The sequence below is a fragment of the Flagellimonas abyssi genome (assembly GCF_019457905.1).
GTDB classification, from domain to species: Bacteria; Bacteroidota; Bacteroidia; order Flavobacteriales; family Flavobacteriaceae; genus Flagellimonas; species Flagellimonas abyssi.
This window is the reverse complement of record NZ_JAHZSV010000003.1, coordinates 57,672-173,014: the sequence shown is the minus strand read 5'-3', so window position 1 is coordinate 173,014 and position 115,343 is coordinate 57,672. Positions and strand designations below refer to the sequence as shown.

General features: G+C 42.3%; 102 protein-coding genes, 1 tRNA gene and 1 pseudogene (2 of these 104 cut by a window edge). 50 read left to right on the top strand and 54 right to left on the bottom strand.

Annotated features, from left to right (window positions below; genetic code table 11):
* Together K1F36_RS03445 and K1F36_RS03440 are read right to left on the bottom strand one after the other, a co-directional pair.
* Positions 1-297, bottom strand: partial view of a helix-turn-helix domain-containing protein gene (locus tag K1F36_RS03445; RefSeq protein ID WP_207031041.1) — the 5' end (the start) only. Its footprint begins 666 nt before the window's first position; 297 of the gene's 963 nt are visible here — the first part of the coding sequence; it begins with the start codon at positions 295-297; the stop codon falls past the left edge of the window.
* 39 nt (positions 298-336) lie between these two features.
* Positions 337-708, bottom strand: coding sequence for a DUF7793 family protein (locus K1F36_RS03440; protein ID WP_220112558.1), 372 nt, complete (start codon positions 706-708; stop codon positions 337-339).
* A gap of 395 nt (positions 709-1,103) precedes the next feature.
* Here K1F36_RS03440 and K1F36_RS20085 point away from each other — a divergent pair, with 395 nt between their 5' ends.
* Together K1F36_RS20085 and K1F36_RS20370 are read left to right on the top strand one after the other, a co-directional pair.
* Positions 1,104-1,244, top strand: coding sequence for a hypothetical protein (locus K1F36_RS20085; protein ID WP_225605898.1), 141 nt, complete (start codon positions 1,104-1,106; stop codon positions 1,242-1,244).
* Entirely contained in the window at positions 1,210-1,356 is a 147-nt protein-coding gene (locus K1F36_RS20370) for an RteC domain-containing protein (protein ID WP_417943625.1), read from the top strand. Before K1F36_RS20085 ends, K1F36_RS20370 begins: the two co-directional genes overlap by 35 nt.
* On the opposite strand, the gene K1F36_RS20365 is transcribed toward K1F36_RS20370, so the two are convergent.
* Positions 1,296-1,493, bottom strand: coding sequence for a hypothetical protein (locus K1F36_RS20365; protein WP_220112817.1), 198 nt, complete (start codon positions 1,491-1,493; stop codon positions 1,296-1,298). The two genes, K1F36_RS20370 and K1F36_RS20365, sit on opposite strands and share 61 nt — an antisense overlap.
* A 207-nt stretch (positions 1,494-1,700) precedes the next feature.
* On the opposite strand from K1F36_RS20365, the gene K1F36_RS03425 reads away from it, so the two are divergent.
* Complete coding sequence (locus K1F36_RS03425; RefSeq protein ID WP_220112557.1) at positions 1,701-2,909, top strand: esterase; 1,209 nt, start codon at positions 1,701-1,703, stop codon at positions 2,907-2,909.
* A gap of 123 nt (positions 2,910-3,032) precedes the next feature.
* Here the strand turns inward: K1F36_RS03425 and K1F36_RS03420 are convergent, their stop codons facing one another.
* Positions 3,033-4,214 (bottom strand): TlpA family protein disulfide reductase, encoded by a 1,182-nt coding sequence (locus K1F36_RS03420; protein WP_220112556.1) that lies wholly within the window; start codon positions 4,212-4,214, stop codon positions 3,033-3,035.
* Positions 4,215-4,432: 218 nt separating this feature from the next.
* On the opposite strand from K1F36_RS03420, the gene K1F36_RS03415 reads away from it, so the two are divergent.
* The 5 genes from K1F36_RS03415 (at position 4,433) to K1F36_RS03395 (ending at position 8,637) form a co-directional block, all read left to right on the top strand.
* Complete coding sequence (locus tag K1F36_RS03415) at positions 4,433-5,524, top strand: sensor histidine kinase (RefSeq protein ID WP_220112555.1); 1,092 nt, start codon at positions 4,433-4,435, stop codon at positions 5,522-5,524.
* Positions 5,525-5,529: 5 nt separating this feature from the next.
* Complete coding sequence (locus K1F36_RS03410; RefSeq protein ID WP_220112554.1) at positions 5,530-6,855, top strand: sigma-54-dependent transcriptional regulator; 1,326 nt, start codon at positions 5,530-5,532, stop codon at positions 6,853-6,855.
* 207 nt (positions 6,856-7,062) lie between these two features.
* On the top strand, positions 7,063-7,479 hold the full coding sequence (locus K1F36_RS03405; protein WP_220112553.1) for a GreA/GreB family elongation factor: 417 nt from the start codon (positions 7,063-7,065) through the stop codon (positions 7,477-7,479).
* Between the two features lie 34 nt (positions 7,480-7,513).
* Positions 7,514-7,873 carry a hypothetical protein gene (locus K1F36_RS03400; RefSeq protein WP_220112552.1) on the top strand — a complete coding sequence of 120 codons (360 nt, stop codon included), beginning with the start codon at positions 7,514-7,516 and terminating at the stop codon, positions 7,871-7,873.
* A gap of 146 nt (positions 7,874-8,019) precedes the next feature.
* Positions 8,020-8,637: a hypothetical protein gene (locus tag K1F36_RS03395; RefSeq protein WP_220112551.1), complete on the top strand. Its 618-nt coding sequence runs from the start codon at positions 8,020-8,022 to the stop codon at positions 8,635-8,637.
* Here the strand turns inward: K1F36_RS03395 and K1F36_RS03390 are convergent.
* From K1F36_RS03390 to K1F36_RS03380, 3 genes are read right to left on the bottom strand one after another with little or no spacing between them, the layout of a single operon-like run.
* A complete protein-coding gene (locus K1F36_RS03390) occupies positions 8,634-9,077 on the bottom strand; it encodes a GreA/GreB family elongation factor (RefSeq protein ID WP_220112550.1) in 444 nt (147 codons plus the stop codon). The two genes, K1F36_RS03395 and K1F36_RS03390, sit on opposite strands and share 4 nt — an antisense overlap.
* Positions 9,078-9,084: 7 nt before the next feature.
* Entirely contained in the window at positions 9,085-10,437 is a 1,353-nt protein-coding gene (locus K1F36_RS03385) for a sensor histidine kinase (protein ID WP_220112549.1), read from the bottom strand.
* Between the two features lie 3 nt (positions 10,438-10,440).
* A complete protein-coding gene (locus tag K1F36_RS03380; protein WP_207031024.1) occupies positions 10,441-11,799 on the bottom strand; it encodes a sigma-54-dependent transcriptional regulator in 1,359 nt (452 codons plus the stop codon).
* 204 nt (positions 11,800-12,003) lie between these two features.
* Between K1F36_RS03380 and K1F36_RS03375 the strand changes: the two genes are divergently transcribed.
* From K1F36_RS03375 to K1F36_RS03320, 12 genes are all read left to right on the top strand, one after another.
* Positions 12,004-13,338: a TolC family protein gene (locus K1F36_RS03375; RefSeq protein ID WP_220112548.1), complete on the top strand. Its 1,335-nt coding sequence runs from the start codon at positions 12,004-12,006 to the stop codon at positions 13,336-13,338.
* Positions 13,339-13,346: 8 nt separating this feature from the next.
* Positions 13,347-14,597: an efflux RND transporter periplasmic adaptor subunit gene (locus K1F36_RS03370; protein ID WP_207031020.1), complete on the top strand. Its 1,251-nt coding sequence runs from the start codon at positions 13,347-13,349 to the stop codon at positions 14,595-14,597.
* 65 nt (positions 14,598-14,662) lie between these two features.
* On the top strand, positions 14,663-15,358 hold the full coding sequence (locus K1F36_RS03365; protein ID WP_207031018.1) for an ABC transporter ATP-binding protein: 696 nt from the start codon (positions 14,663-14,665) through the stop codon (positions 15,356-15,358).
* 41 nt (positions 15,359-15,399) lie between these two features.
* Positions 15,400-17,781, top strand: a complete 2,382-nt coding sequence (locus K1F36_RS03360; protein ID WP_220112547.1) for an ABC transporter permease — start codon at positions 15,400-15,402, stop codon at positions 17,779-17,781.
* A 33-nt stretch (positions 17,782-17,814) separates the two neighbouring features.
* Positions 17,815-20,232 carry an ABC transporter permease gene (locus K1F36_RS03355; RefSeq protein WP_220112546.1) on the top strand — a complete coding sequence of 806 codons (2,418 nt, stop codon included), beginning with the start codon at positions 17,815-17,817 and terminating at the stop codon, positions 20,230-20,232.
* Positions 20,233-20,256: 24 nt separating this feature from the next.
* Complete coding sequence (locus tag K1F36_RS03350) at positions 20,257-22,656, top strand: ABC transporter permease (RefSeq protein WP_220112545.1); 2,400 nt, start codon at positions 20,257-20,259, stop codon at positions 22,654-22,656.
* Between the two features lie 10 nt (positions 22,657-22,666).
* Positions 22,667-25,033, top strand: a complete 2,367-nt coding sequence (locus tag K1F36_RS03345; RefSeq protein WP_220112544.1) for an ABC transporter permease — start codon at positions 22,667-22,669, stop codon at positions 25,031-25,033.
* A 21-nt stretch (positions 25,034-25,054) separates the two neighbouring features.
* Positions 25,055-27,487, top strand: a complete 2,433-nt coding sequence (locus K1F36_RS03340) for an ABC transporter permease (RefSeq protein WP_220112543.1) — start codon at positions 25,055-25,057, stop codon at positions 27,485-27,487.
* Between the two features lie 22 nt (positions 27,488-27,509).
* The gene (locus tag K1F36_RS03335; protein ID WP_220112542.1) at positions 27,510-29,960 is read left to right on the top strand and encodes an FtsX-like permease family protein; all 2,451 of its coding nucleotides are present in this window, start codon (positions 27,510-27,512) and stop codon (positions 29,958-29,960) included.
* A 23-nt stretch (positions 29,961-29,983) separates the two neighbouring features.
* Positions 29,984-32,395 (top strand): ABC transporter permease, encoded by a 2,412-nt coding sequence (locus tag K1F36_RS03330; protein WP_220112541.1) that lies wholly within the window; start codon positions 29,984-29,986, stop codon positions 32,393-32,395.
* A 44-nt stretch (positions 32,396-32,439) separates the two neighbouring features.
* Positions 32,440-34,866: an ABC transporter permease gene (locus K1F36_RS03325; RefSeq protein WP_220112540.1), complete on the top strand. Its 2,427-nt coding sequence runs from the start codon at positions 32,440-32,442 to the stop codon at positions 34,864-34,866.
* An 11-nt stretch (positions 34,867-34,877) separates the two neighbouring features.
* Positions 34,878-35,540, top strand: a complete 663-nt coding sequence (locus K1F36_RS03320) for an ABC transporter ATP-binding protein (protein ID WP_220112539.1) — start codon at positions 34,878-34,880, stop codon at positions 35,538-35,540.
* An 85-nt stretch (positions 35,541-35,625) separates the two neighbouring features.
* Here the strand turns inward: K1F36_RS03320 and K1F36_RS03315 are convergent, their stop codons facing one another.
* The 7 genes from K1F36_RS03315 to pdxA all read right to left on the bottom strand — a co-directional run bounded on the left by K1F36_RS03315 (position 35,626) and on the right by pdxA (position 41,820).
* Positions 35,626-36,747: an NAD(P)/FAD-dependent oxidoreductase gene (locus K1F36_RS03315; RefSeq protein WP_220112538.1), complete on the bottom strand. Its 1,122-nt coding sequence runs from the start codon at positions 36,745-36,747 to the stop codon at positions 35,626-35,628.
* A 33-nt stretch (positions 36,748-36,780) separates the two neighbouring features.
* Complete coding sequence (accC, locus tag K1F36_RS03310; RefSeq protein WP_207031005.1) at positions 36,781-38,139, bottom strand: acetyl-CoA carboxylase biotin carboxylase subunit; 1,359 nt, start codon at positions 38,137-38,139, stop codon at positions 36,781-36,783.
* Positions 38,140-38,225: 86 nt separating this feature from the next.
* Positions 38,226-38,720: an acetyl-CoA carboxylase biotin carboxyl carrier protein gene (gene accB / locus K1F36_RS03305; protein ID WP_220112537.1), complete on the bottom strand. Its 495-nt coding sequence runs from the start codon at positions 38,718-38,720 to the stop codon at positions 38,226-38,228.
* Between the two features lie 25 nt (positions 38,721-38,745).
* Entirely contained in the window at positions 38,746-39,741 is a 996-nt protein-coding gene (locus tag K1F36_RS03300; RefSeq protein ID WP_220112536.1) for a beta-ketoacyl-ACP synthase III, read from the bottom strand.
* 174 nt (positions 39,742-39,915) lie between these two features.
* Positions 39,916-40,116: a 50S ribosomal protein L32 gene (gene rpmF / locus K1F36_RS03295; protein WP_100816683.1), complete on the bottom strand. Its 201-nt coding sequence runs from the start codon at positions 40,114-40,116 to the stop codon at positions 39,916-39,918.
* Positions 40,117-40,123: 7 nt separating this feature from the next.
* On the bottom strand, positions 40,124-40,657 hold the full coding sequence (locus K1F36_RS03290) for a YceD family protein (protein WP_220112535.1): 534 nt from the start codon (positions 40,655-40,657) through the stop codon (positions 40,124-40,126).
* A 110-nt stretch (positions 40,658-40,767) separates the two neighbouring features.
* Complete coding sequence (pdxA, locus tag K1F36_RS03285) at positions 40,768-41,820, bottom strand: 4-hydroxythreonine-4-phosphate dehydrogenase PdxA (RefSeq protein WP_220112534.1); 1,053 nt, start codon at positions 41,818-41,820, stop codon at positions 40,768-40,770.
* A gap of 58 nt (positions 41,821-41,878) precedes the next feature.
* Between pdxA and K1F36_RS03280 the strand changes: the two genes are divergently transcribed.
* Complete coding sequence (locus K1F36_RS03280) at positions 41,879-42,469, top strand: riboflavin synthase (RefSeq protein WP_220112533.1); 591 nt, start codon at positions 41,879-41,881, stop codon at positions 42,467-42,469.
* An 8-nt stretch (positions 42,470-42,477) separates the two neighbouring features.
* Here the strand turns inward: K1F36_RS03280 and K1F36_RS03275 are convergent, their stop codons facing one another.
* Positions 42,478-44,286, bottom strand: coding sequence for a sodium:solute symporter family protein (locus K1F36_RS03275; RefSeq protein WP_220112532.1), 1,809 nt, complete (start codon positions 44,284-44,286; stop codon positions 42,478-42,480).
* Between the two features lie 69 nt (positions 44,287-44,355).
* Here K1F36_RS03275 and K1F36_RS03270 point away from each other — a divergent pair, with 69 nt between their 5' ends.
* Together K1F36_RS03270 and K1F36_RS03265 are read left to right on the top strand one after the other, a co-directional pair.
* On the top strand, positions 44,356-45,111 hold the full coding sequence (locus K1F36_RS03270) for a sulfite exporter TauE/SafE family protein (protein ID WP_220112531.1): 756 nt from the start codon (positions 44,356-44,358) through the stop codon (positions 45,109-45,111).
* Positions 45,112-45,400: 289 nt separating this feature from the next.
* Positions 45,401-47,065, top strand: a complete 1,665-nt coding sequence (locus tag K1F36_RS03265) for a SulP family inorganic anion transporter (RefSeq protein ID WP_220112530.1) — start codon at positions 45,401-45,403, stop codon at positions 47,063-47,065.
* A 180-nt stretch (positions 47,066-47,245) separates the two neighbouring features.
* Here the strand turns inward: K1F36_RS03265 and K1F36_RS03260 are convergent, their stop codons facing one another.
* The 8 genes from K1F36_RS03260 to K1F36_RS03225 all read right to left on the bottom strand — a co-directional run bounded on the left by K1F36_RS03260 (position 47,246) and on the right by K1F36_RS03225 (position 57,247).
* Positions 47,246-49,861 carry a M14 family metallopeptidase gene (locus K1F36_RS03260; protein WP_220112529.1) on the bottom strand — a complete coding sequence of 872 codons (2,616 nt, stop codon included), beginning with the start codon at positions 49,859-49,861 and terminating at the stop codon, positions 47,246-47,248.
* A gap of 136 nt (positions 49,862-49,997) precedes the next feature.
* Positions 49,998-50,405: an alternative ribosome rescue aminoacyl-tRNA hydrolase ArfB gene (gene arfB / locus K1F36_RS03255; protein WP_220112528.1), complete on the bottom strand. Its 408-nt coding sequence runs from the start codon at positions 50,403-50,405 to the stop codon at positions 49,998-50,000.
* Positions 50,383-51,378, bottom strand: coding sequence for an ABC transporter ATP-binding protein (locus tag K1F36_RS03250; RefSeq protein WP_220112527.1), 996 nt, complete (start codon positions 51,376-51,378; stop codon positions 50,383-50,385). The genes arfB and K1F36_RS03250 overlap by 23 nt, the downstream gene beginning before the upstream one ends.
* Positions 51,379-51,502: 124 nt before the next feature.
* Positions 51,503-53,659 (bottom strand): prolyl oligopeptidase family serine peptidase, encoded by a 2,157-nt coding sequence (locus K1F36_RS03245; RefSeq protein ID WP_220112526.1) that lies wholly within the window; start codon positions 53,657-53,659, stop codon positions 51,503-51,505.
* A 76-nt stretch (positions 53,660-53,735) separates the two neighbouring features.
* A complete protein-coding gene (locus K1F36_RS03240) occupies positions 53,736-54,749 on the bottom strand; it encodes an aspartate-semialdehyde dehydrogenase (RefSeq protein WP_220112525.1) in 1,014 nt (337 codons plus the stop codon).
* A 286-nt stretch (positions 54,750-55,035) separates the two neighbouring features.
* On the bottom strand, positions 55,036-55,446 hold the full coding sequence (gene mscL / locus K1F36_RS03235) for a large-conductance mechanosensitive channel protein MscL (protein ID WP_220112524.1): 411 nt from the start codon (positions 55,444-55,446) through the stop codon (positions 55,036-55,038).
* 54 nt (positions 55,447-55,500) lie between these two features.
* Complete coding sequence (gene alr, locus K1F36_RS03230; protein ID WP_220112523.1) at positions 55,501-56,610, bottom strand: alanine racemase; 1,110 nt, start codon at positions 56,608-56,610, stop codon at positions 55,501-55,503.
* A complete protein-coding gene (locus tag K1F36_RS03225; protein ID WP_220112522.1) occupies positions 56,603-57,247 on the bottom strand; it encodes a thymidine kinase in 645 nt (214 codons plus the stop codon). Before K1F36_RS03225 ends, alr begins: the two co-directional genes overlap by 8 nt.
* A gap of 155 nt (positions 57,248-57,402) precedes the next feature.
* On the opposite strand from K1F36_RS03225, the gene K1F36_RS03220 reads away from it, so the two are divergent.
* The 3 genes from K1F36_RS03220 to K1F36_RS03210 are packed head-to-tail and all read left to right on the top strand — an operon-like array spanning position 57,403 to position 59,430.
* Positions 57,403-58,095: a hypothetical protein gene (locus K1F36_RS03220; RefSeq protein WP_220112521.1), complete on the top strand. Its 693-nt coding sequence runs from the start codon at positions 57,403-57,405 to the stop codon at positions 58,093-58,095.
* A 48-nt stretch (positions 58,096-58,143) separates the two neighbouring features.
* On the top strand, positions 58,144-58,815 hold the full coding sequence (gene rsmI, locus K1F36_RS03215; RefSeq protein ID WP_220112520.1) for a 16S rRNA (cytidine(1402)-2'-O)-methyltransferase: 672 nt from the start codon (positions 58,144-58,146) through the stop codon (positions 58,813-58,815).
* Between the two features lie 39 nt (positions 58,816-58,854).
* Positions 58,855-59,430: a uracil-DNA glycosylase family protein gene (locus K1F36_RS03210; RefSeq protein ID WP_220112519.1), complete on the top strand. Its 576-nt coding sequence runs from the start codon at positions 58,855-58,857 to the stop codon at positions 59,428-59,430.
* Between the two features lie 6 nt (positions 59,431-59,436).
* Here the strand turns inward: K1F36_RS03210 and K1F36_RS03205 are convergent, their stop codons facing one another.
* Complete coding sequence (locus K1F36_RS03205; RefSeq protein WP_220112518.1) at positions 59,437-60,039, bottom strand: carboxymuconolactone decarboxylase family protein; 603 nt, start codon at positions 60,037-60,039, stop codon at positions 59,437-59,439.
* A gap of 55 nt (positions 60,040-60,094) precedes the next feature.
* On the opposite strand from K1F36_RS03205, the gene K1F36_RS03200 reads away from it, so the two are divergent.
* The 5 genes and pseudogenes from K1F36_RS03200 to K1F36_RS03185 all read left to right on the top strand — a co-directional run bounded on the left by K1F36_RS03200 (position 60,095) and on the right by K1F36_RS03185 (position 63,975).
* Entirely contained in the window at positions 60,095-60,517 is a 423-nt protein-coding gene (locus K1F36_RS03200; RefSeq protein ID WP_220112517.1) for an OsmC family protein, read from the top strand.
* Between the two features lie 103 nt (positions 60,518-60,620).
* Positions 60,621-60,776 (top strand): hypothetical protein, encoded by a 156-nt coding sequence (locus K1F36_RS20075; RefSeq protein WP_258538922.1) that lies wholly within the window; start codon positions 60,621-60,623, stop codon positions 60,774-60,776.
* A gap of 15 nt (positions 60,777-60,791) precedes the next feature.
* Positions 60,792-60,971 (top strand): annotated as a pseudogene (locus K1F36_RS20070) (four helix bundle protein); the annotation flags it as partial.
* Between the two features lie 49 nt (positions 60,972-61,020).
* Positions 61,021-62,709 carry a single-stranded-DNA-specific exonuclease RecJ gene (gene recJ, locus K1F36_RS03190; RefSeq protein WP_220112516.1) on the top strand — a complete coding sequence of 563 codons (1,689 nt, stop codon included), beginning with the start codon at positions 61,021-61,023 and terminating at the stop codon, positions 62,707-62,709.
* 6 nt (positions 62,710-62,715) lie between these two features.
* A complete protein-coding gene (locus tag K1F36_RS03185) occupies positions 62,716-63,975 on the top strand; it encodes an MFS transporter (RefSeq protein WP_220112515.1) in 1,260 nt (419 codons plus the stop codon).
* Here K1F36_RS03185 and K1F36_RS03180 read toward each other — a convergent pair.
* The 6 genes from K1F36_RS03180 to K1F36_RS03155 form a co-directional block, all read right to left on the bottom strand.
* A complete protein-coding gene (locus tag K1F36_RS03180) occupies positions 63,972-64,730 on the bottom strand; it encodes a UDP-2,3-diacylglucosamine diphosphatase (RefSeq protein WP_220112804.1) in 759 nt (252 codons plus the stop codon). The genes K1F36_RS03185 and K1F36_RS03180 overlap by 4 nt on opposite strands.
* A 14-nt stretch (positions 64,731-64,744) precedes the next feature.
* A complete protein-coding gene (locus K1F36_RS03175; protein WP_220112514.1) occupies positions 64,745-65,011 on the bottom strand; it encodes a type II toxin-antitoxin system RelE family toxin in 267 nt (88 codons plus the stop codon).
* Positions 65,008-65,268 carry a hypothetical protein gene (locus tag K1F36_RS03170; RefSeq protein ID WP_220112513.1) on the bottom strand — a complete coding sequence of 87 codons (261 nt, stop codon included), beginning with the start codon at positions 65,266-65,268 and terminating at the stop codon, positions 65,008-65,010. Before K1F36_RS03170 ends, K1F36_RS03175 begins: the two co-directional genes overlap by 4 nt.
* 158 nt (positions 65,269-65,426) lie before the next feature.
* Positions 65,427-66,194, bottom strand: a complete 768-nt coding sequence (locus tag K1F36_RS03165; RefSeq protein ID WP_220112512.1) for an enoyl-CoA hydratase/isomerase family protein — start codon at positions 66,192-66,194, stop codon at positions 65,427-65,429.
* Positions 66,195-66,243: 49 nt separating this feature from the next.
* Positions 66,244-67,578, bottom strand: coding sequence for an MATE family efflux transporter (locus tag K1F36_RS03160; protein ID WP_220112511.1), 1,335 nt, complete (start codon positions 67,576-67,578; stop codon positions 66,244-66,246).
* A gap of 12 nt (positions 67,579-67,590) precedes the next feature.
* The gene (locus tag K1F36_RS03155; protein ID WP_220112510.1) at positions 67,591-68,091 is read right to left on the bottom strand and encodes a GNAT family N-acetyltransferase; all 501 of its coding nucleotides are present in this window, start codon (positions 68,089-68,091) and stop codon (positions 67,591-67,593) included.
* Positions 68,092-68,144: 53 nt separating this feature from the next.
* Here K1F36_RS03155 and K1F36_RS03150 point away from each other — a divergent pair, with 53 nt between their 5' ends.
* Complete coding sequence (locus K1F36_RS03150; protein WP_220112509.1) at positions 68,145-68,942, top strand: universal stress protein; 798 nt, start codon at positions 68,145-68,147, stop codon at positions 68,940-68,942.
* Between the two features lie 57 nt (positions 68,943-68,999).
* Positions 69,000-69,073, top strand: a tRNA-Ala gene (locus tag K1F36_RS03145).
* A 382-nt stretch (positions 69,074-69,455) separates the two neighbouring features.
* On the opposite strand, the gene K1F36_RS20065 is transcribed toward K1F36_RS03145, so the two are convergent.
* The 11 genes from K1F36_RS20065 to K1F36_RS20325 all read right to left on the bottom strand — a co-directional run bounded on the left by K1F36_RS20065 (position 69,456) and on the right by K1F36_RS20325 (position 81,897).
* Positions 69,456-69,662, bottom strand: coding sequence for a GDCCVxC domain-containing (seleno)protein (locus K1F36_RS20065; RefSeq protein ID WP_099546397.1), 207 nt, complete (start codon positions 69,660-69,662; stop codon positions 69,456-69,458).
* Positions 69,662-70,264: a mercuric transport protein MerTP gene (gene merTP / locus K1F36_RS03140; RefSeq protein WP_099546398.1), complete on the bottom strand. Its 603-nt coding sequence runs from the start codon at positions 70,262-70,264 to the stop codon at positions 69,662-69,664. The genes K1F36_RS20065 and merTP overlap by 1 nt, the downstream gene beginning before the upstream one ends.
* Positions 70,265-70,276: 12 nt before the next feature.
* Positions 70,277-70,648, bottom strand: a complete 372-nt coding sequence (locus K1F36_RS03135; protein WP_116216553.1) for an ArsR/SmtB family transcription factor — start codon at positions 70,646-70,648, stop codon at positions 70,277-70,279.
* A gap of 174 nt (positions 70,649-70,822) precedes the next feature.
* Positions 70,823-71,947 (bottom strand): DUF4238 domain-containing protein, encoded by a 1,125-nt coding sequence (locus tag K1F36_RS03130; RefSeq protein ID WP_116216552.1) that lies wholly within the window; start codon positions 71,945-71,947, stop codon positions 70,823-70,825.
* Positions 71,948-71,976: 29 nt separating this feature from the next.
* On the bottom strand, positions 71,977-73,941 hold the full coding sequence (locus K1F36_RS03125) for a heavy metal translocating P-type ATPase (protein ID WP_116216551.1): 1,965 nt from the start codon (positions 73,939-73,941) through the stop codon (positions 71,977-71,979).
* 33 nt (positions 73,942-73,974) lie between these two features.
* Positions 73,975-74,766 carry a cation efflux transmembrane domain-containing protein gene (locus K1F36_RS03120; RefSeq protein WP_181898143.1) on the bottom strand — a complete coding sequence of 264 codons (792 nt, stop codon included), beginning with the start codon at positions 74,764-74,766 and terminating at the stop codon, positions 73,975-73,977.
* A gap of 27 nt (positions 74,767-74,793) precedes the next feature.
* Entirely contained in the window at positions 74,794-75,216 is a 423-nt protein-coding gene (locus tag K1F36_RS03115) for a Fur family transcriptional regulator (protein WP_116216550.1), read from the bottom strand.
* Complete coding sequence (locus tag K1F36_RS03110; protein WP_116216549.1) at positions 75,209-75,850, bottom strand: cation diffusion facilitator family transporter; 642 nt, start codon at positions 75,848-75,850, stop codon at positions 75,209-75,211. Before K1F36_RS03110 ends, K1F36_RS03115 begins: the two co-directional genes overlap by 8 nt.
* Positions 75,851-75,856: 6 nt before the next feature.
* Positions 75,857-77,086: an efflux RND transporter periplasmic adaptor subunit gene (locus K1F36_RS03105; protein WP_116216548.1), complete on the bottom strand. Its 1,230-nt coding sequence runs from the start codon at positions 77,084-77,086 to the stop codon at positions 75,857-75,859.
* 6 nt (positions 77,087-77,092) lie between these two features.
* Entirely contained in the window at positions 77,093-81,514 is a 4,422-nt protein-coding gene (locus tag K1F36_RS03100; RefSeq protein WP_116216547.1) for a CusA/CzcA family heavy metal efflux RND transporter, read from the bottom strand.
* Positions 81,515-81,639: 125 nt separating this feature from the next.
* Entirely contained in the window at positions 81,640-81,897 is a 258-nt protein-coding gene (locus K1F36_RS20325; protein ID WP_313777864.1) for a DUF6660 family protein, read from the bottom strand.
* A gap of 539 nt (positions 81,898-82,436) precedes the next feature.
* On the opposite strand from K1F36_RS20325, the gene K1F36_RS03090 reads away from it, so the two are divergent.
* The 6 genes from K1F36_RS03090 to K1F36_RS03065 all read left to right on the top strand — a co-directional run bounded on the left by K1F36_RS03090 (position 82,437) and on the right by K1F36_RS03065 (position 86,769).
* A complete protein-coding gene (locus K1F36_RS03090) occupies positions 82,437-82,706 on the top strand; it encodes a helix-turn-helix domain-containing protein (protein WP_090292211.1) in 270 nt (89 codons plus the stop codon).
* 75 nt (positions 82,707-82,781) lie between these two features.
* Positions 82,782-83,987: a primase-helicase family protein gene (locus K1F36_RS03085; RefSeq protein WP_116216546.1), complete on the top strand. Its 1,206-nt coding sequence runs from the start codon at positions 82,782-82,784 to the stop codon at positions 83,985-83,987.
* Between the two features lie 205 nt (positions 83,988-84,192).
* Entirely contained in the window at positions 84,193-85,095 is a 903-nt protein-coding gene (locus K1F36_RS03080) for a toprim domain-containing protein (RefSeq protein ID WP_116216545.1), read from the top strand.
* A gap of 45 nt (positions 85,096-85,140) precedes the next feature.
* Entirely contained in the window at positions 85,141-85,437 is a 297-nt protein-coding gene (gene mbpA, locus K1F36_RS03075) for a mobilization protein MbpA (RefSeq protein WP_116216544.1), read from the top strand.
* 5 nt (positions 85,438-85,442) lie between these two features.
* Positions 85,443-86,303, top strand: coding sequence for a relaxase/mobilization nuclease domain-containing protein (locus K1F36_RS03070; RefSeq protein ID WP_235856357.1), 861 nt, complete (start codon positions 85,443-85,445; stop codon positions 86,301-86,303).
* Between the two features lie 10 nt (positions 86,304-86,313).
* The gene (locus tag K1F36_RS03065) at positions 86,314-86,769 is read left to right on the top strand and encodes a DUF6730 family protein (protein ID WP_116216542.1); all 456 of its coding nucleotides are present in this window, start codon (positions 86,314-86,316) and stop codon (positions 86,767-86,769) included.
* Between the two features lie 115 nt (positions 86,770-86,884).
* Here K1F36_RS03065 and K1F36_RS03060 read toward each other — a convergent pair whose 3' ends face one another.
* From K1F36_RS03060 to K1F36_RS03050, 3 genes are all read right to left on the bottom strand, one after another.
* Positions 86,885-88,102, bottom strand: coding sequence for a site-specific integrase (locus tag K1F36_RS03060; RefSeq protein ID WP_090292201.1), 1,218 nt, complete (start codon positions 88,100-88,102; stop codon positions 86,885-86,887).
* Positions 88,103-88,329: 227 nt separating this feature from the next.
* Positions 88,330-89,118, bottom strand: a complete 789-nt coding sequence (locus K1F36_RS03055) for an RluA family pseudouridine synthase (protein ID WP_220112508.1) — start codon at positions 89,116-89,118, stop codon at positions 88,330-88,332.
* A 95-nt stretch (positions 89,119-89,213) separates the two neighbouring features.
* Positions 89,214-90,134 (bottom strand): TolB family protein, encoded by a 921-nt coding sequence (locus K1F36_RS03050; protein ID WP_258538919.1) that lies wholly within the window; start codon positions 90,132-90,134, stop codon positions 89,214-89,216.
* A 178-nt stretch (positions 90,135-90,312) separates the two neighbouring features.
* On the opposite strand from K1F36_RS03050, the gene K1F36_RS03045 reads away from it, so the two are divergent.
* A complete protein-coding gene (locus tag K1F36_RS03045) occupies positions 90,313-91,023 on the top strand; it encodes an SDR family oxidoreductase (RefSeq protein WP_220112506.1) in 711 nt (236 codons plus the stop codon).
* Here K1F36_RS03045 and K1F36_RS03040 read toward each other — a convergent pair whose 3' ends face one another.
* From K1F36_RS03040 to K1F36_RS03025, 4 genes are all read right to left on the bottom strand, one after another.
* Entirely contained in the window at positions 91,024-93,756 is a 2,733-nt protein-coding gene (locus tag K1F36_RS03040; RefSeq protein ID WP_220112505.1) for a PD-(D/E)XK nuclease family protein, read from the bottom strand.
* Positions 93,757-93,818: 62 nt separating this feature from the next.
* A complete protein-coding gene (locus K1F36_RS03035) occupies positions 93,819-95,177 on the bottom strand; it encodes an OmpA family protein (RefSeq protein ID WP_220112504.1) in 1,359 nt (452 codons plus the stop codon).
* Between the two features lie 123 nt (positions 95,178-95,300).
* Positions 95,301-96,494 carry a glycine C-acetyltransferase gene (gene kbl / locus K1F36_RS03030; protein WP_207030944.1) on the bottom strand — a complete coding sequence of 398 codons (1,194 nt, stop codon included), beginning with the start codon at positions 96,492-96,494 and terminating at the stop codon, positions 95,301-95,303.
* 14 nt (positions 96,495-96,508) lie between these two features.
* Positions 96,509-99,631, bottom strand: a complete 3,123-nt coding sequence (locus tag K1F36_RS03025; RefSeq protein ID WP_220112503.1) for a UvrD-helicase domain-containing protein — start codon at positions 99,629-99,631, stop codon at positions 96,509-96,511.
* A 122-nt stretch (positions 99,632-99,753) separates the two neighbouring features.
* Between K1F36_RS03025 and K1F36_RS03020 the strand changes: the two genes are divergently transcribed.
* On the top strand, positions 99,754-100,362 hold the full coding sequence (locus K1F36_RS03020) for a superoxide dismutase (RefSeq protein WP_220112502.1): 609 nt from the start codon (positions 99,754-99,756) through the stop codon (positions 100,360-100,362).
* 665 nt (positions 100,363-101,027) lie between these two features.
* Here K1F36_RS03020 and K1F36_RS03015 read toward each other — a convergent pair.
* The 4 genes from K1F36_RS03015 to purN all read right to left on the bottom strand — a co-directional run bounded on the left by K1F36_RS03015 (position 101,028) and on the right by purN (position 105,170).
* Positions 101,028-102,926, bottom strand: a complete 1,899-nt coding sequence (locus K1F36_RS03015) for an amidophosphoribosyltransferase (RefSeq protein ID WP_220112501.1) — start codon at positions 102,924-102,926, stop codon at positions 101,028-101,030.
* Positions 102,927-102,968: 42 nt separating this feature from the next.
* Positions 102,969-103,895, bottom strand: coding sequence for a PfkB family carbohydrate kinase (locus K1F36_RS03010; RefSeq protein ID WP_220112500.1), 927 nt, complete (start codon positions 103,893-103,895; stop codon positions 102,969-102,971).
* 76 nt (positions 103,896-103,971) lie between these two features.
* Positions 103,972-104,607 (bottom strand): ribonuclease H1 domain-containing protein, encoded by a 636-nt coding sequence (locus K1F36_RS03005; RefSeq protein WP_220112499.1) that lies wholly within the window; start codon positions 104,605-104,607, stop codon positions 103,972-103,974.
* Positions 104,607-105,170, bottom strand: a complete 564-nt coding sequence (gene purN, locus K1F36_RS03000) for a phosphoribosylglycinamide formyltransferase (protein ID WP_220112498.1) — start codon at positions 105,168-105,170, stop codon at positions 104,607-104,609. The genes K1F36_RS03005 and purN overlap by 1 nt, the downstream gene beginning before the upstream one ends.
* A 162-nt stretch (positions 105,171-105,332) precedes the next feature.
* On the opposite strand from purN, the gene K1F36_RS02995 reads away from it, so the two are divergent.
* The 8 genes from K1F36_RS02995 to K1F36_RS02960 all read left to right on the top strand — a co-directional run bounded on the left by K1F36_RS02995 (position 105,333) and on the right by K1F36_RS02960 (position 111,495).
* Complete coding sequence (locus tag K1F36_RS02995) at positions 105,333-105,566, top strand: acyl carrier protein (protein WP_009778413.1); 234 nt, start codon at positions 105,333-105,335, stop codon at positions 105,564-105,566.
* 102 nt (positions 105,567-105,668) lie between these two features.
* Positions 105,669-106,919 carry a beta-ketoacyl-ACP synthase II gene (gene fabF, locus K1F36_RS02990; RefSeq protein ID WP_220112497.1) on the top strand — a complete coding sequence of 417 codons (1,251 nt, stop codon included), beginning with the start codon at positions 105,669-105,671 and terminating at the stop codon, positions 106,917-106,919.
* A 9-nt stretch (positions 106,920-106,928) separates the two neighbouring features.
* Positions 106,929-107,666, top strand: a complete 738-nt coding sequence (gene rnc / locus K1F36_RS02985; protein ID WP_220112496.1) for a ribonuclease III — start codon at positions 106,929-106,931, stop codon at positions 107,664-107,666.
* Positions 107,667-107,771: 105 nt separating this feature from the next.
* Positions 107,772-108,242 (top strand): IPExxxVDY family protein, encoded by a 471-nt coding sequence (locus tag K1F36_RS02980; RefSeq protein WP_220112495.1) that lies wholly within the window; start codon positions 107,772-107,774, stop codon positions 108,240-108,242.
* A gap of 2 nt (positions 108,243-108,244) precedes the next feature.
* On the top strand, positions 108,245-109,687 hold the full coding sequence (pyk, locus tag K1F36_RS02975; protein ID WP_220112494.1) for a pyruvate kinase: 1,443 nt from the start codon (positions 108,245-108,247) through the stop codon (positions 109,685-109,687).
* A gap of 131 nt (positions 109,688-109,818) precedes the next feature.
* Positions 109,819-110,667 (top strand): helix-turn-helix domain-containing protein, encoded by an 849-nt coding sequence (locus K1F36_RS02970; protein WP_220112493.1) that lies wholly within the window; start codon positions 109,819-109,821, stop codon positions 110,665-110,667.
* A gap of 93 nt (positions 110,668-110,760) precedes the next feature.
* On the top strand, positions 110,761-110,919 hold the full coding sequence (locus tag K1F36_RS02965) for a hypothetical protein (protein WP_207030922.1): 159 nt from the start codon (positions 110,761-110,763) through the stop codon (positions 110,917-110,919).
* A gap of 27 nt (positions 110,920-110,946) precedes the next feature.
* Complete coding sequence (locus K1F36_RS02960; protein WP_220112492.1) at positions 110,947-111,495, top strand: carboxymuconolactone decarboxylase family protein; 549 nt, start codon at positions 110,947-110,949, stop codon at positions 111,493-111,495.
* Between the two features lie 49 nt (positions 111,496-111,544).
* Here K1F36_RS02960 and K1F36_RS02955 read toward each other — a convergent pair whose 3' ends face one another.
* Complete coding sequence (locus K1F36_RS02955; RefSeq protein WP_220112491.1) at positions 111,545-112,123, bottom strand: TetR/AcrR family transcriptional regulator; 579 nt, start codon at positions 112,121-112,123, stop codon at positions 111,545-111,547.
* A 224-nt stretch (positions 112,124-112,347) separates the two neighbouring features.
* Here K1F36_RS02955 and K1F36_RS02950 point away from each other — a divergent pair, with 224 nt between their 5' ends.
* A complete protein-coding gene (locus K1F36_RS02950) occupies positions 112,348-115,128 on the top strand; it encodes a M16 family metallopeptidase (RefSeq protein ID WP_220112490.1) in 2,781 nt (926 codons plus the stop codon).
* Positions 115,129-115,161: 33 nt separating this feature from the next.
* Here the strand turns inward: K1F36_RS02950 and dinB are convergent, their stop codons facing one another.
* A protein-coding gene (gene dinB, locus K1F36_RS02945) for a DNA polymerase IV (RefSeq protein WP_220112489.1) crosses the window boundary here: on the bottom strand, positions 115,162-115,343 show its end. The gene runs 919 nt beyond the window's last position; the window shows 182 of its 1,101 coding nt (coding positions 920-1,101); its start codon lies off the right edge, out of view; the stop codon is at positions 115,162-115,164.

The window sequence follows — 115,343 nt, the reverse complement described above, 5'->3', positions numbered from 1 at the left end:
TTTATCATATCCTAGCAATTCTTCCACTTTATAGTTCGTTTTTATTATCTGGCCACTATCGTTGATTTCAAAGAACATTTGAACGACTAAGTGGTAGGAATTGTGAAGGTTGACGAATGCTTGGTGCCTAAAGGCATCCTTTATTTCTTCGCTGGCACTGTTGGTCAAAAAGGTCAAAGCTTCCAAGATATCATCATTGTCCGACCGATTGATCTGATACGAGAAATTCCCATTGGAGATTTTGACCAATTGGGAGAAAATGTCTTCCAGTCTTTTTTTGTTTTCCGGTCGGTCCATGATTAAAATTTTATATTGATACTATTTAGATTTTGCGCTTTAGAGATTGTGAACAATAAACCGCTCACCTTCTTTTATATCCTCGAACACTTGAGTTGACACAGTCGATATTTTGGTAATGATAAATTTGGAGAATGCCTGCTCCAAAGGGGTGGTTGCAACTAGCACGAGACATTTGATCAATCCTGTCCCCTCATTTGCCAAGTATCGCCAAGCATCCTTGTCCACATTTTTAAGACCTTTCAAACTGCACAAAATGTGATAGGGCTTTCCTTGTTGTAACCTTATTCTTTGTGCGACGACTTTTTTTGCACCAGAAAGATCTATATACGCTTGTTCTTTCCAAATGAAGAATAGTATATCCTTTTCTATCCACATGGTCGCAATTTCGGTTTCCACAAATCTTTTCATGCCCTTCCAGTTTCAAAATGGTCTTTTAAAGTAAAAATTTTTAAAATGAATAATTAACAAGAAAAATCTGATTTTTAACAGAGTTGGCTCTAAAATGTAAAAAAGTGGATCTGTAAAGGATTTTTTTGACCCGAACAAGCTTGTGAAATACAACACCCCATTGATTTTGATTAGTTTAAAACAGTTTTGTTTGAATGATAAAAATGGATGTTAGCATAGCTTTATGATTAAAATTTAGTTCAATTTGAGTTTAATTCCACTCTTTGTAGGGGAAACCACAAGAGTTCATAAAAACCAAAGACCAGGTCTATGTCCAACCTATGAAAGTTACAAATGGCTCACGGGGTACTTTTTAAAGATTATGGACATGAAATATCAAAAACTGCTGTCGGAATTTGAAGGCCAATTGGATCAACTGGATCATGGTGGAGGAGATATTTTATTTAGGGCCGAAAAGGGGATTGTTCTGGTGGAAAAAGTATCCGAGCGTTACAAAAGAAGGTGGCGGAGAAGCCATTTCCTTCGAAGGAGGATGAAATCTATTTCTTCAAACATGTCAAGCCCCAGATCTTTAGTAAACTGATATATTACATCAAGTTGTTCAATATTGAGAGCAAACGTCCACTCAGGTCCAGATCATCAGGGTAATCCAGTAATTGATAAAACTCTTTATTGTCCTTGGGATGCAATTGTTCTACCTTTCCGTTGAGTTGTGGCCTTCTCGGCTTTATGTAACGGCATGCCGGATAACTTCCATAGGAGAGTTTTTCTTTTTTTGAACCCATTGGCTTTTAAAGTAATTCCAGCCCCCCTTCAGAAATAGCTTCATTTTTTTATCCCAAACCTTTATTGTAACAGAATGTTACAATAAAAAATACCATATCTTAGTGATATCATTCACAGGGATGATTTGATTTTTACTAGGCTGACCGTAACGGATGTAAGTAAAAATCAACCCACTAACAATAACACATAAACAACAACTAAACAGTATGAAAAAAACAGTAAACAAGCTAAGTAGGTTCCACATTCAATTGATGTTGGTAATCTTGGCCCTGCCCTTGGCGGCCATCGGTCAAGAAGTAGGTTCCATGGAGCGACTGGTCTCTCCTGAACTTGCCGATGACAACACGGTAACGTTTAGAATTAAGGCGCCCAAGGCGGAAAAGGTGGTCTTATCCGGCAATTGGATGCCAATGGTAGGCGAGGGAATGGCCATGACCCGAAAGACCGTAGCGCTGACCAAAGGTGAAAACGGTGTCTGGTCCACCACGGTCGGACCGTTGGAGCCAGAACTTTATGGCTACACTTTTGTCGTAGATGACGTCAATACGTTGGATACCGCCAATTTGATGGTTGCCCGTGACGGCACATTCCGAACAGAAAACGTGTTGTACATTCCTGGGAAAGCCTCCGAACTTTATTGGGTCAAAACAGGGTCCAAAGGCACAGTTCACCAAGTTTGGTACGAGTCCCCGACCTTGGATCTAACCCGTAGAATGTATGTGTACACACCACCGGGGTATGCCGACAGCAACGAGAACTACCCTGTTCTGTACCTATTGCACGGTGGAGGTGGAGACGAAGAGGCATGGCCAACCCTTGGGGTTGCCAACCATATCTTGGACAATTTGATCAACTCAGGAAAAGCCAAACCTATGATCGTAGTGATGACCAATGGCAACCCGGACCAGGCCGCGGCTTTGACGGTAAGTCCTAAGTTGGAACCTTCAACGCAACCCGCAGGAGGTATGGCCAATATGATGTTCGAAAAAAGCTTGGTCAACGATGTGATCCCTTATATAGAATCACACTATAAAGTAAAGCCCAACAAAGAGAACCGTGCTTTGACGGGATTGAGTATGGGCGGATTACAGACCATGAACACCACTTTTGAAAACCCTGAGCTGTTCGATTACATTGGTGTCATGAGCATGGGCTTTGCTGATTTGAGTCGTTTTGGAATCGAGGTCGATCATTCTAAAAGAGGAGAACAGATTGAAGCTTTAAAAGCTGCTGACCCTGAGCTGTATTGGATTGCATGTGGTACGGATGATTTCTTGTACCAAAGTGTCGTGGATATGCGAAATGAGCTGGACAAACACGATTTTGACTACACCTATCGTGAAAGTACCGGCGGACATACATGGTCCAACTGGAGAATCTACCTATCGGAATTCGCACCGATGTTGTTTAAATAAATCGATTCACACCGAAAAGAATCTTTAAAAATTTAGAACCCTTCCAAGTCATAGAATTGGAAGGGTTTTTTCGTATGCGGCAATACAAAAGGGGATTACATCCGTAATTGCGTAAATCACATGTTACTCTAGATTTAATGATTTGCTTAAAACACTGGAAACCTTTTTTTCATTATAACCTGCCTCGTTATAAATTACTCCCCCCTTTTTGTCAATAATTACAATCGTCGGTCCTGCCTGAACATTTAAAGATTTAGCTAACGGACCACCCATGTACAAACTTGGATAAAGCATATTGATTTTTGTTTTATAAGTTTTAAGTGAGTGGAGAGATGCTTCTTGCTCTCTGAACTCGACGCCGAATATCTTTAATCCTTTATTCCCATACTTCATATGGAACATATTGATGGATGGAACGGCCTTGATACATGGCCCGCAATTCCTAAACCAAAACTCTAACATAACGACCTGGCCCTTAAAGCCAAAGGGCTTAATCAGATCATCACTGGCCATATCCGGTAGTTCAAGGTTTTTTACTGCGGCTGTATTGGCAGAATTCTCATTATCGCCTTTGTCATTGTCGGGAGTTTGGAAAAACTCCTCTAATGAAACGCGTTTGTAATCAGGTAGTTCATTGCCTTCCCAGAACTCCTTTGACTTTACATAATCAAATCTATAATTATAAAACGTCCGGGCAATATGGCCTGTGCTTCCATTTTCCATTTTCATTCGTTTGGGCAACAGATTGTCCTTATATATGTGTAAAACATAATTGCTGTCCTCATAACCCTCCTTCTGTGTTATTTTTCGCCTTTCCCAATCAAACCAACCATTGTGTATGGTTATTTTAAATTCATAATCATCGTTTGAAACCTTGTTTTCAATGAGCTCCACGGTAGTGGAATAGTTTGTCAACACCTCTGCCAAAAAGTTCCTTATAGGTACAAACGTTAATAAAAGCGGATTGTTGACAAGGGGTTTTTCGTTGACCATAACAAGCTTTTTCTTTTTAGAGCTTAGTAGCTGTCTTTTGCCATCGTACAATAATTTATCCTCATCATTTCCCAAATAATACCTTGGTGTTTTTAAAAGAGACCCTGATTTCAAATCAAAATAAATAAAATCCTCATGTGTGAGGTAGGTTACATTGCTCTCTTCCGCTTCCTTTTGTGAATCATAGGCAACGCTCTGGAGCTCCATCATTCGCTCAAGGCTTTTTTCCAAAATTTTGGTATCCTGTTCAGGGCTTTGTGAAAAGGAAAAGTGATGGGACAGGATGCAGAAGAATACAATCTTTAATTTCATAGGAACAAATTTTCCATCCTTTTGGAGGAGGATGGTTTTTATAATCATCAAGTAGGGGGAATTTGTAGCTGAACGGTTCTTAAGTTAGCAATAAGGATTTGATTGCGAGTGGTTTTGGGAATAAATTAGGAAATAATAGGAGTCAGATTGTACTAACTTTTTTATACCTGGGCCATATGCTTTCAAGAATTCACTAATTTGGCACAAAGGAGGAAAATATGCTCACTGCCGAACAAAAACTAAAGGAACGTATCAAGGAACTTACCTGTTTGTACGAGGTAACTTCCCTCATTGTTAATTGTGATTACGATGATATGGAAACCGCATTGCTCGGAATTGTACAGTGTTTGCAGCGTGCTTGGCAGTTTAATGAGGATACTTATGTGCTCTTATCCAACTCTGATTATTTTATAAAGACGGAGGAGAAAGGAGAAGACTACGTGTTTTTGGAGTCGTTCATCACCGTGTTCAATAAACCGAGGGGTGAAATCAAAGTGGGGTATCCCTCCCCCAAGTACCAACTCAAGGATTTTTTGGAGGAAGAACAGCAACTGTTGGACAATGTGTGCCTAAAAGTGGGCAATCTGTTGGAGCGGAAGGAAATCAAGGAAAAGGAAGAGCATATACGCCGACAAGTGGAACAATCCGATCGGCTGCGGATCCTGGGAGAGATTACAGCCGGAATCGCCCATGAGCTCAATACGCCACTTGCCAATATTCTTGGTTTCACCGAGTTGTTGAAGGAGCGCGTCAGCAATGACCCACAAGCGTCCAAAGATTTGGACAAGATCATCACCAACACCATATTTTCTCGCGAAGTGGTCAAAAAGCTGATGTTCTTTGCCTGCGAAATGCCCGAAACACGGGAAGTCATCAATGTGGTAGAGGTAATAGAGGAAGCCATCAACATGCTACGGACCACGTTGCGCCAAAATGAGGTTGCTTGCGAATTTCAACATTCCCAGGACACCATCGAACTTCGTATCGATAAAATCCAGCTGACCCAAGTGGTCTTCAATCTTATTGTGAACGCCATCTATTTTGCGCCGCCAAAAAGTACCATTTCAGTCGCTCTGGCGATTGAAAAAGACAATGTCATTTTAAAAATTGCCGACCAAGGCCCTGGCATACCGGAAGTATCCAAAGCACATATTTTTGACCCCTTTTTTACTACCAAACCCGTGGGCGAGGGATCGGGATTGGGACTTAGTGTAGTGCACGGCATTGTACAGAGTCACCAAGGGAGTATCGCGGTTAGGCCAAATACCCCAACAGGAACTATCTTTACATTAAAATTCCCAAAAAAGTAAGCGCCTTGTTGAAAAAGGAGAACATATTGCTGGTTGATGACGACATCGATATTTTGGAGCTGCTACAACGGCATTTAAAATCGATGGACTATCACACGTACAAGGCCATTTCGGTAAAGGAGGCATTATACATTTTAAAGGATACTGAAATAGACCTGTTGGTGACCGATATTAATATGCCTGATATTGATGGGCTGCAATTGGTGAAATATGTGGCCGAACATTTTCCAAATATGCCGAAGTTGGTGGTGACCGGTTTTCCTTCCGTTGAAGATGCCTCCAGCGTAATCGAACATGGTGCGACCGATTATTTGACCAAACCTTTTACAAAGGCCGAACTCGAAATGGCCGTAAAAAAAGCCTTGGCGCATAAGGAAGCAAAGGAAACCTTTAAAACACCAACGGTAAACCCCATCCCTAGCAATGGATATGCCGATATGATCGGGACTTCCGAAGCGTTCCAAAAAGTTACCGAGATCATAGATCGGGTAAGGGACAACCACGCCACGGTTTTGGTACGTGGAGAAAGCGGCACGGGAAAAGAACTAGTGGCACGGGCCATCCATTATTCGGGCAAATTCGCACGGGCACCTTTTATAGCTGTGAACTGTGGGGCCATACCCGAGAATTTGTTGGAAGCCGAACTTTTCGGATACACCAAAGGTGCTTTTACGGGCGCGAACGAAAACCGTAATGGATTTTTCCAGGCGGCGCACAAGGGCACTATTTTTTTGGATGAAATTGGAAATGCCAGCCTACCGGTTCAAAATCGATTATTGAGGGTGCTTCAAGAAAAGGAGGTGACCAAGATCGGTTCGCAAAAACCTGAAAAATTGGATGTTCGGGTCATTGCTGCAACCAATAGCGATTTGAATGAGCTTATTCAAAAGAAAACCTTTCGCGAAGACCTGTTCTACCGTCTTTCCGTTGTCACTGTGGAGGTGCCACCACTGAGGGAACGTACTTCGGACATTGCCTTGTTGGTCGATAAATTTATGGAGAAATATGGCATTGAGTACAAGGACCGATTTGTCCGTATAGACGATGGTGCCCTTGAAGTCCTAAAGAGATATTCATGGCCTGGCAATATCCGGGAACTTGAGAATGTGGTGCAGCGCGCCGTGATTATGTGCGATGGCAAAATCACGTTGGAACACCTTCCCAATGAATTAAAGTATAAAATCGACTTTCCGGAGAAAGGATACATAACGCTTCAGGAAAAAGAAAGGGAATATATTCAGGAAGTTCTTCTATCCGTTCAAGGCAACAAGACCAAGGCCGCCGAAATTTTAGGGATCAACCGAAAAACACTTCGCGAAAAACTCAAATAACCGATGGGGCATTCTGCCCCGGCCGGGTAAAAATTACCCGCCACCGACTTCTTTTGTTTAATATGATTTTATTAATAATAAATTGATTATCAATTAATTATTAATAAAATCCACTCATAACATATCCAAATGGCACAGGCTTTGCCCTTTACTGTGCAAAATGCTGGGATGCTATTTTTTTGGTATCCCGTCCGTTAAGAAATGAAAATGAAATACGGAAGCCTGATCATGGAGAAAAAGGATTATCTAACGCTTAAAAGAATACTGAACTTCCATAGGTATTATGAGGATTATGCCCATAAGGATGCCTTGGAACAGTTGGGCGAGAGAATAGACGGGGCTTTGGTAGAGGATGAGTCGGACATGCCGGACGATGTGGTTCGTTTGAACTCAAAGGTCACGGTGGAATTTGCACCAGGGGCCCAACAAACGTTTCAGTTGGTTCCCTCTACACGGGGAGACCTTAAGAAAGGCAAGGTCTCCGTGGTGAGCACTTTTGGGGCGAGCTTGGTAGGACTTGCGGTGGGGGATCAAATACAGTTTGGTTTTCCCACAGATGTACAATCCTTCAAGATAGTCGGTGTAGAACAGTCACACCAATTATTGTCCAGTTTTGACTTTTAAGAAAACAATTATAAACCCTAAATATTAAATAGTTATGAGAATTATAGTTTTAGCAATTCTGTTCGTGGTAGCGACCACAAATATCAATGCACAAAGTGCAAACCCACAAGAGATCAAGGTTGGTGATGTCCTGGAAATTGGTCGTCCAGATGCACCTCAATTTCAACATATTGATTTTCCAAGGGCAAACTTCATCATTAAAAAAGGAGGGATCGCCAACTATAAAAGAGTAGTGGGGAACAAAGTGGTAGTGACCGACATCAAAGAGAAAAAAGATGGAACCGTTGTTGTAAAGATCAAAAAAACGGATGGAAAAAGGTTTTTTAACAGTCACCCAGTGGTTAAAGCAGATTTAAAGGATGCTCTCGAGTCCGGTGAGCTCAATGTACTGTAGTAGTTGATTGATGATATCCGCCCGGCTCAAGCATTAGGTTTGCTCAATTAGAATGGTTAGCTAATGGCTGGGCGGATTTGCGTCACTGTAAAAAATTTAATATCATTTATTTATATTTAATCCAATTCATGTAAAAACAAGAAAAGATGCCAAAAAGAACCTTAAGACAACGAATTCATGCCGGTTTTGTGCTGGCTGCGGCATTTTTATTGGTTCTTGCGTCCAATCGGTTGAACAACCGGAACTTTTCGGCCGTGGAACATGGAGTAGATTCCGTTTTTGAAGACCGATTGGTAGTTCAGGAATATATTTACAGGCTGAACAATTTGTTCCATAAAAAGGAATTGTTTTTGGCCAACAATACGTTGGACGACAAGGGCCTGCCCTATTACCCTGAAATAAAAACCATTCTTGCCGATTTTGAAAAGACAGATTTGACCCGTGAGGAAGCGTTGCAATTATCAAGTTTAAACGAAAATTACGCGGAACTCAAAACCTTGGAAAAGGCACATTTGAAGAACCAGGCTTCTGAAGAGGACATCATTGCTGTTTTGGGCAGTATCGGTAAAAATCTAGATGAACTTTCTGAGGTGCAACTTTCCGAAGGGAGACAATTGACACAGCGCTCCAAGAGGTCATTGGGAATGAACGAGCTATTGTCCCGAATTGAAATTGTGTTCCTCATCATTATTGGGATATTGTTTCTTGTCATCGTTTTTTATCGTGACAAACCCAATATGGAATTGGTGGAAGACGAGGCTTAATCTACCTCCAATATCTCCTGTTCTGTACCATTAAAGGTAAATCGCTCCCCTTTTTCTTTTCCCAACAACAATTTGGCAATAGGGGCATTTGTGGAGATACAGTACACAACCGTATTATTTTGATTGAAAGCCCCAGCGGAAATGGCTAAAAAATAATGTGCCATACTGGTTTGTACCAAGGAGCCCAGTCGTATTTTCTCGGAAATGCCGTCAATATTGATTTTACGGAGAATGCCGCGCGTGGTATCAACTTCCTGTAATTGTTGCCCAAGCTTTTCCTGTTCCAACTGTACCATGGCCCTACCCGTCTCATGTTTGTCCCCTGCTGAACTTTTGGTTTCGGAGCCTAAGGATTCCTGTAGCTCCTCACTCTGTTTTTTAAGGCGTTCCGAGCGTTCGTTCACATAGTTCCAACAAAATTCCAATAGTGCTTTTTTCATAATTTGGTTATGCAAAGGTAAGTCGGAAAACAGTTTCCGAATCGGGAACCGAACGTACTTGGATGCTCCCCCCGTGAAGTTGCATCACTCTTTTGGAAAGGCTTAGCCCAATTCCCGTCCCTTCACTTTTTGTGGTAAAAAACGGGACAAATATCTCGTCCATCACCTCAGGAGGAATACCGGGTCCATTATCACGAATATCTATGAATTTGGAGCCGTTTTCATCAATTCCGGCAATCATTTGTACTTTTCCTGCGTTTGTGGTCTCTACCGCTTGCAAAGCATTTTTTCCCAAATTGATCAGTACCTGGGAGATTTGTTTCTCATCAATGTAAAATTCCAAATCCTCTGGATGGCAAACGGTGGCGAACTCACTTTCCCCATCCATCAATCTGGCCGACATCAGTACGTCGATTTTTTCCAGAAGGTCCTTTCCCTTGACCAATGACTTGTTGGGTTCCGGAACGTGCAGTAGGCTTCTGTACGATTGTACAAAGTCCATCAGGTCGCCTCCTTGCTCCTTGATTACTTCCAGGCCCTTTAAGGTATTTTTAATTTGAACCTCCTCCAGCTCCTTCATTGGAGTGATTTTGTCCCCTTTCCTATAATATTTTATAATGGAATCCGATATAGAGGCAATCGGGGTAATGGTGTTCATAATCTCGTGGGTCAGCACGCGAATAAGCCTTACCCAAGACTCGGTTTCTTTTTCGTCAAGCTCTTTATGGATATCTTGTACCACTACCAATTGCAAGGACTGACCGTTCAACATCAACGGAGTGGACTTGAGCGCCAATTGAATTTGTTCCCGTTCATTGGACAATTGGAAGAGCTTGCGTTCAAAAGGATTGAAGTTTTTAAATATCTGGTAGAGGTTTTCATCAACCTGCTTTAATTGTTTGATATGGTTCAAAGGAGTGTAATCCAACAACTTTTCCAAGGTAGGGTTGGCAAACAGGATGTGGCCTTTCTCATTATAGGTCATGATGCCGATGCTCGCCTGCTTTAAGATTTCTTGATAGTATTGTTCCCGTATCTGGAGTTGCATATGTACCTGTTGGATAAGGCCATTTACACGGTTTAAACTTTTGTTCAGCTCTTTGAAAGACTCAATGGTAACACCTTCGGGAAACCGAAGGGTGAAATCCTCGTTTTTAATGGCATCAAAAAAATAGGCGATTTTGCGGTTGGTACGGTTGATGAAGGTAATCAATGTAAATACCTGTACCACCAAAATAAGGACAAAGAGTGCCATGGCAAAATACCATTTATAGGACATGGAGAAAGCCACTCCTATGGCGGACAGCGTCAAAAAAATGACCCGAAGAATAAGTTGTATATAAAAATTTCTACTGGCCATAGATCACTTTTTTTTCAACTTATTGTAGAGCGTTTGGCGAGATATGCCCAATTGTTCTGCAGCTGCACTATAGTTTCCCTCGTTCTGCTCCAAGGCCCTGTTGATCATCTGTTGCTCCATTTCATTTAGGGTCATGGGTTCGCTGTCCATGGATTGCATGGGCTTGGCATGCAGCAAAAAATCCGATGGTTTAAGTACGTTACCGTCAGATAATATTACGGCACGTTCCATGGTATGTTGCAGCTCCCGTACATTTCCGGGCCAGGGATATTCCATCAGTTTCTCCTGGGACGCCTGATTCATTCGCAGGCCCGATTTATCATATTTGTGAGCAAACTTTTTCAGGAAAAAATCGGCAAGCACTAAAATGTCCCCATCGCGTTCGCGAAGTGGTGGCACCTCAATATGGATGGTGTTGATACGGTACACTAGATCTTCCCGGAAGAGTCCATCGGCAACCATTTGTTCCAAATTGCAGTTGGTCGCACATATCAATCTGATATCTACTTCTGTAGGCTTATTGGAACCCACGCGTACCACTGATTTGTTCTGGATGGAGGACAATAATTTGGCCTGCATCTGCAATGAAAGGTTTCCGATTTCATCCAAGAACAAACTACCTTGATGGGCGGCCTCAAACTTGCCCGCTCGATCTTCCTTGGCATCGGTAAAGGAGCCTTTGGTGTGGCCAAAAAGCTCGCTTTCGAATAAATTCTCAGCAATGGATCCCATATCCACACCTATAAAAACTTCATTTTTTCTGTTGGAAAGACGGTGCAGCTCACGGGCTATCAATTCTTTTCCAGTGCCATTCTCACCCGTGATCAGTACATTAACGTCGGTTTTCGCAACCTTGGCCACGAGGTTGAGCACAGAGGTCAGTGCTTTGGACTGGCCGATGATAAAATTACGATCCTGATTAATGACCTGTTTTAAATTGTTCTCCTTTTTCTTGAGGTTGTGTATTTCCTGCTTCGATTTTCGAAGTTCGTAAGCAGATTTCACCGTGGTCATCAACCGCTCGTTGTTCCAAGGTTTCAGTACAAAGTCAGAAGCCCCCTGTTTTAATGCCCTTACCGCCAAATCAACGGCCCCGTAGGCGGTCATCATAATTACCGATGTGTTAGGGGACCTTTTTTTAATTTCGTTGAGCCAATACAATCCTTCATTTCCGGTGTTGACACCAGCGGAGAAGTTCATGTCCAACAATACAATGTCCATATCCTCAAGATTTGGAAAGGAAGAAATCTGGTTGGGGTTGAAGATGGTTTGAACACTTTTATACTCAAACTGTAAAAGAATTTCCAGAGCACTCAGCACACTCTTATTATCATCGACCACTAATATTTTGGCATCAATCATTGGATAACAGTATTCAAATGGACAGCTAAAACTAGTAATTGCTTCAATATGGCCTGCCTTATTGTAAAATATTTGGACATTTTTTGTACAAAATTTTTACACCTGCTTTATCTTGAGCACGCTTTATTGAGTGTAACTGTCTGATAATCAATTTTAAAATATTTTGGCATAAGAATAGAATACAGTTTGGCACAGTAATACACTATGAATCTAAAAATAAACATAACAACCTTTCTATTATTGGCTTCTTTCATTGGTGCTGCCCAAGAGGTTTGGACGCTGGAAGAATGTGTGGATTATGCCATTGAACACAACCTTCAGGTAAAGAATACCTCGTACAACAATGAATCCAGCAGGGAATCTTATCGGCAGTCCATACGTGACCTGTTGCCATCGGTAAGCGGTTCTACCGATTATAGTATTAGATACGGTAGGTCTGCAGATCCGCAAACCAACGATTTTGTGAATACGGAATTCTTCAGTAACAACTATTCGCTTAATGCCAGTTTGGACCTGTTCCGCGGTTTTCAAAAAATGAATTCGATAAGAGCATCAAAATTTATTTATAAGGCAACCCAAGAGGACATTCTACAGGAAAAGTTCTTGTTGGCCTTTAGGGTGATGAGTGCGTTTTACGACATCAAATTCTTTCAAGGTTTGGTGGCCAATACTTTGGAGCAGCTCGAAATTTCGCAGGCCAATTACGATTTGGTCGAAAAACAAGTAGAATTGGGATTGATGGCAGGGGCCGATCTTTACGAAGCTGAATCCAATCTTTTGGGGGATAAGTTTCTATTGACCCAGAACCGCAACCAATTGACAAATGCCAAACTGGTGCTTTTACAAGAAATGAACCTTATCGGTGCTACGGACATTGAGATCCAAGAAACCCTTGAAGAGACCTCACCTAACCGAGATGTGACCTTGGATTCGCTGTATCGGTCGGCCCGCGGATTTGTTCCCTTGGTAAAAGCACAGGAGTATCGTGTTTCCGCGGCCAAAAAGCAGATGCAGGCCACAAGGGGAGACCTATTCCCCTCTTTATCCCTTTTTGCAGGTTACGGAACCAGTTATTTTGAGACCAATGTGGATGACAACGGCAATGTAATCCCATTTAAGACCCAGTTCAACGACAACCAATCCAAGTTTGTCGGTGCCCAGTTGAACATTCCGATTACCAATGGCTGGGCCAATCACTCCAGGGTAAAACAGCAAAAGATAGCCTATATGCAGGCCAAGAACAACCTTGAGATACAAGAGCAGGAACTGTTCAAACTGTTGCAACAATTAGTTCAGGACAACCGTGCACTTATTGCGGAATATGAGCAGAGCTTACAAAAGGTAGATGCACAGGAATTGGCTTTCACCATTGCTCAAAAAAGATATGAAAAGGGATTGATCAATGCATTGGAACTGTTTCAGGCCAAGAACCTTTTCGGGGTGGCACAGAACGAGAACTTACAGGTGGGATTAAGGTTAAAAGTCAATCAAAGTACCATTGATTTTTACAGCGGTCTGCCCATATTTAACATCAACTAAAATAAACCATGGATATACAATTAGAGAAAAAGAAAGGACTTAAACTCAAGCATTACGGCTACATCGCTTTGGGCATATTGCTCTTGTTCGTTGGCTATAAGTTGATTTTTGCCAGCTCCATGTCCACCTTTAGGACAGAGAAGGATCGCTTGTCCATCTCCTCGGTGACCGCCGGCAAATTTGACGACTACATAACCATAAATGGAAACGTGGCACCTATCGCCACCATTTATATGGATGCCTATGAAGGAGGCCGGGTATCCGAAAAATTGATCGAAGAAGGTTCCATGGTCAAGCAAGGGGACATTATTCTTAAATTGGAGAACATGGCCCTGTACGAGCAAATTTTGGCAAGCGAAAGCAACTTGGCCCTTAAACAGAACGATCTACGTTCCACCAAACTTACTTTTGATTCCAGACAAGTGGAGGGCAGAAAATCCTTGGCCACTGCACAATACGATGTGCAACGCTTAAAACGAGCTTACGAGCAGAACAAAGAGCTATATGAAGAGGAACTGGTTTCCAAAGAAACATACCTAAAATCCAAGGAAGATTACGAATTGGCACAAAAACAATACGAAATAGTAAAGTTACAGACCGAGCAGGATGATGAATTGAGAGAAACCTCATTAAAGGGACTGGATACGGACCTAGATCGTATGCAGAAAACATTGTCCATGGTCTACGAGCGGTTGGACCACTTGAACGTTCGAGCCCCGGCCGATGGCCAATTGGGCTTTTTGGATGCCGAGATAGGCCAGAACATTTCACAGGGACAGCGTATCGGCCAGATCAATGTACTGACCGATTTTAAAATCGAAGCGGATATCGATGAGCATTATATTGACCGTGTAAAGAGAGACCTTTCCGCTTCTTTGGAGCGAAATGGAAACGAGTACAAACTGCGCTTGCGCAAGGTTTACCCCGAAGTACGGAACGGCAGGTTTAGGGTCGATTTGGTTTTTGTGGACGAAAAACCCGAAACCATAAGAGCAGGTCAGAGCTACAACATACGATTGCAACTGGGCGAATCCAACGATGCCATGTTGCTTCCCAAAGGAGGTTTTTTCCAAAGCACGGGAGGACAATGGGTGTTCGTGGTAAGTCCCGATGGCAATGAGGCCATTAAGCGCAATGTGCGATTGGGCAAACAAAACTCAAGATATTATGAGGTCCTTGAGGGACTTCAGCCTGGAGAACAGGTCATTACCAGTAACTACGATAGTTTTGGCGATGCGGAACGGATTGTATTGAAATAATCCGCAGAAATGTAACAATGATCAAAAATGAACAGTCTTTAACAAGCAATCAAACAACCATTACAATGATAAAAATTACAGATCTTAAAAAAAGTTTCCGAACAGAAGAAGTGGAAACCTTGGCCCTAAATGGCGTAAACCTTAAGGTTGAAGAAGGGGAATTTGTGGCGATCATGGGCCCCTCCGGATGTGGAAAGTCAACCTTGTTGAACATTATAGGGATGTTGGACAACCCTACGCAGGGAAGCTACAACTTCGCAGGGCACGAAGTCGGCGGATTAAAGGAAAGTCAACGGACCCAATTGCGAAAGGGGAATCTGGGCTTTGTGTTCCAAAGCTTTAACCTGATCGATGAGCTCACTGTTTTTGAAAACGTGGAACTGCCATTGATCTACCTTAAGATGAACAAGGCCGAGCGCAAAGAAAAAGTGCAGAAGGTACTGGAACGCATGAAAATCGCACACCGAGAAAAGCACTTTCCCCAACAACTTTCCGGGGGTCAACAGCAAAGGGTTGCCATCGCAAGAGCCGTGGTCACCAATCCAAAACTGATCTTGGCGGATGAGCCGACCGGTAACTTGGATTCCAAAAACGGTATAGAGGTAATGAACCTGTTGACCGAGCTGAACCAAGAGGGGACCACCATTGTTATGGTAACACACTCCGATAGGGATTCGCATTATGCGCACAGGGTAATCAATTTATTCGACGGTCAAATCGTGACCGAAAGTCAGAACAAACCATTAAAGGCCATGATATAGGAGTTTATGTCATCAATCAAAAAAACGATCAAATCAATCACATGTTCAGGAACAATCTAAAGGTAGCGTGGAGAAATCTCAAGTCTAATAGACTTTTTTCAATAATAAATATAGTAGGACTTTCTATAGGCCTCACTATTGTGATGTTGCTTTTTCTGTTCATTTCCTACGAAAGGAGCTTTGACTCCATGTTTCCAAAGAAAGACAGGATCCAACGGGTTTTATTAAAAACCAATGGAGATTTTGGTTTTGAGACCTGGGCCACAGTACCTCCGGTAACGGCCTTGGCCATGAAAGAAGAGGTGACGAATGTGGAAAGTGCCGCAAGGTTGTTGAAACATAATTTTGGCGACCCCGCCTCATTGCGCATTAATAATCAAAACTTTACCGAAAACCTTTTTTATTGGGTAGATAAGGAGCTGCTTACCATTTTTGATATTGAAATGGTTAAAGGAAGTTCTACCGGCGCCTTGGACAGACCCGGTACGGTAATTCTTTCCGAAAAAGCCGCCCAAACCTATTTTGGCGACCAAAATCCGATCGGACAAACCATAGTGGTCGATAACAATCGTGAGCTTGAGGTAACAGGAATATACAAGGATTTCCCTGAAAACAGTACCCTTGATGCGGACATTATGGCGTCGAGCAACGGATATTGGTTCTACGACAGAAAATCTTGGAGCAATGCCAGTTTTGAGACTTATTGTTTATTAAAGAAGAATGTTTCCGTAAAGGCCACTCAGGCACAAATTGACCAAATGCTGAAGGCAAATATTGAAAAAGAGGGCCAATGGTACACGTTTGGTCTACAACCTTTGGAAAAGGTACACTTATATTCGGCATCTTTTGCTAGCGGTTATGCTTCTCATATTGGGGATATCAACGAGGTTCGCAACCTTACCTATTTAGCCATTTTGATTCTTTTGATTGCTTGTATCAACTACATGAACCTTACTACGGCCCGTTCCCAAAAGCGTTCCAAGGAAGTGGGAATAAGCAAAACCCTGGGAGCCTCTTCAAAATCCTTAGTGTGGAGATTTTATCTGGAAGCAGGACTCATCACGGCAATTTCCATTGTGCTGGGCATTATACTGACTATGTTGTTATTGCCCAGTTTTAATGCCTTAACAAACCAAAGTTTGACCATGGGTCTGCTGTTGACACCAGCTTTTGCATCCGCAACTTTAGGTGTATGGGGTATTACGACGCTAGTATCTGGCCTATACCCATCGCTTTACCTATCCAAGTTTTTGCCAAAAGAAATTCTATCACCTTCCTTAAATCGTGGAAAAGGGAATTTGGTGATCAGAAAAGGTCTTGTGGTAATGCAATTTGCCGCTTCGGCAGCATTGATAGTTGGGGTTATGGTCATCTATCAACAAACAAAATATATCCAGAACAAGAACTTGGGTTTTGTTGCGGACAATGTGATGGCTATTTCTATTGGAGGATTGAGCGGGGAAGAAAACCGTAATGCTCTGGAGCAAGAGTTTAAAAAACTGTCAGAAGTAACTGCTGTATCCATGGTACAGGGGTATCCCGGAATGGATGTGAGCGGGCGAACACTTCGAAAAAAAGGCACGGACAATAAAGGGCTCAATATCCAGACCAACGTGACCGATGCAGGTATTGTTAACGCACTCAAACTACAGCTTTTGGCAGGAGAAAGTTTGCCCGAATTCAAAAGTGAAACAGATACTTTGGTTGAAGTGGTCCTGAATAAAAAAGCGGTTGATTTTTTGGGGTATTCCCCGGAAGAGGCCATTGGAAAGGAAGTCTTTATCGGGGTTCCACAGACCGTAGTGGGAGTGGTGGATGACTTTAATTATGAATCGTTGCACCAACCTATTGGAGCCTATGCATTTCACAATAATTCAGGAGAAGGCAAATCTTATATGCTTGTGCGGTTTAAGTCTGGCAATTTGGCCAACACTGTGGAGGAACTTAAAGGAACCTTTACCAAAGTCGTTACTAATCTGGATTTCAATTATTCCTTTTTGGATCAAAATATTGCAAGATTGTACGCCAAGGAAAAACGAACAGGACAGATTAGTGTTGTGTTCTGTATGTTGGCCATTTTTGTGGCCGCATTGGGTCTTTTTGGCTTGGCAGCTTATACGGCGGAACAACGAAGAAAGGAAATTGGCATACGAAAGGTATTGGGAGCATCTGTGGCCAAAATAAGCCAAATGCTATCTGCTGATTTTACAAAGCTAGTACTGGTAGGTCTGGTCATAGGATTTCCGTTTGCCTATTTTTCCATGGAGAATTGGCTGGAAGGTTTTGCATATCGAATCAAAATTCAATGGTGGGTGTTTGCTTTGTCTGGATGTATTGCTTTGGGTATAGCGCTTGTAACGGTCAGCTTTCAGTCTATAAGGGCAGCGTTGGCCAACCCGACCAAAAGTCTGAAAGCAGAATAAAAAAATCAATCAAAAAACGATCAAATCAATAGTATGTTCAAGAACCACTTAAATATCGCATGGAGAAGTATTAAAAAGGACAAGCTCTTCACATTTATAAAAATAGGTGGGTTTGCCGTTGGTATCGCGGCCTGTCTTTTGATCACCCTTTTCATCGGCAATGAATCCAGTTATGATACCCATTACCAAAACAAAGACCACATATACCGAGTGGTGTTCCAAGGTGAGATTCAAGGAGAGGTAATGAAGAGCACCCACTTTCAATTGCCTTTTTCCGATGCACTCCAATCTGATTTTGCCGAAATAACCAAGGCGGGAAAAGTGAACACCATTGAAATCTTTGGTGCGGGCAAACGAGGTTTTAGGATAAACGGGGCACAGGAGAACACTTTTGAAGAGAACTTTATCATTGCGGATCAGGAGGCTTTTGAGATTTTGGAAATCGAACTGGAACAGGGAGACCCGACAACTGCGTTGACCAATCCAAAGAGCATCGTAATTTCTAGGTCTAAAGCGAACAAATACTTCCCGAACGGAAATGCCATAGACCAAGTAGTCTTTTTGGACAATGACACTTCCGAACCCTACACCGTAACAGGGATAATGGAGGATATTCCAAAAAATATGCACCTGAATTTTGATTTTATGCTTCCTGTGGAGGACACCAATGGAAGCTGGACCAACCAGAACTATTTTACCTATGTGTTGGTCAATCCGAACACCGATATTCGGGAATTGGAACAAAAAATGTCTTCCATTGTTGAAAAATACATTATTCCGGCGCAAATGGAAAGGGGCCGCTCGGCCAGTTTTATAGATGTACTGCGGACCGCTGAGTACAAACTGCAACCGGTAACGGACATTTACCTGAAATCGGACCTAAAAATGCAGGATGGATTGAAGCATGGCGATGTCAAGTTTGTATGGCTCTTTGCGGCCATAGCCATTTTTGTACTGCTCTTGGCCATTATCAACTTTATCAATCTTTCCACGGCCAAATCAGCCAATAGGGCCAAAGAAGTGGGTTTAAGAAAGACCATAGGGGCATTTAGGAACAGTTTGGTCAACCAATTTTTGACCGAATCGGTCATGTTCAGTGTTATTTCTTTTGTGCTAGGTGTGTTCTTGGCTTGGGGACTGCTACCGTTCTTTAATGAAATCGCTTCAAAAGACATTGAACTCCCATGGAGCGATTGGTGGTTTGTGCCCGTATTGCTTGTTGCTGCATTGTTTGTAGGTGTTTTGGCAGGAATTTATCCGGCGTTTTACCTATCTGCCTTTAAACCGGCCAATGTTCTTAAAGGTTCCTTGAGCGTGGGCAGCAAAAGTGGCAGACTGCGCAGTGGATTGGTCATCTTTCAATTTACCACTTCGGTGATCCTGATTATTGGCACATTGATCATCTACCGCCAGATGGACTATATCGTCAGCAAGGAATTGGGATATGATAAGGAACGTGTGGTAGTGCTGGAGGGAACCCATATTCTTGACAACAAAATAGAATCATTTAAACAACAATTATCATCATTATCTCAGGTGAAAAGTGTGACATCCACCAACTATTTGCCCATTGATGGAGGGAGCCGAAATGGAAACACCTTTATGGTCGATGGCCAGGATGATGGAGGAAGAGGTGTAGCTGCACAGATTTGGAAGGTTGACTATGGTTATACCGAAACCTTGGGAATCCAATTGGATAAGGGTAGAACTTTTTCAAAGGACTTTGCCTACGATTCCATCAATTCGATAGTCATCAATAACAAAATGGCCGCAGAGCTTGGTCTAAAGGATCCAATCGGTAAAAAATTGGACAACAACAGCCAAGTTTTTGAGATTATAGGGGTGATAGAGGATTTTCATTTTAAATCCTTGAAAGAGGATATCTCCGCATTGTCATTGGTCATAGGAAAGGACAATGGAGCTGTTTCGGTAAAACTTGAAAAAGGAAACCCGACCGATGCGCTCGCTGCCATTGAGCAAGTTTGGAACAGAAATGTTCCAAATCAAGCACTCAACTACTCTTTTTTGGAGCAGGAATTTGCCCAAATGCACGAAGATGTACAGCGAATGGGCAAAATATTCAACAGTTTTGCCTTATTTGCCATTCTTGTGGCCTGTCTGGGCCTGTTTGCCCTATCAGCATTTATGGTAGAGCAGCGAAGAAAGGAGATAAGCATTCGTAGAGTGCTCGGCGCGCCCTTCCAAAATATTTATAAACTGCTCACTTTTGACTTTCTGAAACTTATCATCATTTCAATTGTGATTGCCACACCTATAGGCTGGTATTTGATGAACAGGTGGTTGGAAGGTTTCGCTTACAGAATCAGTATTGGATGGGAAGTTTTTTTAATGGCAGGGGTCATCGCCCTGTGCATTGCCGTACTGACCATCAGCTATCAATCCATAGGAGCGGCCTTTTTACAACCGACCAAAGGTCTGCGCAATGAATAAATCAATCAAAAAACACCATCGATCATGCTAAAGAACTATATTAAAATCGCCTGGAGAAACCTTGCAAAAAACAAGGGTTATACCATAATCAACGTAGGAGGTCTTGCGTTGGGCATGGCGGTAACGCTCATTATCGGCCTTTGGGTGCAAGATGAGCTGAGCTATAACGATTACAACACCAATAAGGACAAAATCGCCCAAATATTCCAATCCCAAACGTTCAATGGGGAAACCGGAACCGGGCCCGCTATCCCGAGACCATTGGAGAAAGCTTTTAGGGATGGTTATATGGATAATTTTGAGTATTTGGTGATGTCTTCTTGGACCACCTCCCAATATTTAAAATATAAGGAAACAAGCATTTCTCGCGAAGGCAATTTTATGCAGCGGGAAGCTCCCGAAATCCTTGATATAAAAATTTTGAAGGGAGAAAGGGACGGTGTTCGGGAAATCAACTCCATAATGTTGAACGAGTCCACCGCCAAAGCACTTTTTGGGGAGGAAGACCCGATTGGAAAGGTAATCGAGGTAAATAGCCAATACGATATGATGGTCACGGCAGTTTACGAGGACCTCCCTTTCAATGCCTCTTTTAATGACACAGAATTCATAATGCCATGGGATAAATATGTCTCAGTGAACGAATGGATCAAAAATGCCGAAGATCAATGGGGGAACAATTCGTTTCAAATGTTTGTCCAGATTGCGGACAATACGACCATGGAATCCGTTACCTCAAAAATTCTGGAGGTAAAACAGAAGCTGAACGAAAACTCCAGGGAATTCAACGCCCAATTGTTTCTATTTCCAATGGAGGATTGGCACCTGCGCAGCAGTTTCGAAAACGGGAAGCAAGCAGGGGGCCGAATCAAATATGTTTGGCTGTTCGGAATTATCGGAGGGTTTGTATTGCTTTTGGCCTGTATCAATTTTATGAATCTCAGTACCGCCCGTTCGGAGAAAAGGGCAAAGGAGGTGGGGATCAGAAAATCCATTGGGTCTCAGCGCTCCCAATTGATCAACCAGTTTTTGGGCGAGTCCTTTTTGGTGGTATCATTTGCCTTTGCAATTGCTGTATTGATCGTTGTGGCGTCCTTGAACGGGTTCAATAATTTGGCAAGAAAAGAAATATCCTTCCCTTGGGGCTCCCTTGCATTTTGGGGTGTTTCTTTGGTCTTTATAACGGTCACAGCTCTTTTGGCGGGCAGCTATCCTGCTCTTTATTTATCCTCGTTCAGACCAGTGGATGTCTTAAAGGGAACTTTCAAGGCAGGCAAGCATTCCGGTTTACCAAGAAAGATTTTGGTGGTGGTCCAGTTTACCGTTTCCGTAGCGTTCATCATCGGAACCGTGATCGTAATGCAACAGATCAATTATGCTAAAAACAGACCCATTGGGTACGATAAGGAGGGTCTGGTCCAGATTCCGACGATGAGCCAGGATTTTACGGGCAAGTTTGAATTGATGCGGGATGAATTCATCAATTCAGGAGCGGTTGTGGAAATGTCCACATCCAGCGCCCCGACCACTAACATTTGGTCCAACCGGAGCGGATTTGTTTGGGAGGGCAAACCAGAAGGTTTCCAAGAAGATCTGGCATGGACCGAAGTGTCCCCTGAATATGCCAAAAGTCTCAACTTAAAGATTGTGGAGGGAAGGGATTTTTCACGGGAGTTCCCCTCGGACTCCAATGCCGTGCTGATCAATGAAACGGCCGTGAAATATATGGGGCTCAAGAATCCAATAGGAAAGTTTATTAAGGACGATGATGAGGAAGACCCATCGCCACCTTTAAAGATAATAGGCGTGGTTCAGGACATGATCGCACAGTCGCCGTACGAACCAGTGAAACAAGGCATGTACGTTTTTGATAAATACGGCAATGCTTCCTATTACAATATGAGATTGAACCCATCCCAGAGTGCAAGCCAGAACATTGCAGTAATCGAGAGGGTATTCAAAGAGCATTTCCCGAACATTCCCTTTCAATACGATTTTGTGGACGAGGAATATGCTGAAAAATTTGCATCTGAAGAACGGATTGGCACCCTATCCGGTATTTTCACCGCACTTGCCATTTTAATAAGCTGTTTGGGACTATTTGGTCTCACCTCTTTTGTTGCGGAACAGCGCACCAAGGAGATAGGGGTGCGAAAAGTGCTGGGCGCATCGGTATTTAATGTTTGGAACATGTTGTCCAAGGACTTTTTAAAACTTGTGATTATCTCCTGTTTTATCGCGGTGCCCATTGCCTATTATGTAATGAACGGATGGTTGCAAGAATATCCGTACAGGGTGATTTTGAAATGGTGGATTTTTGGCTTGGCCATGCTCGGAGCCCTCGCGGTAACGGTGCTCACGGTAAGTTTTCAGGCCATACGGGCGGCAAAATCCAACCCGGTCAAAAGTTTGAGAACGGAATAAGAACAGGATCATGATCAAGAACTATCTAAAAATAGCATGGAGAGGGCTTGTTAGGAGCAAGGTTTATTCAACAATAAACATTGTCGGCCTATCCATGTCCCTTGCCGCCTGTATGCTGATAGTTCTTTATGTTGGCCATGAGCTGAGCTATGACAAGTTTCATGACGATGCCAGTAACATTTATCAAGCGGAAACTAAGATAACCTTTGGTAAGGACCCCATCCATATACCGTATTTGGATTATTCCGATGCCCCGGAAGGTAAAGGAAGTGTAGCAGGAATCCAAGAATACCTAAGATATCAAAAGGTTTCCGAAAATGTTATGGTTACCAATACAGAGAACCCTTCGTTAAAGTTTTCCGAGGATAAGGTTTTGTTCGCAGACCCAAACTTTTTTGAGTTCTTCAGTTTTAATCTGATAAAGGGCAACAAAGGAGAGGTGTTGGCCAATCCCAACAGTATTGTTATTTCCGAAAGGACGGCCACAAAGTATTTTGCAGACAGCGATCCTATTGGAAGACCACTACAGCTTTTTGGTGATGAGATATTTACCGTTACAGGGGTCTCAGCCGACCCACCTTCGAATTCAAGCATAGGTTTTGATTTTATCCTGCCCATTTCCAGTATGTTGGGAATGGAAAAATATAAGGAGGATATTGAACAAGGGCACTTGAACTTCACCACACTTTTCCTGTTGGATGAATCGGCCGACCCTAAAATGGTCGAGGCAGGCCTGCTAAATTCCTTTGGAAAGAACGCAGGTGATGATGTCCAAAAAAAATACCTGTTGAGGCCACTACAGAGTCTACATTTAGGTGAGGATTGGGCTAAAAACAAATACATTGGCATATTTCCATTGGTAGCCCTTTTGATTTTGATATTGGCATTGGTAAACTATGCAAGCTTGTCCACTGCCCGCTCTACAACACGTTCAAAGGAGGTCGGAGTCAGAAAAGTAATGGGAGCACCCAGAAGGGCCATTGCACAACAATTCTATTTCGAATCCGCGCTTTACACGATCATATCGTTCGTTTTGGGCTATTTTTTATGTCTTACACTACAACCTAAATTCTTTGAGCTTTTAGGGGTCCAAGTGGACAACGCATTCATTTTTAGCCCCGAAATGCTAATGTCACTTGTATTGCTCCTGTTACTGACCATATTTTTGGCAGCTGCATATCCCGCCATTTTACTTTCCTCGTTTAAGCCCATTGCGGTACTACAGGGAAAATTGAGCAAGCAGCAAGGAGGAATAGCGCTAAGAAAGTTTTTCACTGTTTTCCAGTTCGGTATATCGGTAGCCCTTATTATTTGTGCATTTGTAATGGATAGGCAGCTGGATTATTTCAGGCACGCCGATACAGGCGTAAATAGGGAAAATATTGTAATGCTTCCATTTTCCGAAAAGCTCGGTAAACACTTTGGTGCATTTCAGGAGGAAGTCGGTTCACTTCCGGGAATAGTGGAAACCAGCTCTGGAATTCTACCACTTTACAAAGGCCATAACATGATGGGCGTCCAAAGCGATAATAGCGATGAGATGATTTTTTTGCCAACGCTTACCATAAACAAAGACTTTGTTTCAATGATGGGCCTTTCTTGGGCAATTCCTCCTAAAGACTCCATTATAAAAATGGGGGATAGATCTGCCGTGATAATTAATCAAGCAGCTGTTGCCAGATTAAACCTAGAAGAAGATCCAGTTCATCAAAAAATTAATGGTCAGTATGAAATCAAAGGTGTTTTGAAAGATTTTAATTACTCTTCGCTGCACCACAAGATAGGCGCGTTATGCCTGTTCATAAAGAATGACCCTTCTTACAAATGGCTTGAAAAAGGAGGGGTGCTCTATGCCAAGGTTGGACCGAAAACCAATATTCCAACAATGTTGGATGGACTAAAGGCCAAATATCAGAAATATGACAACGAGCAGCCATTCGAATATTATTTTCTCGACGATGTTTTTGACTCACAGTATAAAGCAGAAGACCGTTTGGCAAAGATTTTTGGAGTCTTTACGGGCTTTGCCATGTTGATTGCGGTAATGGGACTTTTCGGCTTGGCCACTTTCACGGCATTGCAACGAAGAAAAGAAATCGGGATTAGAAAAGTATTGGGCGCTTCGGTAGAAAACGTGACCACATTATTATCCAAGGATTTCTTAAAACTGGTGCTTTTTGCCATTTGCTTAGCCTCACCATTTGCATACTGGTTTATGGACAAATGGTTGGAAAACTTTGCTTATAGGGCCCCCATGTCATGGTGGATATTCGTTTTGGCCACATTAGGAACTTTGTCGGCCGCCATATTAACGATTGGTTACCATGCCATTAGAGCGGCCAGTGCAAATCCAATAAAGAGCCTTAGAACTGAATAAATCAATCAAAAAACGAGAATCATGTTCAAAAACAACATCAAAATAGCATGGAGAAGCCTAAAAAAGCAGCCATTCTTCACCTTCCTTAACATATTTGGATTAGCAATAGGAATGGCTGGTGGGCTTTTACTCGGCCTTTACATTTGGGACGATCTTAACCACGATATCATGTTCACGGATGCGGAACGCATTTATCGTATTAATGCCGACACGAAATTTGGGGGCGCCGAAGAAAATGTTTCGGAGATATCCGCACCCATGGCCCGGGCAATGGTAAACGACATCCCACAAGTTGAAATGGCCACAAGGTTCAGAAATATTGGGAGCGTATTTATTCGACCACAAGATGAAATGGATAACGTTAGGGAGTCCCATGTTTCGTATGCCGACTCCACGTTTTTTGATATGTTCGGAATCGATCTTTTGTACGGGGATAGACATACGGCATTAGTGGAGCCCAATACATTGGTTATGACACGTACTGCTGCAGAAAAACATTTTCCTATTGATCAAGCAGTCGGAAAAACACTGATAATCAATGATGAGGATGTTTATACGGTCTCAGGGGTATTGGAAGACCTACCAAAGAACTCGATATTTAAGGACAAACCCATTTTTTTGGCCATGTCCGGTTATGAAGATGCTCTACAGGCAGAATGGGGCAGTCACAACTACTATACGTTCGTAAAGTTAACCCCAGGTGTTTCTGGCGAAGACATTCAGGACCAAATGCAGGCCATGGTCGGGAGGTATGTTATTCCTTATGCACAAAAATTCTTTCCCGGTATCACCGAACAACAATTTTTGGAGTCGGGGAATTACATTAACTATTCCACCATTCCCTTAAAGGATATTCATTTATACTCCAAAAGAAGCCCGGAGTTCAGCACTGTCAGCGATATCAAGAATGTGTACATCCTTGGGGCAATCGCTTTGATACTTTTGGTGTTGGCTAGCGTGAATTTCATGAACCTGTCCACGGCCCATTCCCTTAAACGGTCAAAAGAAGTGGGTATCCGAAAAACATTGGGATCCCAGCGTAGTGGATTAATCGGCCAGTTTTTGACCGAATCCGGACTGATCGCCGTGGGCTCATTGATTTTTGCCTTGTTGATCGCGGCCCTTGTCATGCCACTGTACAATGACCTTGCCGGGAAAGAATTGTCCATACCCTATGCCAATCCTGTTTTTTGGTTGATTTTGATCGTAGCAGCATTGGTCCTTGGTCTGTTCTCTGGAAGTTACCCCGCATTCTTCATGTCGCGTTTTGTTGCCGCAAAAGTACTGAAAGGTCAAGGGGACAACTCCATTGGAGGCGGTAGGGTAAGAAATGCATTGGTCATACTTCAATTTAGTATATCCGTATTTCTGATTATGGGGACCCTAACGGTATTTCAGCAACTGCGTTTTATACAGGGGAAAGACCTCGGTTATGGAAAAAACCAAGTATTGATCATAGGTGGTGTTAATGGCCTTGAAGGAAAAAGACAGGCGTTCAAAGATGCAGTACTTCGGTTAAGTCAGGTGAACACGGCAACGTTGAGCAGTTACCTGCCCACGCCATCCTCGCGCAGCAGCGGAACCTATATGCTGGCAGAGGATAGGAGCCAAGAAAGATCCATCAATATGCAGCAATGGAATGTTGACGATGATTATATCTCCACAATCAACCTTTCCCTTGTTTATGGAAGGGACTTTGATGTGACAAAATTCCCGACCGATTCATCTGCGGTCATATTAAATGAAAAAGCTGTGGCCGTTTTGGGAAAAACTCCTGAAAGTGTTATTGGAACCCAATTTGTCAATGACTTTGAGAACGGGTCTTTGTCGACCGTAGTCGGAGTGGTCAAGAATTTTCATTTTGAGACACTTAAGGAAGAGGTAGGGGCCCTGGCTCTTTTCAATGGCGGCGGAAATCCGGATAATTTGGCCATCAAGCTCGAAGGAGGAGATGTGACAAGAACCGTGGCAGCAGTGGAGAATATATGGAGGGAGATGGCACCTACACAGCCCTTTGAACATTATTTTATGGACGATTCCTTCAACAATAGTTATGAAGCGGAGCAGCGATTGGGGCAGATCTTCATGGTTTTCACCTTGCTGTCCATCGTAATAGCCTGCTTGGGCCTGCTTGGGCTTGCTGCTTTCAATGCCCAAAAACGGGTGAAGGAAATCGGAGTGAGAAAGGTTTTGGGCGCGGGTGTCGGACAGATTGTCTACCGGTTGTCCGCGGACTTTTTAAAATTGGTCGGACTAGCCATAGTTATTGCATTGCCCTTGGGGTGGTATGCCATGGACCGATGGCTTCAGGACTTCTCGTACCGAATAGAGATACCATGGTGGATATTTGCCCTGTCCGCATTATTGGCCATTGGAGTTGCCATAGTAACCGTTAGTTACCAAAGTATTAAGGCGGCCGTAGTGAATCCCGTCAAAAGCTTACGAACAGAATAACCAACCACAAAAAGCAAAGCACATGTTGATCAATCATCTTAAAATAGCCTGGCGAAGTATCTTAAAGAACAAATTGTTTTCCTTCATCAATGTGGTTGGTCTTTCCATTGGCCTCTGCTCCGCATTGGTCATCGGGGCCATTATTTATTTCGATTTTTCGTTCGACACCTTCCATAAGGACAAGGATAGGATATATCGGGTCACATCGCTTTTCAAGTCCGGAAACGATGAGTTTACCAATAGAGGTGTCCCTGTTCCCTTGATGCAGACCTTCAAGGACGGGGTTTCGGGAGTTGAGGAGGTGGCACCTTTTATGAGCGCGAATTTTTCAAAAGTTGAAAACAAAAGTCAGGAGGTGATTCTCAAAAATGTGAACGATGGTATTTTTGCCGACGAGGGCTATTTTCAATTATTTGATTACCAATGGCTGGCGGGCAATTCACAAACTGCACTATCAGAACCCGCACAAGTTGTGCTGACCAAGAATACCGCAGCAAAATATTTCCCCAAAAAAAGTCCTACAGATGTGATTGGAAGCACCTTGGTCTACAACGACTCCATCAATGTGAAGGTTTCGGGAGTTGTTGCTGATTTTGAAAAAAACACCGATTTCAAGTTTACGGATTTCATGTCCATGAGCTCCGCAAAAATGTTCGGCGAAAAAGAAATTGCGACCAGTGATCAGTGGAACAACACAAGCTCTGGAGATCAATTGTTCTTCAAGGTCAGAGAAGGGGTCGATATGGCCGCCATACGGTCCCGATTGGATGCTTTGGCCAAAGAACACAAAAACACTGCAGCCTGGGCTGCGGATGATGAAAGGTTGTTCGTGCTGCAAAGCTTGCCTGAAATTCATTTTGGGGGCAAAAGCGGCGATTACCCATTCAACAACTCCGACCATGTGGCCAGCAAGACCGTTTTGACAAGCCTATCCTTTGTAGCATTGTTTTTATTGTTGTTGGGCTGCGCCAACTTCATCAACCTAAATTCGGCCCAAGCACTCACGCGCGCAAAGGAAATCGGTATTCGAAAAACCTTGGGGAGCTCCAAAAAGCAAGTGGTGCGCCAATTTTTGGGAGAGACCTTCATATTGACCGTTCTGGCGACGCTCCTATCTCTTTTGATGGCTCCTTTCCTGTTGCAACAGTTTTCCGAGTTTTTACCAAGTGGGATCGACCTTTCCGTTTTATATAGTATGCAAGGGATACTTGGAATTATTTTGTTGGTGACCATTGTAAGTATATTATCGGGCTTCTATCCCGCATTTGTGCTTTCGAAGTTTAGACCGGTTGCCGTGCTAAAGGGACAGTTTACAAAAGGAGACAAAGGCACGCGTTTGCGCAAGACCCTTACGGTTTTTCAATTTGTGGTCGCCCAAGTATTTGTAATAGCAACGATGTTGGTCACCAAACAACTGCATTTTGTCATGAACAAGGACATGGGCATCAAGACCGAGGCGGTGGCCTATGTGCGCCTTCCATGGAACGATAAGTCCGAAGTAAAAAAAGAAAGGTTGTTTTCCCAAATGGAGAAGATAAAGGGACTTTCCAAAGTAAGCTGGGGCGGAAACCCACCCACTTCCAACAATATATCCTCCACAATTTTGACCTATTTCAAGGAAGAAAACGAGATGCACCAAGAAACCGAAATGCTCTGGGGGGACATAACCTATCTTAAAACCTACGGAATACCCCTATTGGCGGGCAGGGAAAGATTGAACGACAGTGTAAAGGAGTACATTGTAAACGAAAGGTTTGCCAAGGCTTTGGGCTTTCAAGATCCCGCTGAGGTCGTGGGCACTTTTCTAAAGATGGACAGCACACAAATTCCGGTAGTGGGACTAATGCGAGATTTTAACCAAAGGTCGTTAAGGTCGGACATTAAACCATTGGCCCTGACCGGGGATTGGGGCAACAGCAATTATTCCAGTTTTAATGCCATTCATTTTGACCTTGGCAATAATACCGATAATTGGAACGAAACCATTGAAGGCGTAGAACAGGCATGGGCTTCGGTTTATCCCGATCAAGAGATACAGGTAGAGTTCATGGACGAATTGGTGGAAGGCTTTTACCGAAGGGAAAGAAGTACCGTACAGCTTTTAAAATGGGCCACAGGCCTGGCCATATTGATCAGTTGTTTGGGACTTATGGGCCTAGTCGTTTATACCACTGAAAGAAGGGTCAAAGAAATAGGGGTGCGAAAAGTATTGGGTGCCAATCTGGCCCAATTGAATATTTTATTGTGCAAGGAATTTTTGATTCTTGTAGCGGTTGCCTTTGCTGTTGCAGTGCCCATATCGTGGTATTTGGTGCAGGAATGGATAGAAAGCTTCGCGTATAAGACCGAACTAAGTTGGTGGGTATTCTTGGCAAGTGGAATCGGGATGGCCGTTATTGCCATGGCCGTAACCGGGGCAAGAACATACAAAACGGCCAACATCAACCCGATAGAAAGCTTAAGGAACGAATAGACTAACCAATCAAAACGAAAACCATGTTCAAGAACTATTTAAAAATTGCTTGGAGAAACCTGATAAAGAACAAAATTTTCAGTGTAGCCAATATCGTTGGCCTTACCTGTGCGTTTGCTGTGTCCATTTTATTGACAATGACTGCATTGTTCGAACTATCCTTTGATCAATTTCATCTAAACAAGGACTCTGCCTATCAAGTCTACTTGACCAACCAGACCCCTAGGGGAGCCGAGACCAGCACATCCAACCCTGTTCCTTTGGCAAGTGCCCTCAAGGAAGAAGTGCCCGGAATAAAACGAATCACCAGAACATTGAGTGAAGATGCCCTGATTTCTTTTAATGATAAAGATTTGGACTTAGATGCTGAATATGTGGATGCGGAGTTCTTCAATATTTTCACATTTCCCGTTATAGCAGGGAACATCAGTAATCCCCTGCCTTCCAAAAACGCGGTTTCCATCACCGAGGAAACAGCCACAAAAATGTTTGGAAACACCGATGTGGTCGGAAAGGTAGTTCAGGTGCAAATTGGAGGAGAGGAGCACCCATTCACAATTGCATCAATTTTAGAGAACACGCCCCCCAATAGTAGTATCGATTTTGACATTGTAATACCGTTTGAGAACCATCCAGAATATGAATCGAACAAGGACGTCTGGAACTCACAATTTCACCCTGTTTATCTGCAATTGGAAGATGGGATGACGCCACAACAATTTGAAATCAATTCAAGAGCCTTTGCCAACCTACATTACAAGGGAAGTATTGAAAGCGATAAAAGGGATGGTGCTTCACCCGATGAAAATGGTCAATACAAACAATTCCACCTTTTGCCAGTAAAGGACCTTCATTTTGCGACCTTTAAAGAAGGTCTGGTCGATACCGCCCATACTTTCCCCTATTTAATCTTGGGCGTTGCCTTGGTGATCATTTTTATAGTTTGTGCCAACTTCATAAATATGAACATTGCCCTGAGCGAAAAAAGATTAAAGGAAATCGGTATGCGCAAAACACTAGGGGCCGTTAAACAACAATTGTTTTTCCAGTTTTGGATGGAGAGCCTTATCGTGTTTTTGATTGCTATTGGTCTCGGACTTTTGGTCAGTAATTTGCTTATTGGTCCGTTCAAGACCCTTTTTGTCACAAAGGCCACCTTTGCCAACGTGACCCAACCAGGAATTATAGCACTATTTGTTATATCGATTTTTGTGATCACCCTTATTGCCGGAGGTTATCCTGCATTGATTTTGAGCAAACTCAGCACCTTGAGGGCACTAAAAGGAAAGTTGGATTTTGGGAAAAATCGGTTGAGAAACGGCCTGATCGTGCTTCAATTTGTGATTGCCATCATATTGATCAGCGGTACTTTAGTACTTCACGGACAAATAGAATTTTTGAGGAATAAGGACCTTGGGTACAATAAGGAGCAGGTAGTGTCCATTCCCTTGAACGGAAGAAAGGATAGTTATGCCGTACTGGAATTATTGCGTGATGAGCTTTCCCAGGCCCCAGGTGTTCTGAGTGTTTCCGGCTCCGACAGCAATTTGGGCCTTGGAAAGGATGGCAGCATTACCAGTAGTGCCATGGGATTTGATTATAAAGGAAGAGGGTTGATCACAAATGCACTTACCGTGGATTACGATTACGCCAAAACCTTGGATATCGAGCTTCTGGAAGGACGCATGTTCGACAAAAAATATAGCACCGACAGTCTGAGTTTGGTAATCAACGAAAGTATGGCCAAACAATTTGGGGAAGATGACCCGCTGTCCATCCGAATCAATATGGATGATTCCGTCACGTATTCTGTCGTTGGGGTTATAAAGGACTATTATTTTCAGGATGTAAAAAGAGAAGTGAAACCACTTACACTTTTCTTGAACCGCAACTGGGATTTATATTACGCCTATGTGAAAATTGCTCCGGACAATGCCGCGCAATCCTTTGATGCCATAAAAGCCGCGTGGGAGAAGATTGAGCCCCAAGCTGACTTTTTGGGCTCATTTTTGGATGAAAACGTGGACCGCACCTTTAAAAGGGAGAAAACATTGGCCACCATTATAACCAGTGGCAGTATACTGGGGATTATTCTCAGCTGTTTGGGATTATTTGCCATATCCATGCTAGTGGTCGCACAACGTACAAAAGAAATCGGAGTGCGAAAGGTGGTCGGCGCCAGTATATCCTCTGTGGCCCTATTGCTCACCAAGGATTTTTTAAAATTGGTAGGTCTGGCCTTCATCATTGCCACTCCGATATCCTGGTATTTTTTAAATGAATGGTTGCAGGACTATGCCTCCCATGTAAGCTTGAGTCCTTTGTTCTTTGTTGCGGCAGGGCTTACAGCTACATTGATTGCGTTTATTACAGTAGGATCCAGAACGGTAAAGGCCGCATCTGCGAACCCAGTAAAGAGTTTACGAGACGAATAAGTCAAACAAAATGATGGGTGAGAGCCTAACCAAAAAAGGAAACCATGCTTAAGAACTATCTAAAAATCGCTCTAAGGTACTTGCTGAAGAACAAGTTGTATTCTATCATCAACATTTTTGGCCTTGCCGTGGGGATAGCCTCATTTGTTCTTATAATGCTCTATGTAAATTATGAAAAGAGCTATGACACATTTGAAGGTTCCGAAAATGTATATAGGATCTACATGGATTATCTTGAAGGGGACACTTATGTGCCGGGCGATGCCATGACGTATAATTCGTCAGGCCCAGCCTTAAAGGAAATGTTTCCTGAAGTACTGGATTATGTAAGGTTTTACTATTTTGAAAAATTAGCTTTTAAAGTTGGTGAAAAGATCTTGGAGCAGCCATTGGGGTCTTTGGCCGACCCTTCTTACTTTAATATATTCAACTACCCTTTGTCAAAAGGAGATTCCGAAACCGTTCTAACAGAACCTAATTCCATTGTTCTTTCAAAATCTTTTGCCGAAAAACTTTTTGGGAACGAAAACCCTTTAAGAAGAACAATTTCTGTATTTGAAGACGGCAAAGAGACCCAACTTACGGTTACAGGTATTATGGAAGATGTTCCTGAAACAGCTCATTACAGAAATTCGTTTCTAATTTCCTACGAGACCGAAAAAACACTGACCGATTTTGGACCCACAGCCCATGAGCTAAACTGGAACATGAACAATTATTACACCTATTTGAAGTTGGCTCCAAACACCAATATTGATGTCTTGCGTCAAAAAATAATAGACAGCGATATTGAAAAAAGTGAAACCGAAAGACATAACATAGAACCTATTGAGGATATTCATTTGTATTCCGATAAACCTTATGAAGTCACGGCTAACGGTAGTGTTCTGAGAATAAAGTTCTTAACAGCTATAGCTTTTATCATCCTTGTTCTTTCTTGGTTGAACTATGTTAATCTTTCGACGACCAAATCGATGGAAAGGGCAAAGGAAGCAGGCATAAGAAAAGTTGCCGGGGCAAAAAAATCGCAGCTCATAGTCCAATCTTTAATGGAATCCTTACTGCTTAACTTTATCGCCATTGCCATTGCCCTCTCGATAGTTTTTGGAGTACTCCCCTTCTATACCAACATCATAGGAAATGAGCTCAATCTTGATTGGGGGTTTATAGTAAGCTTTATCCCTTATTTTATTTTCATAATAGGAGGCGTGATTTTGGCTGGGCTTTATCCCGCGTTATTGCTCAGCAGGTATTCGCCGGCAAAAGCACTCAAAGGAAAGGTGAGGGCCTCTACCGAAGGCATTGGACTTCGAAAAGGACTTATTGTCACACAGTTTTTTGCTACGATCGTATTGTTAACAGGAACATTCATTATCTCTAAGCAAATCAATTTTTTGGATAATCAACCTATCGGTGCCGATGTTGGTCAAATTATAGCCCTGCATGGAACGGTGGTCTCGACCCAATCGGATTCTTTGGTAAATAATGATTTTAGGGTATTAAAAGAGCAATTAGAGGACTTCCCTTTTATTGAGAAGACCGCCATCGCCCAAACCTATCCAGGTGATAGTTTTGACAATCTGTCCTCAAGTCGTGGAATTTGGTTGCCCGACGGGAGAAGTGACAAAGCCAATATTTTCTATACCTATCATGCCCAACCGGATTACTTTGATTTAATGGACATTGAATTTTTGGCCGGGGGGACCTTTGTTCTGAATTCCAAGTTTGAAGGGAATCAAATTGTGGTGAACGAGACATTTTTAAAAACAGTGGGAATCTCCTCACCTGAAGACCTGCTGAATAAAACTGTAAGTTTCTGGGGAAACAATGAATGGAAAGTTGTAGGTATTATCAAAGATTACTATCACTTTGGATTAAAAACACCCGTTTTACCAACGATTGTCAGATATCAGGATGACATAAGCAATCTGTTGGTTAAAATTGACAAATCTTCTATATCAATTGCAGGATTGGAAACAGCATTGAGTCAAATTGAAAACAAATGGCATGAAATTTTCCCTCAAAGTACATTCAATTATACCTTTTTAGATGAAAAATTTGAAGCCCAATATGAACAGGACAAAGCTTTTGGAAAGGCCTTTCAGATTTTTACGGTTCTTTCTATTCTTATTGCATCATTGGGACTTTTTGGCCTTACGGCATATACCGTTGTGCTGCGGAAAAAGGAAATAGGCATAAGAAAGGTAAACGGCGCCACTATAACACAAGTACTAACCTTATTGAACAAGGACTTTGTAAAATTGTTAGGATTGGCCTTCATTATTGCGATACCAAGCTCTTGGTACGTAATGAACCAATGGTTGGAAGGATTTACGTATAGAACAAATTTCAGTTGGTGGATATTCGCTTTGGCGGGAACAACAGCACTTCTGATTACTTTTTTAACGGTAAGCTGGCAGAGTTTTAAAGCTGCTATCGCCAATCCAGTGGAATCATTAAAAGACGAATAAATAAACATACTATGCTATTACAACTCAACAACATATTCAAATGGGTCACTACGGGAGGCCAACGTATTTTTTTGCTGAAAGATATCAATCTGGAAGTGGAAGAAGGAGAGTTTATTTCAATAATGGGACCTTCGGGATCGGGAAAATCCACTTTGCTCAACGTGATCGGGATGTTGGATACTTTTGATGAGGGAGAATACAACTTCATGGATGAATCAGTCCATTCCCTTAAAGAAAAACACCGTTCCAACCTGTACAAACAATACATCGGCTTTGTGTTCCAATCCTACCACTTATTGGATGAACTTACGGTTAAGGAAAATTTGGAAATGCCCTTGATTTATAAAAAAATCAAAGGCTCCGAACGCAAGGCCATGGTGGCCGATATGCTGGACCGTTTCAATATTGTGGGCAAAAAGGACCTTTTCCCAGCTCAGTTGAGTGGTGGACAGCAACAGCTGGTCGGGGTGGCGAGGGCTTTGATTGCCAGCCCAAAATTGATTTTGGCGGATGAGCCCACAGGTAACCTCAATTCCAAACAGGGCGAGGAAATCATGGAGCTATTCAAGCAATTAAATGAAGAAGGGGTGACCATTATCCAGGTGACACATTCGGAGAAAAATGCCGAATATGGATCCAGAATCATCAATTTGTTGGACGGGAGAATGGTTTGATTTATAATACCAAAAGTAAAGTTCAAGTTCAAACTCAATACCAGAAAAATTATTGATTCTTGAACTTGTTGTTTGCTCTTGATTTTTATTGATTGGCTAAATCCGCAAGTTCTTGGCCAACAAGACTGCCAAGGGCCACGCCCATACCGCCCAAACGGACACCACAGTAAACGGAGTTGGAAATCTCTTTTACTATGGGCGACTTTTGGGTGCCGACACCCATGATGCCGCACCACCTTCGCTCAATTTTTACGGTTTGTTTGGGCAAAATCATATTACGGAGCAATGCTTCAAGCTTATCTTGGATGATTTGTGTTTCCCCAAATTCGGTGGTTTCCTCGGTATCAAAATCAAGGTTTCTTCCTCCACCGAATAGGATTCTGTCATCTATGTTCCGGAAATAATAGTAGCCTTCATCAAAATGGAATGTTCCCTTTATGTGCAGATTTTTGATGGGCTCCGTAATCAAAACTTGGGCTCTTGCAGGTTTTACGGTTTCTGACGGTAATAGTTTGGATGCAAACCCGTTGGTGGCTACAAATACTTTCTTGGATTGGAATTCAAAGTCGGTTGTTCTGATGATTCCAACACCATTGGAATCTGTTACGCCTTGCACCATTACGCCGTTTAAAATCGGTATGTCCATTGATATACATTTTTGAATCAAGGAACGCATCATTTTGCCCGTATCCAATTGCCCTTCAAACTGATGTGTGATATATTTTTTTTGAATATTTTCAAAATTGAACAGATTTCCAATAGTGAGGAAAGGGTGTTCCCCGAAGATTGGGGTCATCAGCCGATTTAGATAAGGGATGGATTCACGACATTTTTCGAACAGCTCTGGTTTATCCAATGGGAACAGTTCATGACTTCCATGCATTTGAAAGCCTAAGGCTTCGTCTCCCAATAAACGGCGTAATCGATGAATGCCGTTCCAGCGTTTTTCAACGAGCTTCACCACTTCTTCTTCTGAATGGTGCTCCAAGTCCGATAGAATTTCCGAGGCGCTCCCAAAACAAGCAAAACCTGCATTTTTGGTACTGGCTCCTTGTGGCAAACTGCCTTTTTCCAAAACCAGAACTTTACTGTGAGGATGTTTTTCCTTAAGGCGTATGGCACAATTAATACCAACGATGCCGCTGCCGATTACGGTAAAATCAACATTGGAAAACCAACTTTTATATTCCCAGTAACTTAATTGCATAAAAGAAAAGCCCCGATAAATTCGGGGCTTTGATTAATGTTCTTCTTTATATTTTGGATCCATTTTAAAATCCTCCATGAATTTGGTGGTATAGTTACCTGCCAAATAATCTGGGTGATCCATCAACTGGCGATGGAACGGAATAGTTGTCTTTATGCCTTCGATCACGAACTCGTCCAAGGCCCTTCTCATTTTATTGATAGCCTCTTCCCTTGTTTGGGCGGTGGTAATCAACTTGGCGATCATGGAATCATAGTTCGGAGGAATCATATAACCACTGTACACATGGGTGTCCAAACGAACACCGTGCCCCCCTGGCGTATGAAGCGTTGTAATTTTGCCGGGTGAAGGTCTAAAGTCGTTATAAGGGTCTTCCGCGTTGATCCTACATTCGATGGAGTGTAATTTTGGGTAGTAGTTTTTACCTGAAATCGGCACGCCACCCGCAACCAAAATTTGCTCACGGATCAAATCGTAATCAACAACTTGCTCGGTAATTGGGTGCTCCACCTGAATACGGGTGTTCATTTCCATAAAGTAGAAATTTCGATGTTTGTCCACCAAAAACTCAATGGTTCCCGCTCCTTCATATTTAATGTACTCGGCTGCCTTAACAGCGGCTTTGCCCATATCTTCACGGAGTTTGTCCGTCATAAACGGGGATGGGGTCTCCTCGGTAAGTTTTTGGTGCCTACGTTGCACGGAACAATCCCTTTCGGACAAGTGACAGGCTTTTCCATATTGATCACCAACAATCTGGATTTCGATATGGCGAGGCTCCTCGATCAGTTTTTCCATGTACATTCCACCATTTCCAAAAGCTGCGGTCGCTTCGGTAACGGCACTGTTGAAATTTTTCTCCATTTGGTCTTCGGACCAGATGGCTCGCATTCCTTTTCCACCACCGCCTGCGGTAGCTTTGATCATTACGGGGTAACCCATTTTTTTGGCTTCCTTCTTGGCATGATCAACATCCTTAAGAAGACCTTGGGAACCAGGTACGGTAGGTACTCCGGCTTTTCTCATGGTTTCCTTTGCGGTAGCCTTGTCCCCCATTTTATCAATCTGATCACCGGATGCACCAATGAATTTGATATCATGCTCGGCACATATTTTGGAGAACTTGGAGTTTTCGGATAAAAATCCGTATCCAGGGTGAATGGCATCGGCATTGGTGATTTCCGCCGCCGCTATAATATTTGGAATCTTCAGATAAGATTCGCTGCTGGGTGCGGGGCCTATACAAACGGCTTCGTCGGCAAAACGTACATGAAGGCTTTCCTCATCTGCTTTAGAGTAAACGGCCACCGTTTTAATGCCCATTTCCTTGCAGGTCCTTATGATCCGCAAGGCAATTTCACCCCTATTTGCAATCAATATTTTTTTAAACATAGAACACAATCTTAAATTAGGAATTCTAAATCTTAAATGGTTTAGGACAACGGTCGGGCCGTCCTAAATCTATCATTTAAAATTCACTATGATGGGTCTACCAAGAATAAGGGTTGGTCAAATTCAACAGGAGAGGAATCGTCAACCAAAATCTTTACAATTTTACCTGAAACTTCTGATTCGATATCGTTGAAAAGTTTCATTGCCTCTATCACACAAAGGACATCTCCTTTTTTGATGGAAGTTCCAACCTCTACAAATGCTGGTTTGTCAGGCGAAGGTTTTCTATAAAAGGTTCCTATGATAGGAGATTTTATGGTAATGTATTTGGAGTCATCATCTGATTTTTTGGCTTCAGATGGTGCGGGTGCAGCGGTTTCTTGGGCTGCGGGTGCTTGTGCTGCCGGAGCTGCTGCTGTTTGGGGAACAGGAATCTGTTGAACAATTGTGGTTTCTGGTGAACCTGAACCGGCACTTCCCGTTCGAATGGTGATTTTGATATCCTCCATTTCCAGCTTCACCTCGCTGGCACCGGATTTGGCGACAAACTTGATTAAACTTTGAATTTCCTTAATGTCCATGGAATATAATTTGTTAGTTGCGTGATTATGAGTTATAGGCCCATTTTAAATAAATGGAACCCCATGTAAAACCACCTCCAAAGGCGGCAAAAATTATGTTATCTCCTTTTTTTAACTGCTTCTCGAAGTCGTACAACAACAAGGGCAATGTTGCGGATGTCGTATTTCCGTAACGGTCGATGTTGATCAAGACTTTATCGGCCTCAACTCCCATTCGATTGGCTGTGGCATCGATGATGCGTTTATTGGCCTGATGTGGGGCCAACCATTGTACATCGTCTTTCGTCAAATTGTTCCGCTCCATGATCAGTGCCGATACATCTGCCATATTGGATACCGCAAATTTAAAAACGGACTTACCGTCTTGGTACACAAAATGTTGTTTGTTCTTTACAGTTTCCTCAGAAGCAGGCAGAATAGAGCCGCCTGCATCAATCTTTAAAAATTGACGACCAATACCATCAGAGCGCAGATATTCATCTTGAAGTCCAAGCCCTTCTTCATTAGGTTCAAAAAGAACCGCACCGGCACCATCACCAAAAATAATACATGTGGTCCTATCCGTATAATCTATTATGGAAGACATTTTATCGGCTCCAATGACCAATACTTTTTTATATCTACCAGATTCAATATAGCTGGCTGCCGTGGACATCCCGTACAAAAAGCTGGAACACGCTGCCTGCAAGTCGTAGGCGAAAGCGTTTACAGCACCAATTTCTGAAGCTACATATGCAGCGGTTGATGCTACGGGCAAGTCGGGGGTTGCGGTTGCTACAAGCACAAAATCTATTTCGGAAGCTTCAATGCCTCTTTTTTGAAGCAGGTCCTCTGCGGCTTTGATGGCCATAAAGGATGTTCCTGCATTCTCTTCTTTTAGGATTCTTCGTTCCTTGATACCAGTTCTGGTAGTTATCCATTCATCGTTGGTATCTACCATGGTTTCCAGTACTTTATTGGAAAGTACAAAATCGGGAACATATCCTCCTACAGCTGTTATTGCTGCTGTTTTTTTCTTCATTTTAGCCTCTCTTTATTGTCAAAAAGAATCAAATTTGACCCAAAAGCGGTGAAAATTAGTCATTTTATATGACTTTATGGGCAAAATTAATCGTTTTTGGGTGTTAACGTGGGCCCATAAAAAAACTCCCGATACTTATTGAACGGGAGTTGCTTTATTTTAAGGTGTTTGCGGTTAGGCCGCTGTTTCCTCTTCTGTTTTGTCGATCAAAACCTGACCTCTGTAGTACAATTTGCCTTCGTGCCAGTGAGCTCTGTGGAACAAGTGCATTTCACCTGTTGTTGAGTCCTTGGCGATTGTTGGCGCAACTGCTTTGTAGTGGGTTCTTCTTTTGTCCCTTCTGGTTTTTGATATTTTTCTTTTAGGATGTGCCATTATAAACCTATTTATCCGTTAGTAACTTTTTTAAATCGTCCCACCTGGGATCTGTGTCTTCTGATGGTTTTGTGTTCTCTTTTGGCTGAAGCTCTTCGAGCTTGTCCAAGATGTCCGATTGCAATGTGCCATCTTCCACGCCGGGGTGAACCCTTTTTTGTGGAACGGCCAGCACCAACATTTCGTATATGTACTGTGCAATATTGAATTGGTGTTCTCCATGTGGAATGATGAGGATTTCATCGTCTTCATCATTATACTCTTCGCCAAACTTGACGACTAGTTTTAATTTGGAATCAATAGGTTGGTCAAATGGTTCGCCCGTTAGATCACAATCCACGTTTATGGTTCCCTCCGCTTCAATCTGAAGTTCCATCATGGTGCTCATTTTTTCCAAAATGGCATCTACATGAACGGAAGCTCCGTTAAATTCTTGGTAGTCAAAAGATTCAAAGAACGCATCATCAATCTCGTACACAAAGTTATGTTTTCCCAGCTTCAGACCTGAAAAAGGGATATTAAACTCTTTCAGCTTCATCATTTCTACACTTAAGGTTTGTGTACCAGCCTTTAAAGGCGGGTGCAAAGATACTACTAATTTACAAAACTGCAATTCTTGCTACAACAAATATCCAAAATGAATGTAACTTTTTACCCTCCACGCTTGATTTTCTGCTTTTTTAGTGGGTTTTCGGTCAGTTCCTGATATTCAGTACGATGTTTAAAAACTTGAATGGCAGTAAAAACCGCTTCTTTAAAAGAGCTTTCATCTGCTTTGCCGTTACCTGCAATTTCGTAGGCGGTACCGTGATCGGGAGAGGTTCGGACTTTGTCCAGCCCCGCGGTGTAATTCACGCCCTTGCCAAAGGAAAGGGTCTTGAACGGAATCAATCCTTGATCGTGGTATGCCGCTAGTATGGCATCGAAATTTTTATGGTTGTCCGAACCAAAAAAGCTGTCGGCCGAGTAGGGGCCGTACACCAATGTTCCCTTGTTGAACAATTCTTTAATGGTCGGTTTCAAAATTTTATCATCTTCTTCTCCAATGGTTCCGTTGTCTCCGCTGTGCGGATTAATGCCCAACAGGGCAATTTTGGGTTTACGGATGCCAAAATCCATTTTTAGGGATTCCTCCATGGTGGCGACTTTGTTCCGAATAAGGTTTGGAGTTATGGCCTTTGCCACCTCCTTTACTGCAATGTGGTCGGTAAGCAAACCAACACGAAGTTCGTTGGTCACCATAAACATAAGGCTTTCACCTTTCAGTTCTTGGGCCAAGAAGTCCGTATGACCGGGGAATTTGAAATCTTCGGACTGAATATTGTTTTTGTTGATTGGGGCCGTGACCAAAACATCGATCTTATTTTCTTTAAGGGCATTCACAGCGGCCTTCAATGATGTAATGGCAAATTCACCCGCTTCCTTTGTCGCCTGCCCATATTCCAAATTGGGAACTTCCTTGCTAATATTTACAATATTGACTTTTCCGTCCAGGGCTTGGTCTGCATCACGTACACCATTGAACTTGATGTCCAGCCCAAAATCTTTGATTTGTTGTGAAACAATCTTGTTGGAGGCAAATAGTACAGGTGTGCAAAAGTCCAACATTCTTGCATCCTCAAATGTTTTTAACGCAACTTCGCATCCGATACCGTTAATGTCCCCAATGGATATCCCTAACCTGATTTTTTCTGTTTCCTTCATAAAATGAATGCCGTTATGGCTACTTTTGCACTACAAAACTAGTCAATTAATAAGACACATGTTCACAGGAATCATAGAGACTTTGGGGAAAGTTGAAAAGCTGGAAAAAGAGGGAGGGAATCTTCATATTACTGTATCCTCCACAATTACTTCTGAATTAAAAATAGACCAGAGTGTTTCGCACAACGGGGTATGCCTTACCGTGGTTTCCATGGATGCCGATCAGTATACCGTAACAGCAATCGAAGAAACCCTGAGCAAAACCAATTTAGGCGACCTGAAGGTTGGTGAGCTGGTCAATTTGGAGCGGGCCATGTTGCTCGGCGCGCGTTTGGATGGACATATTGTTCAAGGGCACGTAGACCAAACGGCCTCTTGTACATTCATTGAGGAAAAAGATGGAAGTTGGGTCTACACATTTGCATACGACCCTAAGCTGAATAATGTGACCATCGAAAAAGGTTCCATCACGGTCGATGGGGTTAGCTTAACCGTTGTGGATTCCAAAAAAGACAGTTTTAGTGTTGCGATTATTCCTTATACACACGAGCACACACGTTTCCATACCTACAAAGTAGGTGACACCATAAACTTGGAGTTCGATGTGGTCGGGAAGTACGTCTCTAGACTATTGGAGTTAAGAGGGTAGCCAACTAGCTATAACACATTTTTCATTCCTTGCCATACCTTTAATAGTACAAAAGCGGAAAGGGCGACCACAATGGTGAGGATGATGGCCAGTTGATATTCCCCATAAATCCAATAGCCAGTGGCAAACATGATGGAGTAAATCAATACAACGCCAGATAACATCGCTTTGATTCCGGATGGTACGCTCCACTTTTCGTTGGTCTTGACTATTTCCACGTTGTCCTCTTTGGCTTCATCCACAATTTTGGCCCAGCCCGGACCTCCTGGTTGAATTTTTAGATAGAAGCTTCGAAGCACCTCTTTGCTTTCTGGTTGGGTTACAAATGTGGCCGTTAGCCATATAATTGTCGTCACTAACATTATAAATGGCAAATCGGCCCATTCTGGAAAAATTCCGGTCTCGGGGGAAAACAGATACCCTCTCAAAGGAGTTGTCTCCAATAAAACCGCTAGGATACCTGAAGAAAACATGGCCGTAATTTCACTCCAAGCGTTGATGCGCCACCAGAACCACCTTAATATGAAAATTAGTCCGGTTCCTGCGCCAAAAGACAATAATAGATTGAAAACACCCATGGCATCCTGTAGGGCCAACGCCAAAAACGCACTCAATACCATTAATAGTACGGTGGAAATCCGTCCCACATTTACCATTTGTTTTTCTGTGGCTTCTGGATTTATCTGTTGCTTATAGAAGTCATATACTATGTAGGACGACCCCCAGTTCAATTGGGTTGAAATTGTGGACATATAGGCCGCCACCAGAGAGGCTAGAACCACACCTAAAAGACCTGTCGGCAGTTTTGTCATCATAGCGGAATAAGCCAAGTCATGTCCTAACTTATCTTCCGTCACATTGGGGAATGCTTCGTGTATGCTTGCTATGTCCGGATAGACCACCAAAGATGCCAAAGCGACCAAAATCCATGGCCAAGGTCTTAGCGCATAGTGCATAATATTAAAGAAGAAGGTGGCCCCAATGGCGTGGTTTTCATTTTTTGCCGCTAACATTCGTTGTGCGATATAGCCACCGCCACCAGGTTCCCCGCCAGGGTACCAAGAACTCCACCATTGTACCGCCAAGGGTATGATCAGTGCGGTGATCAAGGCTTTTTTATCGCTAAAATCGGGAAGTATGCCCAATTTATCTTTTACGTTTTCATTCTCTAAAACTGCTTGCAATCCGCCTACTTCGGGCAAATTAACAAGGTAATATGCTGCCCCTATTGCACCCGCCATTGCCATAAAAAACAGGAAAAAATCACTATAGACAACGCCCTTAAATCCACCAAGAGCACTAAAAACAACAGTGATCAGGCCTGCACTTACCACGGTTACCCAAGGCTCCAGCCCCAACATAACGCCACCTATCTTTATAGCGGCCAAGGTGACGGAAGCCATGGTGATTACATTAAACAATACCCCAAGATAAATGGCCCTGAACTTTCTTAAAAAGCTTGCTGCCTTCCCCCCATATCGCAATTCGTAAAATTCCAGATCCGTTTTCACATTGGATTTTCTCCAAAGCTTGGCGTACACAAAAACGGTCAACATCCCTGTCAACAAAAAGCACCACCATCCCCAGTTTCCCGAAACTCCATTGGAGCGGACCAAATCGGTGACCAAGTTGGGCGTATCGGTCGAAAAAGTGGTTGCGACCATGGACAACCCCAAAAGCCACCAGGGCATACTTCGGCCAGATAAAAAGTACTCTGTTGAATTTTGTCCGGATTTTTTTGAAACATATACTCCAATGAAAAGGACTAGGGCAAAAAATCCAAAAATGATGGTGTAATCTAAAAGCTCTAATTTCATTTGTTTAGTTTGGCTGGAGTTAAAGATAGTTTTTTTGGGTTACTTTTGTGAACCTGCAAAAAAATCCTCATGTTTCTTTCAACTTTTTCGGATATTTCTGTTGCTGCATGGACCATGGCCGCTACTGCTGCCTTTTTAATGGGGGTCTCCAAAGCAGGGCTTAAGGGGATGTCCATTTTCAATGTGACCCTTATGGCCTTGGCCTTTGGCTCGAGAGCTTCCACGGGGCTTTTTATTCCACTTCTCATTGTTGGGGATATTTTTGCGGTGGTCTATTACAACCGGCATGCCCAATGGAAATATATTTTTAAGTTTATTCCATGGATGATTCTTGGAATACTCATCGGGGTTTTGGTCGGCAAGGACCTCCCTGAATGGGAATTTAAATGGGGAATGGTGATCGTGATATTTATAAGTTTGGCGATGCTCATTTGGTGGGACAGAAGAAAGTCCCAAACCGTGCCCACCCATTGGTTGTTTTCGGGCTCCATGGGAATTTTGGCAGGAATCTGTACCATGATCGGCAACTTGGCCGGGGCCTTCACCAATATTTTCTTTTTGGCAATGCGATTGCCCAAGAACGAATTTGTGGGTACGGCCGCGTGGCTGTTCTTCATCACTAATTTATTCAAACTTCCTTTTCATGTATTTGTTTGGAAAACGGTTACGGTTGAAAGCCTTCTGATCAACTTAAGGCTACTGCCCGCCATTCTTATTGGTTTGGTTTTGGGTGTTTTCTTGGTGAAGAAAATCAACGAAAAGAATTATAAGCGCTTTATTTTGATCGTGACGGCAATCGGTGCGGTGGCGATTTTGTTTAAATAACCTTTTTTTCCTTTGCTTTTTTTGAAACTCTATTTCTTCTAATATGATTCGTTCATGAAGATTCCGCAGGAGTTGGCCATGGACCACAGCAAAGAATTGTCTGGTCGGATGGGAATTTCAAGAACATGGTCGAACCAATCCGTAGAGTAGTGGACAAGGCGCATGCCGATAGATATTTATGTAACAATGAATGTCCTGAGACCAAGATAAAGGACCAAAGGCTCGAGGGTTAATTTCGAAAGTTGTAAATTTCAAGTAAAATAAAACTCACAATAGAACCTAACCAATTATGGCAAAATTTTACGATACAAAATATTTAAAAGGCGATTTTACTGGCGGACTCGTGGCGGGCATCGTAGCGCTACCGCTGGCATTGGCTTTTGGTGTGCAATCCGGTCTCGGTGCAATCTCAGGGCTGTACGGTGCAATCGCAATTGGAATACTTGCCGCCTTGTTTGGGGGAACAAAAACACAAGCTAGCGGCCCTACCGGACCAATGACCGTGGTTTCGGCTGCTTTGGTGGCCAGTGCCGTTGATTTGACAGGAAGTTTGGAAAGTGCAATGGGCATCATTATTCTGAGTTTCTTTGTCGGCGGCGTATTGCAGATAATTTTCGGGCTTGTAAACATTGCCGGATATATCAAATATTTTCCATATCCCGTAATTTCAGGCTTTATGAGCGGTGTGGGACTCATTATCATCATCTTGCAAATATTCCCGTTCGTTGGTTTGGATTCGGCAAAATCCACTGTAAAGGTAATGTCGGATCTGCCCAGATTATTTTCTGAATTTAATTGGCAAGCTTTGGTTTTGGGGGCAATGACGGTGATAATTTATTACCTCTTTCCAAAAATCAATAAGACCGTGCCCAGTGCTCTGGTGGCCTTGATTGCCGTATCCATCTTTTCCTTTTTCATAAATTGGGATGTTCCTATCATAGGTGAAATACCTTCGGGATTACCGTCATTGCAAATAGATGGCCTTTTCAGTATTGATAGTGAAGCCTATTTTATGGTTTTGGAATATGGACTCGTCTTGGCGGTTTTGGGTTCAATTGACTCACTATTGACCTCGGTAATTGCAGATAATATGACCAAGACCAAACATAATAGCAATCGCGAACTAATTGGCCAAGGTATTGGCAATATGGTAGCAGCATTGATTGGGGGCATACCTGGTGCAGGAGCTACGAAGGGAACCGTGGTAAACATCAATAATGGTGGTAAAACAAGGCTTTCAGGAGCTTTGCACGGTACATTTCTTTTGGCCGTTTTATTGGGACTAAGTTCGCTAGCAGCTTATATTCCCTTGGCCGTACTGGCAGGAATATTGATTCCTATTGGATTTAAGATTATAGATAAACGTGGTATCAGGCACATGAGGGTTATGCCCAAGGCTGACTCTGTGGTGCTGATCATCGTCTTACTATGGACCACATTTGGCAGTCTGATCCAAGCTGTTGGAGTCGGGGTAACCTTGGCGGCATTGTTGTTTATGAAACGCGCTAGCGATATTGGGGAAAAAGGCATGGACGTTGGTACCATTGCAGGTTTTGAGGGTGAAAAGCCTTGGCTTGACGAGGAGAATTTTTATGAGAGATACAAGGACCATGTATACATAAAACATTTGAACGGGCCGTTGTTTTTTGGTTTTTCCACTTATTTTCAGGATCAAATAAAAAATATTGACGAGAATATAAAAATACTGGTTATACGTATGGATCGTGTTCCCCATATCGACCAGTCCGGGGTCTATGCCTTGGAGAATATTATATTCGAATTATCCAAGAAAAACGTGAAAACCGTTTTAACAGGTTTGAAGGAACAGCCCAAACAGCTCATAGAAAATATTGACATTATTCCCGATTTGGTTCCGATAGAACAAGTTTTTCCTAAGGTTCAGGACAGTTTTGCGTGGATTGCAAGGGAACTGGAGGGCGAAAGCCATTCATAGTTTAGTCAGAGCTTTTAGCCAATATTATTTGATACTTGGGTTTTGAATGTTTTACTGATGAAAAAATTACAAGCACTTTGGTGCAGTGATTATTTTATTTAAATTTCGCACAAGACGAACACAAAAAAAGGCCGCATCAATTTTGATGCGGCCTTTCCTTATATACTCATATGCTTTCTGCTATTCCGAAGCGCCTTCGTAAATCGCGTTAAAAATCAATTTGTAAGTGCCGCGAGGCTGCGCCCTAAATTGTGGCCGGAACGCGAACAAAATGGCGGAACCTTTTCCATACTTTGCTTTTACCATGGCTGGCTTTTTGGCAATGTACCGGTCTTCGCCCATGGCCCAACCACTCATCAATAGGTCTTTGGCGGCATAGGTGGCTATTACCTCAACATCGGGTGCTGGAGCATCTTTGATGTCCTCCGTGCCTCCTTCACCTGTTTTCCGTTGTTTATCAATGGTAAAGGCCCTACTTCGGTTAAATGAAACGGCAACGGTATCCTTCATACCAAAGGCCAATGGATGGGACGTGTCCACACCAGCCTTGATCAAAGATCCTGGAATAAAGAAATCTTTGCTATCAGCACCTTCAACAGCATCGCGCAATGGCAACCCGAATTGTTCTATTACAAAGTCACTTGCTTCATCAAAAGCAATCAAGGTTCCACCTGCATCCACATAGTCGCTAAGCGCCATGGACCCTTTTAGGCCAATGCCTCCTGTGAATTTTTCGGGCATGCTCAAATTGCTATGTCCATGTAAAATGGAACTTGGTCTTTGCGATGGAATGATAATGGCATCATACTGCGAGAGGTCTTTGGTCTTGATGTCCGCATCGTGCAAAGTATCCATATCAAATTCGTACTCATCCATTACAAAACGGGTCCATCCTTCGTCCATATTGGCCACCCAGGATTTGTACAGACCTACTTTGGGCAGATGGATTTTCTTCAATTGCACCTCTGGTTTAGCTGCTAAACCTGTGAATTCAAGACCGTACTCGTCTGCAAGGGATTCTATCATTTCTTTGTCCCCGGCAACAATATAAGACCCAGCGGGCAACGTTTCTTTTCCTGCTTTGAATTCGCCCATGCTCTTGTATGCCGTGCCTCCTGCCTTCAAAACCTTGTTGGTTGCCGCCACGGAAGCATTGGTGTTTGCACTAAGGGCATATCCAAAGGAACCGTTCCTGTTTACTTGGCCATCGTAATACGATACGAGACCATTGACTTTCTCCGTCGGAGCTTTGAATGATTCTTCAATTTTATCAACATCGATGCCCATTTGCATTGGCAATGTCCATCCTGCCAAATCGTATGGGGTATCGGGAGGACCGCCGGGATATTGGAAACGTGTTGGATAATTTTGTTTTTCCATAAGGTCCATCAGGTAAGGTCTAAAGGCTTGTGCTGTGTAGATTATATAGGAACCTTCTTCGTATTCCTTACCATTGACGGTAAAATCTTTTGTGGCTTTTTCGACCTCGATTCCTCCTTGGAGCAACACGTTGACAAGATTTACGGCTTCAAAGGAATCCCATTGTTCCTTGCTTATGATATAGGCGAACAACCCTTCGCTCTTTCCTTTTTCAACAGCGGATTTACCCATTTTATAGATGTTGTACAGGTAATTGCTCTTGCGGTCGGCAGCAAGGTCCAAAGTGGCCCAAGTGGCGGTAAGCATGTAATCCACGGCATCCCTAAAATGGGATTCACCACCTTTCCATGGGTCCGGGTACATAATGTCCGTTCCGTCCGTAGGGGTGCCACCCGCTACAGTTTTTGGCAGTTTTTCGGGGTCATAGAATCGAGGGGTTGGTGTGGTATGTCCCGTTTCGGTCAGAATACCGATCATATTATGGTAATATGGCACGGTGCGCCCACCACCGTTCCAGAACATGGTGTAAAAATTATCGGCAATGGCGCCGGGCATATTTTCCAAAGAAAAACGCTTGGACATTGCGGAACCTACTTCGCTCACTGCGGCAGTTATTGCCGGGTGAATTTTTGGGTTTACAGGATCTGCATAGGGTGGAATGGAAATCTTGGTCCAAGATGGGGACGATTGGTGGTGATTGTAAACGATTTGTGGATACCATTCATTGTACAATATTTTGGTAACATTATAAGTTTCGGGCATAATGTTCATAAACCAATCCCTATTGTTGTCATGTCCCATATAATAATGGTATAGAATCGGAGGACGCGAAGTTTCATAGGCGGTTCCCATATTCTTGCGATACCAATCAACAACTATGTCCAATCCATCCGGATTCATTACCGGCATTAAAAGGGTGATAACGTTTTCCCTGATCTTTTGCATTTCCAGGGTTTCTGAAGTAGCCAAGGTATAGGCCAGTTCGGAAGTCATTTGGCCATGCGCCAACTCGGTGGAGTGCATGCCGCCATCGATCCAGACGATGGCTTTTCCTTCTTGGGAAAGTTTCATGGCTTCGTCATCGCTCACTTGAACACGGGCAAGCTTGGTACTGATGTCCTTCCACTTATCCAGCTGGGCAAGGTTTTCTTCCGTAGAGATGAACATCAGGTACATTTTACGGCCAAGTACCGTTTCTCCGATCTCAATTTTTTTGACCCTATTGGAAGCAGCGTCCAATTTGGACAAATAGTCTTCAATTTGGGAATAATCGGCCAATTTGTAATCGGCTCCCACCCTAAATCCGTAAACGTCCTCGGGGGAGGGAACACTTTGTGCCACGGAAAACGCTGCACAAGACAAAAACATGGCAACGGAGAGCAACCATGCCTTGAGGTTTGCATTTTTAGAAATCATTTTTTTGAATTAGTTATAATTTGACTGAAAATTAAGCATTTGTGTCGAGGATACTAAATTAGACGGGTCGGAATTGTCGTGTATTTGTTTTTTTTTGATGGGTTTATAATCTGATAGATTGAAAATCATCAAATTCTTATTTGCCCAAATCTGGTTTTTTACGAGCGGCTTTTTTTTCGGCCGTAATTTTTTTGGATTTCAATCTTTTTTCTTTTGAGGATTTAGTGGGTTTGGTAGGCTTTCTTTTTTTTGGGACTACGAGCGCATTTTTTAGAATATCAAAAAACCGCTTCACGACAAGGTCTTTGTTTCGGTGTTGGCTCCTTGCTTCATCACATTGAAGAACCAGAGTTCCATCATTGGTCAATCGGGATTGTAGTTTAAGGAAAATCCGACCTTTTTCCCTATCCGAAAGCCCTTCTGATTCACTAATGTTAAAAGTGAGTTCTACTTTGGAGGAAACCTTGTTCACATGTTGGCCTCCCGCCCCACTACTGCGCATGGCCTTGAACTGAAGTTCCCTATGTATTTGCTTTTTGTCCAACCTGAAGCCTCTTATTAATGGTATTCAAAGATACATTAAGAAAAATGGTGGCTCCTTTTTCCTGTTCTTTCTCCGAGTTGAAAAAAACCAAGGTGCCATCTTCCGCCATACCTTCATTGAGGTAGTGGGTTCCCTTAAAAAAAGAATTCATAACCGCTACCTTTAGCCCGGACGAATCGGAAAACTTGAACTCATGGGGATAGACCAGAATCGACCTTTCAATTTCAGAATAGGATTTTAGCAACTTCATCGGGATTTGGTTTACTTGCCCGAACAATGATGCCGTGTAATAATCAGGAGGATTTTTGTAGAGGTCTTGGGTATTTTTGTCTGCAATGACACGCCCTTGCTGTAATATTAAGGTACGCTCTGCGAAAGGGAGCACATCGCTAGGGTCGTGGCTTGCAGTAAGCACGGTAATTCCCTGCTTTTTTAGATATAGGAACAGATTTCTTCTTAAGGATATCCGCTTAAAGTTGTCAATATGGCCGAAGGGTTCGTCCAAAAGCAAAATCTCCGGCTCTTGAGCCAATACACGTGCAAGTGCTACTCGTTGTTGTTGACCACCGCTGAGGTATTTTACTTTGGTTTTCGCGAACGGTTTCATTTCGATGAGGTCTAGGAGTTCATCAATGCGTTCTTGATGGGTGTCGCGTTCAAAAACCGAAAGAAACTGACCTATGTTCTCTTCTACGGAAATAAAAGGCATCAAATCAAAATCCTGGGCCAAATACTTCATATAAGGCTCTCCGGGAACCAGATTAAAATTGGGTCCGAGCGCTTCTGTATCGCCCCAAAAAATGGAGCCATCCTCCACATGAAGCAGGCCATAGACAATCTTTAGCAAGGTGCTTTTTCCAGAGCCGCTTTCGCCCATCAATGCCACATGTTCCCCAGGGGCCACTTGAAAAGAAATGTCTTTTAAAATGGCTTTATCTTGATAACCGAAAGAATCTACTTGGACTTTTAGCATAAATATAAGTGGCTCATCTGTCTAAAATATGTCAGTTCGAGCACAGCCGAAATCGTATAAGATTTACAAGTGTTTTGTTCTCGACTGCGCTCGAACTGACATAAATGGTTTTCGACGGATTCGATTAATCTTTAAACTCCTTGAGCACGGCTTGGTTGGGAAGTTCCTCGTATCCCATATTATAAAAAGTGAACCCGAAAATGTCGGCATATTGCTCTATGGTTTTACTCACCGGTGTGCCCGCTCCGTGACCTGCATTGGTCTCGATTCGGATAAGGGTTGGCTGTTCCCCAGCTTGTTTTTCCTGTAGTTCCGCAGCAAACTTAAAGCTGTGCGCTGGGACCACACGATCATCATGATCTCCTGTGGTCACCAAGGTGGCCGGATATTCCGTACCTTCTTTTACGTTGTGTACAGGGGAATAGCCCTTAATGTAGTTGAACATTTCCTCGCTGTCCTCGGAAGTTCCATAATCATAGGCCCATCCGGCTCCGGCGGTAAAGGTGTGGTAACGGAGCATGTCCATTACACCTACGGCCGGTAATGCCACTTGCATTAGGTCCGGACGTTGGGTCATAGTGGCGCCAACCAGCAAGCCTCCGTTGGAACCCCCACGAATGGCGAGATACTCTTTTGAGGTGTATTTGTTTTCGATGAGGTATTCGGCAGCCGCGATAAAGTCATCAAATACATTCTGTTTATTGAGCTTTGTTCCGGCAATGTGCCATTTTTTACCGTATTCGCCACCACCGCGAAGGTTGGGAACGGCATATACACCGCCTTGTTCCATCCAAACGGCATTCACAATACTGAAAGAAGGCGTTAAACTTACATTAAAGCCTCCATAACCATAAAGAATGGTCGGGTTTTTTCCGTTAAGCTCCGTTCCTTTTTTATAGGTGATGATCATCGGCACTTTTGTGCCATCCTTAGAGTTGTAGAACACCTGTTTGGACTCGTAGTCACCTGGGTTAAAATCGATTTGAGGTTTCCAATATTGTTCGTACTCGCCAGTGTCCACATTGTATTTGTACAAGGAGCCCGGGGTATTGTAATTGGTAAATGAGAAATAGAATTCTTTGTCCTCTTTTTTGCCGCCAAAACCTCCTGCGCTTCCCACTCCGGGCAGTTTCACTTCTCGGACCAAGTTACCATCATAATCATATTGAAGTACTTTGGAAATGGCATCCACCATGTATTCCGCGAAGAAATAACCTCCTCCGGTTGCGGCAGTCAATACATTTTCCGTTTCAGGAATCAGATCTTTCCAATTGTCCGGGGTTGGGTTGGAAGCGTCCACGGTCACTACCTTTTTATTCGGCGCATCCCTGTCGGTTACCAAATAAAGCTTGGAGCCTTCATTTTCTATGGGGTAGGTGTCAGAATCGGTATCATCCAAAATGGTAACCAGTTCAGGGTTTTCTTTGGAAAGATCCATCATAAACAGCTTGTTGCCGGAAGTGGATATAGAAGCTGTTATAAAAAGATATTTTTGGTCTTCGGAAACGGAACCGCCTACGTAGCGGTGTTTTTCTTCGGGTGTGCCTCCAAAGATGATCTTATCTTCGGACTGTGGAGTGCCCAATTTGTGATAGTATAATTTATGCTGGTCCGTTTTTGCCGACAACTCGCTGCCCTCGGGCTTATCATAGCTGGAGTAGTAGAAACCTTCGTTGCCTTTCCAAGAGATACCACTGAACTTGATATCCACCAGGGTGTCCTCTACAATTTCTTTGGATTCCGCATCGATAACAATGCCCTTGCGCCAATCGCTTCCGCCCTCGGAAATAAGGTATGCAGCTTTGGAACCGTCTTTGGTGAAGCTAAGTCCCATCAAAGAGGTGGTGCCATCCTCGGAAAACGTATTGGGATCCAAAAACACCTCTTCTTCGCCATTATCCTTTTTGCGGTAGACCACATATTGGTTCTGTAGCCCGTTGTTTTTGTAGTAATAGGTGTAATCACCTTCTTTAAAAGGGGAACCGACTTTTTCGTAGTTCCAGAGTTTTTCCAATCGGTTTTTTAGGTCTTCGCGAAAAGGGATTTTTTCCAAATATCCGAAGGTGGCCGCATTCTGCTTTTTTACCCAGGCTTCGGTCTCCTCGCTGCGGTCGTCCTCCAGCCAGCGGTATGGATCTGGGACCTCTGTTCCAAAATAATTATCTACAGTATCAACTTTTTTGGTAGTGGGATAGTTCACAGTAATAGGTTCTCTGGTTTTAGATTCTTCTTTGCAGGCCGCAAATAAAACCAAAGCAGCCAACAGACTTATGTTTTTCATGTTTTCTCGGATTGATTCCGATAAAAGTACATAAAACACACAAACCTATTGGCCACGGTTAATGCTTTAACGAATTTTATGAAATAGCTTCAGAAGTATTTGAAACTAAACTGTTCTCCACCAAATACTCTGCAATCTGTACAGCATTGGTAGCAGCTCCTTTTCTTAGGTTGTCCGCAACAATCCACATGTTCAAGGTGTTGGGCTGGGTTTCGTCCCTACGGAGCCTGCCCACAAAAACATCGTCCTTGCCATTGGCAAAAACGGGCATGGGGTAGGTGTTGGTTTCAGGATTGTCCTGCACCACGATTCCTGGGGTTTCGCTGAGCAATTGTCGCACTTCCGCCAAATCAAAATCGTTGTGGAACTCCACGTTTACGGATTCCGAGTGACCACCTGCGGTAGGAATACGCACAGCGGTTGCGGTAACCGAAAATGAACGGTCGTCCAATATTTTTTGAGGCTCACGGGCCAATTTCATCTCTTCTTTGGTATATCCGTTTTCCAAGAATACATCGCAATGTGGCAATGCGTTTCGGTTGATGGGGTAAGGATAGGCCATTTCGCCTTCGATTCCAGCCGCTTCGTTCTCCATTTGTTGCACAGCTTTTACGCCAGTACCCGAAACGGACTGGTAGGTGGAAACCACCACTCGTTTCATCTGATATTTTTTATGCAGCGGGTCCAAGGCCAAAACCATTTGTATGGTGGAGCAGTTGGGATTCGCAATGATTTTATCTTCAACGGTCAATGCACTCGCATTGATTTCGGGAACCACTAATTTTTTGGTCGGGTCCATACGCCAAGCCGATGAATTATCGATTACAGTGGTACCCACCTCGGCAAATTTTGGGGCCCACTCCAAAGAGGTTTCCCCTCCTGCGGAGAAAATGGCAATGTCTGGTTGAGCGGCTACAGCGTCCGCCAGACCGATTACGGTATATTCCTCATTTTTATAGGTGAGTTTTTTGCCCACGGAGCGCTCCGAGGCTACCAACAACAATTCTGAAATAGGGAAGTTACGTTCTTCCAATACTTTCAACATTACCTCGCCTACCATTCCGGTGGCACCAACAACTGCTACTTTCATCTGTATATCTTTATTCTTTTTTATTGGTCAGATGTAACCTTTGATAATTAAAATAGTCATTCCAGCAATATGTAATGATTATTTTAACCATGTCGGTTTCATTATAAAAATATTTCTTGCCGCAAAGGTACTTTAGTCAGCGAGTTAAACAAGCTTTTTTTATCTCCAATCAATAAAAAATAACAAAATGTTATGAATAAAACAACCGTCAACATGTTAGCGAAAACAGATTGACGGTTTTTAAAGGTTATTGTGATGTAGCGGTCGTACCGAAAAACTTCAGTACTTATTGTTTTTTCAATAAATCGCGTATTTCTGCCAACAGTTCCTCTTGGGTCGGACCTTTTGGAGCTGCAGGAGCTGGTTCTTCCTTTTTCTTCATTTTGTTCACACTTTTTACGATGGCAAACATCACAAAGGCCACTATCAGGAAGTCGATTACATTGGTAAGGAAGGCACCGTACAGCACAGCGATTTCCCCGACCGTTTCCCCGGCATCGTTCACCGTTCCTTCGGTAATGACATATTTCAAATCGTTGAAATCTGCTTTGAACAACAAACCGATCAAGGGGGAAACTATTCCTCCCGTGAACGAAGACACCACTTTGTTGAATGCGGCACCCATAACGAAACCTACGGCGATATCCACCAGGTTTCCTTTCATGGCAAAGTCCTTAAATTCTTTTAAAAATCCCATTTATAGTTGAGTATTGGTTAATCCAATACAAATTAAGTAAATCAAAGGTAATAGTCAAGCTCCCGTAACCACTCTTTTTACCCGTTGCGATATGGCCGTGAGAATTTCGTAGGAAATGGTGCCCGCGTTGGAGGCAAATTTTTCCGCAGATTTTTCCGTGCCGAACACAATGGCCTCATCACCTTCTTTACAGTCGATTTCAGTCACATCCACCATGATCATATCCATACAAACATTGCCCAAAATAGGTGCTTTTTTATTATTGATGGTCACAACGCCTTTGCCCTTTCCGTACTGTCGGCCAATACCATCGGCATGTCCAATGGGCAACGTGGCACTTTTTATATTGTGGCTCGATCTGAATGCTCGGTTGTACCCTACGGATTGATTGGCCCCGATCTCATGTATCTGAGAAATAATGGTTTTTAGGGTAGCCACGGCCTTTAATTCTGCATCAATTTCAGCTTGGTTGCCGTAGCCATAAAGTCCTATTCCACTACGAACCATTTCAAACTGTGCCTCTGGATAGTTGATGATACCCGAAGTGTTCAGCATGTGTCGCATGGGCGCATATCCCAACTTATCCATGAGATTGCTGCTCAAATTTTTGAATGAATTGATTTGATCAATACTAAAATCACGCTCGTTTTTATCTTCCGACGCCGCCAAGTGCGAAAAGCAAGAAACTATTTTGATGCATTCGTTACGCTTGGTTTCTTCCGCGATAAAATTTACATCGGCCTCTGAGAAACCCAAACGGTTCAATCCGGTATTGAATTTAATGTGGACCGGATAATCCTTTTGTTTCTTGGCGTTCGCAGCTTCAAGGAACTGGTTCAGGATGTTTCTCGAATAAAGGCTCGGCTCCAAATGATGCTCGATCAAATCCTCAAAATTGGAAGCCAAAGGGTGCAATACCAAAATAGGAAGTTGAATTCCGGCTTCCCGTAACAGGATTCCTTCGCTCACATAGGCAACAGCCAAATAATCGGCACCCAATTGTTCCAGTTTATGGGCAATAGTGACCATATCGCTACCGTAGGCAAAGGCCTTTACTACCCCTAAAAATTTGGTTTCAAAGTCTATTTTGGAGCGCAAGTAGTTGTAATTGTGTTCCAAGGATGCAAGATCCAAGATTAACGTAGTTTCCCCTACCTTACGCATTGGATTTGTCTTTTTTGGAGGTGACCTCTTCCGAACTTACGTCCATTTCCTTAATTTTTTCGCGAAGCATGGCTTTATAAAATGCGGCACGGCTCAAGGGCTCATACTCCTCGGTTTCACCAAGGAGCACCAAATTATCGTTGAGGGATTTCCTAAAGCTATAGTTGGCCAAGTTTCCGGTGCGCGTGCACACGGCGTGTACTTTGGTCACATATTCCGCTGTGGCCATCAAGGCTGGCATGGGGCCAAAAGGATTGCCCTTAAAATCCATGTCAAGTCCTGCAACTACCACACGTATGCCCCTATTGGCCAAATCATTGCAAACGGTTACGATTTCATCATCAAAAAATTGAGCTTCGTCAATACCGATCACATCACAGTCGTCCGCCAAAAGTCGAATATTGGCCGCGGCCGGAACAGGTGTTGAACGAATTTCGTTGGAATCGTGGGATACCACCATTTCTTCATGATAACGCGTATCCACAATGGGCTTGAATATTTCCACTTTTTGCTTGGCAAACTGGGCGCGCTTCAGTCTTCGGATCAGTTCTTCGGTCTTTCCGGAAAACATGGAACCGCAAATCACCTCGATCCATCCAAACTGTTCCTTAGGGTTGACTGTGTTTTCGAGAAACATACCGTATTTTTGAAAGAAATTGTTTGTTTTCCCGTTATTTTGGGACGACCACAAAGCTACTAAAAAAATGCACCCCTGTTTTCAATAAGATTTTAACCTTTTGTTGATAGGGTATTTGCAAAATCGTTATATTTTTATAGTAAAGAAGAAAAGCTATGATACGGAAATTGAGGGAAGAGTTGATCAAGTTGTCCACAGAGATAATAACTGCACGGGAGGACACCGATCTTGCGGCATTGTACGAAAAATCAAGAAAGATTTATGAAAAGTTGGCCGTATTGAAATTCATAGATGAAAAATTGAACGATGTTGAGGTAGATGTGTCCCAAAACGTCATAGCCTCAAGGTTCGAGAAAATGGCCAATGCCGTTTTAAGCGGAAACACATCAGTTCCGGAGAGCAATCCGCACCAGGAAGATATCATTACGACACCTTCTATGGATACGATCAAGGATATTGTTTCCGAAATGCCTTCCAATATGGATTTGGAAAAGGTGTTTGCCGAGTTCGTGGCAAAGCCCAATTTGATGAAGAACGACAAAGATGAGGTAACGCCCGATGAGAATTTCAGCGCAGCTTCAAAATCGATAAAGCCAAAATCGTTAAACGACCGTTTGGCCAAAGACTTCCAGATTGGCCTTAACGATAAACTGGCCTTTGTGAAGCACTTGTTCAATAATGACATGGAGGATTATACCCGTGTGCTTTCCCAGCTTACAACAATTGACTCTGAAGAACGCTCTGTTGCTTTTATAAACAATATGGTGAAACCCGAGTACAATAATTGGGAAGGTAAAGAGGAGTATGAGGCTCGCTTTATTGCCCTAATTGAACGTAGGTTCGCATAAATCCATTTTTTCAATTTTATTTTGATTGTAAGACCGTAACTTTGGTCCATGGGAAAGCTATATCTGGTTCCGACGCCAATAGGAAATCTTGAGGACATTACTCTCCGAGCCATTAAAGTGCTCAAAGAGGTGGATGTGGTTTTGGCGGAAGATACCCGAACCAGCGGTAAATTGCTGAAGCATTTTGAGATCAACACGCATCTACAGAGCCATCACATGCACAACGAGCACAAACAGGTTGATGGTTTAGTGCAAAAAATGAAAGAAGGAACTAATTACGCCCTCATTTCGGACGCAGGTACACCGGCAATTTCCGACCCTGGATTTTTACTGACCCGTGCTTGCATTGAAAACGACATTGAAGTAGAGTGTTTGCCGGGAGCAACGGCCTTTGTTCCAGCTATAGTGAACAGTGGATTGCCCAACGACCGATTTATTTTTGAAGGATTTTTACCTGTGAAAAAAGGCCGCCAGACCCGACTTTTGGAACTTGCCGAAGAAACCAGAACCATGGTTTTTTACGAATCGCCCCATAAGGTACTCAAAACTTTGGCGCATTTCGCCGAGTATTTTGGAGAAGACCGGCCTATTTCCGTTTCCAGGGAATTGACCAAATTATACGAAGAGACCGTTCGCGGAACCGTTGCTGAAGTACTGGAACACTTCAACAATAAAGCACCCAAAGGAGAATTTGTGATTGTGGTCGGCGGGAAGAAATAGTTGTTAACTTCAACACAACTTTACGACCCAGTACATTAGATGGACGAACTACTATCCCAAATACGGAACTGCATACATTGCGAGGAGCATTTGCCCTTAGGGCCCAGACCCATTGTTGCTGCCCATCCAGAATCAAGAATTGCGATTATTGGGCAGGCGCCCGGTACCAAAGTCCATCAAACAGAGGTTCCTTGGGATGACCCTAGCGGAAGGCAGCTAAGAAAATGGCTGGGCGTAACGGATGAACAATTTTATAATGAACAACTTTTGGCCCTTCTCCCAATGGGATTCTGTTATCCGGGCAAAGGAAAATCCGGGGATTTACCACCACGTCCCGAGTGTGCCCCCTTATGGCATGAGTCGCTGATAAATCAAATGCCAAACTTGACACTGACTGTCTTGATAGGTCAATATGCGCAAAACTACTATTTGGGCAATACGATGAAGCGAAATTTGACGGAAACAGTGAAACACTACCAAGAATATTTGCCCGATTATTTTGTGTTGCCGCATCCATCGCCAAGAAATCGGTTTTGGTTGAGCAAAAATCCTTGGTTTGAGGAAGAAGTTTTATCAGATTTGCGAGAAAAGGTTTCCGGCAGGCTGGATTATTGAATCTATTTAATATTTGGACCCATCATGCTTCCCTTTTTGCCAGCCCACTTCCCCCAAATATTTTTCCGCACTTTCCACGGCTCCATCTTCGATATCCGTGCCCATGGAATCGTTCCAGCGGTTGAGGTACCCAAAAAGTGAAATGACCCCCATCATTTCTACAATTTCGCCATCGTTCCAATGTTTGTGCAATTCCTTTTTAATGTCGGCATTCACTGTATTTGGCACTTGGGAAGCGGCCAAGGCAAAATCCAAAGCAGCCTTTTCTGCTTCTGAGAAAGCGTTATGTGTCCGGTATTCCCAAATGTTGTCCAATTGTTCCTGTTTGGCACCGTAACGCTCCGCAGCCCGGATGGCATGTGCCTGGCAATACCGGCAGCCCGTGGCATTGCTGCTTACCCACGCAATCATTCGTTTTAAGGCAGAAGATACTCGGCCCTCATTGGCCATTACCGCCTTGTTAAGGTTAATGAAAGCCTTGGATATGGCCGGTCTATGCTGCATGGTCAGCACGGAATTTGGACAAAACCCAAGCGTTTCATTAAAGAACTCGGCCAGTTCTTTCGTCTGGGGATCGTGATTGGGCGATAGGGGATTGACTAAGGGCATGATTGCGATTATAAATTGTATTTTTGGACTCTACAAGAAACAAAAATTAAACGTCATGACAAATCACATAACTACCAAATGGTTGGGAGAGATGGCTTTTGAGAGCAACAATCCATCTGGACATACTGTACGAATCGATGCCGGTGAAGATAGTGGCGGGTCGGGAGCAGGGTTGCGTCCCAAGGCCCTAATGTTGTCATCTTTGGCAGGTTGTTCGGGTTTGGATGTGGCCTCGCTCATTAAAAAGATGAAATTGGAAGTGGACGACTTTAAGATAGAGACCATAGCCAACCTTACCGACGAACATCCGAAATATTATAATTCCGTAGTAATCGAGTATCATTTTACCGGTGCCAACTTAAACGAGGACAAGCTTAAAAAAGCGGTAGACCTTTCCGTTGAAAAATATTGCGGCGTTATGGAAATGTTCAGAAAATTTGCCGAATTGGACATCAAGACCATTTTTCATCATAAATAGGAGGCAAACAAAGGAACAGGCTCAAGAACAAAACACAAGTTCAATTACCAAATAATCAATTATATTTAAGAATTAGGTCAACCTCAAGATCAATTTTTAAAATATGAACGAAAAGAAATTCGATCTAGAGGAACGATTTGTGGATTTGGCAGCCAGTATCGCTACTTTTTGCCACGATTTATCCAACGATTTTACAGGACAATATTACGGAAATCAATTACTTCGTTCCGCTGGAAGTGCTGCTTTGAACTTTGGATAGGCTCAAGGAACAAACACCAACAAAGATTTTGTTTATAGGGCTACCATTACATTAAGGGAATTGAAAGAATCGAGGGTAAGCCTAAAGATTCTGAAAAAGATAAACTATGGCAATGAAGGAGTTTGCATTGGTTTATTGGATGAAATTGAACAATTGATTAAAATCACTGCTACCGTAATCAAAAGGAAGAAGTAACTGGAAATTTGAGCTTAAGCTTGAATTTTGCACTTGAACTTTTAAAACTATGCGCTGGACCATAAAGCCAAAACCGGAACAAGAATTCATTGACCAATTGTCCAAAGCATTGGGCGTTGATGATTTGGTAGCGCAGCTCCTAATTCAAAGGGGAATAACCAATTACGAAGAGGCGAAAGCATTCTTCCGGCCCGAGTTGAATCATCTGCACGATCCTTTTTTGATGAAGGACATGCGCAAAGCAGTGGAACGGATTGAAGAAGCCATCAACAAAGGAGAGAACATTTTGGTCTATGGAGATTACGATGTAGATGGGACCACATCCGTTGCGCTAATGAGCGCCTATTTGATGGAAACCTACCCCAATGTGGCCACCTACATTCCCGACCGTTATTTGGAAGGTTACGGCATTTCCTTAAAAGGCATTGATTTTGCCTCGGACAACGACATGTCTTTGATTATAGCGCTGGATTGCGGCATCAAGGCCATTGACCAGATAAAATATGCCAAGGAAAAAGGCATCGATGTTATCGTTTGCGATCACCACCGACCAGGAGCAGAACTTCCAGATGCAATTGCGGTGTTAGATCCCAAACAGCACGATTGCGACTATCCTTACAAGGAACTTTGCGGTTGTGGCGTTGGCTTTAAATTGATTCAAGCGTTGAGTACCAAGTGGGGAAATACCATCGATGATATTTTGCTTTATTTGGATTTAGTGGCAACTGCCATTGCTGCCGATATTGTTCCTATTACCGGGGAGAATCGTGTGCTCGCTTATTACGGGTTAATGGTCATCAACGAAAATCCAAGAACAGGAATCAAGGCATTAATTGATCAGACCAAAAAAAGGGAGCTTACCATCACGGATGTGGTTTTTATCATTGCCCCACGAATCAATGCGGCCGGACGCATGAAGCATGGACAACATGCCGTAAACTTACTCACCGAAACCAACTTTGCCCAGGCACAACAGTTTGCTTCTGAAATTGAACTGTTCAACACAGAACGGAGAAGTTTGGACCAAGAAATCACACAGGAAGCTTTAGTGCAAATCCAAGAAAATAAAGAGGAGGAGAAGTTTACCTCAGTGGTCTATAACGAAAACTGGCACAAAGGTGTAATCGGTATTGTAGCATCACGATTGACAGAAACATATTACCGGCCAACTTTGGTCTTCACCAAAAGCGGGGATAAATTGGCAGCTTCCGCAAGATCGGTCAAAGGGTTTGATATCTACAATGCCCTGGAGGGATGTTCAGATTGTTTAGAGCAGTTCGGCGGTCACATGTATGCAGCGGGACTCACGTTGTTGGAAGAGCAGTATGAAACGTTCAAGAGCCAGTTTGAAAGGGTGGTTTCTGAAACCATCGACCCAAAACTCTTGCAGCCCGAAATTTCCATTGATGCCAAAATTCAAATGGACCAGATTACCCCAAAACTGATGCGTATTCTAAAACAATTTGCACCATTTGGTCCCGGCAACATGACCCCCGTTTTTATGGCCGAAGGATTAAAGGATACGGGGTATGCCCGTGGAGTTGGCGAAGGCGAGAAACACTTAAAATGCAGCCTCTATCAACTAGGTTCGGAACCTATTGGTGGCATAGGATTTAATTTGGGCGATAAATTGGATGTGGTTAAGCGAATAAAACCATTCGATGCCGTATTTTCGTTGGATGAAAATGAATGGAACGGAACGGTAAGCCTTCAACTAAAATTAAGAGATATTCGCTAGCTATTTATGGACCCCTACGCAGCACTTCGCTATAAGGAATTCAACATATTTTTATTGGTGCGTTTTGCCATGGTTTTCGCATGGTCCATGCAGTTTATCGTAATTGAATGGCAAGTATATTCCTTGACCAAGGACCCGCTTTCTTTGGGTATAATCGGTTTGATGGAGGTGGTACCTGCCGTGAGCATGGCCCTCTTCGCAGGTCACATTGTGGACCAAAAGGAAAAACGGAACCTTTTGGTGGTCTGTATCGCCGGGTTCTCGGTGATAAGCTTCGGATTGTTTGTATTGAGCTGGCCCGGATTGGAAGATTCATGGGAATCCACCACCATACTGTACTCCATTTATGCCCTGGTATTTTTGGGCGGATTTGTACGCTCGTTTTTGGGCCCGACCATATTTTCGTTGATTGCTTTGATCGTTCCGAAGAAAATATATCCGAATGCGGTCACTTGGAGCAGTTCCACTTGGCAGTTGGCATCGGTTTTGGGCCCTGCCTTGGCCGGTTTTTCCATTAGTTGGATCGGAGTGCATTGGAGCATGTGCGTCATTTTTGGTTTCTCGTTGATGGCGTTGATTTTCCTCTTCCAAATCCCCCCAAAACCCATTATGAATCCTAAAATCGGGGAGCCTGTTTTTCAAAGTTTGAAGGATGGACTCAAGTTTGTTTTTGGGAACAAGGCCATTTTTGGGGCACTTACTTTGGACATGATCGCCGTACTTTTTGGTGGGGCCGTGGCGCTTTTGCCTGTTTATGCTCAAGATATTTTGCACGTGGGTTCCGAAGGCTTCGGGATTTTACGGGCTGCCCCCGCGGTAGGGGCATCTATTACCATGTTGGGCTCAACTAGGTTTCCCATGCATAAAAATGCTGGTAAAAAGTTATTGATGGCGGTCTTTGCCTTTGGAATCTGTATTATCGTCTTCGGGTTGTCGGAACTTTTTTGGTTATCCGTGATCGCTTTGTTTGTAAGTGGGGCAGTGGATGGTATCTCGATGATCATTCGACAGACCATTTTGCAAATAAAAACACCGGACAATATGCGCGGTAGGGTAGCTTCGGTAAATTCTATGTTCGTAGGTTCTTCCAACGAGTTGGGCGCTTTTGAAAGTGGGTTGACGGCCAAACTAATGGGAACTGTAACAGCGGTGGTCTTTGGTGGATGCATGACGTTGCTCACCGTAAGTGCAACAGCAATTGCTTCCCCCACATTTAGGCGATTGGACCTTCAAAAAGACATTGAAGAGCACGAAAAGGAAGACTAATCTTCCAGTTTCTCCAAAGTCAATTTTTCTCCATCAAAAACAGCGTAGGTAAAAAAGGAAATCCAATCCCCGAGATTGGTATAGGTCGAGGTATCGTTCAGTTTGATTTCCAACGGTAAATGACGATGACCAAATATAAAATGGTCAAAATGTTGCTCTTCCAACTTGCGCTTGGCATACAGAATGAGCCATTCCTTATCCTCTCCTAAAAATTTAGCGTCCGCTTCGCCAGAAATAATTTTGTTGTTTACGGACAGATGCTGTCCCAAACGAACACCTAAATCGGGGTGAAGCCATTTAAAAAACCACTGGGCCACGGGATTGGTAAATACCTTTTTCATCCGTTTAAAACCCTTGTCATGTGGACCCAATCCATCACCGTGCCCAATAAAAAAGGAAGTGTCATTGATGAGGAACTGCTGCGGTTTATGGTACACCGGGATATTCAGTTCCTTTTCAAAATATCCGTTCATCCAAAGATCGTGGTTGCCCACAAAATAAGTAATGGGAATGCCCATATCCGATAGTTCGGCCAGTTTGCCAAGCGTTCGTGTAAAGCCTTTGGGCACCACGGTTTTATACTCGAACCAAAAATCAAAAAGGTCGCCCATTAAAAAAATGGCCGCAGCATCCTTCTTAATGGAATCCAGCCAGGCCACAAATTTTTTCTCACGGGGCAGACTGTCCTTTCGGGTGGGAGCCCCTAGGTGGTTATCGCTCGCGAAATAGATTTTTTTGCCTTTAGGAAGTGAAATATTGTCCAATGGGTCTAAGGAAAAAGTTTATATATGTCATTTCGTTTTACAAAACGAGACAATATTAAGGTATTGTTTTCGTAATAAAAACCAAGTCGGTATGTACCGACTCTTATTCTGAAGGCATTCGGGTGTCCTGCTAACTTCTTGACGGACTTAAGCTCGTCCAAAACCTCAGCTTCTTTGATTTCGAGAATGATGAGCTTCAATTTTTGCTTTATCTTTTTATCATTAATCTTTCTTAAATCTTTTTCAAGTGATTTATGATATTTGATTTTCATTCATCAAGAATTTTAAAGACAACTTCCTCACTGACAAAGTCTTCTTTGTCTGTTTGCTGCATCAAAAGTAGAAGACCAAGGTCTTCCTTCTCTTCTTCTGATAGCTTTTCAAAACGCTCCAGCTCCTTGTTTTTCACATACTCGACCACGGCCTTTTCCATCAAGGCCTTAACGCTCAAGTTTTCAAAAGCGGAAAGCACTTTGAGTTTTACTACCAGTGACTTATCGACTTCAATGAGTTTTTTGACATGTTCCATAAAACGTGGTCTCTCAAATTATATACCAGCAAATATATAAAATATATATTTTATATATTATTTTTTGTAACGACGATTGCTACGTATTCTATTGACTACATACACCACGACTACAAAAAGGGCCAATATGGGAAAAATCAAATCATTCATAACTGCTTTTATTTTTTAAACTTCTCCAATGCTTTTTTGGTATTTGGCGATAGTGCCAACTTTCCGGATGCTTCAGCACGTTCCAACAATAGGTCGTCCCAATGCTCGGTTCCTTCCCAAAGAACTTTCTTCATTTTTTCCAGAGCTTCGGGGTTATAGGTGGCCAGTTTTTGAACATGGATTTCCAGTTCCCTGTCCATTTCGGCAATGGAATCGTACACTTTGGCATATAAGCCTTGTTCTTTGGCCCAATAGGCATTTTTCCACTCGGTGGGATACAAAGTGAGCTCGGCCAAAGCGGCTTTGCCCATTTTGCGCTCTACGGTCGGGGCAATGACGAACGGGCCTATTCCTATGGATATTTCCGATAATTTGATGGCTGCTTCTACCGTTGCATGCACATAATCGCAGGCCGATGCCAAGCCGACACCGCCACCAACAGTTTTGCCCTGTACTCGTCCAATAATCGGCTTGGGACACTTGCGCATGGCATTGATGATGTTTGCAAAACCACTAAAAAACGCCTTCCCCTCTTCCAGATTGGAAACTGCCACTAATTCATCAAAAGAGGCTCCGGCACAAAAAGCCCGTTCTCCTTCGGACTTTAACACGATTACAGAAACGTCATCGTTTTTGCCCACTTTATCAAACTCCTTCGTAAGCCGCACCAAAAGTTCGGAAACAAAGGAATTGCTTGCAGGGTGACCAAATTCTATGGTCGCTACCTTGTTTTCAATTTTGGTGTATAGGCTGCCGTTGATTCTATGGGTGGACATTTATTTTCAGTTATCAGTTGTTGTAAACCTGTATTCCGTGAGCACTAAATTAAGGGTTTTGTACCAAGGGTTGGAATTTTATCCTAAATTTCCAGACCAGGGAAAATCCACGAATCATCATCCAGACCACAAATGCAATCCAAATGGCATATAGCCCCCAACCTAGATAAATGCCCAGATAGAGGCATGGAATGAACCCCAATAAGGTGGCGGCCAACAGTACGTTCCTTAAATACTTCATTTCGCCCATTCCCTTGAAAAGCCCATCAAAAACAAAGGCCAACGTATTCATCGGCAAACCGATGATTACAATGTAAAAAATGTTGTAGAAGGTGTCCAGTACCACGGTTTCGTTGGAAAAAATCCGGCCAATGGGCCTATAAAAAATAAATCCGAACGCCATAAGTCCAAGGCTTACAATCGTGCCATACTTCATTATTTTTTTGGCCAATTCCCAAAGACCGTTATAGTCTTGGGCACCGAGCAGTCTTCCGCCCATACTGTTTCCTGCGGCGGCAAATCCATCAATAAAGAAAGCGGAGAACAACCAAAGGTTGATGGCAATGGTATGTGCCCCTATGAACTGGTCGCCCAAGGTGGTGGCCTCGCGTACGGCAAGCATGAGTGCGGCGTTGAGGGCAAGCGTGCGCACAAAGAGGTTTAGGCTCATAAATACCACACGCTTCATTTCTTTATTGAGCGGAAAAACCAGTTTCATGCTGATTTCCGTCTTTTTCAATAATAGGACAAGGGCGATAATGGCCATGATAGCTTGCGATATCAAGCTTGCCCAAGCGGCTCCTTCCAAGTAAAGGGCGGGCACCCATCCATCGATACCATAAACAAGAACAAAATCCAGTAAAATGTTGAGGCCTGCACCCAACATGGCAATGACCATGGGGTAAAAAGTATTCTGCAATCCACGAAATATCCCGAAAACAGCAAAGGTGAAAAGTGTAAGCGGAAAGCCCCACACCCTAATGGCATAATAGGATATACAGTACTCTAGAATTTTACCGGATGCGTTGAACAGGGCAAAGATTTCTTCTATAAGGAAAACAGTGGATAAAAGGACCACGATACTGAGCAGAATGTTGAAGAAAATAGCCTGTGCCGGCAAATCTTTTACCTCTGTTAACCGTCCGGCGCCCAAGTACTGGGAAATGATGGCGGAAATGGAGCTTCGTGTTTGACCGAGCACCCAAATGAGCATGGACAAAAAGGAACCCACGATTCCCGCTGCTGCCAACGACTCCAACCCGTCCACGGGAATGTTGCCCACGATGGCGGTATCCGTTATGGAGAGAATAGGTTCCGCAATTCCCGAGATAGTGGCGGGAATGGCCAGTTGGTTGATGCTCTTAAAATTTACCTGCGTGCTCAAATCGGGCGCAAGTTACAGCACTAATTCATAACAATGAAAAGGATGCTGGCTTTGTTTGGGGAAATAGATATCACCAAGTTTTTGATACCCTCTTTGCTCGTAAAAACGCTGGTTTCTTTTATTCAGTGAAAAAGTATCCAGCCGCACCGACTCGAAATTATTTTTCCTGGAATAATTTTCTGCAAAATCCATCATTTCTTGGGCCAAGCCCTTTCCTTGAAGTTCTGGATGGACGGAAAGCCGATGAATGTACGTGCTATTTCCGTTGGGGGTCAGCCATTTTATGGGTTTGTATTCCTCATCCATTAATGTGGATATGACGATAGTGCCCTGGATGACATGGCTTTCTTCGATCACGAATAGCTCGTTGCGCTCTATATCTTTTTCGAAAGCCAATCTGGAAGGATAGTGTTCGTTCCATTGAAAAATGCCGTTCTCTTGCATTTTTTTGGCACAGGCTTGGGTAATGGTCAAGATATCGGGGATTTCAGATATCTTTGCGCGTCTTATCATTGATTCGTTTCAATTTAATTGTAAATTTAAGGTTTAATCGTAATCACCAAACCATGAACAATATACTTGTACCTATTGGAACTTCTCCAGATTCTCATCAAACATTGCAATACGCCGTTGATTTTGCATCCAATTTTGGGGCTCAAATCTATGTAATGGACGTATTTAATGTAACCACAGCCGTAGGAAGTTTGGCCAATGTGGAAGAAAAAGTAGCCAAAAGCAGTAAGGAACATTTAAAGGAAGTTATTGATCAGGTAGACACGAAAGGGGTCGAAATAAAATTGGCCACTTACAATGGTGACATCATCGATGGATTAAAGAGCATCAATAAAGAACTTGGTATTGACTTGATCATTATAGCTCCAAAAAGTAACGATATACAGGAGGAACTTTACTTGGGCAACACCTCCGGTAGAATAATAAAGCAGACGGAAATCCCAACCTTGATCGTTCCTAAAGGAACAACGTTTAAACCTGTCAAGAAAATATTGACGGCTTTTGGGTCGGGAATTTTAAAACGGAGCAGTATTTTGACCCCATTGATCATGATCAAGAACAAGTTTAGATCAGAAGTCAGTCTCTTGTTGGTAAAGAGACCCGGCTATACCGAGGACGATCTTAAAGTGAACACAGCTTTGATGGATTTGAGCTCACAATTGACGATTACAGAAAACGGTACCACGTATTTAGGGGTGACGGAGTATTTCCAAAAAGAGCATCCGGACATGTTGTGCGTGTTCCGCAGAAAGCGTGGATTCTTTAAAAAACTATGGGAAAAGAACACGATTCAGAAGTCGGAGTTCTTCGTAAAGATACCGGTATTGGTACTCAGCGTTAAAAAAGATTAAGGAAAGGGCTCAATTTTTGATACTTTGGGAAAAAAGTATTTCCTTTGCGCTCTCTTTGGGGGATTAGCTCAGTTGGCTAGAGCGCTTGCCTGGCAGGCAAGAGGTCACCGGTTCGAATCCGGTATTCTCCACAGTAACAGTAAGGCTTCAAGAGTTTTTAACTTTTGGAGCTTTTTTCATTTGCACGCAATTTGCACGCAAAACTGGTTTTAAATTAAGCTCGGTATTATTTGATTCAAATTGGGCTATTTCTATGCTTTTTAATCCTTTATAGCATAATTTTTTGAAAAAGTATCACATTTATTACATGCGTTAGCTTCAGTATTAGATTTATGAATCTAAGTCCCATAAAAGGTCAATTAACGAAACAAATAAAAGAGACCACAAATGTGACCGAATGACAACAGAATTTTTGAAATAGAAAAGAAGTTCAAAAAAAGGGCCGTTAAAATGAACTGTTTTTAAATGCACCGAAAAAGTTTTCTTTTACTAGAGAACTGTGTAGGCAATCAATCAGCAACAATCTTCGTTATTCTGAATAGGTGGACAAGCGACAGTACCGTAGGAACAAAAGACACAACAATCCCCTTCTTTTGGCTTAAGGACTTTTTTGCAATTGTCACATTCATAAAAGAATTGACAGGCCGTTGTTGGCATTTCCTCTTCTTTTTCAAGCCCGCAATTTGGGCAAGTAATTGTTGATATTAACTGAGGTCTCATTATTTGACTACTTTATAAGCTGTACTGTTTATGGCTTTTTTGATTGCGGGCAAATCGGTTTTGGTCTTGTCAAATTCCACTATGGTGTTGGCATTTTCGTAGCTGGTTTTTACCGAAATAATTCCATCCAACTTATTGACTTCACTTTCTACGTGTGCCTCACAACCCACACAAGTCATTCCCTCAACATAAAACGTGTGCTTTTCGATATTGGATTGAGAGACATAGACGATGTCCTTTGTGGGCTGTGCATAAAATAAGTTGGAATAGTACGGGAAGGCCAGCATCAATCCCGAAAATACGGTTACGATGAACAAAAATTGTTTGGATTGCCAAAATGTAGGTTTCGCATCATCGTCACAGGCACAATCTATTTCTTCCTTTGTTTTTGGCCGTAATTTCTGATACCATGCAAATACCAAAACAATAATGGTCAAGCCGATAAAATAGGGTCTAAACGGCTCGACCCAGGAAAAGGTAGATGCAATGCCGCTTGTTCCAGCAATCAGTGCCAAGACAGGGGTAATACAGCATATTGATGCTGCAACTGCGGTAAAAATACTGGTATAGGCCGCGGTGTTTGAAGTATTATTCGATGCCATAATTTAAACTTTCTAAGCTGTTTTCTTTCTTATCGAAATTGAACTGAAAATTCCATTTAAAACATTATCCTCACTCTTTACCAACGAATAATATAATGTTTGACCTTCACGTCTCGATGTGATAATTCCTGCATCCTTCATTTTACGGATATGTTGGGATACCGCGGGGACACTCATTTCAAGAATGTCAGCAATATCGCAAGGACACAATTCATTTTCTATGTTCAAAAGAAATAGGATTTTCAGTCGTACCTCACTTCCGGCAAGGGCCAAAATTTTGCTCATGGCCTTAAAACTATCGGAAGAATTTTCTATTGTCCTCTTGCACCGTGATATTTGTTTATGGTCGGCTTCATTCCGGGTACAGGTTATTTCCAAGCTCATCAATTTTAACTTAACGCGTCTACAAATATATCATTATTTAAGCAAATACTTATATACTAAAACTGTAGACATATTATTTAGGAAGTTGGATTGGTTCTTTGTTTTAGTTTTTATAGACGAATGCCTACCGAGTTTTTGTAGCACCAGTGAAAAAAATAGGGGACTATGATATTTCTATTTCGGATTCTGATTCCAATGTCCGGCAGCAATAAGTAGCCTTTTCATTTGAATAAGTTGGTCTTCATCTTTGAAATATTCATGACTTAGCATTTTTCTCAGTTGACCAACGGTTTCTTTTGAAGTTAATCCCTTTTTTTCAAAAAGTTCGGTAAATTTCTGAAGTTGCTCTAACTTGTACTTTGCCTTTTCAACAAATTGTTCCCCATTTTCAGAATCCTCGTAACTCGATTGAATTTCAAAATGTCGTTCTATCGTACCCGGTTTTCCAATTATCAATTTCTCAGCATTAATCTGAACGATTCCATTTGTAGTAAAAACATAGTCCCTATCGTGAACCATCCTATTAATTCTGGTTTGACCATCAGCAATACTGTTTGGAAAGATTTCTAAGTAGTATTTGGTATCTAAAGGCAAAGTTATTACTGAGTCAGGATTAAAAAGGCCTTCAAATCGAGTTGATTTTACGCCGCGTATTGATACCGGATTATCGCAAGTAATTAATGGTGCATCCTCATCATTGATTCGGTGGACATTTATAGTACAATCATATTTGAAATCCACAAATTCTTTCCATTTTTCCAAATGTTGAACCAAGAATTTAATCCTGTTACGCTCTTTAAATTCGTGTCTAACTTTACCAATATCCTTAATATTGAATTCGTGCTTTTCTTCTTCAAATGTAAATTTCACATCGCCGTTTTCGTCGGCGTACAATAACATTCTATCTAAAATTTGGTCGGTAAATGCGTTCTGATGATTAAGAAACCTCGGGGTTCTAAAATAAAGGGATAGGCAGACGTATAGTACTTGCCTTTTTTGCTCAGAGGTCAATATCTTCACATTTTCATCGACAAGTAGTTTATAAATCTTAGGGAATTCAGAATCGACGTGTTCGGCATAATGATATTCCAAATCGTATTTCCTATCAATCTCGGCATTCGGAATCGTATAAAGATTTTTCTGAAAGCAAATACTTTTTGTACTAATCTGTTCAAGAAGCAAATCATCTTCCAATCTGTAAGCATCAACAAAATAGTTGCCGTTATTACCTTCAACACCAAAATTTTTCAGGTAAGACCGTGGTATGTATTGTTGCTTGATGGGTTCGTTTTTAGCCATACATGAAATAATGAATTTTCATGAATGTACTAATTCCATTCCATCTTCTGCAATCGTATCGCATTCAATATAGCCAAAAACGCCACACCCACATCAGCAAAAACAGCTTCCCACATTGTCGCTAATCCACCTGCACCGAGAATGAGGACTATGACCTTGACACCAAATGCAAGCGCAATATTTTGCCAGACAATTCGTCGCGTTGAACGACCAATTTTAATCGCTCTTGCAATCTTACTGGGTTGGTCGGTCTGTATGATAACATCGGCTGTTTCTATAGCAACGTCGCTACCCAAACCACCCATTGCAATACCTACACCACTTGCTGCCAAAACGGGTGCATCGTTAATACCATCGCCAATAAATGCTACTTTGGTTTCGGGTTGCTTTTTGAGCTCTTCAACCTCATTGAGTTTATCTTCAGGCAACAGTCCGCCTTTTGCCCAATCGATTTTCAACTCTTTTGCAACCTGTTGTGTAATTGAGTCTTTGTCACCCGATAGCATTATAATTTTGGAAATTCCTGCATCCCTAATTTGTTTAATGGCTTGGTGCGCATCATCCTTTAATTCATCTGCAATGGTAACATAACCTGCAAATGTTCCATCTATGGACACCATAACGATTGATTCTACAATACCATCTGTTTCCGAAGGGACTTCTATGCTGTTTGAGGTCATCAAGGCTTTGTTACCTACCAATACCGTTTTCCCGTTGACCTTTCCTTTCAATCCCTTTCCGGCAACTTCCGATACATCTGTCGCTTCATAATCTGACCCGTCCGCTTTGTATTCGAGAATTGCTTTTGCGATGGGATGAGTAGATTGTTCTTCCATCGCCATCAGGTATTTCATAAATTCGGCTTCCTCAAATGTGATGGAATTGATTTCCTTGATTTTAAAAACGCCTTTGGTAACGGTTCCTGTTTTGTCCATTACGACCGTGTTTACTTGGGTCATTGCATCCAAAAAGGATGCACCCTTGAATAGAATACCGTTTCGCGATGCCGCACCCAATCCGCCAAAATAGCCCAGAGGAATGGAAATGACCAGCGCACAAGGGCAGGAAATTACGAGGAATATCAATGCTCGATAGAGCCAATCCCTAAATACATAATCATCTATAAAAAAGTAAGGCAGAAAAGTAAGTCCGATAGCGAGGAATACCACGATTGGTGTATAAATCCGTGCAAATTTTCTAATGAACAATTCGGTCTTTGATTTTCTGGCGGTTGCATTCTGCACCATATCCAAAATTCGTGCAATGGAACTGTCTTTAAATTCTTTTGTGGTTTCAATCTCGATTACGCCATCAAGATTTATGCTTCCTGCAAAAACAGTATCACCTTTAGCAATAGTATCAGGTTTGCTTTCGCCTGTCAAGGCAGCAGTATTAAAAGAACCCTTTTCAGAAAGCAGAATGCCATCAAGCGGAACTTTTTCGCCTACACGCACCTGTATCTTTTCGCCAATCTCAACAGTCTCGGGATTTACTGAAACAAAATCATCATCACGATAAACCAAAGCCTCATTGGGTCTTACATCGAGTAAGGCTTTTATATTTCCCTTAGCACGGTTAACGGCCGCATTTTGGAAGAGTTCGCCCACGGCATAAAATAGCATAACGGCTACACCTTCAGGGTATTCGCCTATGGCAAAAGCACCGAGGGTTGCAATGGACATTAAGAAGAATTCAGTAAAGAAATCCCCCTTTTTAATACTTTCCCAGCCTTCCTTTATTACAGGGAATCCCACAGGGATATAGGCTACCGTGTACCATACTACGCGAATCCATCCTTTGAAGAAAGGAAACGCATCAAAGTAATCAATAGCAATTCCGGCTATCAACATTACGAAGCTGAAAATAGCCGGTAGATAGGTTCTGAAATTTGAAATTTCTTCAGGGCTGCTATGGTTATGGCCATCGTCGTGACTGTGCTCGCCTTGTTGTTTTTTTGGTTCTAAGTCACGTAAGTTTATTTTTTTCTTTTTCATATGTTCTAATCAAGTTTGATATCATTTTAAAAACTACTTCGATAATTTCAATATTCTCAATGCACCGCGCATTACAAAAGTGAAAACGATGCCGCCAATCACTAAATCGGGCCATTTACTATTCAGAAAATAAACCAGCACCCCAGCTACTATAACACCACCATTAACAATAATATCATTGGATGTAAAAATGGCACTTGCCTGCATATGAGCCTCTTGACTCTTTGCCTTGTTGATGAGCCAGAGCGATATCAAATTACCTGCCAATGCGAAAATTGAAACGATAATCATCCATTGAAACAAGGGTGTTTCGGTATTGCTAAAAAACCTTCTCAAGACCTCTGCAAACCCAAGTGTTGCCAATGCCATCTGAAAGTATCCGCTGTATTTCGCAACCTTCTTTTTTCTTGAAATGGCACCGCCTACCGCAAATAGGCTTAATGCATATACGATGGAATCTGCCAGCATATCTAATGAGTCTGCCACAAGACCCATCGAAGAAGAAATCCAACCGGTGGTCATTTCGATAACGAAAAAGCCAAAGTTGATGCCCAAGACCCACCATAGGATTCTTTTTTGTTTGGATTGGTCTTCCATTACGGGTGGTTCGGCTTCTGTGGTTCCTTCTAAGGAATCCCCAAGTTTTAAGCTGGCTATAGACGTTTTTATCGCCTTGACGTCGTCCACGTGATATACTTCCAATTTTCTGTTTGGAATATCAAAATCCAAGTGTTTTACTTGAGCATAAGACTCTAACTTCATCCGAATCATCTGCTCTTCTGAAGGGCAGTCCATTTTAGTTATTATAAAAGTGCTTTTTTTCAAAATCAATCTAATTTGTTCGTTTGTTTATTAAAGTAAATTACTGCTGCATTTTTCGCATATTCCCGTAACCACGAGATTAACATCCTCTGCCAAATATCCATCTGGCAAATTGATATGCGGGATTTTTAGTTCCGTTAAACAAACTGTTTCGTCACAGTTAGTGCAATGAAAATGTAAATGCAAATCCTGTTCTATTTCACAATTACAGCCTTCTTCACAAAGTGCGTATTTAGAGATTCCAGTTCCGTCATCTATGTGATGCACCACGTTTTTTTCTTCAAACGTTTTTAGGGTTCGGTACAATGTGGTTCTATCCGCTTTTGCGAAAGCATTCTCAATATCAGTCAGGGCGATGGCGGCATCCCTATCGGCCATATACTTATAAATCAAGATGCGCATTGCGGTGGGACGCACGTTATGGTCATTTAATGTTTTTTCAATTTCAGTCATTTTGTGCGGTGTTATAATTGATATTTTTAGCTTTATTGTAGGCTTCATAGCCTTCTTTTGCAGCGTACGGAACGATAAGTAATGCCGCCACAGGATCTGCCCACCACCAGCCTAACCAGTTGACCAATAGCAATCCTATAAGTACGACCACGGTTTGGTATAAGCAAATAAAGGTGTCTTTAGCATCAGCCAGCAAGGCTGGACTGTCTAATTTCTTTCCATACTTTCTTTTGAAATAGATCAGGATAGGATTTACAACCAGGGAAACCAATAATATAATCAGTCCCATCGTGCTCCAGTTTGCGGTTTCTTTATTTATAAGCTTTGTAATGGAATCGTAGGAAATGAAAATACAGATGAGCGTAAAGGAAACTGCAATTACGTTTAACGTGATTTTTTGTCTTCGTTTTACTTTTTCTTCATCGATACCTTTAATCTCGCCGTGTAGTCGCCAGCCTAATGTTCCCGCACTAACCACTTCAATCGTGCTGTCCAATCCCCAACCTATCAGAGCCGAACTATTTGCTGTAAATCCAGCAATAAGCGAGACCGCAACTTCAATAACATCGTAGATGACGTTCCAAATCTGTAAGGTTCTTGCTACTTTTAAGTTTTTCTTTCTTTTTTCTTTCATTCCATTTTAATCATCGTCACCAAGTTCCCCTTTTTTCATCTCTCCCATAAGGTAATAGGCATTATTAAAGGCAAAATGAGTATTTGGGTCTGGGGTTTCAAAAAAACGTATGGCTATCCAGTCACCATCCTTCTCGCCCGTAGTGACTTCTACTGGTATAAAACTCCAAGTGTTGCCTTCCCTTTGCGCTTTAAACACATAATCCCTACCACCTTCTGTAATAATGGCACTTTCTGGTAATGCGGTTTCAGCGGTTTCATCGTTATCAACTTCAATCCTACCTTTAATGTACATTCCTGAGATAAGACCACCACCTTTGTTCTCAATTTCTGCGTGTACGTGCACCGCTTTAGGATCTTGCTCGAAGGTTTTTCCTACTGAATAAATTTCGGCAACGAGTTCCGTTCCTGGTCTTGATTGAACGCTAAATCGTACTTGTTGACCTTTCTTTACCCTATCAACATCTTTTTCGAAAACCATTAAATCTGCGTGTACGTGGTCTGTATCTACTATTTCCATTAGGTTGGTCTGTGGCTCCACATATTGTCCAGTTTTTATAAAAACTTTTTCTACAACCCCTGCAATGGGACTGCGCAATGCAACACGCTGGTAGATAGTGCCATTGCGCACGCCATTCACATTGATGTTGTACTGTCGCAATTGTGCTTCCAGCCCGTTTACCATTGCGGTAGATGACTGATAGTCTGCCGTTGCCTTTTGGAAATTCATACCAGATGCCACACCAGCTTCATAAAGCCTTTTTTGACGTTCGTATTCTTGTTTTAAAAACCGACTGTTGCTGTGTGCATTTAAGTAATCGCTCTGTATCTGTATGATGCTGGGATGTGAGAGATAGGCAACCGCTTGATTTTTTTTCACTTCATCACCTTCTATTACTTCTATGGATGCCACATTTGCTCCTGTTATGGCGGTAATGGATGCTTCGTTTTGGGGTGGTACTTCCAGCGTGCCATTTGCTTCTACATAACCGCTCATATAACGTTGTGAGAGCGTGTCAATTTCCATCTGTAAGGCTTCAAACTGCTGTGCCGTGAGCATTACTTCCTTAGTTTCGCCTTCCATATTATCTTCTTCATCTTCCCCTTCAGAGTGATTTTCTTCTGTTTCAGAATGGGTGGCTTCATCGTGGCCATCTTCAGTTTTTGACTCGCCACAGCTGAATAATGTCAATGCCATAAGCATTGTGGTAATCGGTATATATTTTAATTTTTTCATCTTTTTTTAGTTTTGGAAATATTGTAGTTTAAACAAGGCTTCTAAATAATTATCGAGTGCGTCCAGCGCATCCATTTCGGTCTGTATGGCATCACGTATAATTTGCGTGAATGCTGCATAATCAAGCGCACCTTCTTTGTAGGCGAGCAATGCGCCTTTGCGCTGGTCTATGGCAAGTGGCAGAGCTTCGGTTTTATAGAAAAACCAAGTATCTCGCCATCGTGTATAATTTTGCTGTGCTTGTGTATATTGGGATTGCAGCTCGCGTTGTTTGAATGCGGCATTGGTTTCTGCAATCTGTGCATCCAGTTTAGCAGCTTTTGCGCGGCTGCGGTCTGGGCCAGAAAACAGCGGTATGGAAATCCCTGCCTGATAGGTGTAGAAACCACTATCGCCATTTACACGTTGCAGGCCACCTTGCAGATTAAACTGGGGCAGTAAGCTTGCCCTTGCTGCATCATAGCTTGCTTGTGCTTCGTCTATACGCTTTCGCGAAAGCGATAACTCGGGATGTTCATCCAATGTATCATCAGTCTCTAACACCGAAATTTCGGTAGCTTCAAATTCATCAGCTACGGTGTACATCGTATCTGGTGTCAACCAAAGATTGAGTTTTTGTAATGCGATTAAATAATCTGTTTCTGCCTGCTGAAACCTGTTGGTTATCTGTAACGCTTGATTGCGCGCAGCAGCATATTCCAGTCTCGAAATGGCTTCGACTTCAAAATTGAGTTCTACAGATTGTGCAAATTGACCATAAATGCTGTCCAGTTCTCGATAAAGAACAAATTTCTTCTTTGCCTGAAAAGCTTCTGACCAGGCTTTTTTGACTTCCAGTTCTATCTGGATTTCAGATAGGTCAAAAGCTGTTTCGGCTAACTGGATGCGTTGTTGTTGCAAGCGTTTTTTGGCACCTATTCCCAATAGATCAATATTTTGTTGCCCGATACCTATCAAGGTATAAATGCCCTGACCATCTGCCACTTCTTCGCCACCTGTAAATACTTTAGTATTACCGAAGTCATAGGCATTGCCCGTGAGTGCGCTCTGTCTTTCTATTTCGAGTTGGCTCGTCTTGAGTGCTGGATAATTCTCTTTGGCAATTTCTACAGCCCGAGATAAGGTAATGGGTGTAATGCTATCCTGAACAATGAGGTCTGGCACAGGTGCTTGTGTTTGTTGCGCTTTCGCCAAAGCGGTACCACCTAACATAAAACCAAGTATTAAAATCGTGGTCAATGCTTGCGGATTAAACGAACCAATCTTGTTCTGGTCTTTGCGCTCACGTCGCTTTTCTATAAAGATATAGAGTACAGGAAGTACTATCAACGTGAGTAGGGTGGCCGTAAGCATCCCACCAATAACTACCGTAGCGAGCGGTTGTTGCACCTCTGCACCGGCTGATGTGGAAAATGCCATAGGTAAAAACCCAAAAATATCTGTGGTAGCCGTGAGCATAATGGGGCGAATACGTTCTTTAGTCCCTTGAAATATTCTATCCTTTATGCTTGTAACACCTTCTTCCTTTAAAGAATTAAATCGGTTAATAAGTACCAGCCCGTTAAGAACTGCGACACCAAATAGCACAATAAATCCTACACCTGCCGAAATACTAAATGGCATATCTCGAAGCCATAAAGCAAACACACCACCAATGGCCGCCAAGGGAATCGCGATGTAAATCATTAGCGATTGTGAAAAGGATTTTAAGGCAAAGTATAACAGTACAAATATCAAGAACAGGGCGATGGGCACAACAATTGTTAAACGATCCTTAGCGCTTTGTAGGTTTTCAAACTCTCCACCATAGGTAATATAATATCCTGATGGCAAGTCCAGTTCTTCATCTAACTTTTGTTGTATATCTTTTACAACAGACTCCACATCTCTGCCTCGTGCATTTACACCTACATAGGTTCTTCTATACGTATTGTCACGTGAGATTTGCATAGGTCCAGGCACGTATTCAATCTCTGCTATTTCAATAATGGGTACCTGGCTTCCATCCTTAAGATCGATGTACATCGTGCGCAGGTCATCAATACTTTTTCTATGGCTTTCATCAAATCGTACCACCAGATCAAATCGTTTCTCGCCTTCAAAAATGACGCCAGCGGTACCACCTGCAAAAGCAGTACTTATGTAATCATTTACTTTTTGAATATCCAGTCCATATTGCGCCATTTTATCTCGTCTGAACTTTACGGTCATTTGTGGTAGTCCAGCTGTACGTTCTGCACTCACATCGCCCGCGCCAGGAACGGTCTTTATAATAGCTGCCATTTCCTGAACCTTGTCTGATAACACCTCTAAATCTTCGCCATATAGCTTTACTGCAATATCCTCTCTTACGCCTTCTAAAAGCTCATTAAATCTTAATTCGACCGGTTGGGTAAATGATAAATTAACCCCGACGAGTTCATCATCCAGTTTATCCCTTATGGCTTCAATCAAACCTTCTTTAGTAGAAGCAGTTGTCCACTCGTCCATATCCTTATTAAGGATGATATACATATCTGCAATATCCATAGGCATAGGATCTGTAGGTATATCTGCCACACCCATACGTGCTGTTACCGTTTTAATTTCAGGAAAATTTTCTAATAGGATAGTTTCTATTTTCTTTGAAACTTCAATGGATTCTGTGAGCGAGCTTCCTGGTCTTATAAACGCCTGCATTGCTATATCTCCTTCATCGAGCTGCGGCACAAATTCTCCACCCATATTAGAAAATATAAATCCAGCAATAATAAGCAGAACAGCAGCAGATGATAACACGATAAGCTTAAGCCGTAGTGCGCCTTTTAATAATGGCTTATAAGCATTATGTATAGCACCAATAATTTTATCACTTATCTTTTCAAGCCAACGCTCAAATTTGCCAAACCAGCTTTTGGTGTTTTGAACTGGTTTCATAAAAAGCGCAGACATCATTGGGACATACGTAAGACACAGAATAATTGCACCTATCATAGCAAAACCAAAGGTGTATGCCATCGGTTTGAACATTTTACCCTCTACACCTGTAAGGAAAAGTATAGGTGTAAAAACTATAAGTATAATGATCTGCCCGAAAAAAGCAGAACCCATCATCGTGGTTCCGGCATCATAGGCTACTTTATCCATTACGCCTTGATTGAATTTTAGCTTTCCAGACCTAATCCGTTTTTGGATCTCATACACCGTTCCTTCTATAATAATCACGGCACCATCTATAATAATCCCAAAGTCTATAGCTCCCAAGCTCATTAAGTTTGCCCATACATTAAATTGCTTCATTAAGATAAAGGCAAAAAGCAAGGACAACGGTATGGTCGTGGCCGTTATGATGCCACCTCTTAAACTACCCAACAATAAAACAAGGGCAAATATCACGATTAGGGCACCTTCCAGTAAATTGGTTTTAACGGTATCGGTCGTTCTGGCAATTAGCTCACTACGATCAATGATAGGGGCGATAGTGAGACCTTCTGGCAGGGATTTTTCAATTTCTGCCATACGATTCTTAACATTTTGAATAACCGCATTAGGGTTTGAACCTTTTAGCATCATTATTATTCCTCCCACGGCTTCCTTACCGTCTTGCGTAAAAGCACCATAACGTACCTGATTCCCAAAATGGACGCGTGTTGCAACATCTCCAATAGTTACGGGAATGTTGCCCTCGTTAATAATCGAAATATCTTTAATGTCTTCCAAAGAGCGAATAAGACCTTCACCTCTTATGAAATTTGACATTTTATTTTTTTCTATGTAAGCACCGCCTGTATTCACATTGTTCCGAGCGAGAGCCTCATACACTTGTGAAATACTAATACCCAAACTATTCAACTTATCTGGGTTGACAGCGACCTCATACTGTTTAATACTGCCTCCATAAGAGTTGACCTCTACCACGCCTTCCAGTAATGTGAGTTGTCGTTTGATAACCCAATCTTGCACGGTGCGCAGTTCCATAGGCGAATACTTGTTTTCAAAACCCTCCTCTGGCTTTATAGTGTATTCATAGATCTGACCTAAACCAGTAGAGATGGGACCCATAGATGGACTTCCAAATTTTTCAGGGATAGATTCGCCCAGTTCGTTTAGTTTTTCCTGTACCAGCTGTCGAGGAAGATAGGTTCCCATATCGTCTTCAAAAACGATAGTAACTACGGAAAGGCCAAAGCGTGAGATAGATCTTATTTCTGTAACGCCTGGTAAATTACCCATAGATAGTTCTACGGGATAGGTTACGAACTGTTCAATATCTTCCGTTCCCAAATTGGGCGATTGTGTGATGACTTGCACTTGATTATTGGTAATATCTGGCACAGACCCAAGATTTACCGTTGCCATTGACCAGATACCGACACCTATAAGAGTCAATGTAAACAGACCGATTATAAATTTGTTATTGATTGAAAAATCAATGATTTTGTTAATCATAGATAAGGATGTTAATTCAGTTGAAATTCTTGTTGAGCACATTGAATAAAAAGCAATGCACAATGTTGACGAATCCAATAGATGGACACGTCAAAACAGGATATAGCTATCCTATGAAAACTGGATTATGCCCGAGGTGGCTGTAAAAGGGAAAGTGAAATATCCTTGCCCAAACTATCGAAGTGGATAAAATTTTCTAGCGAAACGATAGGCTCGATGGGTTCAAAAATAGCCAAACGGAAATCGATGGTATGTGAATGACAGCATTGGCACTGGCAGAATGGGGAACACAGTTCACAGTCTTGTCCGTGTTCGCCATCGAAATCCATTACAGAAACGACCTGTGTGCCTTCATCAACACTGCTGGCATCGCTACAAGGCACGAAATTGAGTGCCAGAAAGTAGATGGATAATATAATCGCAAAAAATTTCACCTTGCAAAGGTAAAAGAATTATAGTGCAATTGGGTTGCAAAGAATGGCTTTGAGCGTAGTTTTTTAAAAGGAACGATTTTCAAGACAGTATTTTTCAAAAAAGCACTAGACTTTCTTAAAGTAGTATCAAAGTATCAGACTTCATTAAGACAATCCAAAGATTAAAACATGCTTTTTTAAAGTGCCTATTTTCTAACTCCCCTAGTCTTAATTGTTGATAACTCTGCTTTCTTCCATTAAACCACCTATTTGCCCAAAATAAGAACAGTTCCATTTGGTATCAAATGAAACCAAATAAAACTAAGGGTTTATCAATACCATTATATTTGAACTATTTTAACATAAAAAACTGTATATCAATTATTTGTGAATAAAATCAATCGGTCAATCTTACTTTCCCTCCTCCTTATTTTTATCTTTATCCAAAGAATTCTTCAAAAGAAAACAAAAGCGCTTTTGTTCATTTCTAATCTTTAAAAAGAAATAAAATGGACAATTTTTTAATACTGGAACGGCTCGACCGTTTGGAAAGGCTATTGATCGCCAATAAAGAAGTGCTGACCTTCGATGAGACCTGTGACTATACCGGCATATCAAGAAGCTATCTGTACAAGCTTACCGCTGCGGGGCATATCCCGCACTCCAAGCCCAATGGAAAACTGATTTTCTTCGAAAGGAAAAAGATAGTGCGTTGGCTGCTGCAGAACCAACAGAAGCCTTTACCGGAAAGCAAAACGATCGGGGATTCGATTCCCTAGTCGAATTCCTCTTTAAATTATTTGTGGACTCACGATAATTTCATAGAAACCCTAAGATTTCAAAAATTTCAAAATATGAAAATAGTACCTTATATAAGGGTGGGCACGTCTTTCTATAAAATTGTAAAGTATCCTACCATTTCGGGACATTTCAACGAGCAGCTGGTTCCGTGGAACGAGCATATCATCAAGCAGGACCATGGCAAGGACTATCTGGGCAAGGTGCCCAAATATGACGGGTTCGCCTGTATTCCTTGCCATGTGAATTTTAAAAAGGAACACCATGGTTTCTACAATACCTATTCCCCTTTGACGCATGAACCGAAAGAGGGATGTATAATAAGGACACGGGGCTTTTTGAAGCATATCTTCGGAAATCAACTGGAGCTGGGACTGGACTATCTGAAACTCCTGTACCAAAGACCGGTGCAGGTGCTCCCCATCCTCTGTCTGGTATCCACCGAAAGAAACACCGGGAAAAGCACCTTTCTCAAATGGCTCAAGGAAATCTTTGGCAACAACCTGACCTATCTGACCAACGACAGCTTTGCAAGCCAGTTCAATGCGGACTGGGCCAACAAGTTGCTGATATGCGTCGACGAGGTACTGTTCAACAAGGAGGAACTCACCGAGCGAATCAAGTACCTGAGCACCACCAACCGGAACAAGCTTGAGGCCAAGGGCAAGGACAAACGGGAAGTGGAATTCTTCGGAAAATTTATTCTCTGCAGCAACAACGAGGACAGTTTTATCAAGATCGATGCCCATGAGACACGGTTCTGGGTGAGGAAGATCCCATCCCTTAAAAGGGAGGACACCGATTTCTTGGACCAACTGGCCCGGGAGGTGCCCGCTTTTTTGGATTTCCTTTCAAAAAGGGAATACAGTACCAAGCAAAGAACACGAATGTGGTTCACTCCAAAACAGGTGCATACACCAGCGCTGAAGAAACTGGTAAACAATAACCGGAACAGGGTGGAGAAGGAACTGGCCAGTCTACTGCTCAGTGCCATGGAAAAGTTCGAGATGGACTCCGTGGACCTTTGTCCCATCGATGCCCTGCACATGCTCAACCGCACAAGGGTCAAGACCGACCTGACCCAATTGAGGCGGTTGCTGAAAAATGATTGGAAACTGGACAACCAGCCCAATTCCAACAAGTACCAAAAGATCACCATCTGGAACAACGGTGAGATCAACACCGAGGACGCAAAAGGGAGGTACTTTACCATAAAAAAGAATTTTTTGGTCCAAAATTTTGATGATTTGATGACAGATTGATATAAGCCCAGTATTTATAAGGGTTTAGGCTGTCATCACTTTGTCATCATTCTGACATCAAAATAAAAAATGATGACAGGTACTATGAAGAAAAAAACAAAAACGATGAAACGATGACAAAATGATGACGGGGAAACTACCAGTATTTAAAGGGCCTCCCAGAGGTTTGTCATCAAATCATCAAAAATCGATTAAAAACAGAACCATGAAAGAAAAAAGAATGGACTGCGAAAAAGCCCGCAACATTGACATCGTTTCCACGCTGGCCAAGTTGGGGCACTTTCCAGTCCGGAAAACGGAAAAAGAAGCTTGGTTCCTCAGCCCGTTCCGGATCGAGACCCAAGCCTCTTTCAAGGTATCATTGAAACAGAACTATTGGATAGACTTCGGAACCTTTGAGGGGGGAAGTACCATAGACCTGGTCATGAAAATGGAGAACTGTTCCGTAAAGGAGGCATTGGAACGATTGTCCGGGAACATGGACCATTTTTCTTTTCACCGGCGGCCGAATCCAACCAAAGCGGAACATAGAGTCAACCCGATTGAAATCATCGAGGAAAAGGAAATCGAGCACAGGGCCCTGCAAAACTATCTAAGCTCCAGAAGTATCTCGATCAAAACCGCAAGAATACTTTGCAAGGAAATCCATTATCGAATAGGAGGACGGACATACTTTGGCATCGGACTCCAAAACAGGTCTGGAGGCTGGGAACTGCGGAACAGCTATTGGAAAGGCTCCACCTCGCCAAAGGATGTTTCGATGATGGGGAACAAATCAAAGAAATTGGCGATTACAGAAGGCATGTTCGATATGCTCACCCTAATTGAGCTGATGGCGGATATCGTAAACAGCCATGACCTTCTGGTATTGAACACAACTGCCTTTGTAAAACGGATGATAAAAGAAATAGAGGATTATGAAAATGTAAAACTGTTTCTTGATAGGGACAAAACGGGATTGGGGATGACGGAACTGTTACTGGAAAAGTGCCCGAACAGTAGGGATATATCCTTCCTCTATGAAGGTTTTAAAGATATAAACGAATGGAAGGTAAAAAGCGCGAAGGATGAAGTTCGGAAACGAATTCAAGATGTGTCATTGTCATGACAAATCTTGCTTTTGCTCCCGTAGGTCGCAAAAGATGATGTGAAAATGAAGAAAGAGTTCGTACAGTTCCGGTGCTCGGTCTACGAGAAGAAACTGCTGAGGATCAAGGCCCGGAAGAGCGGTCTTTCCATCAGTGAGTACTGCCGCCGTGCCGCATTCGATGATAGGATAGTTGAAAGGATGACGGACGAACAGATAGAGGCCTATAAGCTATTGGTCAAATACCAACGGAACTTCAAGCTGATCACCAACATGTTCCGCAAGCGTAACCCTAGATTGGCCGAGGAAACGGCCCAGTTGGCCAAAGAGATACGACAACACTTTTTAAATTTCAAGAAATGATAGGCATGGGCAAATCCATATCGCACACATCGGCCTCCATGAGCTACGGGATGAACCAGGAGAAGGGATCGGAGATTATCCACAGCCAATATCTGGCCGGGGAGACCCCGAGGGAGATCACCGAGGAGTTCAAGGTCATCCAAGAACAGAATGAACTCTGCCGGAAGAACACGCTCAGCTTTGTGCTGAGCCCCACCATCGAGGACGGCAGGAAACTGGAAAGCGAACGACTCAAGGAAATGACCGAACGGTTCCTCAAGGAAATGAACCTCAAGCAGCACCAGGCCATTGCCTTTGTCCATAGGGACAAAGAGCACGTGCACGTCCACCTGTATGCCAACCGGATAAACTTTCAGGGGAAGGCCTATAACGACAGCTTCATCGGCAAGCGGAGCCAACAAGTGGCGGAAAGGGTGGCCAAACAAATGGACCTGACCACGGTAAGGGAAGTTCAGCAGGAAAAACTGTACCGGATGCAATATGTCCGATCGGAAATACAGAAGATCCATGAAAAGGTCATGGCCAAGGAACGGCCAAGGGATTTTGACCAGTATATCAAATCGATGGAGCAGAACAATGTAAAAGTCATCCCGAGCATCAACAGGCAGAACCAGTTGCAGGGCTTCCGTTTTGAGCATAAGGGAACGAACCTAAAGGGAAGCGAGGTGCACCGGTCCATGTCCATGGGCAGGATCGCCCGTCAAATGAACTTTGAAAGGAACATGGCACAGCGGATTGCCAAGGACAAGAGCATGCAGCTTTTGGGGAGGACAGTGAATGTCCCAAAAAGTTTGACCCAGACCATCATAAAAAAGACCATCAAACTGGCCATCAAAGTGGTCAGGGACACTGGAATAGGAATCTAAACAAAACAATATGGCAAAACTGGACGAGATAGCGGAACTGTTGACTGAGGAGATCAACGGATTTGAAAAGAGTATCGGCCGATTGGAAAAGGTTCATGAGGATTTCAAAAACCTTCCATTAAGGCCAGATACCAGCGAATTAAATGCTCTTCTAAAAGAGTATGGCAACAAACAAAAAAACGACATTAAGGAACAACAAAGACTGATGGAAAGGATTCTTCATAAAGTAGAGCGGTCCGTTCTCTTGCCCAGTTGGGCCATAAAACTTACTTGGGGGTTGTTGGTCACGGTCCTTTTGGTCCTTGGTTTTTCAATCTACAAGGTGTCAAGGATATCCAAGAAAGAACAGGTTGCATATGTAGAAGGTCAAGATGATGCAATTGAACACTACAGGACATTCTTTGAAGAAAGCCCAGAGGCAAAGGAACTATATCAAAAATGGCTGGAGGATAATGGCCAAAAGTAGGACAGCGCCCTATCCTATTTTTGCTTTACGCTTATCTTCCCAAACACTGCAAAAATAGGCCAGGATCCATGCGCTGAAGTTGTGAGTAAGGATTTGGGACTAGGAAGGGTTAAGGTTACAGTTTAACCAATTTCTGATTATAATTGTCTAGTATATTATTCGGCAGGGACTTCAGATATATTTGAGTAGTTGATAGTCGATTATGGCCAAGCATGGAAGAAATAGCTTGTAAGGGAACGTCCTGCAGCATAGCTTGGGTTGCAAAACTATGACGAGATACATATGAGGTCAACCGCTGCTCTATCTTGCATTTTTTTGCAATTTCTTTAAGCCCTTTATTATATCTCTTCCGTGCCCATAAGACGTCTTTATATTGAAGTTCAAATGTGGCTCTTTTAATGATTGGAAATATAAATTCAGACCTCTCTTTATCCTTAAGATAAAACGAGAGGATTTCCTTTAACTGAGGCGTGATGTTAATATCATAAGGCTTTGACGTTTTTTTTCTTTGGAATTTAATTCGGTTGTCAATGATATTTTGAACCCTTAAAAAAGCCAAGTCCATAAAGGAAATACCATAAAGCATGTAAGAGGCAAGGAAGTAATTTCTATAGTGAAACAGACTATCCGTTTCTTCCAGTTTTAAAAGCATAATTGATTTGATGCTTTTAATGTCAAGCGCTCTTTTTTCTGTAGGAGTAGTTTTAATCTTATAATGTGTAAAAGGATAAGCATCTCTAGAAACAACATCAGACTTAATGGCCTTGTTAAAGACCGCTTTGATTGTTCTCATATACGTCGATAGACTGTTAACAGAATTACCTTTGGAAAAGTGCCAGTTCTCAAATCTTTTGAGAAAATCATAATTGATTTCGTTGAATTTGATATCATTTCCATCAGCGAATTTCTCCAATACCTTAATTACCGCGTAGTATGTGTTTGCATTACCATAACGTTCAGCTGCTTTTAACTCATCGACAATATCCTCGCTAAACTTAAAAAATGAATCCAATGATGCGGTTTTTACAATCTTCTTCTTCAGCTGCAAAATGGATAAAAAGTTAAGCTCGTCCTTTTCGTTCAGGTCATTAATTATGTCGACCGCTCTGGTCTTTTCTTTTAAGAGTTGATTATTGAGTTTACTAACTGATGAAGTTCCTTTGAATGCTCTTTTAACTTTCTCGTTTTTATTATCCCAAAATTCCTTTTTTATTGATTGCCCTAAGCTTATGGAAGTTGTTTTTCGAAAATGGGTTAACCGTAAAATAATAGGATAGGAGTCATCTTTTTTCTTCCTACGCGTATCTAAAGAAAGTTTTATATTGGTATTCATCCTAATCAAAGGTAAAAAAAATTTGCACGCAATTTGCACGCAAATGGGTGATTTTATTTGAAATTAAATGAATACGAAATTATTTAAAATACTGAAAAACAATTTATTATGTATTTATTTGTATTGGATTGATATGGTAATCCTCTTGCTGGCAGGCAAGAGGTCACCGGTTCGAATCCGGTATTCTCCACGAAAATTGAAAAAGCACCTCAAATGGGGTGCTTTTTTTATCGTGTATCAGAACCAAATAACTTTCTAAACTTCTCCGGAAGCTCATCAGTAATACGAATGATTTCGTTGGTAAAGGGATGCTCAAATTCCAACGCGTAGGCATGCAAATACAGCCCTTTGCTTTTCAAAATTAAGCCCTCCAAGGCGTATTCCTTGTCTCCGAGGATGGGATTCCCCAAACTGTACAAATGTTTCCGCAATTGGTGCCTTCTGCCTGTTTTTGGACACAACTTCACTAGGTTGAGGGTGCCGAAACGCTTCGAAGGAACAGACTCCATAACCTTGTAATGGGATTGTGAAGGTTTACCATCGATTTCTGTGGTTATTGTACCATGGGGCTTCATTTTGCCAATGGCCACGGCATAATAGGTTTTGGATATTAGTTTGTCCTCGAACATTTTGTTCAAGACCCGGATGCTGCTATTGGTTTTTCCAACCAAAACAATACCCGTAGTGGCAAAATCCAAACGGTGGACGGGTTGAGGGGTAGTGGCATCTGGAAGCGAACTGGCTTTAAGGTTTTGCGGCAATGCATTGGTAATGGTCTTAAACTTATTGCCGCTCACTTCGATTCCCGCGGGTTTGTGGATGGCAGCCAAATGTTCATCTTCAAACCATACTTTGAGGGGGAATATGAGTCGTTTATTAGGTGTAGGATCTTCTGGAATGGTCAAAACAATACGTTCGCCACCATTGATTATGGTAGCGGTCGAGGCAATGAAACCGTTTACGGTGATGTAGCCTTTTTTTAAAGCTTTTTTAAGTGCAGATTTGGTAGGGACCATTTTAAAAATACCTACTCCGTACTCCTGTAGCCGCTGGGGTTCGGGAATATCGGGAGCGATATGTTCTTCTATATGGCTATTGATACTTCTATTTTTTATTCAAGTCCGTTAATTTCAAAATGAGTCTTATAAATTTTACTTAAGCCATTATTGCTTTGGTTGATGTATTCTTGGAAATCCGACACAGAATCAAATTTCTTGGGGGATAAATTGTTCCGTCGGCTGGTAAAATAGAGTGTTTGGTTAGTCTCGTCGTAGAACGGACAATACTCCATATATTTTGTATTGATGGGAGTTCCAATGTTTTTTGCCTTTTCCCAGCTGCCCTTGTCATTCTTCAGGGAAATATAGAGGTCGCCACTTCCTATACCATCGGCTTCGTTATACCTTGAAAAAAGAATAAAATCCTCATTCTTGGAGACAAAGGCATTGAATTCATATCCGGAGCTATTGACGTTTTCATCCAATAATTGCGGGGTAGAATATGAACCATTTTCCCAGCGGGAAATGTAAATATCGTCTTTTCCAAGTCCGTTGGGCGACTCCAAGGTAAAGTACATGTTGTTGTTTTTACTTATTGAAGGATAAAACTCATTAAGGTCAGAATTAACGGGAGTACCCATGTTTTTAGGACTTGACCAATCTTTTTCGGGACCGCTTCGTTCCACATACCAAATATCAAAATCTTTTTTCTGCTTAGAGGAATCATCCAAGGGTCTGTCGGAAACAAAGAACAATCGCTTTCCATCGGGTGAGAGAAATGGTTCCAAGTCCATGTATGAAGTTGAAAAGGACATCAGTTCTGGCTCCGTCCATCCGTTATCCTCCTTTTTGATATATGCAATCTGGGAAATATCCTGTAATGGGCTCTGAATGGTGAAAAATGCCTCGTTACCGTTTTCTGAGATACATAAATCCCGAACGTTCAGGAATTTGTTCAGAGCACTGTTGAATTGCGTAATCTCGCCTTGATTTTGTGCGATTACTTGGTTCAGACACAGCGCCAGTAAAATCATCAACCTGTTTTTCATCATGGATTATCTATAAATCGTTTCACCAGCGGTAAATGTACCATATTTTACATCACGATTTTGTCCCTTCCTCTTTATCGCATCAAACTTTACCATCCTTTTAATAGCTATTTTTTGTATTTGCCCTGTGCTTTTTTGAACTTTACTACAAAACAAAATCAACATGAAATTAGAAGGAAAAGTAGCATACATCACAGGAGGAACCAAAGGTATCGGGTACGGTATCGCCGAAAGCTTGTTGGAGCAGGGCATGAAGGTCGCCATTAGCGGACGCAGCCAAGAAAGTGCCGATGCCGCTGTAAAGAGCTTAAACAAACCAGATAAGGTATTGGGATTGTCATCTGACGTATCAAAATTGGACGATGAGAAAAAGGCTGTGACCGCCATTCTAGATAAATGGGGGCAATTGGATGTGGTAATGGCCAATGCAGGCGTAGGACATTTTGCCCCAATCGATGAACTGGAAGACGAGAAATGGCACCAGATGATCAATACCAACCTGAACGGGGTATACCATACGCTAAAAGCATCCGTTGATGCCTTGAAAAAATCTGAAGGCTATTACATGACATTGGCGAGTTTGGCAGGGACCAATTTCTTTGCCACGGCAGCGGGTTACAATGCCACAAAATTTGGGGTGGTCGGATTTACACAGGCCGCGATGCTGGACTTGAGACAGTACAACATTAAAGTAACCACGATTATGCCAGGTTCGGTGGCAAGCCATTTTAACAATCACGAACCATCGGAGAAAGATGCTTGGAAGATTCAACCCGAGGATATCGGTAAATTGGTCGTGGATTTGCTCACGATGCATCCACGCACCTTGCCCAGTAAAATTGAGGTACGTCCCACACGTCCCGATTTAAAGTAATTAATCTATTTTCTCGGTAAGGGGCACTGTGGCATTGCAGATTTCACGTATCAATTGGAACAGATAATTTTCAAAGGTGGCAAGGGTGTCCGAATTTATTCGGGCATCCTTGTCCTCTGAAAACGGGAATAGTCCCTGGCTCAATTTCTTAAAGGAAATGATTCCTGCCTGAACATCGCTTATACTGTGTTTTTTGGAATACAGGTAAGCGTAACAAAGCAATTGGAACGCCTTGCTTTTATCATAATCGGTAATCAATGTTACCCAATCCGTAATTTTTACGTTTTTTGCCTCTACCTTGCCCGTTTTGTAGTCAATAATGCGAACGGTGCCGTCAAATTCATCTACACGATCTAAAGTTCCTTTTAGTTTGATGTGAAAATCAAGCCCGGGAACCGTAATAAGTTCTTCGTAGCGTTCCTCGAGTGCCAATATATTGATTTCATGGCGTTTGAGCTGTTGTAGCTCATCATCCAAAAAGTTGTTCAGATATTTTAAGATGACATTGTACACCAAAAGAAATTTTCCTTTGGAAACATCTACTCCAGAAAGGTTCTTTTCAAAATGATGCAGTACAACCTCTTGCACTTGTGTTTTTAGTTTCTTGATGCTTACCTCCGTTAATTCCTGATTAATTAGTGGGGTGTAGAGCTGCTCCAAACTATCATGAATGATGGTTCCAAAGGTGTTGGCCGCAATATTTTCCTCTACTTCTTCCAAATCATTGATTTTTAGAATATTTCTCGTGTAAAAATCAATAGGGTTTCTGATGTAATTGGTCAATGAGGTAGGTGAAAAGCCATTTTGGGCAAATGCCTTCAAGTCCTCCATGAACTTGTCATCCTTTTCGATTTGTATCAGTGGTTTCGGATCAATGGAAATTTTTGGGGTTGCAATGGTATGCGTAATGTGTTTTTTTAGATTTTTATCCGTCAGTAATTGGGTTATCAATCGGCTTTTTTCTCCACCTTCAAGCACATCAGGTTCTGTGTTGTAGGTGATGTATATATTCTTTGCGCGTTGAATCAATCGGTAAAAGTGATATACATAGATGGCATCCTTTTCTTTGTAGGTGGGAAGACCGTAATCCCGTTTTACATCAAAAGGGATAAAGGAATTGTTCGATTTTCCGGAAGGGAGGATGCCCTCGTTCACAGAAGTAATGATCACAGTTTCAAAATCGAGGTTTCGGCTCTCCAACATCCCCATAATTTGAAATCCCGTTAAGGGCTGGCCGATAAAATCCAAGGTTTCCATGTTGGCCAATTGTTTGAACAGATTTTTGATGGATTTCAGCTCATCCATAAACTCCACCTTGTCCAAATATTGTCCTAATTGATTGAAAAGGGCATAGAAGCGATACAGATATTCCAGCTCCAGTGCATTTTTTTCTTGTTGGTAGATATTCTTCAAACGATCTATGAGCATTAGACAGTTGTTTATCCAACGCATTGGCGAGAATGCTTCCTCTGGAAAAATGATGGCTAACAACTCCTTTGCCTTCGGATATTTTTCGAGCGTTTCCGTGTTGATGTAAAGTAGGTTGTTCTCTTTGATGTCCTTGGACAATTGTTGCGCGAAGTTCCCTTGCTTTTCCGAGGACAGTGTTAAAGTGTAGGGGTTGGAAATGAATTCCAAGACACGTTTAAAGAACCATCCCCGTTCAGAAACGTTGAGGTGTAGCTCTAAAAAATTTACAAAAAAGCAATAGAGCACAGTTTTGTTCAATGGCATCCCCATGGTTATGTTGACTTCTGGGATGCTGCTAGGTATTGCATTGAGCATTGGGTTGAGTAAAGTTTCATCCGCCAATACCAAGGCCGTTCTGGAGAGGTCAATGGATTCTTTGTCTCCGATTTCCTGTAACAGTTGACCTACATATTTGGTTTGGGAGATACTTTTGGGAACTCCGGTGATTCTGATGTTCTTATTCTGTAGAAAATTGTTCTGTGGCTCTATTTTATGGCTGTGCTTATAATATGGCCAATTGTATTGGTAATCCCTGACGAACAAGCCGGCATCGTGAATTGGGTCGTCCAAAAAATAGGAATCGATATCCCAATAAATATGTGAATTGCCTTGTTCCAGATAATACTGGATAATGGTCGACTCAGCTGCATTCAAGGCATTAAAACCTACAAATACAATGGGATTTTTGCGAGTTTCTTTATAGTGGGCATTTTGAATCGCCTTAACGGCTTCTCGTTGAATCAATCCTTGGTAGCCTTTTTTTTGTTCAAGCAGGGCTTCATAAAAATTGTTGTAGATGGTTTCAAGATTCTTCCAGAGCTGTAAATAATTCTCGACCAGTTCTGTTTTCTCTTTACTGGCAGACCAATGGTTGATTTCTTTGATGGCGGAGAGATAATTCAGAATATCTGTAGCAGGGATAAGGTAACCATCAATCTCATTAAAATCCTGTAAAAGGGTCTGTCCCCAATTCATGAAGGAGGCAAAGTCATCCGATTCGTCAATTTGAGATTGTTTGTATACCCTAAAAAGAAGGAGCAACAAATCAATATTTGAAGCTTGGTTTAAGTTGGAGAGGTTTCCGATAAACTCCTGAATAGATAATACTTCCGGGCTGAATGTATTCTTCTCCAGTCTATTGGAGATGTGTTTTTTTAAGAAGGTTCCCGACCTTTTACTGGGGAGTACATAAATACAATTGGTTATATCCAACTGTTTATTGTGGAGGTCATCCAGTACATATTCGAGGAAAGTATGATGCATGGATTAAAAATAAAAAAGGCCCCGCATTTGCGGAGCCTTTTTCTAGAAAACTTTGTTTCTAATTATTTTACCAAGTTGATTTCAACTCGTCTGTTTTGTGCTCTACCAGCTCTTGTATTGTTAGTAGCGATTGGTTTTTCTTCACCGTAACCAATTGCACTCAATCTAGAAGAATCGATTCCTTTGTCGATTAAGAAATCTCTAACAGAGTTAGCTCTTTCTTCAGAAAGTTTCTGGTTCAATTTGTCGCTACCTACACTATCAGTGTGACCTTCAACTGTAAATTTAGCAGTTGGGTACTCGTTCAAGATTTGGATAATGTCAACCATTACAGAAGTAGATTCTGCTTTGATAGAAGATTTACCAGTATCGAACAAGATAGTTCTAGCGTAGTCGTTCAATTGTTTTTGAACTTCTTCAGTTACTTCTGGACATCCTTTGTTAGCTACTGTACCAGCAACTTCTGGACATTGGTCGTCTTTGTCAAGAACACCATCGCCATCAGTATCAGGCCAAGGGCATCCGTTGTTTGCAGCAGGACCAGCTTCGTTAGGACACTCGTCATCTTTATCGGCAACACCGTCACCGTCAGCATCAGGGCAACCAGCTAGAGCAGGAAGACCAGCTTCGTTAGGACAAGCATCATCTTTATCGGCAACACCGTCACCGTCAGAATCAGGACATCCGTTCATTTCTTTGGAACCAGCTTCGTTAGGACAAGCATCTTTAGAATCTTCGATACCGTCACCATCAGAATCAGGACATCCGTTGAAAGCAGCTAGACCAGCAACTTCTGGACAAGCATCGTCTTTGTCATAGATGCCATCACCGTCTGTATCAGTTCCACCAAATTTGATGCTGATACCAGCCATGTGTTGGAAATGCTTAACCAAGTAATCTTCGAAAGCGTGCTTGTATTGTGTTTGAAGTGTCAAACCTAGGTTATCAGAAAACCAAAAGTTAACACCAACACCACCATTTACGGTACCTGCACCAATCTCGTCAACCCAAGTATAACCACCACCTACTTCTACGAAAGGATCGATGGTAGTGTTTTTTAGGAAGTTGTACTTAATAGTACCATCTATAGCATAGTGAGATAGATCATCAACTTCAAAATCTCCCAATTTTTCGATTCTGTTCAAGGAACCTCTTGCTCCAACAGAGAAACCATCACCAACATACTTGGAAACGGCTACATAAGAAACGGAAGGCAAAATGTTCCAGTGATCGGATACATTAAAGTACTCATCGAACAATGTTGTACTGGAAAAAGGATTGTTCTCGTCGTTAGTAGGATAAGTGTCTATCGCATTCACCCCAATGCTAACTTGCCAGGGATTATTTTCGTCTTGCGCTTGTATGCTGTTGATCCCTACAAATACAAGAGCAACAACCAATAATTTGCTAAGATGTTTCATGCTCAAAATTTTAAGTTTAAGTGTTTATCAGCAGCAAATGTAAGTTGTTAAGACTTATTAACAAAATCTAAATTTCTTTTTTTTTGACTCATTTGCTGTCAGAATTGTTGCATTTCGTCGAATTTAGATAACCTTTAACGACTTTCCTACCTTAATAAAAGCATTAATTGCATGGTCCAAATGCTCTTTTTCATGGGCTGCGGAGAGCTGTACCCTTATCCTGGCCTTGTCTTTTGGGACAACGGGGTAAAAGAAGCCGATTACATAGATGCCCTCTTTTAAAAGCATATCGGCCATGTCTTGGGAAAGTTTGGCATCGTACAACATTACTGGAACAATCGCCGAATCGCCATCAATAATATCGAATCCAGCTTCTTTCATTCCTTTTTTAAAGTATTCCGTGTTACTTTGGAGCTTATCTCTTAGTGTGGTATCGGTATCCAACATCTCAAAAACCTTGATGGATGCCCCAACAATGGCAGGAGCCAAGGAGTTGGAGAACAAATAAGGTCTGGAACGTTGGCGTAACATTTCTATGATTTCTTTTTTGCCCGTGGTATAACCGCCCATGGCACCGCCCAAGGCCTTGCCCAGAGTTCCGGTGATAATGTCGATTCGGTCCAAAACACCTTTTTCTTCCAAGGTACCACGACCTGTTTCCCCAATAAATCCTGCGGCGTGGCATTCATCTATCATCACCATGGCGTCATATTTTTCCGCTAGGTCACATATTTTGTCCAACGGGGCCAACAAACCGTCCATGGAGAACACCCCATCGGTCACGATTATTTTAAAACGGGCACCATCGGCATTACTTTGTTTCAGCTTTTCTTCCAAATCGGCCATGTCGTTATTGGTGTAGCGGTACCTCATGGCCTTGCACAGGCGCACTCCATCAATAATCGACGCATGGTTCAACGAATCGGAGATAATGGCGTCCTCTGCGGTGAGCAAAGGCTCGAATACGCCTCCATTGGCATCAAAAGCAGCGGCATATAATATGGTATCCTCCGTGCCATAGAAATCGGCGATTTTTTGTTCCAGTTCTTTATGGATGTCCTGCGTTCCGCAAATAAAGCGTACCGATGACATTCCAAAACCGTGGGTGTCCATCGCATCCTTAGCGGCTTGGATAACCTCTGGATGGGAGGAAAGCCCCAAATAATTGTTCGCACAAAAATTGATGACTTCTTCCCCTGTGGAAATTTTTATCACAGCGTCCTGCGGTGAAGTGATGATTCGTTCTTTTTTAAATAGGCCAGCTTCTTCAATTTCCTTCAATTCTTTGGCCAAATGTTCTTTTATTTTTCCGTACATATCTTTAATTCAATTTATACAAAAATAGGGTCTATTTCTTGGTCAATATAAACAATAATGGATTGTTTGATTTTATAATCCATCGCTTTTAAAATATCGGCATAGTTTGCGATTTGTTCCTTGTGCTTTGGCGATGGTTTACCTGTTTTATAATCAACGATGGTAGCTTGGTCACCATTGATGATAATTCTATCCGGACGAAGGGAAAGCCCATCCGTGGTCAAGATTTCTTGCTCGTTCAATATTTGAAGGTTCTCCACGAACAAATCCTTCAATTTTGGATGGTTCACAACGGCCATTATTTTTTGTTTGATGTCACCTGCCGCTTCTTTTGGAAAATGTCCCTCTATCTCCAAGCGTTCCAAAACAGCATCAACATCATTTATTGTTTCAATCTGGCTCAAGGCAAAGTGAATCACATTCCCCATCTCGATGGCTTCCATCCGTTCATCGTCCCACATACGGCCCGATTTGGTGGAAATGGTAAATCCAGCATCATCTTTCGGTCTTGTAACGTAGGAAATATAGTTTTCTGTGGATTCCGAAGAAGTCTCCACCTCTTTTGATGGAAATGTTCCGATGGTGTAAACGCCAGTTTCTTTTTCGGAAATGTTCGCTTGCTGCACATACCATTGAAAAAGTTCCGAATACGATGTAGCAGCTTCAACCGAAGCAACATCTTTTTTGCCATTTTCCGTGATTACAACCAATCCTTTTACGGGACGGGTAAGGGCCACGTAGAGCACATTCATCGAATCCAACAAGGTCTTTTGCTCTTCCGCAACATATTTTTGTTGGGCTACATCATTGTATTCCAACATATCTTTATTGTTGTTGATCAGGAATTCGTTCAACCCTAAAGCTTCATCATCCGTGGTGGCCGGTACCCAAGCTTTCTTCTTCTTGCGTTTATCGTCCAGAACCGCATTGGCAAAAGGGAAAATCACAAAAGAAAACTCAAGGCCTTTGGCCTTATGGATGGTCATAATTTTTACGGCATCCACTCCATCGGGTGCTGCGATGGAAAGGGAATCTTTTTTTACCTCCCAATAATTAAGGAAGGCATACACGCTCGGCCCTTCCCTTTTTTCCAAATCGAGCACCTCGTCCATCAAAAAGGAAATATGGGCCACGGAACCCTCGTAAAGTTCAAACTGAACAATGGCGGTTTCCAAAATGGTAAGCACAGGTTCGCCTTTTAATTCATTTACATTGAAATGGTATTCGGAGGCCAAGAAGGCTTCAATATTTTCTAGGTTTTTACTGATGAAGTCGTGTTTGCCGTTTTCATCGGGGGACAGATACATTAATATATGGTATGCCGCTTCCCGATCCTTTGCATTTTCAAAAATCCGAAGCAGGGACACCAGAAAGATGACTTTCTCATTCTTTGCCAGTAAAAGGGCATCCGAAGAAATGATGGGAATGTTCTGCTGCGCTAAAAAATCTGCCAACAACATTCCCTTCTTATTATCGCGAACCAATACGCAGATATCCGCAAAGTTGTAGTTTTCAGAAAGGATTTGCTGTATGGCCTTCAAGGTTTCTTCGCAATAGACCTCGTCCTTGTCTTCCACATCGGCATCCAAAAAGGACATTTGGATGTATCCCCCAGGTTTGTTGTTGGTTTTTTGATGGGAGTCGTTCAAAAAGAGGTTTTGATAATCTTCATTGGCGAGCACAGTTGCGACCTCGGTAAAAAAAAGGTTGTTGAAGTGTACGATTTCATCAGAACTCCGCCAGTTGGTGTCCAACGAATGAACGCTGGGCTCCACTACGAAGGGGTGCGATTTTTTATTGATCAGATTTAGGAATTGCTCCGCCCTGCCACCACGCCAGCGATAAATGGCCTGCTTTGCATCGCCCACCAAAAATAGGGAACCCCGTTCGTGCTTTTCGTTCTCGCTTTCCAAGGCGTTGCCAATGAGCGGCACCAAGTTTTCCCATTGCATTTTGGAGGTGTCCTGGAATTCATCGATAAAATAATGGCGGTATTTTTCGCCCATCCGTTCATAAATAAACGGTACAGGCTGATTCTTGATTTCTTTGGAGAGAATCGCGTTCAGGGAGGAAATGGGAATGATGTCCCTGTCCAGCTCAATATTCTTGATTTCCTTGGCGATTTCGTTCAAGACCGTCATCGGTACGATATTGCCATAAATATTCTGGAGATAGCTGTGTCGATACACAAGTCGTTTTATGATTAGATATTTTTCCAAAATGGTCGCGGCCAATTGTGTGACGTCCCTTTTGTCACTGGCTTTGAGTAATTTCCCTTCCGTCAGATTGGGTTCCAGGGTTTTGGCGGCGTATAATTTTTTTGGGTCGAGTTCTCCGTCAATCATCTTTTTAAAATGATTGGGCAAGGTTTGTCTGGGAAAGTCTGCAAAGTCAAACCCTTGATTTTGCATTTCCTGAAGCACTATTTGAGCCAGTTCTTTTATCTTTTCTTCAATGGTCTTGCTTTCTGATGCTATCCGTTTTTGAATCTTTTGAAAATCCCCTATGGATTTATCACGTAAAGGATCTATGTGTGCGGAATGATTTTCTTGAAATAGCAGTTTGCCAATTTCTATGAGGTCGTAAGTGATGTTCCAACTTTTGTCATCATCTATTTTTTCGAGGGAAAAGACAATCAGGACCTCAGTAAGTTTTTCGTCGTTGCCCGCACGTTCCAGCAATCTACCCACGGCTTCTTCCAGCAACAGGTCGAGATTGAGTTCTACCTCAAAATTTTGGGATAGGTGTAGATCGCGGGCAAATGTTTTAATGATCTTATGGTTGAACTTGTCAATGGTCGAAATCTCAAAAAAAGAGTAATTGTGGAGAATCCGTTTTAGAATGAGTTGCGACCGTTGCTTTAATTGCTCCTCGGTCAAGTTAAGTTCATCACAAAGTGATTGAAAAAGGATCTGCTGTTTTTTGGGCACGGTATCTTGTCCAAAAGCATAAAGATTGTCCAAAATCCGGGTCTTCATTTCGTCCACTGCCTTGTTGGTGAAGGTAATGGCCAAAATCTGACGAAATTTTACGGAAGCATCGTTGGAAAGTAACAGTTTGAGGTAGGCTTTTGCAAGGGCATAGGTCTTGCCCGAGCCTGCAGATGCGCTATATATTTTAAAATTAGACCCTTTCAAGGATGTTTTTCCTGCAAAATAAGGATTCCTTACCTGATGTTAACATGGTTTTAGCGGAATATAAATGTTAAAACTCGTATTTTTACGTGAATTAAGTATTAACCTAAAAAAACAAGATAATTATGGCTTTTGAATTACCTAAGTTACCTTATGCATATGATGCATTGGAACCCCATATAGACGCTAGGACCATGGAAATCCACCATACCAAGCACCACAATGGCTACACCACTAAATTGAATGGTGCCATTGAGGGAACGGATTTGGAGGGAAAGGGAATTGTGGATATCCTTTCTGGTTTGGACATGTCCAACGCAGCTGTTAGAAACAACGGGGGCGGATTTTTTAACCACAGCCTTTTTTGGGAAGTAATGTCGCCAAACGGTGGTGGAAAACCATCTGGTGAATTGGCTTCCGCTATTGATGCCGCTTTTGGTTCCTTTGATGCTTTCAAAGAAAAATTTTCTTCTGCAGCAGCTACCCAATTTGGATCAGGCTGGGCTTGGTTGTGCGTGCACAAAGGTGGAAAATTGGAAATTTGCTCAACTCCAAACCAAGATAATCCCATTATGCCTGGAGTAGGTTGTGGTGGTTACCCAATTTTGGGATTGGATGTATGGGAACATGCGTACTATTTAAACTACCAGAACTTGAGACCAGATTACATTTCAGCATTTTTTAATGTGATCAATTGGGACAAAGTTTCTGAAAACTATGCAGCTAGCAAATAAGAACTAGTTGATAAATAATTAAAAAAGCCGAGCATCAAGTGCTCGGCTTTTTTTGTGTTCAATTTTTTAAAATAGAAAAGGGTGAGGAAGCCCTCACCCTTTTCGTCCCAAATCTTACCATAAACTTAACCTACTTATGCTATGGCGAGACTAAAATACTGGTATTGTGTAAAATAACAAAGGGTTTTAAAAAATATTTTGCTTTTTGGAAGAAAAAGAAAACGTGCAGTTCGTCGATGAAATGGATAAAACCTTGGTAGTCAAACATAAAGAAGCCGGAGCATGCTCCGGCTTCTTTCCCCAAATCTTACCATGAACTTAACCTACTTATGCTATGGTCTTCCAAAAGTAAGCCAAGCGATGTTTTCTTGCCCAAGCTTTTAGATGAAACTCCTTTATATGGGTTGAAGTGTTCAACTAGACCCGATTATTGATAAATGTCAAGAAAACTAAGGGAATTTCGAAAGGTTTACGGGTGTGCAGAAAATAAAAAAGGTGGAATAGCTTCCACCTTTTTTGCCCCAAATCTTACCATGAACTTAACCTACTTATGCTATGGCAGATACTAAAGTAGGATTGCGGACAGCTGATCGTATAAAAACCCGCTATTCTGCTAGTTTCATCGATAAAGTGCACGGTAATGTGCTCTTTTATCTTGTTAAGTCCTAATATGCTCTTTCCTTTTTACCCTCAAAAAAGTTGACGAATGCTTTGTTTACCACCCTGTTGCCGCCTGGTGTTGGATAGTTTCCAGTGAAATACCAATCCCCTAGATTTTTGGGGCAGGCACTGTGGAGACCTTCAATAGTTTGATATATGATCTCAACTTCTGCATTGATGCCTTCCGGACTTAAGATTTCGCCAATTTTACGTGAAATCTGTTTAGCGCTGAACGGGGCATAAAACTCCTGCACATAGTTCACCGCATTTTTATTGGAAGGATTGGTCTGTGTGAGACACTTTTCATAAATCTCCTTTATTTTATGCGAAGTGCCGTGCTCTTCATGGAGCGCAAGCGCTGCCCTAAACGCTACAAAATCCTCCAATCGGGCCATATCGATCCCGTAACAGTCCGGATATCGAATTTGTGGAGCAGAGGAGACTACAACTATTTTCTTGGGAGATAACCTGTCCAGTATTTTTAGAATGCTTCGCTTTAGTGTAGTTCCGCGAACAATACTATCATCAATGATCACCAGATTGTCCGTTGGCTTTACGGAGCCATACGAAATATCATAAACGTGGGTCACCAAATCATCCCTACTACTGTCTTGGGTGATAAAAGTTCGCAGTTTGGCATCTTTTATGGCCACTTTTTCAATACGCGGACGAATATTCAATATGTTATGAAGCTCTTCGGCCGTCATCTTGGAGCCCAATGCCAAAATTTGTTCCTCTTTTTTCTTGTTGAGGTAATTCTGGGCCTCTTTCACCATTCCAAAGAACGATGTCTCCGCTGTGTTGGGGATATAGGAGAAAACGGTGTTCTCCAAATCGTTGTCAATGGACTTCAATATTTCGGGGAACACAAGTTTCCCCAGTTTTTTTCTTTCCTGATAGATTTCCTTGTCACTGCCTCGTGAGAAATAAATGCGCTCAAAAGAACAAGCTTTGCGTTCGGTCGGCTCCAAGATTTTCTTTAAGGCCATGGAACCGCTCTTCTTCACGATTACGGCATGTCCGGGGTCCAGTTCGTGTACATCATCAAAATTAACATTGAAAACGGTCTGGATTACCGGACGCTCCGACGCTACGACCACTACTTCATCATCTTGATAGTAATAAGCGGGCCGAATACCAGCAGGATCACGCATCACAAATGCATCTCCGTGTCCGATCAATCCACTCATAGCGTATCCACCGTCCCAATTTTTTGAAGCTTTTCTCAAAATTTTGGCCACGTTCAAGCGCTCGGCGATCAATGCGGAGGCTTCCCTTTTCGTATATCCTTCTTTTTTGATCTGCTTGTAAAGCTTGGCTACGGCATCATCCAAAAAGTGACCGATTTTTTCCATTACGGTAACGGTGTCGGCCTTTTCCTTGGGGTGCTGTCCCAGTTCCACCAAGTTGCTGAAGAGCTCATCAACATTCGTCATGTTAAAGTTACCGGCAACAATAAGGTTACGGTGCATCCAGTTGTTCTGTCTCAAAAATGGATGTACGCTCTCAATACTGTTTTTTCCGAAGGTGCCATAGCGAACATGCCCCATTAAAAGTTCGCCAATATAAGGTATGTTCTTTTTTTGCCAGTCAACATCGTTCTCGCGTTCCGGGTTTTCGGTCAATGCCGTATTGATACGGTTGTTGATCTGGGCGAAAATATCCTGAATGGGTTGCTGTTCTGCCGACCTTACACGGCTCATGTAGCGCTCACCGGGCTGCATGTCCATTTTTATACTTGCAAAACCGGCACCATCTTGTCCTCGGTTGTGCTGCTTCTCCATCATTAGGTACATCTTGTTTACGCCGTAAAAAGCCGTACCGTACTTTTCTTTGTAGTACTCCAGGGGTTTAAGCAAACGGATCAACGATATTCCGCATTCGTGCTTAATGGGATCACTCATAACAATACAAATAAAAAAGCCCCGAAACTTTCAGGGCAAACATTATGTTAATTCTATATTGAACTGCGTCAACTCTCTAAATTGTAACAAGCGGGCCTCGACCTCACTCTTTTTTAAATCGACCATCCGGTCCGTGCCAAATTTTTCCACACAGAACGATGCCAGGTTGGACCCATGGATAATGGCATTTTTCATGCTTTCAAAAGAAATGTTTTCCGACTCGGTCAAATACCCGGTAAAGCCACCTGCAAAGGTGTCTCCGGCACCGGTAGGGTCAAATACTTCTTCCAGTGGAAGTGCAGGCGCAAAGAAAATATTGTCCTTATGGAACAAAAGTGCGCCGTGCTCTCCTTTTTTTATGACCACATATTTGGGGCCCATTTGCTGAATCTTTGCGGCGGCCTTGACCAAGGAATATTCGTTGGTCATCTGACGGGCTTCTTCATCATTTATGGTAATGACATCGATTTTGGAAATCACTGTCATCAATTCATCCCAGGTATTGTCCATCCAAAAGTTCATGGTATCCAAAACTATAAGCTTTGGTCGTTTTTCCATCTGATTAATTACACTCAGTTGGATATTAGGATGAAGGTTACCGAGCATTACGATATCGGCATCGGTATAATCCTTTGGGACAACGGGGTTAAAATCTGCCAAAGTGTTTAGCTCGGTGGCTAAAGTATCCCTGGAATTGAGGTCGTTATGGTACTTTCCTTCCCAAAAGAAGGTTTTGCCCCCTTTTACAACTTCAACACCCGAAAGGTCTATGTTCTTGTTTTTTAAGATATCCATGTAAGATTGTGGAAAATCATCTCCCACTACGGATACTATTGCGGAGTCTATTCTAAACTGTGACGCTGCCAGACCGATAAAGGTCCCGGCGCCCCCCAATATTCTTCCAGTTTTCCCGAACGGTGTTTCAATGGCATCAAAAGCCATGGTTCCCACGATCAGTAATTTGCCCATTCCCTAATTTTTGGTGCAAATATACGGTATGGATGTTCCAATTATCAAATAATGGGTGCTTTGTTCGTGCAAAGGTTTATTTTCTGCCAAAATCGGCAGGGATTTCGCCCCATGCCTTGGTCTCCCACTTTACGATCGGGGTATTGAAACGGTTCTTTTTCAACCAGTTCTCCGCGCGCTCGATAAGTTCGAACAACTGGGCATTTTTTGCATTCTTCACCAGTTTGGTACCGCATTTTTTCTTCCGTACCCAACCAATGGCGATACGGGAATCGGAATACAAAATACGATCGCTCTTTTTCTGTTGTAAAAAAGCCAGTCCATGCACTAGGGCCAGAAATTCCCCTACGTTGCTTGTTCCCTGTTCAAAAGGACCTTGATGAAATAGCATCTTTTTGGTTTTGGTGTCCACACCACGATACTCCATTCTGCCAGGATTTCCGCTCGATGCCGCATCCACGGCAATGGAATTATAATTGGGGTCTCCAATTTTTAGAAGTTCTTCTGGAGTAAGTTCACTTTTGCCCTTGGATTTCCCTTTGTAGTCCATGTAGTTGCCATTATAGGCTTTTTTGGCCTCTTCAAAAGTGGCGAAGGATTTGTACTGGGCGCCTTTATACCCCTCAATCTGAGCTTTACAATCTTTCCAAGACTCAAAAATGCCGGGATGTTTGCCCTGCCACACGACATAAAACTTTTTCTTTTTGGCCATTAGGACAATAGTTTTTCTATTACTTTCGGGAAATGTTCATATTCGAGCAGATGTACTTTTTGGGCAATGGAACTTGCATCATCTGAAGGAACAACATCGGTTTTAGCTTGAAAGATGATGGCTCCCTCATCATAATTTTCGTTTACATAATGTATGGTGATGCCCGTTTCGGATTCCTTGTTTTCTTTTACGGCTTGATGGACCCTGTCCCCGTACATTCCCTTTCCTCCGTATTTGGGCAACAGGGCGGGGTGAATATTGATGATTTTATCCGGAAATGCTTCGATGAGGTTGGAGGGAATCTTCCAAAGAAAGCCGGCAAGTACAATTAAATCTATGTTGAGTCCCTGCAAAAGATGTACAACCGCATCCGAATCCCTAAAGGCAGTATTATTAAAATAAAATGCAGGTACATTCAACCTTTCGCAGCGGTCAAGAACTGTTGCCGTTTGTTTGTTGGTAAGCACAGCAGCAACGGCTACCTCGGGTTTTTCACGAAAAAATGATATAATATTTTCTGCATTGGACCCACTGCCCGAAGCGAAGATTACAATTCGTTTCATTCGTTAGGAATTGATAGGTTTTTGGACTAAATTACGTCGGCTAAAGTAAGGTACAGTAATTAAAGACGATTAATTTAAAGCACATTTTATCGACAAATAGTGTATTTAATCCAAAGTTTTATATTTTTGCCAACGATTTAAATTTTTAAAACCACAATAATTATGTCAGACATTGCATCAAGAGTAAAGGCTATCATCGTTGATAAACTAGGTGTAGATGAGAATGAAGTTGTAGCTGAAGCTAGCTTTACCAACGACTTAGGAGCGGATTCCTTGGACACTGTTGAACTTATCATGGAGTTTGAGAAAGAATTTGATATCCAAATACCAGATGACCAAGCAGAGAACATCGCCACTGTTGGTCAGGCCATTAGCTACATCGAAGAAGCTAAGTAATTATATGATATATCGCTAAAGATTTAAAATTATCCATGTGGTGGTTATCGCATGGATAATTTTTTTTATAATTTAGGTCTAAAGGGTAAAAAAAATAGTTCAATGCAGTTAAAGCGAGTTGTAGTTACCGGAATGGGAGCATTGACCCCCATAGGTAACAATTTAGAAGCTTATTGGGAAGGACTACGGACTGGTAAGAGCGGTTCTGCCCCCATTACGTATTTCGATACCGAAAAATTTAAGACAAAGTTTGCTTGCGAGCTTAAAGGATACGATCCAAACGACTTCTTTGATAGAAAAGAGGCCAGAAAGTTGGATAGGTTCGCCCAGTATGCCTTAGTCTCTTCCGACGAAGCCATAGCAGACTCTGGAATAGACTTGAACGTTGTGGACAAGTTTAGGGTAGGTGTTGTATGGGGGGCCGGAATTGGTGGACTGGAAACTTTTCAAAATGAGGTGATCAATTATGCCAATGGCGATGGTACACCACGATTCAATCCTTTCTTTATACCTAAAATGATTGCTGATATAGCACCGGGCAACATTTCCATAAAACATGGATTTATGGGGCCTAACTATACTACGGTTTCTGCTTGTGCATCATCGGCAAATGCCATGATCGATGCGCTCAACTATATAAGGTTGGGCCATTGCGATGTCATCGTGACCGGTGGTAGTGAAGCTGCCGTTACCATTGCAGGTATGGGAGGGTTTAATGCCATGCATGCACTTTCCACCAGAAACGACAGTCCAGAGACCGCTTCCAGACCATTCGATGCCACGCGCGACGGGTTTGTACTGGGAGAAGGTGGAGGAGCACTGATACTTGAAGAGTATGAGCACGCCAAAGCTCGTGGCGCTAAAATATATGCCGAAGTTTTGGGCGGGGGATTGTCAAGTGACGCCCACCACATGACCGCTCCTCATCCAGAAGGCATCGGAGTGATAAAAGTGATGGAAAACTGCTTGGAGAACGCAGGATTGAAACCAGAGGACGTTGATGCCATCAATACGCATGGAACCTCTACACCACTTGGGGACGTGGCCGAGCTTAAAGCTATTTCCAAAGTGTTCGGGGATCATGCCAAGGACATCAACATCAATTCTACCAAGTCCATGACAGGACACTTGTTGGGAGCGGCCGGAGCAATCGAGGCCATCGCATCAATACTGGCCATGGAACATAGTTTGGTGCCTCCAACTATTAACCATAGTGTGGTGGACGAGCAAATAGACCCTTCGCTTAACTTGACCTTGAACAAGGCACAAGAACGTGAAGTGAAAGTTGCCATGAGCAATACATTTGGCTTTGGGGGACACAACGCTTGCGTACTATTCAAAAAAATAGGGTAGTTTTGTAACATGAAACTTACTTCCAAAATATTCAATTCCCATCCAAGCTCGGATGGGGATTTTTTTTTGGGAATGAAAAGAATACTTGGATTTAAGCCCAAGAGTCTTGAAATCTACAAAACAGCCTTTCTTCATCGTTCCATGAACAAAAAGGACGATGAGGGCAATCCGGTGAACTACGAGCGATTGGAATTTCTGGGAGACTCCATGCTGGGTACCATTATTTCAAAACATCTGTACAACGAAGTGCCCGAAGGGGACGAGGGGTACCTGACTAAAATGCGTTCCAAGGTCGTCAGCCGAAAGCACCTGAACGAATTGGGAAAGGACCTCGGTCTGCTCAAATATGTTGAGAGCAGGATTCCCAAGGCCCATTTTGGTGACAATATACATGGAAATGTTTTCGAGGCACTCGTGGGAGCTATTTATTTGGATAGAGGGTACAATTACTGCGAAAAATTCATCAACGAGAGGGTAATTGAGCCCTACGTCGATATAGAACAGTTGGAGGGCAAGGTAATAAGCTATAAAAGCTTGGTGATAGAATGGTGCCAAAAAGAAAAGAAACACTTTAATTACAATGTTTACGAGGACACCGGAAACGATGAGCTCAAACACTTTGCGGTAAAGCTGACCATAGGAGATAGAATGCTCGCCAAGGCAAGGGCCACATCCAAGAAAAAAGCTGAAGAAAAGGCATCCAAGAGAGCCTATTTTGCACTGCAAAGTAGGATAGATAACAAGTAACTTTAAATAATGGTAAACTCAAACGTTTTCGCTTGATTTATAAGTGTATTGTTTTGTATAGACTAGGCATTCAATAGGATTAAGCCTATATTTACGGTTCGTGTTATGGGCATATTAACGACGCATAAGATATCGGCGGACTTGTACGATGAAAGCTTTTCGCTCATCGCCATTCACAGTAATTTGGAAGATTATGCCATCACCTATGCCATAAATTCCAGTTGTGGACTGTATCTAAAACGGATGAAAAAAGACCTTCAATTAGATGGAAAAATGTCTTTTTCGGTGTTTGATTGGGACGATGAGATGAGCGAGATGTATTGGACGCTGATTTCCAACAAGTGCGAAGTTGAGGAAGAAATGCCTTCAGTGGGGTTATTTGATAACAATATTTCCCGAAGAACAGACTATTTGGTGAAAGAACGAAAAGAAGTAGATTATTTTTTAAAGGTAGATACGATAGATGAAGCGTTGTTTCTCAAAAAGATCAAATCGATCAACACCATAGCCAAAGTGATAACAGCATATCCTTTGGATACACAGAATTTAAAATCAAAAAGAAATTTAATCTTTTAAAAATGCCAACTATAAAGAAGACTAAAATTGTAGCAACCCTAGGACCTGCCACCAGTACAAAGGAGACCCTAAGGGAAATGATCCATGCAGGAGTAGATGTTTTTAGAATAAACTTTTCCCACGCCGCCTACGAAGATGTTGCCGAGCGAATTAAAATGATAAGGGAGCTTAATGAGGAATTGGAAGTCAATATAGCCATACTTGCCGACCTACAAGGCCCCAAACTAAGAGTTGGGGTAATGGGCGGTGAAGCCGTAGTTGCTCCAGGTGATGAGGTTACCTTTGTAACGGGAGAACCGTTTGAGGGCACCGCCGAAAGGGTCTACATGAACTACAAGAGCTTCCCCAAAGATGTTAAAGCGGGGGAACGTATTCTTTTGGACGATGGCAAGCTTATTTTTGAAGTGAAATCCACTAATGGGGATAACGAGGTAGTGGCCAAGGTGATACAAGGAGGACCGCTTAAATCCAAAAAAGGGGTAAACCTTCCCAATACCAACATCTCACTCCCCGCCCTTACAAAAAAGGATATCAAAGATGCCATTTTTGCGATTGGACAAGATGTTGATTGGATAGCATTGTCATTTGTGCGTCATGCACAGGACCTATACGATCTTCATGATTTGATAAAACAGCACACAGAGCACAAAATTCCCGTGATTTCAAAGATTGAGAAACCTGAAGCACTGGAGAACATCGATGAGATCGTAAAAGCTTCCGATGGACTTATGGTGGCCCGTGGCGACCTTGGGGTGGAAATTCCAGCGCAAGAGGTCCCATTGGTTCAGAAACAATTGGTGTTGAGCGCCAAAAAGGGAAGAATTCCTGTAATCATCGCTACCCAGATGATGGAGACCATGATTACCAGTTTAACCCCTACCCGTGCCGAGGTGAACGACGTTGCCAACTCCGTAATGGACGGGGCCGATGCCGTAATGCTCTCGGGAGAAACATCTGTTGGGAACTATCCGGTACAGGTTATCGAGAAAATGGCAAGTATTGTTTCAAGTGTCGAGAGTTCCAGTTTGATCAAGGTACCGCAAACCCCACCGCACATACGTACCAAAAGATATATTACCAAATCCGTTTGTTACCATGCCGCGTTAATGGCAAACGAAATCTCGGCAAAAGCTATTTCCACATTGACCAATAGTGGATACACGGCTTTCCAGATTTCCGCTTGGAGACCAGCCGCACATATCCTTGTGTTTACATCGAACAAAAGAATATTGACCCAATTGAACCTTTTATGGGGAGTAAAAGCATTTTACTACGACAAGTTTGTCTCCACTGACCAGACCATCGAGGATGTAAACCAGATAGCATGTAAAAAAGGTTTCTTGGAAGTAGGCGATATGCTCGTAAGTTTGGCGGCCATGCCCATTAAAGAAAAAGGTATGGTGAACACCTTGAGGGTAACAGAGATAGAAAGCTGTAATTTTTAAAATAAAAAAACAGATTTATAGAAAGCGCGCATCCAAAGATGCGCGCTTTTTTGTTTGATTTTAATTCTTTTGGGCTGTAAGTATGAATGAAATAGAAGGACTAATCGTTCTGTAACGGAACAATCTTCCCAATGAGATACGAATACAAGGATTCCAAGTTAGGAGCCATTTTAGGATTTTCGGATGATATCAAAAATGATGAGGAACGATTCTCCACAACCTCAAAAACCATTAAATTTTTATGGAACCGGAACGATTGCCCCCTGACGGTTCAAATAGATGGAATGGATTTGGAACTTTTGCCCAATCAGATTATTACCGTTACATATTTACAACACGTTTCCTATTCCAAAATGCAATTGCCCCTTACAGCCATACTTTTCAATAGGGAGTTTTACTGTATATTCGATCATGACAGCGAGGTTTCCTGTAATGGGATTTTGTTTTTTGGAACACAGGATATCCCTATCATCACTATTCCAAAAGAACAGTTGAACAAGTTTAATTTGCTGCACGATATTTTCATCGAAGAGTTTTCAACACCCGACAATATTCAGGGCGATATGCTTCAAATGCTACTAAAAAGAATGATTATAATGAGCACGCGATTGGCAAAAGAACAGCTCATGGTCAAAGCATTGGGGAACGATCAAGTCGAAACCATCCGAAAATTCAATGTTTTAGTGGACCTAAACTTCAAAACCAAGAGAAAGGTGAGCGATTATGCTGAATTGTTGCACAAATCTCCCAAAACACTATCCAATCTTTTTGCCATTTACAATCAGAAGTCGCCACAACAAATTATTCTGGAACGAATCGCATTGGAGGCCAAACGACTCATCAATTTTACCGATAAACAAAATCAGGAAATTGCGTTTGAGCTTGGGTTCACCGACCCCACGCATTTTAGCCGTTTTTTTAAGAAGATGACACAAATGAGCCCATCAGAATACCGTGAAAACCTCTTTTTGATGGCCTAAGGGAAAATTGGTCAAGCCATCGGGAAATCCTTCCTAACACCCACCCTCTTTTTCGGAGCATCTTTGCCCTGTAATAAAAAAAACAGATAAAAGATGAAATCCACAGAAAGATCAATTTTTAATCTCATTGAGATTTTTAGAACATCACAGAAAACCGAAGTAAAAACAGCTACGGTTGCGGAACACTGTGAGCAAAAGTATCATCACGATTTCTATTGTGATGCAGAACAACCCTTTATACAGACGTATTAATCAATTATTCATATTAAAAATTCAATTATGAGCACAATCAATGTACCCAAAAGAGAAGAAGTAAGCACGGTCAATCAGGCCATTTTTGACAATCTGGAAAAAACACTGGGGTTTGTTCCAAATCTTTTCGCCACGTATGCACACTCAGAAAATGCATTGGGTAATTATCTAAGCCTTTCCAATGCGAAAACCTCATTGAAGGCCAAGGAAAAAGAAGCGGTCAATTTGGCCGTAAGTCAAGTTAACAACTGTATTTACTGTTTATCCGCCCACACCGCCATTGCTAAAATGAACGGCTTTACAGATGAGCAAATCCTGGAATTAAGGGCTGGGAAGGCTTCTTTTAATGAAAAATTGGATGCTTTAGCGAGTTTGGCCAAGAATATTACCGAAAATAGGGGCGCAACAGACGAGCAAGTTGTGGCTGATTTTTTTGCCGCTGGGTGGACCAAGGAAAATTTGATCGACACCATAGTTTTAGTAGGGGATAAAACGATCACAAACTATATCCATAGAACAACAAAAGTTCCTGTAGATTTCCCTGAGGCACAACCATTGGAAGGAGTTAAAGCTTAATCTAGGTGAATCCCTTGTTAAAAAAGCCCCTCATTTTGGAGGGGCTTTTTTATATCAGCTCTGCGTCCATAAAAAGAGATGGAGCTATACTTTTGGCTATAAAAATAGGCCAGTCGTTTTTGAACAGATGACTCTCAGTAACTGCACTTTCATACAAAAGGTATAGTCCGCCCGAAATTTTTTCCGTTTCTGCTTTGGACAAATTGGAAATGTTATCGCCAACCACCTCGCCCAAATATAGGAGCAATTCTTTCTTCTGCTGTTGAATTACACTAAGAATGGTAGTTTGGTCAGGAGAAAGCTCGCCAAGGGTCTTGAGACCCCAACAACCTTGGAAATTTTCCTCAAGGTACATATCCCGCAACAGGTCAAAAATGGCCAAAAGCTGATTTTTTCCTTTTGGTCTATCGTTAACATAACCTTTAAGATTCTTAATAAACGTACTGTGTCGCCGATTAAGATAAGCTACACAAATATCTTCTTTGGATTTAAAATGACTATATAGCGTAGCTTTTGCTATGTCACATTTGGTAATGATCTCGTTGACCCCAGTAGAATTATATCCCTGCGAATAGAAAAGATCTCCCGCTGAAGATATAATGTGCTCGTGCAATTCATTTCGTTGCATAAATGAGTAAAAATGTAGTTAATGGTGGTCGATGGTTCTACAAATTAATAAAGAAAATATGTAAACCAAGCCCCAACTATCAACTATTATTCTGGTTTAAACAAACAAATATTACATTCTATAGTTTTTAAGATAAATGCTAACAGTCTAGCATAGTGTTCATTGTAAACATTTTCCTATCTTGTGTATCAAATTTATCGATCAAATAACTAAAAACAACAGAAATGAAAAAATTACTTCTGGCCTCTATTGTGGGCCTTTTGTCCTGTTCCATGGGTTTTGGACAAGGATTTCAGTTCAAAGCGGATGACATCGACATCGATTACAAAACCTACACTTTAAAAAATGGACTCACGCTTTTGGTCCATGAAGATCACAAAGCACCAATTGCCGCGGTGAACGTTTGGTACCACGTAGGGTCCAAAAATGAAAAACCTGGAAAAAGCGGCTTCGCCCATTTGTTCGAACATTTGATGTTCAACGGAAGTGAGAACTACAACACCGATTATTTTCAAGCATTGGAGAGCATCGGGGGTACCGATTTGAACGGAACAACCAACACGGACCGAACCAACTACTTCCAAAATGTGCCTGTTTCCGCCTTGGACCAAGTTTTGTTTTTGGAATCTGACCGTATGGGGCACTTGTTGGGAGCGATCGACCAAGAAAAACTGGATGAACAACGTGGGGTTGTTCAAAATGAAAAAAGGCAAGGCGAAAACCAACCTTATGGTATGCAATGGGATTATTTGACCAAGGCCATGTATCCGAAAGGGCACCCCTATTCCTGGACCGTAATCGGAGAAATGGAAGATTTGAACGCCGCTTCGTTGGAAGACGTGCAAGAGTGGTTCAAATCCTATTATGGCGCTGCCAATGCGGTGGTCGCCGTCGCAGGGGACATTGATGCCGAAGAAGTGCATCAAAAAGTGATTAAATACTTTGGAGATATCCCTGCTGGACCCACAGTGGAAAGACAAGAGGTGAACATACCTAATAAAATTTATGATTCGCGTCAAGAATACCAAGACCGTGTTCCGGAGACCAGAGTATTGTTCGCTTGGAACACACCTCCATTTGGATCAAGGGAAGACCTACATTTTGATTTGATTTCTGCCATTTTGACCAGTGGAAAAAACTCAAGGTTGTATCAAAAATTTATCTATCAAGACCAATCGGCCAGTGCCGCGGTCTCTTTTCAATCTTCAAGTGAAATAGCTAGTCAATTTATCACTTGGCTCGATGTAAAACAAGGAGAAGATGCGGCAAAATTGGAAGGAGAACTCGAGGCCGAAATAGAGAGGTTTATCAAAGAGGGACCTACCGAAGAAGAACTGAAAAGGGTAAAAGCCAATTATTTTGCCAACTTTATCAAAGGTTTGGAGCGAATCGGTGGATTCGGAGGGGTCTCGGATATTCTTGCCTCTAACCAAACCTACCATGGTGATGCATCGTACTACAAAACACAATTAAAGTATGTTGAAGATGCCACGGCCGAAAACCTTAGAAAGACCGCAGAAAAATGGCTGACAAAAGGCAAACATGTTTTGATCTGCCGACCCTTTCCCGAATATGATGTCGTAGAATCTTCGGTGGATAGAAGCAAATTGCCAGAGCTTGGGGCTCCAAAAAGTTCAAAATTCCCAGAATTACAACGTATGGAACTATCCAATGGGCTCAATGTGGTGTTAGCTCAACGGAAGGGCGTTCCAACGGTAATCATCAACCTAGTGGCAGATGCCGGGTATAAAACGGATTATTTGTCCAGTCCCGGAACGGCAAATTTGGCCATGAATCTAATGGACGAGGGAACAAAGGACAAGACCTCTTTGGAAATAAACGAGCAATTACAGCTCTTGGGAGCCTCTTTGAGTACTTTCTCCAGCCAAGATGAGTCCAATTTATATATGAGTACCCTAAAGCCAAGTTTGGATGCCAGTCTGGATTTGTTCATGGACGTTTTGCTCAACCCGGTATTTCCTCAAAAGGAGTTTGAACGATTACAAAAGGAGCAAATCAACAATATAAAACAGGAGAAATCGCAGCCAATCACCATGGCCTTGCGGGTGATGAACAAATATCTTTATGGCGAGGACCATCCTTATAGCAGCCCATACACGGGTACTGGATATGAGGATACAGTTTCCGAATTGACAAGGGAAGATGTGGTCGATTTTTATGACACATGGTTCAAGCCGAACAATTCCACATTGATAGTAACAGGGGATGTGGAAATGAGCGAATTGAAATCCAAATTGGAAAAGACATTGGGCAAATGGAAGAAAGGTGATGTTCCTACCATTGCTTTCAACGAGCCCAAAACCGGTTCCAAGAACACGCTTTATTTAATGAACCGACCAGAATCCCAACAATCGGTGATATTGGCCGGACACTTGACCGAAAAGTACGGTGGGGTAAATGAAATTGCAATGGAGCAGATGGTGAATATCCTTGGAGGAGATTTTACTTCCAGAATCAATATGAATTTGAGGGAAGACAAACACTGGTCCTACGGAGCTGGCGGTTTTGTACTGGGATCTAAAGAAGAACGTCCGTTCATTGTTTATGCACCGGTTCAGACCGATAAAACAGCAGAATCCGTGACCGAAATTAGAAAGGAAATATCCGAATTTACCTCAACAAGGCCTGCAACCAGCGAAGAGTTGGAAAAGGTAAAGACCAATCAGGTACTGAAGCTTCCCGGACAATGGGAAACCAATAGTTCGGTAAACAGTTCGGTAAGAAGTTTGATTCGGTATGATCTACCAGATGATTACTATCAAAAATATGATCAGAACGTAAGAAACCTTTCTGTGGATGATATTAGAAAAGTGAGCAATGATGTGGTGCAGCCCGAAAAAGTAAACTGGTTTATGGTAGGGGATCGTGCAGAGATCATCGATAAATTGGATGCCCTTGGGTTTGACAATATTGTGGAAATCGATGCCGATGGAAACCCTAAAAAACCCGCGGTAAAATCTACGGAAACGGATATCAAGAATTAAATGCGATAGCCTCCCGAAAGGGGGGCTTTTCTTTTAAAAATCAAATTTGAGCTGAACGAGCACCGATTCCTTTTTGGGCTGTTCTTTTTCTTTTTCCGTGTTGAGGTTGGCCAAGGAAATACCCAGCAATCGAACCGAATTTTCCAAAGTAGATTGGTATAAAAGCTCCTTGGCGGTTTCCAATATCAAATCCTTACTGGCAATAAAATAGGGGA

Excerpts from the sequence above, each read along its gene's own strand:
- K1F36_RS03065 (WP_116216542.1), top strand. The coding sequence starts at position 86,314 with ATGGCAAAACTGGACGAGATAGCGGAACTGTTGACTGAGGAGATCAAC.
- purN (WP_220112498.1), bottom strand. The coding sequence starts at position 105,170 with ATGAAACGAATTGTAATCTTCGCTTCGGGCAGTGGGTCCAATGCAGAA.
- K1F36_RS03340 (WP_220112543.1), top strand. The coding sequence starts at position 25,055 with ATGTTCAAAAACAACATCAAAATAGCATGGAGAAGCCTAAAAAAGCAG.
- K1F36_RS03055 (WP_220112508.1), bottom strand. The coding sequence starts at position 89,118 with ATGGTCCCTACCAAATCTGCACTTAAAAAAGCTTTAAAAAAAGGCTAC.
- mbpA (WP_116216544.1), top strand. The coding sequence starts at position 85,141 with ATGAAGAAAGAGTTCGTACAGTTCCGGTGCTCGGTCTACGAGAAGAAA.
- K1F36_RS03345 (WP_220112544.1), top strand. The coding sequence starts at position 22,667 with ATGATCAAGAACTATCTAAAAATAGCATGGAGAGGGCTTGTTAGGAGC.
- K1F36_RS02970 (WP_220112493.1), top strand. The coding sequence starts at position 109,819 with ATGAGATACGAATACAAGGATTCCAAGTTAGGAGCCATTTTAGGATTT.
- K1F36_RS03040 (WP_220112505.1), bottom strand. The coding sequence starts at position 93,756 with ATGCATCATACTTTCCTCGAATATGTACTGGATGACCTCCACAATAAA.
- K1F36_RS03115 (WP_116216550.1), bottom strand. The coding sequence starts at position 75,216 with ATGACTGAAATTGAAAAAACATTAAATGACCATAACGTGCGTCCCACC.
- K1F36_RS03205 (WP_220112518.1), bottom strand. The coding sequence starts at position 60,039 with ATGCCCTTAGTCAATCCCCTATCGCCCAATCACGATCCCCAGACGAAA.
- alr (WP_220112523.1), bottom strand. The coding sequence starts at position 56,610 with ATGCGTAAGGTAGGGGAAACTACGTTAATCTTGGATCTTGCATCCTTG.
- K1F36_RS03175 (WP_220112514.1), bottom strand. The coding sequence starts at position 65,011 with ATGAAAATCAAATATCATAAATCACTTGAAAAAGATTTAAGAAAGATT.
- K1F36_RS03090 (WP_090292211.1), top strand. The coding sequence starts at position 82,437 with ATGGACAATTTTTTAATACTGGAACGGCTCGACCGTTTGGAAAGGCTA.
- K1F36_RS20365 (WP_220112817.1), bottom strand. The coding sequence starts at position 1,493 with ATGGGTTCAAAAAAAGAAAAACTCTCCTATGGAAGTTATCCGGCATGC.
- pyk (WP_220112494.1), top strand. The coding sequence starts at position 108,245 with ATGCCAACTATAAAGAAGACTAAAATTGTAGCAACCCTAGGACCTGCC.
- K1F36_RS03270 (WP_220112531.1), top strand. The coding sequence starts at position 44,356 with ATGTTTCTTTCAACTTTTTCGGATATTTCTGTTGCTGCATGGACCATG.
- K1F36_RS03375 (WP_220112548.1), top strand. The coding sequence starts at position 12,004 with ATGAATCTAAAAATAAACATAACAACCTTTCTATTATTGGCTTCTTTC.
- K1F36_RS03060 (WP_090292201.1), bottom strand. The coding sequence starts at position 88,102 with ATGAATACCAATATAAAACTTTCTTTAGATACGCGTAGGAAGAAAAAA.
- fabF (WP_220112497.1), top strand. The coding sequence starts at position 105,669 with ATGCAGTTAAAGCGAGTTGTAGTTACCGGAATGGGAGCATTGACCCCC.
- K1F36_RS03360 (WP_220112547.1), top strand. The coding sequence starts at position 15,400 with ATGTTCAGGAACAATCTAAAGGTAGCGTGGAGAAATCTCAAGTCTAAT.
- rpmF (WP_100816683.1), bottom strand. The coding sequence starts at position 40,116 with ATGGCACATCCTAAAAGAAAAATATCAAAAACCAGAAGGGACAAAAGA.
- K1F36_RS03390 (WP_220112550.1), bottom strand. The coding sequence starts at position 9,077 with ATGAAAAAAGCACTATTGGAATTTTGTTGGAACTATGTGAACGAACGC.
- K1F36_RS03405 (WP_220112553.1), top strand. The coding sequence starts at position 7,063 with ATGAAATACGGAAGCCTGATCATGGAGAAAAAGGATTATCTAACGCTT.
- K1F36_RS03280 (WP_220112533.1), top strand. The coding sequence starts at position 41,879 with ATGTTCACAGGAATCATAGAGACTTTGGGGAAAGTTGAAAAGCTGGAA.
- pdxA (WP_220112534.1), bottom strand. The coding sequence starts at position 41,820 with ATGAAGGAAACAGAAAAAATCAGGTTAGGGATATCCATTGGGGACATT.
- K1F36_RS03420 (WP_220112556.1), bottom strand. The coding sequence starts at position 4,214 with ATGAAATTAAAGATTGTATTCTTCTGCATCCTGTCCCATCACTTTTCC.
- K1F36_RS02950 (WP_220112490.1), top strand. The coding sequence starts at position 112,348 with ATGAAAAAATTACTTCTGGCCTCTATTGTGGGCCTTTTGTCCTGTTCC.
- K1F36_RS03370 (WP_207031020.1), top strand. The coding sequence starts at position 13,347 with ATGGATATACAATTAGAGAAAAAGAAAGGACTTAAACTCAAGCATTAC.
- K1F36_RS03245 (WP_220112526.1), bottom strand. The coding sequence starts at position 53,659 with ATGAAAAACATAAGTCTGTTGGCTGCTTTGGTTTTATTTGCGGCCTGC.
- K1F36_RS03335 (WP_220112542.1), top strand. The coding sequence starts at position 27,510 with ATGTTGATCAATCATCTTAAAATAGCCTGGCGAAGTATCTTAAAGAAC.
- K1F36_RS03395 (WP_220112551.1), top strand. The coding sequence starts at position 8,020 with ATGCCAAAAAGAACCTTAAGACAACGAATTCATGCCGGTTTTGTGCTG.
- K1F36_RS03330 (WP_220112541.1), top strand. The coding sequence starts at position 29,984 with ATGTTCAAGAACTATTTAAAAATTGCTTGGAGAAACCTGATAAAGAAC.
- K1F36_RS03035 (WP_220112504.1), bottom strand. The coding sequence starts at position 95,177 with ATGAAACATCTTAGCAAATTATTGGTTGTTGCTCTTGTATTTGTAGGG.
- K1F36_RS03315 (WP_220112538.1), bottom strand. The coding sequence starts at position 36,747 with ATGCAATTAAGTTACTGGGAATATAAAAGTTGGTTTTCCAATGTTGAT.
- K1F36_RS03155 (WP_220112510.1), bottom strand. The coding sequence starts at position 68,091 with ATGATAAGACGCGCAAAGATATCTGAAATCCCCGATATCTTGACCATT.
- K1F36_RS03130 (WP_116216552.1), bottom strand. The coding sequence starts at position 71,947 with ATGGCTAAAAACGAACCCATCAAGCAACAATACATACCACGGTCTTAC.
- mscL (WP_220112524.1), bottom strand. The coding sequence starts at position 55,446 with ATGGGATTTTTAAAAGAATTTAAGGACTTTGCCATGAAAGGAAACCTG.
- K1F36_RS20065 (WP_099546397.1), bottom strand. The coding sequence starts at position 69,662 with ATGAGACCTCAGTTAATATCAACAATTACTTGCCCAAATTGCGGGCTT.
- recJ (WP_220112516.1), top strand. The coding sequence starts at position 61,021 with ATGCGCTGGACCATAAAGCCAAAACCGGAACAAGAATTCATTGACCAA.
- K1F36_RS02960 (WP_220112492.1), top strand. The coding sequence starts at position 110,947 with ATGAGCACAATCAATGTACCCAAAAGAGAAGAAGTAAGCACGGTCAAT.
- K1F36_RS03380 (WP_207031024.1), bottom strand. The coding sequence starts at position 11,799 with ATGATTGATGCCAAAATATTAGTGGTCGATGATAATAAGAGTGTGCTG.
- K1F36_RS02980 (WP_220112495.1), top strand. The coding sequence starts at position 107,772 with ATGGGCATATTAACGACGCATAAGATATCGGCGGACTTGTACGATGAA.
- K1F36_RS03220 (WP_220112521.1), top strand. The coding sequence starts at position 57,403 with ATGATACGGAAATTGAGGGAAGAGTTGATCAAGTTGTCCACAGAGATA.
- K1F36_RS03300 (WP_220112536.1), bottom strand. The coding sequence starts at position 39,741 with ATGAAGAAAAAAACAGCAGCAATAACAGCTGTAGGAGGATATGTTCCC.
- K1F36_RS03010 (WP_220112500.1), bottom strand. The coding sequence starts at position 103,895 with ATGGGCAAATTACTGATCGTGGGAACCATGGCTTTTGATGCCATTGAA.
- K1F36_RS03225 (WP_220112522.1), bottom strand. The coding sequence starts at position 57,247 with ATGTTTCTCGAAAACACAGTCAACCCTAAGGAACAGTTTGGATGGATC.
- K1F36_RS03275 (WP_220112532.1), bottom strand. The coding sequence starts at position 44,286 with ATGAAATTAGAGCTTTTAGATTACACCATCATTTTTGGATTTTTTGCC.
- K1F36_RS03365 (WP_207031018.1), top strand. The coding sequence starts at position 14,663 with ATGATAAAAATTACAGATCTTAAAAAAAGTTTCCGAACAGAAGAAGTG.
- K1F36_RS03125 (WP_116216551.1), bottom strand. The coding sequence starts at position 73,941 with ATGAAAAAGAAAAAAATAAACTTACGTGACTTAGAACCAAAAAAACAA.
- K1F36_RS02995 (WP_009778413.1), top strand. The coding sequence starts at position 105,333 with ATGTCAGACATTGCATCAAGAGTAAAGGCTATCATCGTTGATAAACTA.
- K1F36_RS03085 (WP_116216546.1), top strand. The coding sequence starts at position 82,782 with ATGAAAATAGTACCTTATATAAGGGTGGGCACGTCTTTCTATAAAATT.
- K1F36_RS20075 (WP_258538922.1), top strand. The coding sequence starts at position 60,621 with ATGAACGAAAAGAAATTCGATCTAGAGGAACGATTTGTGGATTTGGCA.
- K1F36_RS03070 (WP_235856357.1), top strand. The coding sequence starts at position 85,443 with ATGGGCAAATCCATATCGCACACATCGGCCTCCATGAGCTACGGGATG.
- K1F36_RS03290 (WP_220112535.1), bottom strand. The coding sequence starts at position 40,657 with ATGATGAAGCTGAAAGAGTTTAATATCCCTTTTTCAGGTCTGAAGCTG.
- K1F36_RS03005 (WP_220112499.1), bottom strand. The coding sequence starts at position 104,607 with ATGGCCAAAAAGAAAAAGTTTTATGTCGTGTGGCAGGGCAAACATCCC.
- K1F36_RS03150 (WP_220112509.1), top strand. The coding sequence starts at position 68,145 with ATGAACAATATACTTGTACCTATTGGAACTTCTCCAGATTCTCATCAA.
- accC (WP_207031005.1), bottom strand. The coding sequence starts at position 38,139 with ATGTTTAAAAAAATATTGATTGCAAATAGGGGTGAAATTGCCTTGCGG.
- K1F36_RS03015 (WP_220112501.1), bottom strand. The coding sequence starts at position 102,926 with ATGAGTGATCCCATTAAGCACGAATGCGGAATATCGTTGATCCGTTTG.
- K1F36_RS03045 (WP_220112506.1), top strand. The coding sequence starts at position 90,313 with ATGAAATTAGAAGGAAAAGTAGCATACATCACAGGAGGAACCAAAGGT.
- K1F36_RS03325 (WP_220112540.1), top strand. The coding sequence starts at position 32,440 with ATGCTTAAGAACTATCTAAAAATCGCTCTAAGGTACTTGCTGAAGAAC.
- K1F36_RS03100 (WP_116216547.1), bottom strand. The coding sequence starts at position 81,514 with ATGATTAACAAAATCATTGATTTTTCAATCAATAACAAATTTATAATC.
- merTP (WP_099546398.1), bottom strand. The coding sequence starts at position 70,264 with ATGGCATCGAATAATACTTCAAACACCGCGGCCTATACCAGTATTTTT.
- accB (WP_220112537.1), bottom strand. The coding sequence starts at position 38,720 with ATGGACATTAAGGAAATTCAAAGTTTAATCAAGTTTGTCGCCAAATCC.
- K1F36_RS03355 (WP_220112546.1), top strand. The coding sequence starts at position 17,815 with ATGTTCAAGAACCACTTAAATATCGCATGGAGAAGTATTAAAAAGGAC.
- K1F36_RS03320 (WP_220112539.1), top strand. The coding sequence starts at position 34,878 with ATGCTATTACAACTCAACAACATATTCAAATGGGTCACTACGGGAGGC.
- kbl (WP_207030944.1), bottom strand. The coding sequence starts at position 96,494 with ATGTACGGAAAAATAAAAGAACATTTGGCCAAAGAATTGAAGGAAATT.
- K1F36_RS03350 (WP_220112545.1), top strand. The coding sequence starts at position 20,257 with ATGCTAAAGAACTATATTAAAATCGCCTGGAGAAACCTTGCAAAAAAC.
- K1F36_RS03385 (WP_220112549.1), bottom strand. The coding sequence starts at position 10,437 with ATGGCCAGTAGAAATTTTTATATACAACTTATTCTTCGGGTCATTTTT.
- K1F36_RS03050 (WP_258538919.1), bottom strand. The coding sequence starts at position 90,134 with ATGATTTTACTGGCGCTGTGTCTGAACCAAGTAATCGCACAAAATCAA.
- rnc (WP_220112496.1), top strand. The coding sequence starts at position 106,929 with ATGAAACTTACTTCCAAAATATTCAATTCCCATCCAAGCTCGGATGGG.
- K1F36_RS03425 (WP_220112557.1), top strand. The coding sequence starts at position 1,701 with ATGAAAAAAACAGTAAACAAGCTAAGTAGGTTCCACATTCAATTGATG.
- K1F36_RS03110 (WP_116216549.1), bottom strand. The coding sequence starts at position 75,850 with ATGAAAGAAAAAAGAAAGAAAAACTTAAAAGTAGCAAGAACCTTACAG.
- K1F36_RS03240 (WP_220112525.1), bottom strand. The coding sequence starts at position 54,749 with ATGAAAGTAGCAGTTGTTGGTGCCACCGGAATGGTAGGCGAGGTAATG.
- K1F36_RS03105 (WP_116216548.1), bottom strand. The coding sequence starts at position 77,086 with ATGAAAAAATTAAAATATATACCGATTACCACAATGCTTATGGCATTG.
- K1F36_RS03260 (WP_220112529.1), bottom strand. The coding sequence starts at position 49,861 with ATGATTTCTAAAAATGCAAACCTCAAGGCATGGTTGCTCTCCGTTGCC.
- K1F36_RS03165 (WP_220112512.1), bottom strand. The coding sequence starts at position 66,194 with ATGTCCACCCATAGAATCAACGGCAGCCTATACACCAAAATTGAAAAC.
- K1F36_RS03135 (WP_116216553.1), bottom strand. The coding sequence starts at position 70,648 with ATGAGCTTGGAAATAACCTGTACCCGGAATGAAGCCGACCATAAACAA.
- K1F36_RS03210 (WP_220112519.1), top strand. The coding sequence starts at position 58,855 with ATGGACGAACTACTATCCCAAATACGGAACTGCATACATTGCGAGGAG.
- K1F36_RS03185 (WP_220112515.1), top strand. The coding sequence starts at position 62,716 with ATGGACCCCTACGCAGCACTTCGCTATAAGGAATTCAACATATTTTTA.
- K1F36_RS03265 (WP_220112530.1), top strand. The coding sequence starts at position 45,401 with ATGGCAAAATTTTACGATACAAAATATTTAAAAGGCGATTTTACTGGC.
- K1F36_RS03020 (WP_220112502.1), top strand. The coding sequence starts at position 99,754 with ATGGCTTTTGAATTACCTAAGTTACCTTATGCATATGATGCATTGGAA.
- K1F36_RS03170 (WP_220112513.1), bottom strand. The coding sequence starts at position 65,268 with ATGGAACATGTCAAAAAACTCATTGAAGTCGATAAGTCACTGGTAGTA.
- K1F36_RS02955 (WP_220112491.1), bottom strand. The coding sequence starts at position 112,123 with ATGCAACGAAATGAATTGCACGAGCACATTATATCTTCAGCGGGAGAT.
- K1F36_RS03415 (WP_220112555.1), top strand. The coding sequence starts at position 4,433 with ATGCTCACTGCCGAACAAAAACTAAAGGAACGTATCAAGGAACTTACC.
- K1F36_RS02965 (WP_207030922.1), top strand. The coding sequence starts at position 110,761 with ATGAAATCCACAGAAAGATCAATTTTTAATCTCATTGAGATTTTTAGA.
- K1F36_RS03440 (WP_220112558.1), bottom strand. The coding sequence starts at position 708 with ATGAAAAGATTTGTGGAAACCGAAATTGCGACCATGTGGATAGAAAAG.
- K1F36_RS03400 (WP_220112552.1), top strand. The coding sequence starts at position 7,514 with ATGAGAATTATAGTTTTAGCAATTCTGTTCGTGGTAGCGACCACAAAT.
- K1F36_RS03080 (WP_116216545.1), top strand. The coding sequence starts at position 84,193 with ATGAAAGAAAAAAGAATGGACTGCGAAAAAGCCCGCAACATTGACATC.
- rsmI (WP_220112520.1), top strand. The coding sequence starts at position 58,144 with ATGGGAAAGCTATATCTGGTTCCGACGCCAATAGGAAATCTTGAGGAC.
- K1F36_RS03250 (WP_220112527.1), bottom strand. The coding sequence starts at position 51,378 with ATGCTAAAAGTCCAAGTAGATTCTTTCGGTTATCAAGATAAAGCCATT.
- K1F36_RS03200 (WP_220112517.1), top strand. The coding sequence starts at position 60,095 with ATGACAAATCACATAACTACCAAATGGTTGGGAGAGATGGCTTTTGAG.